This window comes from Sulfitobacter sp. 1A13368 (assembly GCF_043557275.1).
GTDB lineage: Bacteria > Pseudomonadota > Alphaproteobacteria > Rhodobacterales > Rhodobacteraceae > Sulfitobacter > Sulfitobacter faviae.
The window spans coordinates 1-114,825 of record NZ_JBIFFR010000008.1 but is presented as its reverse complement, the minus strand read 5'-3'; the positions used below and the strand labels follow the sequence as shown (position 1 = coordinate 114,825).

The 114,825-nt window shown below is 63.4% G+C and carries 101 protein-coding genes (1 of these 101 only partly in view); 56 read left to right on the top strand and 45 right to left on the bottom strand.

Going from position 1 to position 114,825, the window contains the following annotated elements; all coding sequences use genetic code 11:
* The 3 genes from repB to ACGYK4_RS15600 all read left to right on the top strand — a co-directional run.
* A protein-coding gene (repB, locus tag ACGYK4_RS15610) for a plasmid partitioning protein RepB (RefSeq protein WP_394434355.1) crosses the window boundary here: on the top strand, positions 1-406 show its end. The gene continues 590 nt to the left of window position 1, outside the view; the window shows 406 of its 996 coding nt (coding positions 591-996); its start codon lies off the left edge, out of view; its stop codon occupies positions 404-406.
* Between the two features lie 178 nt (positions 407-584).
* The gene (gene repC, locus ACGYK4_RS15605; protein ID WP_394434357.1) at positions 585-1,745 is read left to right on the top strand and encodes a plasmid replication protein RepC; all 1,161 of its coding nucleotides are present in this window, start codon (positions 585-587) and stop codon (positions 1,743-1,745) included.
* A 133-nt stretch (positions 1,746-1,878) separates the two neighbouring features.
* Positions 1,879-3,855, top strand: a complete 1,977-nt coding sequence (locus ACGYK4_RS15600; RefSeq protein WP_394457293.1) for a cache domain-containing protein — start codon at positions 1,879-1,881, stop codon at positions 3,853-3,855.
* Between the two features lie 21 nt (positions 3,856-3,876).
* On the opposite strand, the gene ACGYK4_RS15595 is transcribed toward ACGYK4_RS15600, so the two are convergent.
* The 5 genes from ACGYK4_RS15595 to ACGYK4_RS15575 all read right to left on the bottom strand — a co-directional run bounded on the left by ACGYK4_RS15595 (position 3,877) and on the right by ACGYK4_RS15575 (position 8,548).
* Positions 3,877-4,929, bottom strand: coding sequence for a M42 family metallopeptidase (locus ACGYK4_RS15595; RefSeq protein ID WP_394431185.1), 1,053 nt, complete (start codon positions 4,927-4,929; stop codon positions 3,877-3,879).
* Between the two features lie 94 nt (positions 4,930-5,023).
* Complete coding sequence (locus tag ACGYK4_RS15590; RefSeq protein WP_067266538.1) at positions 5,024-6,337, bottom strand: TRAP transporter large permease; 1,314 nt, start codon at positions 6,335-6,337, stop codon at positions 5,024-5,026.
* The gene (locus ACGYK4_RS15585) at positions 6,334-6,837 is read right to left on the bottom strand and encodes a TRAP transporter small permease (RefSeq protein ID WP_067266537.1); all 504 of its coding nucleotides are present in this window, start codon (positions 6,835-6,837) and stop codon (positions 6,334-6,336) included. Before ACGYK4_RS15585 ends, ACGYK4_RS15590 begins: the two co-directional genes overlap by 4 nt.
* A gap of 58 nt (positions 6,838-6,895) precedes the next feature.
* Entirely contained in the window at positions 6,896-7,915 is a 1,020-nt protein-coding gene (locus tag ACGYK4_RS15580) for a TRAP transporter substrate-binding protein (RefSeq protein ID WP_394457292.1), read from the bottom strand.
* Positions 7,916-8,053: 138 nt separating this feature from the next.
* A complete protein-coding gene (locus tag ACGYK4_RS15575; protein ID WP_067266533.1) occupies positions 8,054-8,548 on the bottom strand; it encodes a MarR family winged helix-turn-helix transcriptional regulator in 495 nt (164 codons plus the stop codon).
* Positions 8,549-8,685: 137 nt separating this feature from the next.
* Between ACGYK4_RS15575 and ACGYK4_RS15570 the strand changes: the two genes are divergently transcribed.
* The 8 genes from ACGYK4_RS15570 to ACGYK4_RS15535 are packed head-to-tail and all read left to right on the top strand — an operon-like array spanning position 8,686 to position 16,991.
* Positions 8,686-9,636, top strand: a complete 951-nt coding sequence (locus ACGYK4_RS15570; RefSeq protein ID WP_394457291.1) for a PDR/VanB family oxidoreductase — start codon at positions 8,686-8,688, stop codon at positions 9,634-9,636.
* A gap of 11 nt (positions 9,637-9,647) precedes the next feature.
* Entirely contained in the window at positions 9,648-10,982 is a 1,335-nt protein-coding gene (locus tag ACGYK4_RS15565) for a Rieske 2Fe-2S domain-containing protein (RefSeq protein ID WP_394457290.1), read from the top strand.
* A complete protein-coding gene (locus ACGYK4_RS15560) occupies positions 10,979-11,458 on the top strand; it encodes an aromatic-ring-hydroxylating dioxygenase subunit beta (protein WP_394457289.1) in 480 nt (159 codons plus the stop codon). The genes ACGYK4_RS15565 and ACGYK4_RS15560 overlap by 4 nt, the downstream gene beginning before the upstream one ends.
* Entirely contained in the window at positions 11,455-13,080 is a 1,626-nt protein-coding gene (locus ACGYK4_RS15555) for an AMP-binding protein (RefSeq protein WP_394457288.1), read from the top strand. Before ACGYK4_RS15560 ends, ACGYK4_RS15555 begins: the two co-directional genes overlap by 4 nt.
* Positions 13,077-14,246: a thiolase family protein gene (locus tag ACGYK4_RS15550; protein ID WP_394431201.1), complete on the top strand. Its 1,170-nt coding sequence runs from the start codon at positions 13,077-13,079 to the stop codon at positions 14,244-14,246. Before ACGYK4_RS15555 ends, ACGYK4_RS15550 begins: the two co-directional genes overlap by 4 nt.
* A complete protein-coding gene (locus ACGYK4_RS15545) occupies positions 14,243-15,490 on the top strand; it encodes an SDR family NAD(P)-dependent oxidoreductase (RefSeq protein ID WP_394431203.1) in 1,248 nt (415 codons plus the stop codon). Before ACGYK4_RS15550 ends, ACGYK4_RS15545 begins: the two co-directional genes overlap by 4 nt.
* On the top strand, positions 15,487-16,269 hold the full coding sequence (locus tag ACGYK4_RS15540; protein ID WP_394431205.1) for a cyclase family protein: 783 nt from the start codon (positions 15,487-15,489) through the stop codon (positions 16,267-16,269). Before ACGYK4_RS15545 ends, ACGYK4_RS15540 begins: the two co-directional genes overlap by 4 nt.
* Complete coding sequence (locus ACGYK4_RS15535) at positions 16,266-16,991, top strand: SDR family NAD(P)-dependent oxidoreductase (RefSeq protein WP_394431207.1); 726 nt, start codon at positions 16,266-16,268, stop codon at positions 16,989-16,991. The genes ACGYK4_RS15540 and ACGYK4_RS15535 overlap by 4 nt, the downstream gene beginning before the upstream one ends.
* Before the next feature lie 10 nt (positions 16,992-17,001).
* Here the strand turns inward: ACGYK4_RS15535 and ACGYK4_RS15530 are convergent, their stop codons facing one another.
* Positions 17,002-17,874, bottom strand: coding sequence for an NAD(P)-dependent oxidoreductase (locus ACGYK4_RS15530; RefSeq protein ID WP_394431209.1), 873 nt, complete (start codon positions 17,872-17,874; stop codon positions 17,002-17,004).
* Positions 17,875-18,054: 180 nt separating this feature from the next.
* Between ACGYK4_RS15530 and ACGYK4_RS15525 the strand changes: the two genes are divergently transcribed.
* Positions 18,055-19,551, top strand: coding sequence for an aldehyde dehydrogenase family protein (locus ACGYK4_RS15525; RefSeq protein ID WP_394431211.1), 1,497 nt, complete (start codon positions 18,055-18,057; stop codon positions 19,549-19,551).
* Positions 19,552-19,600: 49 nt separating this feature from the next.
* Here ACGYK4_RS15525 and ACGYK4_RS15520 read toward each other — a convergent pair whose 3' ends face one another.
* The 17 genes from ACGYK4_RS15520 to ACGYK4_RS15440 all read right to left on the bottom strand — a co-directional run bounded on the left by ACGYK4_RS15520 (position 19,601) and on the right by ACGYK4_RS15440 (position 36,764).
* The gene (locus ACGYK4_RS15520) at positions 19,601-20,884 is read right to left on the bottom strand and encodes a TRAP transporter large permease (RefSeq protein ID WP_394457287.1); all 1,284 of its coding nucleotides are present in this window, start codon (positions 20,882-20,884) and stop codon (positions 19,601-19,603) included.
* Positions 20,877-21,395, bottom strand: a complete 519-nt coding sequence (locus tag ACGYK4_RS15515; RefSeq protein ID WP_271693916.1) for a TRAP transporter small permease — start codon at positions 21,393-21,395, stop codon at positions 20,877-20,879. The genes ACGYK4_RS15520 and ACGYK4_RS15515 overlap by 8 nt, the downstream gene beginning before the upstream one ends.
* Positions 21,396-21,461: 66 nt before the next feature.
* The gene (locus ACGYK4_RS15510) at positions 21,462-22,445 is read right to left on the bottom strand and encodes a TRAP transporter substrate-binding protein (protein WP_394457286.1); all 984 of its coding nucleotides are present in this window, start codon (positions 22,443-22,445) and stop codon (positions 21,462-21,464) included.
* A gap of 115 nt (positions 22,446-22,560) precedes the next feature.
* Positions 22,561-23,466 carry an HAD-IIA family hydrolase gene (locus ACGYK4_RS15505; RefSeq protein WP_394457285.1) on the bottom strand — a complete coding sequence of 302 codons (906 nt, stop codon included), beginning with the start codon at positions 23,464-23,466 and terminating at the stop codon, positions 22,561-22,563.
* Positions 23,463-24,272, bottom strand: coding sequence for a phosphonate ABC transporter, permease protein PhnE (gene phnE / locus ACGYK4_RS15500; RefSeq protein ID WP_271690258.1), 810 nt, complete (start codon positions 24,270-24,272; stop codon positions 23,463-23,465). The genes ACGYK4_RS15505 and phnE (ACGYK4_RS15500) overlap by 4 nt, the downstream gene beginning before the upstream one ends.
* Complete coding sequence (phnE, locus tag ACGYK4_RS15495) at positions 24,269-25,063, bottom strand: phosphonate ABC transporter, permease protein PhnE (RefSeq protein WP_271690257.1); 795 nt, start codon at positions 25,061-25,063, stop codon at positions 24,269-24,271. The genes phnE (ACGYK4_RS15500) and phnE (ACGYK4_RS15495) overlap by 4 nt, the downstream gene beginning before the upstream one ends.
* The gene (gene phnC / locus ACGYK4_RS15490; protein ID WP_394457284.1) at positions 25,060-25,833 is read right to left on the bottom strand and encodes a phosphonate ABC transporter ATP-binding protein; all 774 of its coding nucleotides are present in this window, start codon (positions 25,831-25,833) and stop codon (positions 25,060-25,062) included. The genes phnE (ACGYK4_RS15495) and phnC overlap by 4 nt, the downstream gene beginning before the upstream one ends.
* 55 nt (positions 25,834-25,888) lie before the next feature.
* Positions 25,889-26,869 carry a phosphate/phosphite/phosphonate ABC transporter substrate-binding protein gene (gene phnD / locus ACGYK4_RS15485; RefSeq protein ID WP_394457283.1) on the bottom strand — a complete coding sequence of 327 codons (981 nt, stop codon included), beginning with the start codon at positions 26,867-26,869 and terminating at the stop codon, positions 25,889-25,891.
* A 188-nt stretch (positions 26,870-27,057) separates the two neighbouring features.
* Positions 27,058-27,771, bottom strand: coding sequence for a FadR/GntR family transcriptional regulator (locus ACGYK4_RS15480; RefSeq protein WP_271693907.1), 714 nt, complete (start codon positions 27,769-27,771; stop codon positions 27,058-27,060).
* Positions 27,768-28,610 (bottom strand): sulfite exporter TauE/SafE family protein, encoded by an 843-nt coding sequence (locus ACGYK4_RS15475; RefSeq protein ID WP_067266472.1) that lies wholly within the window; start codon positions 28,608-28,610, stop codon positions 27,768-27,770. Before ACGYK4_RS15475 ends, ACGYK4_RS15480 begins: the two co-directional genes overlap by 4 nt.
* Positions 28,611-28,614: 4 nt before the next feature.
* Positions 28,615-29,376 (bottom strand): DUF1028 domain-containing protein, encoded by a 762-nt coding sequence (locus ACGYK4_RS15470; RefSeq protein WP_394457282.1) that lies wholly within the window; start codon positions 29,374-29,376, stop codon positions 28,615-28,617.
* 3 nt (positions 29,377-29,379) lie between these two features.
* The gene (locus ACGYK4_RS15465) at positions 29,380-31,173 is read right to left on the bottom strand and encodes a gamma-glutamyltransferase family protein (RefSeq protein ID WP_394457281.1); all 1,794 of its coding nucleotides are present in this window, start codon (positions 31,171-31,173) and stop codon (positions 29,380-29,382) included.
* Positions 31,174-31,184: 11 nt separating this feature from the next.
* The gene (locus tag ACGYK4_RS15460) at positions 31,185-32,084 is read right to left on the bottom strand and encodes an ABC transporter permease (protein ID WP_209219184.1); all 900 of its coding nucleotides are present in this window, start codon (positions 32,082-32,084) and stop codon (positions 31,185-31,187) included.
* Positions 32,084-33,028, bottom strand: coding sequence for an ABC transporter permease (locus tag ACGYK4_RS15455; protein ID WP_067264018.1), 945 nt, complete (start codon positions 33,026-33,028; stop codon positions 32,084-32,086). The genes ACGYK4_RS15460 and ACGYK4_RS15455 overlap by 1 nt, the downstream gene beginning before the upstream one ends.
* Before the next feature lie 66 nt (positions 33,029-33,094).
* A complete protein-coding gene (locus ACGYK4_RS15450) occupies positions 33,095-34,609 on the bottom strand; it encodes an ABC transporter substrate-binding protein (protein ID WP_271693902.1) in 1,515 nt (504 codons plus the stop codon).
* 41 nt (positions 34,610-34,650) lie between these two features.
* Positions 34,651-35,760 carry an ABC transporter ATP-binding protein gene (locus ACGYK4_RS15445; RefSeq protein ID WP_394457280.1) on the bottom strand — a complete coding sequence of 370 codons (1,110 nt, stop codon included), beginning with the start codon at positions 35,758-35,760 and terminating at the stop codon, positions 34,651-34,653.
* Entirely contained in the window at positions 35,757-36,764 is a 1,008-nt protein-coding gene (locus tag ACGYK4_RS15440; protein ID WP_394411650.1) for an ABC transporter ATP-binding protein, read from the bottom strand. The genes ACGYK4_RS15445 and ACGYK4_RS15440 overlap by 4 nt, the downstream gene beginning before the upstream one ends.
* Positions 36,765-37,108: 344 nt before the next feature.
* On the opposite strand from ACGYK4_RS15440, the gene ACGYK4_RS15435 reads away from it, so the two are divergent.
* The 7 genes from ACGYK4_RS15435 to ACGYK4_RS15405 all read left to right on the top strand — a co-directional run bounded on the left by ACGYK4_RS15435 (position 37,109) and on the right by ACGYK4_RS15405 (position 44,774).
* Positions 37,109-37,807, top strand: coding sequence for a GntR family transcriptional regulator (locus tag ACGYK4_RS15435; protein WP_394411645.1), 699 nt, complete (start codon positions 37,109-37,111; stop codon positions 37,805-37,807).
* Positions 37,808-37,938: 131 nt separating this feature from the next.
* Positions 37,939-38,901 (top strand): dihydrodipicolinate synthase family protein, encoded by a 963-nt coding sequence (locus tag ACGYK4_RS15430; RefSeq protein WP_209219179.1) that lies wholly within the window; start codon positions 37,939-37,941, stop codon positions 38,899-38,901.
* A gap of 192 nt (positions 38,902-39,093) precedes the next feature.
* Positions 39,094-39,867, top strand: coding sequence for a cyclase family protein (locus ACGYK4_RS15425; protein ID WP_394431230.1), 774 nt, complete (start codon positions 39,094-39,096; stop codon positions 39,865-39,867).
* A gap of 3 nt (positions 39,868-39,870) precedes the next feature.
* Positions 39,871-40,350, top strand: a complete 480-nt coding sequence (locus ACGYK4_RS15420; protein ID WP_394457279.1) for a MarR family winged helix-turn-helix transcriptional regulator — start codon at positions 39,871-39,873, stop codon at positions 40,348-40,350.
* 9 nt (positions 40,351-40,359) lie between these two features.
* Positions 40,360-42,510, top strand: coding sequence for a thiamine pyrophosphate-dependent enzyme (locus ACGYK4_RS15415; RefSeq protein WP_394457278.1), 2,151 nt, complete (start codon positions 40,360-40,362; stop codon positions 42,508-42,510).
* Positions 42,507-44,048, top strand: coding sequence for an indolepyruvate oxidoreductase subunit beta family protein (locus tag ACGYK4_RS15410; RefSeq protein WP_394457277.1), 1,542 nt, complete (start codon positions 42,507-42,509; stop codon positions 44,046-44,048). Before ACGYK4_RS15415 ends, ACGYK4_RS15410 begins: the two co-directional genes overlap by 4 nt.
* A 123-nt stretch (positions 44,049-44,171) precedes the next feature.
* Positions 44,172-44,774, top strand: a complete 603-nt coding sequence (locus ACGYK4_RS15405; RefSeq protein ID WP_394457276.1) for a LysE family translocator — start codon at positions 44,172-44,174, stop codon at positions 44,772-44,774.
* Here the strand turns inward: ACGYK4_RS15405 and ACGYK4_RS15400 are convergent.
* Positions 44,771-46,546 carry a glycoside hydrolase family 15 protein gene (locus ACGYK4_RS15400; RefSeq protein WP_394457275.1) on the bottom strand — a complete coding sequence of 592 codons (1,776 nt, stop codon included), beginning with the start codon at positions 46,544-46,546 and terminating at the stop codon, positions 44,771-44,773. The two genes, ACGYK4_RS15405 and ACGYK4_RS15400, sit on opposite strands and share 4 nt — an antisense overlap.
* A gap of 45 nt (positions 46,547-46,591) precedes the next feature.
* Positions 46,592-47,341, bottom strand: coding sequence for a trehalose-phosphatase (gene otsB / locus ACGYK4_RS15395; protein WP_394457274.1), 750 nt, complete (start codon positions 47,339-47,341; stop codon positions 46,592-46,594).
* A gap of 198 nt (positions 47,342-47,539) precedes the next feature.
* Between otsB and ACGYK4_RS15390 the strand changes: the two genes are divergently transcribed.
* The 3 genes from ACGYK4_RS15390 to ACGYK4_RS15380 all read left to right on the top strand — a co-directional run bounded on the left by ACGYK4_RS15390 (position 47,540) and on the right by ACGYK4_RS15380 (position 50,771).
* Positions 47,540-48,514 (top strand): DNA topoisomerase IB, encoded by a 975-nt coding sequence (locus ACGYK4_RS15390; protein WP_394457273.1) that lies wholly within the window; start codon positions 47,540-47,542, stop codon positions 48,512-48,514.
* A gap of 93 nt (positions 48,515-48,607) precedes the next feature.
* Complete coding sequence (locus ACGYK4_RS15385) at positions 48,608-49,204, top strand: exopolysaccharide biosynthesis protein (protein WP_394457272.1); 597 nt, start codon at positions 48,608-48,610, stop codon at positions 49,202-49,204.
* A 163-nt stretch (positions 49,205-49,367) separates the two neighbouring features.
* Positions 49,368-50,771 (top strand): trehalose-6-phosphate synthase, encoded by a 1,404-nt coding sequence (locus ACGYK4_RS15380; RefSeq protein ID WP_394457271.1) that lies wholly within the window; start codon positions 49,368-49,370, stop codon positions 50,769-50,771.
* A 9-nt stretch (positions 50,772-50,780) separates the two neighbouring features.
* On the opposite strand, the gene ACGYK4_RS15375 is transcribed toward ACGYK4_RS15380, so the two are convergent.
* Positions 50,781-51,548, bottom strand: a complete 768-nt coding sequence (locus tag ACGYK4_RS15375) for a DeoR/GlpR family DNA-binding transcription regulator (RefSeq protein WP_067268490.1) — start codon at positions 51,546-51,548, stop codon at positions 50,781-50,783.
* A gap of 196 nt (positions 51,549-51,744) precedes the next feature.
* Between ACGYK4_RS15375 and glpD the strand changes: the two genes are divergently transcribed.
* The 9 genes from glpD (at position 51,745) to ACGYK4_RS15330 (ending at position 62,078) form a co-directional block, all read left to right on the top strand.
* Positions 51,745-53,358, top strand: coding sequence for a glycerol-3-phosphate dehydrogenase (gene glpD, locus ACGYK4_RS15370; protein ID WP_394457270.1), 1,614 nt, complete (start codon positions 51,745-51,747; stop codon positions 53,356-53,358).
* Positions 53,359-53,371: 13 nt separating this feature from the next.
* Complete coding sequence (locus ACGYK4_RS15365) at positions 53,372-54,457, top strand: ABC transporter ATP-binding protein (RefSeq protein ID WP_394431248.1); 1,086 nt, start codon at positions 53,372-53,374, stop codon at positions 54,455-54,457.
* Complete coding sequence (locus ACGYK4_RS15360; RefSeq protein ID WP_394431250.1) at positions 54,457-55,542, top strand: ABC transporter ATP-binding protein; 1,086 nt, start codon at positions 54,457-54,459, stop codon at positions 55,540-55,542. Before ACGYK4_RS15365 ends, ACGYK4_RS15360 begins: the two co-directional genes overlap by 1 nt.
* Positions 55,539-56,411 carry a carbohydrate ABC transporter permease gene (locus ACGYK4_RS15355; protein WP_067268460.1) on the top strand — a complete coding sequence of 291 codons (873 nt, stop codon included), beginning with the start codon at positions 55,539-55,541 and terminating at the stop codon, positions 56,409-56,411. Before ACGYK4_RS15360 ends, ACGYK4_RS15355 begins: the two co-directional genes overlap by 4 nt.
* Complete coding sequence (locus ACGYK4_RS15350) at positions 56,411-57,298, top strand: carbohydrate ABC transporter permease (protein ID WP_067268458.1); 888 nt, start codon at positions 56,411-56,413, stop codon at positions 57,296-57,298. The genes ACGYK4_RS15355 and ACGYK4_RS15350 overlap by 1 nt, the downstream gene beginning before the upstream one ends.
* Before the next feature lie 15 nt (positions 57,299-57,313).
* The gene (locus tag ACGYK4_RS15345) at positions 57,314-57,586 is read left to right on the top strand and encodes a DUF2160 domain-containing protein (RefSeq protein ID WP_067268456.1); all 273 of its coding nucleotides are present in this window, start codon (positions 57,314-57,316) and stop codon (positions 57,584-57,586) included.
* Positions 57,587-57,656: 70 nt separating this feature from the next.
* The gene (locus ACGYK4_RS15340; RefSeq protein WP_394431252.1) at positions 57,657-59,369 is read left to right on the top strand and encodes an ABC transporter substrate-binding protein; all 1,713 of its coding nucleotides are present in this window, start codon (positions 57,657-57,659) and stop codon (positions 59,367-59,369) included.
* A 76-nt stretch (positions 59,370-59,445) separates the two neighbouring features.
* Positions 59,446-60,942 (top strand): glycerol kinase GlpK, encoded by a 1,497-nt coding sequence (glpK, locus tag ACGYK4_RS15335; RefSeq protein WP_394457269.1) that lies wholly within the window; start codon positions 59,446-59,448, stop codon positions 60,940-60,942.
* An 8-nt stretch (positions 60,943-60,950) separates the two neighbouring features.
* On the top strand, positions 60,951-62,078 hold the full coding sequence (locus tag ACGYK4_RS15330) for an iron-containing alcohol dehydrogenase (protein WP_394457354.1): 1,128 nt from the start codon (positions 60,951-60,953) through the stop codon (positions 62,076-62,078).
* Between the two features lie 32 nt (positions 62,079-62,110).
* Here the strand turns inward: ACGYK4_RS15330 and ACGYK4_RS15325 are convergent, their stop codons facing one another.
* The 7 genes from ACGYK4_RS15325 to ACGYK4_RS15295 form a co-directional block, all read right to left on the bottom strand.
* The gene (locus ACGYK4_RS15325) at positions 62,111-63,505 is read right to left on the bottom strand and encodes a M20 family metallopeptidase (protein WP_394457268.1); all 1,395 of its coding nucleotides are present in this window, start codon (positions 63,503-63,505) and stop codon (positions 62,111-62,113) included.
* Positions 63,502-65,091, bottom strand: a complete 1,590-nt coding sequence (locus ACGYK4_RS15320; protein WP_394457267.1) for a gamma-glutamyltransferase — start codon at positions 65,089-65,091, stop codon at positions 63,502-63,504. Before ACGYK4_RS15320 ends, ACGYK4_RS15325 begins: the two co-directional genes overlap by 4 nt.
* Positions 65,092-65,095: 4 nt before the next feature.
* Positions 65,096-66,091 carry an ABC transporter ATP-binding protein gene (locus ACGYK4_RS15315; RefSeq protein ID WP_394457266.1) on the bottom strand — a complete coding sequence of 332 codons (996 nt, stop codon included), beginning with the start codon at positions 66,089-66,091 and terminating at the stop codon, positions 65,096-65,098.
* Positions 66,088-67,086: an ABC transporter ATP-binding protein gene (locus tag ACGYK4_RS15310; protein ID WP_067268446.1), complete on the bottom strand. Its 999-nt coding sequence runs from the start codon at positions 67,084-67,086 to the stop codon at positions 66,088-66,090. Before ACGYK4_RS15310 ends, ACGYK4_RS15315 begins: the two co-directional genes overlap by 4 nt.
* A gap of 3 nt (positions 67,087-67,089) precedes the next feature.
* Positions 67,090-67,992 (bottom strand): ABC transporter permease, encoded by a 903-nt coding sequence (locus ACGYK4_RS15305; RefSeq protein WP_271690227.1) that lies wholly within the window; start codon positions 67,990-67,992, stop codon positions 67,090-67,092.
* A gap of 1 nt (position 67,993) precedes the next feature.
* On the bottom strand, positions 67,994-68,911 hold the full coding sequence (locus ACGYK4_RS15300) for an ABC transporter permease (RefSeq protein WP_136720362.1): 918 nt from the start codon (positions 68,909-68,911) through the stop codon (positions 67,994-67,996).
* A gap of 114 nt (positions 68,912-69,025) precedes the next feature.
* Entirely contained in the window at positions 69,026-70,543 is a 1,518-nt protein-coding gene (locus ACGYK4_RS15295; protein ID WP_067265130.1) for an ABC transporter substrate-binding protein, read from the bottom strand.
* Positions 70,544-70,707: 164 nt separating this feature from the next.
* Here ACGYK4_RS15295 and ACGYK4_RS15290 point away from each other — a divergent pair, with 164 nt between their 5' ends.
* Positions 70,708-71,490, top strand: a complete 783-nt coding sequence (locus ACGYK4_RS15290) for an IclR family transcriptional regulator (protein ID WP_067265122.1) — start codon at positions 70,708-70,710, stop codon at positions 71,488-71,490.
* Between the two features lie 39 nt (positions 71,491-71,529).
* On the opposite strand, the gene ACGYK4_RS15285 is transcribed toward ACGYK4_RS15290, so the two are convergent.
* The 6 genes from ACGYK4_RS15285 to ACGYK4_RS15260 all read right to left on the bottom strand — a co-directional run bounded on the left by ACGYK4_RS15285 (position 71,530) and on the right by ACGYK4_RS15260 (position 77,886).
* On the bottom strand, positions 71,530-73,593 hold the full coding sequence (locus tag ACGYK4_RS15285) for a catalase (RefSeq protein ID WP_394457265.1): 2,064 nt from the start codon (positions 73,591-73,593) through the stop codon (positions 71,530-71,532).
* A 102-nt stretch (positions 73,594-73,695) separates the two neighbouring features.
* Positions 73,696-74,742 (bottom strand): glycosyltransferase, encoded by a 1,047-nt coding sequence (locus tag ACGYK4_RS15280; RefSeq protein WP_394457264.1) that lies wholly within the window; start codon positions 74,740-74,742, stop codon positions 73,696-73,698.
* Positions 74,739-75,302, bottom strand: a complete 564-nt coding sequence (locus ACGYK4_RS15275; RefSeq protein ID WP_394457263.1) for a class I SAM-dependent methyltransferase — start codon at positions 75,300-75,302, stop codon at positions 74,739-74,741. Before ACGYK4_RS15275 ends, ACGYK4_RS15280 begins: the two co-directional genes overlap by 4 nt.
* Positions 75,302-76,000 carry a PIG-L deacetylase family protein gene (locus ACGYK4_RS15270; protein WP_394457262.1) on the bottom strand — a complete coding sequence of 233 codons (699 nt, stop codon included), beginning with the start codon at positions 75,998-76,000 and terminating at the stop codon, positions 75,302-75,304. Before ACGYK4_RS15270 ends, ACGYK4_RS15275 begins: the two co-directional genes overlap by 1 nt.
* Positions 75,997-77,085 carry an acyl-CoA dehydrogenase gene (locus ACGYK4_RS15265; RefSeq protein ID WP_394457261.1) on the bottom strand — a complete coding sequence of 363 codons (1,089 nt, stop codon included), beginning with the start codon at positions 77,083-77,085 and terminating at the stop codon, positions 75,997-75,999. The genes ACGYK4_RS15270 and ACGYK4_RS15265 overlap by 4 nt, the downstream gene beginning before the upstream one ends.
* 171 nt (positions 77,086-77,256) lie before the next feature.
* Positions 77,257-77,886, bottom strand: coding sequence for a glutathione S-transferase family protein (locus tag ACGYK4_RS15260; RefSeq protein ID WP_394431276.1), 630 nt, complete (start codon positions 77,884-77,886; stop codon positions 77,257-77,259).
* 135 nt (positions 77,887-78,021) lie between these two features.
* Here ACGYK4_RS15260 and ACGYK4_RS15255 point away from each other — a divergent pair, with 135 nt between their 5' ends.
* Complete coding sequence (locus ACGYK4_RS15255) at positions 78,022-78,525, top strand: CinA family protein (RefSeq protein ID WP_394457260.1); 504 nt, start codon at positions 78,022-78,024, stop codon at positions 78,523-78,525.
* Positions 78,522-80,585: an NAD(+) synthase gene (locus ACGYK4_RS15250; protein ID WP_394457259.1), complete on the top strand. Its 2,064-nt coding sequence runs from the start codon at positions 78,522-78,524 to the stop codon at positions 80,583-80,585. The genes ACGYK4_RS15255 and ACGYK4_RS15250 overlap by 4 nt, the downstream gene beginning before the upstream one ends.
* Before the next feature lie 6 nt (positions 80,586-80,591).
* Here the strand turns inward: ACGYK4_RS15250 and ACGYK4_RS15245 are convergent, their stop codons facing one another.
* Positions 80,592-81,812, bottom strand: a complete 1,221-nt coding sequence (locus ACGYK4_RS15245) for an MFS transporter (RefSeq protein ID WP_271694035.1) — start codon at positions 81,810-81,812, stop codon at positions 80,592-80,594.
* 291 nt (positions 81,813-82,103) lie between these two features.
* On the opposite strand from ACGYK4_RS15245, the gene ACGYK4_RS15240 reads away from it, so the two are divergent.
* The 3 genes from ACGYK4_RS15240 (at position 82,104) to ACGYK4_RS15230 (ending at position 87,973) form a co-directional block, all read left to right on the top strand.
* Entirely contained in the window at positions 82,104-83,213 is a 1,110-nt protein-coding gene (locus ACGYK4_RS15240; protein WP_394457258.1) for an efflux RND transporter periplasmic adaptor subunit, read from the top strand.
* Positions 83,210-86,329, top strand: coding sequence for an efflux RND transporter permease subunit (locus tag ACGYK4_RS15235; RefSeq protein WP_394457257.1), 3,120 nt, complete (start codon positions 83,210-83,212; stop codon positions 86,327-86,329). Before ACGYK4_RS15240 ends, ACGYK4_RS15235 begins: the two co-directional genes overlap by 4 nt.
* A gap of 84 nt (positions 86,330-86,413) precedes the next feature.
* On the top strand, positions 86,414-87,973 hold the full coding sequence (locus tag ACGYK4_RS15230) for a phospholipase D-like domain-containing protein (RefSeq protein ID WP_394457256.1): 1,560 nt from the start codon (positions 86,414-86,416) through the stop codon (positions 87,971-87,973).
* Between the two features lie 15 nt (positions 87,974-87,988).
* Here ACGYK4_RS15230 and ACGYK4_RS15225 read toward each other — a convergent pair whose 3' ends face one another.
* From ACGYK4_RS15225 to ACGYK4_RS15205, 5 genes are all read right to left on the bottom strand, one after another.
* Complete coding sequence (locus ACGYK4_RS15225; RefSeq protein WP_394431289.1) at positions 87,989-89,212, bottom strand: OpgC family protein; 1,224 nt, start codon at positions 89,210-89,212, stop codon at positions 87,989-87,991.
* A complete protein-coding gene (mdoH, locus tag ACGYK4_RS15220; protein ID WP_394457255.1) occupies positions 89,199-91,004 on the bottom strand; it encodes a glucans biosynthesis glucosyltransferase MdoH in 1,806 nt (601 codons plus the stop codon). The genes ACGYK4_RS15225 and mdoH overlap by 14 nt, the downstream gene beginning before the upstream one ends.
* A 5-nt stretch (positions 91,005-91,009) precedes the next feature.
* Positions 91,010-91,180, bottom strand: a complete 171-nt coding sequence (locus tag ACGYK4_RS15215; protein ID WP_394400963.1) for a hypothetical protein — start codon at positions 91,178-91,180, stop codon at positions 91,010-91,012.
* Positions 91,177-92,676, bottom strand: coding sequence for a glucan biosynthesis protein (locus ACGYK4_RS15210; protein WP_394457353.1), 1,500 nt, complete (start codon positions 92,674-92,676; stop codon positions 91,177-91,179). Before ACGYK4_RS15210 ends, ACGYK4_RS15215 begins: the two co-directional genes overlap by 4 nt.
* 398 nt (positions 92,677-93,074) lie before the next feature.
* Positions 93,075-94,103: an Ldh family oxidoreductase gene (locus ACGYK4_RS15205; RefSeq protein WP_394457254.1), complete on the bottom strand. Its 1,029-nt coding sequence runs from the start codon at positions 94,101-94,103 to the stop codon at positions 93,075-93,077.
* Between the two features lie 105 nt (positions 94,104-94,208).
* Between ACGYK4_RS15205 and ACGYK4_RS15200 the strand changes: the two genes are divergently transcribed.
* The 19 genes from ACGYK4_RS15200 to ACGYK4_RS15110 form a co-directional block, all read left to right on the top strand.
* The gene (locus ACGYK4_RS15200; RefSeq protein ID WP_394457252.1) at positions 94,209-95,726 is read left to right on the top strand and encodes an aldehyde dehydrogenase (NADP(+)); all 1,518 of its coding nucleotides are present in this window, start codon (positions 94,209-94,211) and stop codon (positions 95,724-95,726) included.
* A gap of 245 nt (positions 95,727-95,971) precedes the next feature.
* Entirely contained in the window at positions 95,972-96,778 is an 807-nt protein-coding gene (locus ACGYK4_RS15195; RefSeq protein WP_394457250.1) for a transporter substrate-binding domain-containing protein, read from the top strand.
* A gap of 59 nt (positions 96,779-96,837) precedes the next feature.
* Entirely contained in the window at positions 96,838-97,503 is a 666-nt protein-coding gene (locus tag ACGYK4_RS15190) for an amino acid ABC transporter permease (RefSeq protein WP_067260891.1), read from the top strand.
* Positions 97,504-97,516: 13 nt separating this feature from the next.
* On the top strand, positions 97,517-98,170 hold the full coding sequence (locus ACGYK4_RS15185) for an amino acid ABC transporter permease (protein ID WP_394457248.1): 654 nt from the start codon (positions 97,517-97,519) through the stop codon (positions 98,168-98,170).
* Positions 98,163-98,885, top strand: a complete 723-nt coding sequence (locus tag ACGYK4_RS15180; protein WP_394457246.1) for an amino acid ABC transporter ATP-binding protein — start codon at positions 98,163-98,165, stop codon at positions 98,883-98,885. The genes ACGYK4_RS15185 and ACGYK4_RS15180 overlap by 8 nt, the downstream gene beginning before the upstream one ends.
* Positions 98,885-100,108, top strand: coding sequence for an NAD(P)/FAD-dependent oxidoreductase (locus ACGYK4_RS15175; protein ID WP_394457243.1), 1,224 nt, complete (start codon positions 98,885-98,887; stop codon positions 100,106-100,108). Before ACGYK4_RS15180 ends, ACGYK4_RS15175 begins: the two co-directional genes overlap by 1 nt.
* An 8-nt stretch (positions 100,109-100,116) precedes the next feature.
* Positions 100,117-101,118 carry a 4-hydroxyproline epimerase gene (locus ACGYK4_RS15170; protein WP_394457241.1) on the top strand — a complete coding sequence of 334 codons (1,002 nt, stop codon included), beginning with the start codon at positions 100,117-100,119 and terminating at the stop codon, positions 101,116-101,118.
* A gap of 16 nt (positions 101,119-101,134) precedes the next feature.
* Positions 101,135-102,832 (top strand): aconitase X, encoded by a 1,698-nt coding sequence (locus ACGYK4_RS15165; RefSeq protein ID WP_394457239.1) that lies wholly within the window; start codon positions 101,135-101,137, stop codon positions 102,830-102,832.
* On the top strand, positions 102,825-103,856 hold the full coding sequence (locus tag ACGYK4_RS15160) for a proline racemase family protein (protein ID WP_394457237.1): 1,032 nt from the start codon (positions 102,825-102,827) through the stop codon (positions 103,854-103,856). Before ACGYK4_RS15165 ends, ACGYK4_RS15160 begins: the two co-directional genes overlap by 8 nt.
* Before the next feature lie 188 nt (positions 103,857-104,044).
* Positions 104,045-105,661 (top strand): peptide ABC transporter substrate-binding protein, encoded by a 1,617-nt coding sequence (locus ACGYK4_RS15155; RefSeq protein ID WP_394457235.1) that lies wholly within the window; start codon positions 104,045-104,047, stop codon positions 105,659-105,661.
* Between the two features lie 93 nt (positions 105,662-105,754).
* Positions 105,755-106,672, top strand: coding sequence for an oligopeptide ABC transporter permease OppB (gene oppB, locus ACGYK4_RS15150; protein ID WP_394431311.1), 918 nt, complete (start codon positions 105,755-105,757; stop codon positions 106,670-106,672).
* 1 nt (position 106,673) lies between these two features.
* A complete protein-coding gene (locus tag ACGYK4_RS15145) occupies positions 106,674-107,588 on the top strand; it encodes an ABC transporter permease subunit (protein WP_394431313.1) in 915 nt (304 codons plus the stop codon).
* Positions 107,588-108,556: an oligopeptide/dipeptide ABC transporter ATP-binding protein gene (locus tag ACGYK4_RS15140; RefSeq protein WP_394457233.1), complete on the top strand. Its 969-nt coding sequence runs from the start codon at positions 107,588-107,590 to the stop codon at positions 108,554-108,556. Before ACGYK4_RS15145 ends, ACGYK4_RS15140 begins: the two co-directional genes overlap by 1 nt.
* On the top strand, positions 108,553-109,557 hold the full coding sequence (locus tag ACGYK4_RS15135; RefSeq protein WP_394457231.1) for an ABC transporter ATP-binding protein: 1,005 nt from the start codon (positions 108,553-108,555) through the stop codon (positions 109,555-109,557). The genes ACGYK4_RS15140 and ACGYK4_RS15135 overlap by 4 nt, the downstream gene beginning before the upstream one ends.
* Positions 109,558-109,750: 193 nt before the next feature.
* The gene (locus ACGYK4_RS15130; protein WP_394457229.1) at positions 109,751-110,812 is read left to right on the top strand and encodes a LacI family DNA-binding transcriptional regulator; all 1,062 of its coding nucleotides are present in this window, start codon (positions 109,751-109,753) and stop codon (positions 110,810-110,812) included.
* Positions 110,805-112,100, top strand: a complete 1,296-nt coding sequence (gene xylA / locus ACGYK4_RS15125; RefSeq protein ID WP_394457227.1) for a xylose isomerase — start codon at positions 110,805-110,807, stop codon at positions 112,098-112,100. Before ACGYK4_RS15130 ends, xylA begins: the two co-directional genes overlap by 8 nt.
* Positions 112,101-112,122: 22 nt before the next feature.
* Positions 112,123-113,178 carry a sugar phosphate isomerase/epimerase family protein gene (locus ACGYK4_RS15120; protein ID WP_394457226.1) on the top strand — a complete coding sequence of 352 codons (1,056 nt, stop codon included), beginning with the start codon at positions 112,123-112,125 and terminating at the stop codon, positions 113,176-113,178.
* A complete protein-coding gene (locus ACGYK4_RS15115; RefSeq protein ID WP_394457225.1) occupies positions 113,178-114,314 on the top strand; it encodes a Gfo/Idh/MocA family protein in 1,137 nt (378 codons plus the stop codon). Before ACGYK4_RS15120 ends, ACGYK4_RS15115 begins: the two co-directional genes overlap by 1 nt.
* A partial coding sequence (locus ACGYK4_RS15110; protein WP_394457223.1) for an ATP-binding cassette domain-containing protein occupies positions 114,311-114,825 on the top strand: 515 nt, incomplete at its 3' end. The genes ACGYK4_RS15115 and ACGYK4_RS15110, both read left to right, overlap by 4 nt.

Here is a 114,825-nt window from a genome sequence, read left to right as displayed (position 1 = left end):
CGCTTTGCCCTTTCTGCGGCAGATCGGGTCGGCGCCATCCATCGGGCGTGATCGCTGGATGGCGCTGGTCAAGTTGTTTGAACAACCGAGCGCGAAAGAACGGGCAGTAAAACGAATGGCGCGGCCCGATTGGGAAAGGTTCACCTCGGATGAACGGTTTGAGGCGATTTTCGCCGAGGCCTCAGCGATCCCAGAAAAGTCAGCCGCCTCCCCTGCCCCATCGGCAAAGCCCCGAACGCTGCGGAGCCGAGATGGCAAAGCACTGGCGGACATTCGCAGCGGCAAACGCGGTGTCACGGTCACCGTGCCCGCCCGCGCAGCGGAGGGTTTTGATAAATGGCTCGATGCCCATGCAGAAGAGCTTTTGCAGGAGATTCACGACCGCTGGCAGAAGACCCGCGCGTGAGACATTGAGGAAGTAGCAACAGGAGGCACATCCAAGACCACAAAAGAAAAGCCCCCCAGGATAAATCCCGGAAGGCCCTTCTCAAACTTTGCACCTTCGAGATAGCCCCAAAGATTTATCGATGTCAACTCTACCCGCTGGGATAGGGCCGGTATTTTGTTGTCTTTCGTGATTTTAAATGAAAAACACGTTCCGAACTGCGTTCGGGCGGCCTAAATCGGCTACCCAAGTGGAATGCAAGGGGCCGGACAAATGGGCTTTGCTCGACCGGCTGACAACCGCGGCAGAGGCCTTTGAGCTGTCGCACCGCACTCTTACCGTATTGAAGGCTTTGCTGAGTTTCCTACCAAGCCGGCATATTCCAGATGGTGCGGCGGGCATTGTATTTGCCTCAAACGCCCGGCTCTCTGAACGGCTTCACGGTATGCCGGAGAGCACTCTGAGGCGGCATCTGGCGCAGTTGGTCCGTGTGGGCCTTATTGCGCGGCACGATAGCCCTAACCGAAAGCGTTTTGCGCGAAACCAAGGTGGCGCGATTGCGCTGGCCTTTGGCTTTGACCTCGCCCCTCTTGTGGTTCAGGCAACGATGATTGAGACGGCAGCTCAAGCAGCCGAGGCAGAGCAGGAGCGCTTGCAGGCGCTGAGGGACCGCGTGCTGGTCCTCCGCCATGCGCTGATCCGTGAGGGTTGCGGCGAGGGATTGGCTGATGAGGCGGGCCGGGTTCTGCGGCGCAAACCGGATGAAATGGCGTTGTCTCAGCTTGAGAAGGCGCTGCGCGGGAGCCTTGAAAATGCCCGTGGAAAAGAACCTGTAGGCGAAACAGCACCCGTCCCCCCTGCCCCGCTTACGGATCAAATGAGCGCCAACGACGGCGAAAATGAGCGGCACATACAGGATTCAGATAAATCCTATTTTGACTCTGAAGAGCTCGGCAACGGTGATATGGCCTCTCGTACGGCTGACAAAGCCGAACCTGATTATTCTGAGAAAGAAGAAGGCGTATCATTCGCGGATGTCGTGGACGCCTGCACAGAGGCTCGCAGTTTTTTCCCGGATGCGATGGGAAACTGGGGAGACCTTGTGCGGGTCGGAGACCGGATTGCACCGATGCTGGGGATTGACCCGCCTGTGTTAAATGAGGCAAAACGAGACATGGGCGCGGAGAGCGCTGCGGTAACGGTGCTCTGCTTGCTTGAGAAAGCCGCGACAATCCGTAGCCCCGGAGCTTATCTGAGGCGTTTGACGCAGATGGCCCGAAATGGTGCCTTTTCCCTTGGTCCGATGGTCTCAGCCTTGGCAAACCGACGAAATTGTCAGCTGACAATTCGAAAAGCATAGGTTTTACAGTAGCTTAGGTTAAATGGCGCCTGGCAATTTGAGAAATTGAGCCTTATAGCGGGCAAAATCCCTCCATATGCTTCACCCTCTTAGGCGCAACGGCTAACTTAGGTGAAGCTCTCCGGGAAAACCCATGACCTCTGTTCGCCTCCGCCTGCTTATCCTCGCGCTCACACCGCTCATTGTGCTGATGCCGCTTCTGTTGGTTCTGGGCATGTCCCGCTGGACGGCAGATTATGACGAAGTCCTCATCGCGAATGTTGAAAGCGAGCTGAGGATCGCCAACCAGTATCTCGCGCGGTTGTTGGCGCAGACGGGGAATGAGTTGGACGCCGTCGCGGGGTCCGTTGAATTCGCCCGGCAGCTTGATAGCCCGACGGCAGAACAAGCGGCTTTCTTTGCTGTAACACAGGACCGGCTGGGATTGGATTTTCTGCAATTCCTCCCCATCGACGTCGCCGTCGAAGACGGAGAGGATTGGCCGGTGATCGCCCGCGCCGCGCGTGGTCAAAGCGGAGCGGAGATCGATGTATTCAGCAACGCACGGCTGACAAGGTTGAACGACGCCCTCGTGCTTCGCGCGCAGGTCCCGGTGATTGATACGCCCGCCGCCGTGCCCACGGACCGAAAGATCGAAGATCGCGGCATGGTGGTTCACGCCGCGAGCCCGGTTAACTTGGACGGCAGGCAGGGGGTCTTGGTCGGCGGGATGCTGTTGAACCGCAACCTCGACTTTATCGATACGATCAATGACCTCGTGTATCTCAATGCGGTGACCGGTGGGGACAGGCAGGGCACGGCGACGCTTTTCCTAGATGACCTGCGCGTCTCGACCAATGTGCGCCTTTTCGAAGATGTGCGCGCCCTCGGCACCCGGGTCTCGGCAGAGGTGCGGGAGGCCGTGTTGATTGAGGGGCGCACTTGGCTCGACCGGGCCTTCGTGGTGAACGATTGGTACATCTCTGGCTACCAGCCGATCACGGATAGTTTCGGCGAGCGGGTAGGGATGCTTTACGTCGGCTTTCTCGAAGCACCCTTTGCACAGACGAAGCGGGAGGCGTTCTGGTGGATGCTAGCTGCTTTCTTTGCCGTGCTGGCGCTGTCGGCGCCGGTGTTCCTTTGGCTGGCACGCGGTATCTTTTCACCGCTCGAACGGATGACAAAGGTCATGCACTGCGTCGGCAAGGGGGAACTTTCGGCGCGGATCGGCGCAGTGCCTGCACGGGATGAGATCGGGGCGGTGGCGCATCACCTCGATTGGTTGCTGGAGCAGGTTCAAGAACGTGATCGGCAGTTGCGCAGCTGGAACGATGAGCTGAACCAGCGGGTGGATCAGCGCACCGCCGAGTTGCGCGAGGCGAATGAGAAGTTGGAACAGACCTTCCGCCAATTGGTGATGAGCGAGAAGCTCGCCTCCATCGGAGAGATTACAGCAGGGGTCGCGCATGAGATCAACAACCCCGTCGCGGTGATCATGGGTAATGTCGATGTCATCCGGGAGACCCTCGGGGCGGATGCCGCGCCGGTGGTCACGGAACTGGGGCTGATCGACAGGCAACTGTCCCGGATTGAGGTCATTGTCGGCAAATTGCTCAAGTTCGCCGCCCCGTCTGAATTTTCCGATTGTGAACATAATATCTCCCTGCGCCCCTTGGTGCAGGACTGCCTTGTACTCGTCGATCATCTGATCAGCCGGGGCGGGGTCGAGGTGCACTGCGACCTTGAAGAGGTCCCACCGGTTCGCGCGGACTCGGGCGAGATACAGCAGGTCGTGGTGAACCTTGTGGTCAATGCCGTGCAAGCGATGCAGGGGGCAGGGCGGCTGGCATTGTACCTTGGGGTTGAGGATCGCGACGGCGTAGCCGGTGTGGCGCTGTCGGTCCATGATAGTGGGCCGGGGGTGCCTGAGGCGCTGCTCGGATCGCTTTTCGATCCCTTCTTTACCACCAAACCGGGGGAGGGGACGGGCTTGGGCCTGTCGATCTCTCAGACGCTGATCCAGCGGGCCGGGGGGATCATCACGGTCTGCAATCGGGCGGAAGGGGGTGCGGCCTTCTCCGTCTGGCTTCCGCAAACCCCCGATGATGCAGGCCCCCCTAAACGCCCGTGATGCTCAAGGGGGCAGGGGGCTCTAGGCTGTCTTGCCGTCAAAGCCTTCGAGGTAGGCGACGAGGATATCCAGCGCCGCCTGTAGGTCTCCCTTCGACACCATCTCGGTCACCGTGTGGATATAGCGGGTGCCGACCACGATCCCCACAGCCCGCGCGCCAGCGGCGGCTTGCTGCGCCGCAGCACCGTCTTGTCCGCCTGCGGCGAGCATGGTGCGTTGGAAGGGGATGTCGCGGGCTTCGGCCAGTTTTTCGATGTCGCGCACGAGGTCCACATCCGCGATGAAGCTGCTGTCGCGGACGTGCAGGCCAAAGCCTTTGCCGAGCCGCGTGGTAGAGAGGTGCTCCGGCACTCCGGGCGTGTCACAGGCCAGCGTCGTGTCGATGCCAAGGCCGATGTCGGGTTGTACCTTATAGGCCGCCGTGCGCGCCCCGCGCAGGCCGACTTCTTCCTGACAGGTGAAGGCCACATGAATCTCCGCGCCGCGCCCCTTGCCGGCCAGCTTGCGGATCGCCTCGATCCCGAGCCAGCAGGCCACGCGGTTGTCGAGCGCTTTGGAGACGAACTGCTCACCCATCTCAAGGAAAGGCTCGTCCATGACGACGAAGTCACCGACCTTGACGATGTCCTTTGCTTTTTCGCCGAGCCCCAGATCGACGAAGAATTCCGAGACTTCGGGGATCTTCTTGCGGTCTTCGGGGGAGGAAATGTGAATGGGCTTGCCGCCGGGGTTCATCACGCCCTTCAGATCGCCCTGATCGGTGCAGACCAGCACCCGGCGCGAGAAAAGGTTGCGCGGATCGAAACCGCCCACGGGCTGCAGGTAGAGGAACCCGTCTTTCGACACATGGCTGACCAGAAAGCCGATCTCGTCCATATGGCAGAGCAGCATGATCTTGGGCGCTTTGCCATCGCCCGCCGTCGCATCCCGGCGGCAGAGGAGGGAGCCCATGGCGTCGGTCTCCACATGGTCGAACAGCCCTTCGATCTCACGGGTGATCAGATCGCGCACGCGGTGTTCGCGCCCCGGAACGCCGGGGGTTTCGCAAAGGTCTTTGAGTAGGTCGATGTTCATGCTGGCCTCATCCTTGGTGATTTGGCCGCACTATCGCGCCGCGCCTGCCGAAGTGCAAACAGGCGCGGCGCGATGAGGCTGAGAGGGCAGGGGGCTACATCTGACCCGGCAGGAACAGCACCAGCGCGGGGAAGACGAGCAGCAGGATCAGCCGCAGGATATCGACGAGCCAGAACGGGGTGACGCCGCGAAAGATCGTGCCGGTGGAAACATCGCCGACCACGCCTTTGAGGACAAAGACGTTGAGGCCGACGGGCGGGGTGATCAGGCTGATCTCGGTCACGACGACGACGATGATGCCGAACCACACCGGATCGAAGCCAAGGCTCGTGACCAGCGGGAAGAAGATCGGCACCGTCAGCAGCAGCATCGACATGCTCTCGAAAATGCAGCCGAGCGCGATGTAGATCAGAAGGATCAGACCCATCACCACCCAAGGGCCAAGGTCGAGCGCGGTGACGGTGGCCAGCAGCCCTTCGGGCAGCCCCGCGAGGTTCACGAAGTTGGAGAAGATCCACGCCCCGATCAGCACCGAGAAGAGCGAGGCGGAGGTGAGCGTGGTCTCCTCCAGCACCTCACGCAGGCCGCGCCAGCTCAGCCCGCCGCGCGCCCAAGCGATGAGGAAGGCCCCCGCCGCCCCCATGCCCGCGGCCTCGGTCGGGGAGAAGGCGAGGTGGATCGGCCAGAAGTCCAAGACCCCATAGAGCCCGCCGATGACCAGCGCAAAAAGCGCCAGCACCGACCAGACGTGATTGAGCGCGCGCAGCCGCTCGCCCCAAGTCGCACGGGGGCCGGCGGGGCCGGCCTCGGGGTTCATGGCAACGGAAAAGCGCACCGCGCAGAGATAGAGCAGGATGCCAAGCGCCCCCGGCACGATGCCCGCGATGAACAGCGCGCCGATGGAGGTCTCGGTCAGCAAGCCATAGATCACGAGGATTACCGACGGCGGGATCAGGATGCCGAGCGTGCCCCCGGCGGCGATGGAGGCGGTCGAGAGGCTGTCGGAATAGCCGTATTTGCGCATCTCCGGCATGGCGACCTTGGACATCGTGGCGGCGGTGGCAAGCGATGAGCCGCAGATCGCCGCGAAGCCCCCGCAAGCGACGATGGTGGCCATCGCCAGACCGCCCCGGAAGTGGCCCAAAAAGGCGTTAGAGACTTGGTAAAGCTCGCGGCTGATCCCGCCTTTGTTGACGAAAAGCCCCATCAGGATGAAGAGCGGGATCACCGACAGCCCGTAGTCTTGGCTGGTGTCGATGATCAGCCGCGACACCATGGAGATCGACGCGCGGTAGCTGGTCTCATAGACCAGCCCGATCATCCCGACGAGGCCCATGGCAAAGGCAATCGGCAAGCGCAGCAAGACGAGGACGAAAACGGCGGCAAAGCCGATGGCAGAGGCGATCATGTGGCAGGGTCCAGAAGTTGCGGCGCAAAGAGTCGCAGAAGCCCGCGCAGGATCAGCACAACGGCGGTGAGATAGGTCATCACCGCGATGAACATGCCGATGTAGAAAGTCGGGATTTCAAGATATTCGGTCACGTCGCCATAGCTCAGCGCGCGGTAGGCGAGGTCGACGACCCGCCCTGCCGGAAACCACAGCATCACCCCGCACCCCAGCGTCACCAGCCCGTCGCGCCAGCGTTGCAGCCCCCAGTTTTCAAAGGGGCGGTCCAAAAGATCGGCGGCGATATGCCCCTCGCGGCCCGACAGGACCGGCAAGGCAGAGAAAACGATCAGCGCGATGCCGATGCGGATCAGCTCGGTCGCAGCTTCGATGGGCGCGTTGAAGACCGACCGCATGATGACATCGGCAAAGGTCAGCACCATCAGCGCGAATAGCGCGAGTGAGGCCATCGTCATCGGCAGGGCCGAGAGGGCGGTGGTTAGGCGGATTAAACTGCGCATGGCGGTTCCCTAGCTGGGGGCCGACCGCCTGTGCGCCCGGCCCCTTTGGCGGTGGGGGTTATTGGTTGGCGTTCGCCATTTCCTCACGCATCATCTCATAGGCGGCCTGCCCATCGACACCGGCCTCGTCGAGCTCTGCGATTACCTTGTCGCGCACCTTGGCGGCCATCTCGGCAAAGCGGGCCTGATCCTCTTCGGAGGCGGTGACGATCTTGTTGTCGCCCGCGGCCTCGGTCGCCTCACGCGCGTCGACGTCGCTCTGGTCCCAAACGGCACCCATCATGCGGCTCGCCGTCTCGCCAAAGACTTCGCTGTCGAGCTTTTGCTGCACGTCTTCGGGCAGGCTGTCGAAGGTCTCTTGGCTCATGATGACCGAGAAGGAACCGCGGTAGAACCCGCCGGGCATCTCATAGACGTTCTTGGCCACTTCGTTCAGCTTGAAGCTGATCCGCTCGCCCATGTTCATCGCCACCGCATCGGCGGCGCCGGAATCGAGCGTCTCGTAGACCTTGGGCGCGGGCACCTGAATGCCGACAAGACCAAGCTCCGCCCCCACATCCGCCGAGACACCACCGCCGAGGCGGGTTTTCAGCCCTTGCAGATCGTCGAGGTTGTTCACCTCTTTGTTGGAGTGGATTTGCCCGGGGCCGTGGGTTGTGAGCGCGATCACCTTCACGCCGCGGTGCTCGTCCAATTCAGACAGCATCGCCTCATGCACGCGCCAATGGGCGACCGATGCGGCCTCGGCGTTGCCTTCGTAGCCGGGGATTTCGACCAGTTTCGTCCCGACGAAACGACCGGGCGTGTAGCCGTGGAACAGAATGGCGATATCGGCGGCCCCGTCCAGCAGCAGGTCCATCTGCGCGGGCGGCGGGGCAAGGCCGTTTTTCAGTTCGGTTTCGATCAACCCGTCGCTCGCCTCGGCCATCATGTCGGTCAACTGGGTGAACATGCCGGTGTTGACCGGGTGGCTTGGCGGCAGCCATGTGGAAATGGTCAGCGTCTCGGCGGCGAAAGCGCCGGTCGCGGTGCAGAGCGCAAGCGCACTCGTCGTGAGAAACTTGGTGAATTTGGTCATTTTGGGCTCCTCCCCATACCGTTCGATATGCCTTGGCGGGGTTCTCCCAAACCCGTATCGCCAAGTATATGCTTTTTCATGTATTCACATTTACAGCACGATTGGAACCATTTTTTGCGCCCGGGGCAAGGGCGCTGATCAGCCGCGAAGATCGCCCGTGTCATCCAAAGCGGCGAGGAGCGATTTCAGCGCGGGCTTCAACTGTGCCCCCTCATTGCCCTTCAGCATTTCCATCAAGGCCGCCTCATGGCGGCGCGCTTGCGGCACCAGTTCGGCGGCAAGCGCGCGGCCCGCGTCGGTCAGATACACCCGCACGCGGCGGCCATCGGCAGGGTCGCTGCGGCGAAGCAGCAGGCCGCGTTCTTCCATCTGGGCGATGATCCGCGTGAGGCGGGATTGTTCGGCCAGCGCCCGGCGCGCGAGTTGCGTGATCATCGCGCCATCGGTGTCCGACAGGCAGGCCAACACGCGCCATTCCGGCACCCGCAGCCCCGCTTTGCGCACCTGCGCGTGGAACTGCGCGCTTGCCACATCGCTGGCCGCCGCCAAGAGATACAGCAGGTAATCCGAGACGAATCCCCCCTCCTGTCCCGTCTCCTTTTGGGCGGTTGCATCGGTCTTTTGCTGCGTCACACCAGTTAACCCTTTGATGGAAAGAGGGCTCCTTGCGCCTCGGCCTCTCTAAATGGCGGGCAAATTCGCGCTTGGCAAGAAAACCCTTGACCGAAACTATATGAAAAATCATATTGTTTGGCAGGGGAGGACATCACATGTCGAAGATCAACGCCATTGTGCGCAGGGTCACAGCGCTGACCGACCGCATCAGCGAATTCGAGATTGAAGCCGCCGACAGCAGCCCGTTGCCGAACTGGGATGCCGGGGCGCATGTGCTTTTCGATCTGCCCGATGGCGACAGCCGCGCCTATTCCCTGATAACCTTCGATCCGATCCCCAAGGCCCCCGAAAGCTACCGCATCGCCGTTCAGCGTGAGCCCGAGGGCAAGGGCGGCTCGACCCATATGCACGGGCTGAAACCGGGGGCCGAAATCACCTGCGCCGCGCCGAAGAACGATTTCCCCCTGTCCCCGGACGCGCCCGCCGTGCTGCTGGCGGGGGGGATTGGCATCACGCCGATGATCTCGATGGCGGCGACGCTCAAGGCCGCGGGGCAGGACTTCACCTTTCACTATACGGGCCGCAGCGCGCCCGTCATGGCCTATCGCGATGCCCTGCGCGACAATTTCGGCGATGCGCTGCATCTGCATTGCGATGATGACGCCACGGCGCTGGACCTCGGCGCGGTGATCGACAGCCTCGGGGTCCAAGCGCATCTCTATGTCTGTGGGCCTAAAGGGTTGATCGACGCGACCAAGGCAAAGGCCGAGGCCGCGGGCATCGCCGCCGAGCGCATCCATTTCGAACTCTTCGACGCGCCACAGGAGCAAGAGGGCGACAGTGCCTTCGAGGTAGAAGTCGCCTCAAGCGGGGAGGTTTTCACCATCCCCCCCGGCCAGTCGATCATCGACGTGCTGGAGGCGGGCGGTGTCGATGTCATGTACGACTGCCAGCGCGGCGACTGCGGCATCTGCCAATGCGATGTGCTCAGCGGCACGCCAGATCACCGCGACGTTGTCCTGTCCGAGGCCGAGCGCGCGGCAGGCAATGTCATGCAAATCTGCGTCAGCCGCGCGAAATCTCCGCGCCTTGTGCTCGACATCTGAGGGAGGAACTCATGGGACGTTACGACAGCCCGGCGGCCTTGGCCGCCCTCGTGCAGCCACATCAGGTACACCGCGATATCTACACCGACCCAGAGGTGTTCCAGCAGGAGATGAAGCATCTCTTCGCCAATGCTTGGGTCTTTGTCGGCCATGAAAGCCAGACCCCGAATAAGGGCGATTATTTCAGCACCCACATCGGCACCCAACCCGTCATTCAGGTGCGCCATTCGACGGGCGAGATCTATGTGCTGCTGAACCGCTGCCCCCATAAGGGCACTAAGATCGTGATCGACCGGCAGGGCAATACCGGCAAGTTCTTCCGCTGTCCCTATCACGCATGGAGCTTCAAGACCGATGGCTGCCTCTTGGCGATCCCGCTCAAGAAGGGCTACCAGAACACCGGGCTGGAAGAGACCGACAGCGGCAAGGGGATGCGCAGCGTCGGGGATGTGAAGAACTACCGTGGTTTCATCTTTGCGCGGCTGGCCGACGAGGGGATGAGCTTCGAAGAGTTCTTTGGCGAAAGCCTGTCCTCGCTCGACAATATGGTTGACCGCTCCCCCGCCGGACGGCTCGAAGTGGTCGGCCCGCCGCTGCGCTACATGCATCATTGCAACTGGAAGATGCTGGTCGAAAACCAGACCGACACCTGTCACCCGATGGTGGCGCATGAAAGCTCTGCCGGGACAGCGGTGAAGCTCTACGAAGAGCTGGGCCTGCCCGAGGACGCGCCCAAACCCCCCGCGATGGAGATCATCGCCCCCTTCATGTCGCCTTACGATTTCTTCGAAGGCATGGGCATCCGCACATGGCCCAACGGGCACGGGCACACAGGCGTAAACCACTCTATCCACTCGGATTATTCCGCCATCCCCGGTTATTTCGAAGCGCTCTGCGACAGCTACGGAGAGGAGAAGGCCAAGGCGATCCTCGATGAGAACCGCCACAACACGGTCTATTTCCCCAACATCATGATCAAGGGGCCGATCCAGCAATTGCGGGTCTTCATCCCCATCGCCGCCGACCGGACCGTGGTGGAAAGCTACATCTACCGCCTTGTCGACGCGCCCGATGAGCTGACCGCCCGCACCGCGATGTACAACCGCATGATCAACGCGCCCACCTCCATCGTCGGCCATGACGATCTGGAAATGTACGAACGCGCGCAGGAAGGGCTGATGGTTGACCGGCTGGAATGGGTGAACATCCAGCGCCTGATCGAAGAGGATGAAGACTTCGAGGTCGAAGCGGTCGAGAACGGCACCACCGAACGCCAGATGCGCAACCAATTCCACGCATGGGTCAAGTTCATGACCATGGGCCAAAAGACGGAGGCGGCGGAATGAGTGTGACGCGCGAAAGCCTGATCGACTTCATCTATGACGAAGTGCGCATGTTGGATGAGGGGCGCTATACCGAATGGCTCGACCTCTGGCTGCCGGATGGGCACTATTGGATGCCGTTGGACTATCAACAGCAAGACCCGATCAACGAGACCTCGTTGATGTATGAAGATATGTTCATGCTCAAGCTGCGCGTCGAACGTCTGAACGGCGCGCGCACCTTCAGCCAAAAGCCCAAGAGCCGCTGCCACCATGTGATCCAACGGCCTTTCGTGGATGAGATGGACGCGGAGGCCGGGCGTTTCGTCACGACCACCTTCATGCACTACGTCGAGACGCGGCTGGACGAGCAACAGTTGCTCGCCGTCACCGCGCGGCATGAGCTGGCGCTGGTCGAGGGGCGTCTGCGCATTGCTAACAAACGGGTCGATATCGTGAATTGCGACGCGGCTTTCCGCAACATCCAGTTGCTGCCATGATCGGGGCAGAGACTGAGACGGTCTACGCGGCCTTTGAAGACACCGCCGCGCGGCACCCCGAACGGGGTTTCCTGAATGTCCTGCCGGAAACGGCGGACATCTACGGCATCGCGGCGGGGGAGGTGAGTTATGCCGAAGCCGCGCGCGAGGTTGCCGCCCTGCGCAAGCGCATTTCGGCGGCGGGCTATCTGCCCGGGCAGCGCGTGATGCTGCTGATGGAGAACCGCCCGGCCTTCTTCCTCTGGTGGCTGGCGCTGAATGGACTGGGCCTGTCGGTCGTGCCGGTGAACCCCGATCTGCGTGCGGCAGAGCTGAGCTATATGATCGACCATGCCGAACCGGTCTTGGCCGTGGCGATCCCTGCGCGCGGCGAGGACTTGCGCGCGGCGGGACGGCAAGTCGGGCGCGACATGTCGGTAATCGCACCGGAGGATCCCTTGCCCGCCCCCGCGACGCGTGAGACCATCGCGGCACGGCAAGGGGGGGCGGAGGAGGCTGAGGCGGCACTGCTCTACACCTCGGGCACCACCGGTCAGCCCAAAGGCTGCATTCTGACCAACACCTATTTCCTAGATGCCGGACGCTGGTACGCCGACACCGGCGGGCTTTGCGCCCTCTCGCAAGACGGCGAGCGCATGATCACGCCCCTGCCGATCTTCCACATGAACGCGATGGCCTATTCCTTCATGGCGATGATCGCAGTGGGCGGCTGCCTGACCGCGCTTGACCGCTTCCACCCCCGCAGTTGGTGGTCCTCGGTCCGGGCCTCGGAGGCGACCTGTCTGCACTACCTCGGCGTGATGCCGTCGATGCTCATGGGGGCCGAGGCAAGCGAAGCTGACCGCGACCATGCCGTGCGCTTTGGCTTCGGCGCGGGGGTGGACCCGAAATTGCACGCCGCCTTCGAGGCGCGTTTCGGTTTTCCATTGGTTGAGGCTTGGGCCATGACCGAAACCGGCGCGGGCGCGGTGATCTGCGCCAACCGCGAACCGCGCCGCGTGGGCGAAAGCTGCCTCGGCGCGCCCGAAGGGGGGCTGGAGGTCCGGCTGCTCAACGATGCCGGGGAAGAGGCCGATCAGGGCGAATTGCTGGTGCGCCGCGCCGGTGCCGACCCGCGGCGTGGGTTCTTTGCGGGCTACTTCAAAAATACCGAAGCCACGGATGAGGCTTGGGCGGGCGGTTGGTTCCACACCGGCGACATCGTGCGCCGCGCGCCGGATGGGGCGATGTATTTCGTCGACCGCAAGAAAAACGTGATCCGCCGCTCGGGCGAGAACATCGCGGCGGTCGAGGTGGAATCGACCCTGATGCGCCACCCCGCCGTGGCCAGCGCCGCCGTGGCCGCCGTGCCTGACGCGGTGCGCGGGGATGAGGTTTTCGCCTGTATCGTGCCGAAGGACGCCGGTGCCGACCCTGCCGTCTTGGCCCGTGAAATCACCGAATGGTGCCTGACCCAACTTGCCTATTACAAAGCCCCCGGCTTCATCGCCTTTGTCGAGGCGCTGCCGCTGACGGCGACGCAGAAACTCCAACGCGGGGTGCTGAAAATGCTGGCCGCCGACCTGCTGGACGATCCCGCCACGCAAGACCTGCGCGGGCTAAAGAAACGGACGGCAGCATGAGACGCAGGGGCTATGACGGCGTCGTCATCGCGGTGCCCACCTCGGTGCCCTATGCGCGCTACAGCAATGAGACCGCCCATTGGTGGATCGCCCGCGCGCTGCGCGCGATGCTGGGCAAGGCTGGGATCGCGCCGGGCGAACTGGACGGGTTCTCGGTCTCCAGCTTCTCGCTCGCGCCGGACACGCCGGTCGGGTTGACCCAGCATTTGGGGCTCAGCCCGCGGTGGCTCGATACCGTGCCGACGGGCGGGGCCAGCGGGGTCATCGCGCTGCGCCGCGCTGCGCGGGCGGTGCAGGCGGGCGATGTGGATGTGGTGGCCTGCGTGGCGGGGGACGCGAACCGGATCGACAGCTTTCGCAGCCTGCTCAGCGGCTTTTCGCGCTTTTCGATGGATGCGACCTTTCCCTATGGTTTCGGCGGCCCGAACGCGAGTTTCGCCCTGCTGATGGACCGCTACATGCAGGAATTCGGCGCCACGCGAGAGGACTTTGGCAAAATCGCCGTGGCGCAACGCGCCAATGCGCTCTGCTATCCCGATGCGCTGATGAAAACCCCGCTGACGCTTGACCAATACCTGAATGCGCGCATGATCTCGGACCCCATCGCGCTATTCGACTGCGTGATGCCCTGCGCCGGGGCCGAGGCGTTTTTGGTCATGCGCGAGGATGAAGCCCTGCGGCGCGACCTGCCCTTCGCGCGGATCAGCGGCACCATCGAGCGACACAACGCCTACCCCGAAGATCCGATGCAACTGCGCGGCGGCTGGGGCGTGGATATCGGTGAGCTCTACGAGATGGCGGGCCATGGGCCTGAGGGGATCGATCTGCTGCAAACCTATGACGACTACCCGGTGATCTCGATGATGCAGTTCGAAGACCTCGGGTTCTGCGCCAAGGGGGAGGGGGCCGCCTTTACCCGGCGGCGGGATCTGACGATCCACGGCGATTTCCCCCACAACACCTCGGGCGGGCAGTTGTCGGTCGGCCAAGCCGGGGCCGCGGGCGGCTATCTGGGGCTGGTCGAGGCGATCCGGCAGGTGACGGGGAAGGCCGAGGCCACACAGGTTGCCAACGCCCGGCGGGCCTTGGTCTCGGGCTTTGGTATGATCAACTATGACCGGGGCGTCTGTTCTGCCGCGGCGATCATCGAAGGGGGCGCGCCATGACCGACCCATTGACCCCGCCCCGAAAGAAGAACCCGCAAAAGCGCAGCAGGGTGCCGACGCTGCCGCCCGCGCAGCGGTCGCGAGCGGCCCTCGGCCTTGCCATCGCCGCCGGGCGTGGCACCTTCGCCTTGCAACACTGCGCCGATTGTGGGGCGGTGCAATACCCCCCGCGCGATGCCTGCTGCAAATGCCTGTCCGTCGCGCTGGACTGGCGCGAGACGGACCGCGCGGGCGAAGCCTTGGCCGAAACCACGATCCGCGTCTCGCCCGACCCGTATTTTCGTGAGCGGTTGCCGTGGCGCATCGGCACGGTGCAACTGGCCGCAGGGCCGGTGGCCGTGTGCCATCTGCATGGCGAGGTCGAGCGCGGTGATGCCGTGCGGCTGGCGTTGAAACTGGACCGGGCCGGGCAGGGGGTCATGGTGGCCCTGCCGCGAGAGGGAAGCGAATTGATGCAAGACGATCCGATGCTCCGCGAAATGTCGAGCGATCCGAAACATCGGCGGGTGTTGATCACCGATGCCCGCTCGCCCTTGGCCCTGCCGCTGGCCCAAGCGCTCCTGAGCGCAGGTGCGGCGAAGATATTCCTGGGGGAGCCGGAACATTGGCGCCGATGGGAAGGCCGCGCGGCCTTCGAGGGGATGGAGAGCGTCAGCCTCATGCCGCTCGATGTCACCGATGGGGCCTCCGTCTCGCGCCTCGCGGCTGAGATCGGTGGCAAGGTCGACATCCTGATCAACACCGCCCAATTCATCCGCCCCGGCGGGGTGCTCGGCAGTGACACTGTCTTTGCCCGCGAGGGGATGGAGACCAATGTGCTGGGCCTGATGCGATTGGCGCAGGGCTTTGGCCCCGCGATGGCCGCGCGCACGGCGGATGGGGCTAATGCCGCGGTGGCTTGGATCAATCTCCTCTCGGTCGGGGCCTTGGCCCCAGAGGCGGGGTTCGGTGGTTTCGATGCCTCACAAGCGGCGGCGCGGTCGCTCAGCCAGACGATGCGGGCGGAGTTTGCCCGGGCAGGGCTGCGGGTGATGAATGTCTACACCGGCCCCGTCGATGACGAATGGCGCCAACCCCTGCCGCCGCCCAAAGTCTCCCCCCGCGCACTGGCGCGGACCGTGGTGAGCGGGCTGGTCGACGGGTTGGAAGAGGTCGCATGCGGTGACGTGGCCAAGGACGCGCTGGCCCGCTGGCTGGACGATCCGGCCTTGATGGAACGCGAAACGCGAGGGGGCGGCGCATGAGCGATGCAATCATGACACTGGCCGAAGCACTGGCAAGCGGTGCCGCAAAGGTCGTCGATCTGACCCATCGGCTCGACCCGGACTTCCCGGTCATCGTCCTGCCGCCAGAGTTCGGCCAATGTGCGCGGTTTCGGATGGAGGAAGTCTCAGCCTATGATCAACGCGGCCCGGCGTGGAAGTGGCATAACCTCACGCTGAACGAACACACCGGCACCCATTTCGACGCGCCCATTCACTGGGTCTCGGGCAAGGACGTGGCCCATGGCGCGGTGGATGAAATCCCGCCCGAAGCCTTCATCGGCCCGGTCGTGGTGATCGACTGCTCGGCGGGGGCGGCGCAGAACGACGACTTCGAACTGACGCCCGAGATCATCCGCGATTGGGAGGCCCAGCACGGGCCGATCCCCGCCGACGTTTGGGTGTTGATGCGCACCGATTGGTCGAAACGCAGCGGCGCGGATTACCTCAACATGCGCGAGGATGGCGCCCATTCGCCCGGCCCCACTCCCGCCGCCATCGAACTGCTGCTAGAGCGTGGCATTCGCGGCTTTGGCACGGAAACGGTCGGCACTGACGCGGGGCAGGGGATGCATTACGACCCGCCCTTCCCCGCGCATTACCTGCTGCATGGGGCGGGGAAATACGGGCTGCAATGCCTGTGCAACCTCGACCAACTGCCGCCCACCGGGGCCATGCTGATCGCACCGCCGCTTAAGATCAAAGGCGGCACCGGCAGCCCCTTGCGGGTGCTGGCACTGATACCGGGAGAGAGGCCATGACCGAGTACACCGCCGTCATCACCGGGGGCAGCAAGGGTATTGGCGCCGATCTCGCGCAGCGGTTGCTGGGGCGAGGCTATCGCGTGATCTCGATCGCGCGGGGCAAGCCGGAGTGGGAGGCGGAGGGCTGCGAGCATATCGAAACCGACCTGCTCGACCCCGCCTCCGTCGCCGCCGTTGCCGCTGACATCGCCGCGCGCCATGAGGTGACCCATCTGGTGCATAACGCGGGGCTGATCTGGCCCAATCTGGTTGAAGAGGCCAAGCCCGAAGACATCACCGGCCTTGCGCAACTGCACCTCGGCTCGGCCCTGACGCTGCTGCAAGCCTTCTTGCCCGCGATGAAAAAACGCGGCTTTGGCCGAGTGATGTTCAACGCCTCCCGCGCGGCCCTAGGCGCGCCAACGCGCACCGCCTATTCGGCCTCGAAAGCCGGGATGATCGGCATGGCGCGCACATGGGCGCTGGAGCTTGCGCCGTATGGGATCACCGTCAACGTCGTGGCCCCCGGCCCGGTGCAAACGGATAATTTCTGGGGCATCATCCCGAAAGAAAGCGAACGCGAAGCAGAGTTGGCCAAGCGCATCCCCGTGGGGCGGTTAGGACAGGTGGAGGACGTGACCAACGCCTTCCTCTTCTTCTGCGACCCGGCCAGTAGTTTCGTCACTGGCCAGACGCTTTTCGTCTGCGGCGGGTCGAGCATCGGGACGCTGACGCTCTGACCCCTCGGGCTTAACCCTTGCGGAAATGTTGCACCAATTCAGGGACATAGGCATCGCCCGCGCCCTTTTCGACGACGTTGGAAAGGGCGCGATAGACCCCATCGGCAATCTCGACTTGCGCGCCCGCTTGGGCGGACATCTGGCGGTAATAGTCGAAGTCCTTCAGCGCGTTGCTGATCGCGAAGGGCAGCGCCTCGCGGTCGCCGCTGGTGATGAAGGGCGACAGCCGATCAAGCGCGACACTGGCACCGCCGCCGCCCGCCAAGACATCCACGAAGCTCTGCGGATCGATCCCCGCATCTGCCGATTGCGCAGCCGCCTCGGCCAGCAGAGACATGAAGCCGACCGAGACATAGTTGTGCAGCAGCTTCAGCCGATGGCCCGCGCTGACCGCGCCCACATGTTTGACCTCTTCGGTAAAGGCCGCGAGCACCGGAGAGACCTTTTCGACCGTGGCCGCGTCACCGCCGACGAGCAGGTTCAACTTCCCCTCATGGGCAAACTGCGCCGTGCGGGTCATCGGCGCATCGACGAAATCGCCCCCCGCCGCCTTCACCGCCTCGGCCATCTTCAACGTTGAGGCGGGCAGGGAGGTTGAGCAATCGACGACCACAGCACCCGGTTTCAGCCCCGCGATGACGCCGCCCTCTCCGGTCAGGATCCCTTCGACCTGCGGCGAGCCGGTAACGCAGAGGATGATCACATCGGAGGCGGCGGCCAGATCGCTCAGACTGTCGAAAGCCGTAGCCCCCAGCCCGTCCAACTCATCGGTCGGCTGGTTGCCGGGGTGGTCGAAATAGCCAAGCGCAAATCCCCCGCGCCGCATTACATTGCGGGCAATTCCGTGGCCCATCAGGCCGACACCGATCATACCGATTTTCATGGATTTTCCTTCGCTTGCCACCGCCACCCCTGCGCGCGGTTCCCTTGGGGAAAGTTCTAGCGATCCACCCAGCACGGTGCAACGCGGCAGGGCCGGATTTTCTTGCCCAAACAGGGCTTTGTATATTTGAAACCGACAATTCGATTGATAGGAATGGCGCATAAATGGAATGAGGCTGAAATGACTTTGACCCGCGACCCCCACCAGATTGCCGAAACGCTTTACCACGGGCAGTTCTGCCCGATGTTCATCGATGGTCAGGACGTGCCCGCCTACTCCGGCGCGGTGATTGAGGTGAAGGATCCCGCCTCTGGCCGCAAGCTGGCGGAAGTGCCGCGCGGCGGGGCGCGGGATGTCGATCAGGCCGTGGATGCCGCGCGCCGCGCCTTCGAAGGCGTCTGGTCCACCTTCACGCCCTACGACCGGCAGGAGGTGCTGTTGCGCATCGCCGATGTGATGGAGCGGGATTGGGAGAAGCTCTGTGTCTCCGACACCGCCGACATGGGGCTGCCGCTGGCGCGGACGCTCGGGAACAAGCGGCGGGTGATCGGGATGCTGCGCTTCTACGCAGGTCAGGCGGTGGCGCTGCATGGCGACGTGATCGAGAACTCGATCTCGCAGTCGATGCTGTCCTTCACCACCCGCGAACCGGTCGGCGTGGTGGGCGCGATCATCCCGTGGAACGCCCCGACCGCCGCCTCGATCTGGAAAATTGCGCCTGCGCTGGCCACCGGCTGCACCGTGGTGCTGAAACCCTCTGAGGACGCGCCGCTGACGCCCTTGATGATCGCGCGGCTGATGCAGGAGGCGGGCGTGCCCGACGGCGTGGTCAACGTGGTCACCGGCACGGGCCGTGAGGCTGGCGCGCGGCTGGCCGAACATCCGGATGTTAACAAGGTGGTCTTCACCGGCTCGACCGCGACGGGCAAGACCATCGCACGGGCCGGGGTGGAGAACCTCAAGCGGATCACGCTGGAGCTTGGGGGGAAAAGCCCGCTGATCATCTGCAAGGATGCCGACCTCGACAAGGCGGTGCCGGTGGCGGCGATGGCGGTCTATGCCCACTCGGGGCAGATCTGCATCGCCGGCTCGCGGCTTTTCGTGGCGCGGGAGATTCAGGATGAGTTTATCGAGAAACTGGCGGCCTTCGCGCGGGGGCTGAGGATCGGGCATGGCCTCGACGAAGGTACCGATCTCGGCCCGCTCATCAACGCCGTGCAGACCGAAAAGGTCGAAGACTATATCGCCAAGGGCAAGGCCGAGGGCGCGCGGCTGGTCACGGGCGGCGGTCGGCCCGAGGGGGAGGGCTATGCGGGTGGCAACTTCCTCGAGCCGGTGATCTTTGCCGATGTGAAAGACGAGATGACCATCGCGCGGGAGGAGATTTTCGGCCCCGTGATCTCGGCCCTGCCCTTCGACACGATGGAGGAGGTCGTGACCCGCGCCAATGCCACGCCCTACGGGCTGGCGGCGGGGATATTCACCCGCGATCTCGGGGTGGCGCATCGGACGGTGAAAAAGCTGAAGGCGGGCTCGGTTTGGGTGAACATGTACCACGCGATCGACCCGGCGGTGCCCTTTGGCGGGCTGAAGATGTCGGGCTACGGCAAGGAGGGTGGCGTGGAGCACCTGCAGGCGTATCTGGATACCAAGGCGGTTTGGATCCAGACCGAGTAAGGACAAGCTCAGCGCGGCGCCGCCCGGTCTGATGCCGGGCGGTAAATTGCTAAAAACCGCTGACCTTTGGCAGCCATGTCGAAATTGCTGGCACAAACGTCAGCAACATCAACACGACGAAATTCGCAAAAAAGAACGGCGGCATCTCGCGGATCAGCGCGGCGGGCTTCAGGTTCACCGCCGAGGAGACCACGAAGATCAGGCTCCCCACGGGTGGCGTCGTCAGCCCCAGTGTCAGGTTCACGATCACCACGATGGCGAAATGATCCGGCGCGATGCCGAGGGCGTGGCTGATGGGTGCCAGGATCGGGACGAGGATCATAACCCCCGGCAGCGGATCCATGAACAGACCAAAAAGCAGCAACAGCACGTTCACCGCCAAGAGGAACAGGATCGGCGAAAGCTCCCACGCGATGATCGTCTCGGCCAGAAACTGGGGCACGCCTTCGATCACCAAGACCCATGCGAAAGCCCGCGCGGCCCCAAGGATCAGCAACACCGCGGATGAGATCAGTGCCGCGCGCAGGATCAGCCCCGGCAGATCGCGCAGGCGCAGGGCGCGGTAAACGAAGAACCCGCAAAACAGCGCATAGAACACGGCGATGACCGACGCTTCGGTCGGGGTGAAAATGCCGCCCCGGATGCCGCCGACGATCAGCACGATCAGCCCAAGCGCGGGCAGCGCCATCAGGCTGTTGCGCCACATCTGCGCCCGCTCGGGCCGGGCCTCATCACTGCGGTAATCGCGTTTCCAACTGACCCAACCATTGGCCGCAAGGCTCCCTCCGGCGAGCAGCAGCCCCGGAATGACGCCCGCCATGAACAGCGATCCGACCGAGACTTCCTGATCCTGCAAGGCATAGATAATCATCACGATCGAGGGCGGGATGATCGGCCCCACCACTGCCGAAGAAATCGTCAAAGCTCCGGCGTAGGAGCGGTCATAGCCGCCTTTCTCCATCATGCGGATCATCATCGCGCCCGGTCCCGCCGCATCGGCCAGCGCCGAGCCGGAGATCCCTGCGAACATGGTCGAGGAAATCACATTGGCATAGCCCAGCCCCCCGCGCAGATGGCCCACGAATTGCGCCGCGAAACGCAAAAGCGTGTGGGTGATTGCCCCGCCGGTCATGATCTCGGCGGCGAGGATGAAGAAGGGCACGGCCAGCAGCGGGAAACTGTCGAGGCCCGAGAACATCTCTTTCACCACGACGATCTGCGGGTAGGAACTGCCCAGACCGATGGCGGCAAAGACGGAAATGGCCATGGCAAAGGCGACGGGCAGCCCCAGCACCATAAGCACGAAAAGCGAGATGAAGAGGATCTCAGCCATTGGCGGCTCCCGGCATGTTTTCGGTCTGACCTTCGGGCTGGTGATAACGGCCCGCCATGATGAAGGGCCGCGCGATCAGCAATAGATGTACGATCAGCAGCGTGAAACCGACCGGCATGGCGGCATAGACATAGCGGAACGACAGGCGCATCGCCGGGGTCATCTGATACTGCGCGCGCTGCATATAGTCCCAGCCGACTTTGACCATGAAGGCAAAGAAGAACAGCAAAATCAAAACGATGACCCCGCGCAGGATGCGCTGCATCCGGGTGTTCATCACATCATGCAGATTGGTGATGGCCACATGGCCGCCCTGCCGCAGGGCAAGGCCAGCCCCCAGAAAGGCCATCCAAATCATCAGGTAACGGGCGGATTCATCGGACCACGAGAGCGAATGGTTGGTGCTGAACCGCAGGGCGACATTGGCCCCCACGACCAAGACCATTCCCGTCAAACAGGCGATCACCACGGCGGCGTTCACCTTGACGAATAGCTGTTCCAATCTGCGCATGGTTTCCCTCCCGTGCAAAACGGCCGGAAGCACTGCTCCCGGCCGTCCGTCTTTCCGTCGCGGCGCTTACTCGGTCGCGGCGATCTGGTCGATCAGATCTTTGCCGTAGGTCTCGTAGTAGCCCTCGTAGGCGCTTTCGATGGAGGCGCGGAAGGCGGCCTTCTGCTCTTCGCTGAGCTCGTTCACTTCCATGCCGCGCTCTTTCAGCGTCTCGACGCCGCTTTGCTCCACGTCATCGACGAAGGCGCGCATGGCGGCGACGGCTTCGGTCGCGCCTTTCTCGAAGGCGGCCTTGTCTTCATCCGACAGACCTTCCCAGAAGGGTTTGGAGACCAGCAGCATGGCGGGGGAATAGACGTGGCCCGACAGCGTCAGGTATTTCTGCACCTCGTCGAGCTTCACGGAGACGATCACCGACAGCGGGTTTTCCTGCCCGTCGATGGTGCCCTGCTGCAGCGAGCTGATCACCTCGGGCCAGGCCATCGGGGTGGGGGCGGCACCAGCGGCGTTGAAGGCTTCGAGGTGCACCGGGTTTTCCATGGTGCGCAGCTTCATGCCCGCGATGTCTTCGGGTGTCTCAATGGCGTTGCGGTTGTTGGTGATGTGGCGGAAGCCCTGCTCACCCCAAGCCAAGGCAACCATGCCCGCGCCGTCGAACTCGGCCAAGATGTCCTGACCAATCGGCCCGTCGAGCACGCGGCGCGCGTGGTCAAGGCTACGGAACAGGAAGGGAATGTCGGTGACGCCGGTGGCGGGGACGAAGTTGCTCAGCGTGCCGGTGGAGACGATGGTCGCCTCGACGGTGCCCAGTTGCAGGCCCTCGACGACCTCGCGCTCACCGCCCAGACCGGAGGAGGGGAAATGGCGGAAGCTGAACTTGCCGTCGGTCTCGGCCTCGACGACCTCTTGCCACTTCTGCGCCGCGACGCCGTAGTGGCTGTCGGGGGCGAGGGCGTAGCCGATCTTGACTTCGGTCTCAGCGCTCAGGGCTCCTCCGGTGAGCGCGGCCAAAGTGGCGAAAATTGCCGTGGGCTTGGTGATTTTGAACATTTTGTATCCTCCAGCGATCTTATTAACAAGGTCACGAAAACTGCTAGCGGCGGATGTTCAGAATGGCAATGGGGGAGGGGCGCTTTGTGGACAATGAATCCACAGCAAAGCGCTGCTAAATTTCCGTGACGATATGATCGGGCGCGATGCCCGAGCCTTGGATCGCCGCAGCAACCTCTAACCCCAAGAGGGAGCCGTGGCCGGTGACCAGTGCCGTGGCGAAACCCGCCTGCGCCCCGCCGAGGATGTCGGTGTGCAGCGTGTCGCCGACCATCAGCACGCGCGCCGGATCGAGGGGCTTTGCCCGGGCGAGGGCCAAATCAAAGATATCGGGGAAGGGCTTGCCGCAGAAATGTACCGCCACGCCGGTCGCGTCGATCAGACGATGCGCGAACCAGCCGGGTTCGAGCGAGAGGCCATCCTCACGCGGGGCGACGAGATCGGGGTTGCCGACAAAGACAGGCCGGGGCTGGCGTTTCAGACTGGCCTCCAACAGGGCCTGCCGCGCCTCTGTCCACCCATCCGCCCCGACGAGGAGGAAACCTTCGGCCCGGTCATAGACTGCCGGATCATCCGCCAGAACGGTCGCGCCGAGGTCGGCGATCTCTCCCATGTCCTTATCGGGGTTCAGCATCACGCCCCAGCGGCGCGCGGGTTCTGCCGCGACGCGGTGCAGCAGCGCCTCGCGGCTGGTAACCACCTCGTCGGCTGCAAAATCAAAGCCAAGCCGCGCGTAGCGGTCCATCATATGCGCCTTGGGATATGCGGCGGAGTTGCTGACGACCATGACCGACTTGCCCATCTCGCGCAGAGCGGCAATGGTCTGCGCGGCCCCTGTGATCGCGGTTTCGCCGACGTTCAGCACGCCGTAGGCGTCGAACAGGATCAACTCATAGGGCGCGACGATATCGAGGAAACGGGCGGCTTCCGCCCCATGGCCGAGCTTGTCGCAGGCGGGCAGGCGGGGGCGCAGGCGCTGGTATTCGGCCAGCGCCTGCGCGGGGTCTATGGCGAGACTCACAGGATGCGGCGGCGCAGGAAGGCCGAGATCACCTCACCGATGATCACCAACACGATGATCGCGATGAGGATCGTGGCGACCTCGGGCCAGTTGAAGGTGTCGATGGCACCTTGCAGGATGATCCCGATGCCGCCCGCGCCGACGAGGCCCAGAACGGTGGATTCACGCAGGTTGATGTCCCACCGCAGGATCGACACGGCCCAGAAGGTCGGCATGACCTGCGGCACGATGGCATAGGCAATGACCTTGAAGCGCGAGGCGCCGGTGGCCTCCAGGGCCTCCACAGGGCGGCGGTCGATCTCCTCAATCGCCTCGCCCAGAAGCTTTCCGATAAAGCCGATGGAGCGGAACATGATCGCCAAAATGCCCGCCACCACGCCGGGGCCGAAGATCGCCACGAAGAGAAGCGCCCAGATGATCGTGTTCACCGACCGCGAGGTCACGAGGATCAGCCGCCCGAGCCAGAGCGTGGCCCGGTTGGGCGTGGTGTTCTGCGCCGCGATATAGGCCACCGGCAGCGACAGCAGCACCGCGAAGGTGGTGGCGAAAGTGGCGATGTTCACCGTGTCCCACAGCACCTTGAGGATCGTGTCGAGGTTGCTGGGGTCGGGCGGATACATGCGGCCGAAAAGGTCACCGATCTGCTCGGGCGCGCCCCAGACCCAGGCCCAGATGACTTCGATCGAAGTCAGCGCCCATGCGATGGCGAGGGCGCAGCCGAGAAGCACGCCGTAGCGGGTGAGGCGTTGGCGCAGGGTGAAACGGGTCCAGTCGTCGCGGCCGAATTTCTCTGCAAGGGTCGTCATTGGATGCGCTTTCTGATCACGCCGCTGACGGCTTCGGAGACAAGGATGACACCGACGATGACCATGGTGATCGCCAGCGCGAAGTCATAGTCGTAGCGGCCAAAGGCATTGGCGAGCGTCGCCCCGATGCCGCCCGCGCCGACGATGCCCACCACCGCTGAGGCGCGCAGGTTGCTGTCGAGCTGATAGATCGTGAGGCCGATCTGACGCGGCATGATCTGCGGAAAGATCGCGTAGATCAGGGTCGAGAAATAGGGCGCACCGGCGGCGCGCATGGCCTCGACCTGACCGAAGTCGATCTCCTCGATCCGTTCGGCCAGCATCTTGGCAACGAAGCCGATGGAATAGACGATCAGTGTCAGCACGCCCGCGAAGGGGCCGAAGCCCACGGCCTTGACGAAGAGGATCGCCACGATGACGGGGTGAAAGCTGCGCGCCACGATGATGATGGCGCGGCCGAGGTAGAAGATCGGTTTGGGCGCCACATTGCGAGCGGACATGAAGGCGATGGGGATCGACAAAAGCACGCCGCCCGCGGTGGCGAGGATGGCGATCTTGAGGCTCTCAAGAAAGCCGTCGATCAAGAGGCCCGAGCGTTCGAAACTTGGCGGGAACGCCCCGCCAAAAATGCGCCCGGCGCGCCCCAGCCCTTCGGCGACGCGGTTCCAGTCAATCGGCATGGTCAGACCGACCCAACCGAAATAGGCCACCGCGCCCAAGATCACCGCCCACCGCAGCACCGGGTTGGCGATGAAGGGTGGTTTTTTCCAGGTATCTCGCGGCGCGCTCATGCCGCGGCCCCATCTTTGGCGCGGTCCGCATGGGGGCTGCCGGCGTAGATCTGATCCATTGCCGCTTGGTCGAGCTTGCTCGGCTCGTCGTCAAAGATGATCCGGCCATAGCGCATGCCGACGATACGGTCGGTGTATTCCTTGGCCTCGGTCACGTTGTGAATGTTGATCAGCACCGGCAGTTTCAGCTCACCGGCCAGATCGCGCAGCAGGCCCATGATCTGCTCCGAGGTCTTGGGGTCGAGCGAGGCGGTCGGCTCATCCGCCAGCAGAATGTCGGGGTCCTGCATCAGCGCGCGGACCACGCCGACGCGCTGGCGCTCGCCGCCCGAGAGCTGGTCGGCGCGGGTGTTGGCATATTGCGCGATGCCGACGCGCTCCATTAGCTCATAGGCGCGGCGGATGTCTTCTTTGGGATAGCGGCGGGTCACGGCGGACCATGTCGAGATGTAGCCCAAGCGGCCCGACTGAACGTTCTCCATCACGGTCAGACGGTCGACGAGGTTGAAGCCTTGGAACACCATGCCGATCTTGCGCCGTGCGGCGCGCAGGTTCTTGCCCCTCAGGTTGGTCAGTTCGGTGCCATTGAGCATGATCGACCCCGAGGTCGGCTCCACCAGTCGGTTGATGCAGCGCAGCAGCGTCGATTTGCCCGCGCCGGAGGAACCGATGATAGACACGACGCTTTCGCCCTCGATCGTCAAATCAAGGTTCTTCAGCACCGGATCACCGCTGCCATAGCGTTTCACGAGGTCGGAAATTTTCAGCATTTAATGTACCTTAAACGAGGGGCCGACCGCAAAGCCGGCCCCCGGTGTTGAACGATTATTCAGCCGCGAGGCCCTGCGGCGTGTACTCGACGCCGTTCGCCTTCTGGATCTGACGGATCACCGCCCACTGGTCCTTGTAGGTGATCGGGACGAACTTGCTCACCCCCGCGAATTCCTCACCCAGTGCGGTGCCTTCGAAATCGAAGGAGAAGAAGGCTTCCTTGATCTTTTCCTTCAGCTCGGGCGCGAGGTCATGCGCGACACCGTAGGAGGTTGTCGGGAATGGGTCGCTTTCCCAGACAATGCGCACATCCTCGGGGTCGTAAAGACCGCGCTCGGCCATGCGGTCGACCACTTCGGAGGCGACGGGGGCCGCGTCATAGTCGCCCGCGACGACGCCCAGCATCGACTGGTCGTGGCTGCCCGAATAGGTCACTTCGTAATCCTCACCCGGCACCACGCCCAGATCGGGGAAAAGCGCGCGCGGCGCCTGGTTGCCGGAGTTGGAGGTCGGCGAGGTATGCGCGATGCGCTTGCCGGCGAGATCCTTCATCTCCTTGATGTCGCTGTCGGCCTGTGTGTAGACCTGCAGCTTGTAGCCGAACTGGCCGTCCTCGGCGCCCATGATGGCGAAGGGCTCGACGCCTGCGAGGTTCACGGCGAAGGGCGTGGGACCGGTGGAGAAACCGGCGATATGCAGACGGCCCGAGCGCATCGCCTCGACCTCGGCGGAGTTCGACTGCACTGCGAAGAACTGCACGTCCTTGCCGGTCGCGTCTTCAAGATGCTCGATAAAGGGGGTCCAGATGTCCTCGTAGATCGCGGGGTCTTCGACGGGCGTATAGGCGAAAACCAGCGTCGAGGGATCTTTCAGCATATCGGGATCGGTCGGCGCATCGGCGACCAGATCGCCATCGGCGTCGCAGAACATCTTGTCCAAGGCGCCGCGCTCGCAATCCTCTTGCGCGAAGGCAAGGCTGCCCGTCAGTGTGAAGGCCGCGGTGAGACCTGCGGCGAATAGGTATTTATGAGACATTGCGTTCTCCTCCCTGAGAATCCGCGCATCTGGCGCGAAATACAATAATGCGCAGATACGAACATCGAACAGTTTCGTTTGCAAGCTGTTCCGGCGCGTCGGCGGACAAAATTGTCACAAAGCTGTAACATCTCCCGCCGCAAAGCGGGGAAGGCCGGGGCGCGGTTTAACCAGTCGAAACGGGGGCTTCAGAGATCGAGTTCGATCTTGCGCACCCGGTCGCGCAGCAGGGTTTTGGAAACGGTCAGCAAATGCTGCTCCATCGCGGCGGCGGCGCCGAGCGTATCGCGCCGGGCGATGGCGTCGTTCAGGGTCATGTGCTGCTCGCCCAGAACCTGTAGGGTTTCCGGGGCGTGATAGGTCCGGCGGCGCGAGGTCCATGCCACTTCGCGGCGCACCGCGCGGATGGATTCGTAGACCGTAAGGAACAGCGGATTCCGCGCCATCTCGGCGATCTTGTAGTGGAACATGTCATCCGCCGCCTCATAGGCGTCAGGGTCACTGAGGTTGAGCGTGGCGCGCATCAGCTGATCCAACCGCTCGATCTCTTGCGGGCGGGCGCGGTCGGCGGCGAGGGCGGCAAGGGCGGGCTCAACCTCTAGCCGCACTTCCATGACGTCGCTTGGCGTGACTTGTCGTGCAAGGTGGCGCAGACTGTCGGCATTGGTCGCGGGGGGCGGTGTGGCGAATGTGCCTTGGCCGTGGCGGCGGTAGATCGTGCCGTCCTCTTGCAACAGGCCAAGCGCCAGCCGCAGCCGCGCCCGGCTCACGCCGAAATGCTCGGCCAGCGCCCGTTCGGGCGGCATCCGCCCGTCGTTCAGGATGTCCCCTTGGCGGATCGCTCCGCGCAGCCGCTCGGCCAATTCATCTTCACTTGGGGCGGACTGGGGGGTCTGTGTCATGAGTTGGAAAACGCTTCAAATAAATCAATGAACATACGCAGAGAGGTTACCATTAGGAAAATTCCAAAGGCAAACCGAAGCGCCCGGCGCGGAATGCTATGGGCCAGTTTCACACCCACATGGGCAAAGCTGGAAGTGAGCGGAATGATGATGGCCGCAGCGGCAAGGTTCACATAGCCGAGCGAGAAGGGCGGCAGCCCCTCGGCCCCGAGGCCGGTGAGCGCATAGACCACCGCACCCGGCAGCCCGATGATGAAACCAATCGCGGCAGAGGTGCCCACGGCGCGGCGGATGTCATAGCCCAGAAAGTTCAATAGCGGCACGCCGATGGTGCCGCCCCCGATGCCCATCATCGCAGACAGCCCGCCGGTGACGACGCCGAGGATCGCCCAGATCGGTTTGGCAAAGCCGCGCGGCGTGGGGTCGTCCTTGGTCTTGCGAAAGATCATGTCGAGCGCGACGAGTGCGGCCACGGTGGCAAAGACGCCGACAAGGATCAGCCCCGAGACATAGCCCCCCAGAAGCGCGCCGATCACGACGCCGATCAGCAGTGACGGCGCCCAGAGTTTCAAAAGGTCCATATCAATCGCGCCGCGTTTGAAGTGACCATAGCCCGAGGACAGCGAGGTAAAGACGATTGTCGCAAGCGAGGTGCCCACCGCCACTTGCATGGTGATCGCCGGGTCCATCCCCGCCGTCGACAGCGCAAGATAAAGCGCGGGCACGATCACGATACCGCCGCCCACACCAAGCAGCCCCGCAAGGATGCCGCCAAAGACCCCGGCGGAAACCGCAATGGCGAGAAGGGGCAGAAGCTGGCTGAAATCGAGCGCGTTCATATGGTTAATCTTTCTTTGTCTCTAAATCTGTCGCTAGCGACCGGCTGGGTTTGCCTGCTGCCTTGCGCGCCTCTTCGGCGCGCGTGATGGCCGCATCAATCGGCGCGCGGTCCGAGGTGCCCGAGAAATTGTCGAGGCTCGGCATCGCTTCGGCCACATGCAGATAGCGCTCTCCGGCGACGTCGAGCAGCCGGTCAAGTTCGCTCAGCGGGTCGCCATGGTCATCGACGCGCAGGTCGAGATAGGCGTGGTCCTGTCCGCGGTGGATCACCAGCCCCGCGGCTTGGCGCCCGCGCATGTCGCCGCCCGCCTCTTCGCCCGCGCGCATGGCGGCGAGCAGACGTTCGGCCATCGGCAGATCATGGCGCGCGGCGTAGGTCTCGAACGTGGCCTCCACCACCTCCGGCCCGGTCAGCATATTGCCCGCGACGGAGTGAATGGTCCCCACACGGTGCCCGGCCCAATCGACACAGCCCGCGCCGGTATGCGCGGCGAAGTTTCCTTGGGCATCGAGCATGTGACACTGGCGGATGTCGCGCCCCGCATCGCGGGCGGCGAATTCCTTCAGCAGTGCTTCGGCGGGGTCGCCGCTTTCCAGCATGCGCCGGCCTTCGGTCCCCCAAAGCGGGTTGACGAAAGCCTGCGTGGCCACGGCGACGCGCCGCCCGATGTAGGGCACGGCGGCACCGCAGGCGAAAAAGCGGCTGGCCACGGCGATGCCAATCTCTTGGCTGTCGGGGTCACGGGCGATGATGGAATAGGTCATGGGTCAGCGTCCTACGGCATAGGCCTGCATCAGGCGGGGGGTCGCGGCGGCGTGAAGGCTGCCATCGGGATTGCGCAGCGCGGCGGTCATTCGGCCCACCGACCACGGCTCGGCCACGGTAACGATATGCCCCCGGGCGCGCAGCGCGTCGATCACTGCGGGGCCGACATTGGGTTCGATCATCATCTCGCCGGGCAGGGCTTGGCGGGGGAAGAAACTGCTTTGGAAGTGCAGCGTGTGGAACAGCGGCGCATCCATCCCCTCTTGCAGGTCGAGGCCGTGGTGCACGAAACGCAGGAACCAGATCAGCTGCCATTGGTCCTGCTGGTCGCCGCCCGGCGTGCCAAAGACCAACTGCCGCCCATCGGCATGTTCGGCAAAAGAGGGGGTCAGCGTGGTGCGCGGACGCCGCCCGGGGGCGAGGGAGGTGGGCAAACCCCGCTCAAGCCAGAACATCTGCGCGCGGGAGTTCAACGGAAAGCCCAGCCCCGGCACCACCGGATTGCTCTGCAACCACCCGCCCGAGGGCGTGGCCGAGACCATATTGCCCCACCGGTCGATCACATCGAGATGCACGGTATCGCCGCGTTTCTCGGTAAGATGCGCCATCGTCGGCTCTTGCGGGGCGGCGTTCTGAACGCCGAAATCACGGGCAGCGCGTTCGATATAGCGCTCGGCCAGATGCTCCAGCCCTGCAATCACGCCGGGGCGCTGCTCAAGCGATGCCTTGCCGTTCACCAGCTTCGCGCGTTCCGCGTTATAGGCGTCAGAGAGTAGCTCTTCCATCGGGATGATGCTCTGCTCGGGGTCGCCGTAATAGGCCTCACGGTCGGCATAGGCGAGTTTCATCGCCTCGATCACCGTATGGGTAAAGGAGGCGCCCATCGGATCCATCGCGGCCAGATCGAAATGTTTGAGGATGGCGAGGGTCTGCAAGAACACCGGCCCTTGCGACCATGCGTGGGTCTTATGCACCGTCCAGCCGTGGTATTCGTAGGTCAGCGTGTCCTCATAGCTGGCCTGCCATTTGGCCATGTCCTCTCGCGCCAGAAGGGCGCTGTTCTTTTGCTCGGACACGTCATGCACGCAGGCGTCTTCGAGGTAGTCGAAAATCGCATCTGCCACGAAACCTTCGGACCAGATTTTGCGCGCCGCTTCGATCTGCGCCACGCGGTCCTCGCCTGCGGCTACGGCCTCGCTTACCAAGCGTTCATAGGTTGCCGCCAGATCGGGGTTTTTGAAGTTGGCGTTCGGCTCGGGCGCCGCGCCGCCGGGCGTCCAGACGGCAGCGGAGGTGGGCCATTCGGCGGCGAAATATTCGGCCAGCCCCTTGATGGTGTTCGACACGCGCGGCAGCACCGGATGCCCGTCGCGGGCATAGTCGATCGCCGGTTGCATCACCTCGCGCAGACCCATGGTGCCATGATCGCGCAGCATCAGCATCCAGCCGTCAAACGCACCGGGCACCACCGTCGACAAAAGACCCGAACCGGGGATCAGTTTCAGCCCGAGCCCCTCGAAATGCTCCAGCTTGGCGGCGGCGGGGCTGACCCCTTGGGCGCAGACGACCTTGGTCGCCTGTTTCTCCGCGTCGTGAAAGATGATCGGCAGGTCGCCCGCCGGGCCGTTCAAATGCGGCTCGACCACTTGCAGGACAAAGCCCGCGGCGACAGCGGCGTCAAAGGCGTTGCCACCTTTTTCAAGGATGCCGAACCCCACGGTCGAGGCGATCCAATGGGTCGAGGTGGTGACACCGAAGGAGCCGCGGATCTCGGGGCGGGTGGTGAAGGGGGTCATGTCGTCTCCGGTCAGTGTTCGCGTGGGTCGAGCGCGTCGCGCAGCCCGTCGCCCAGAAGGTTGAAGCCAAGTACGACCATGAAGATCGCGATGCCGGGCCAAAGCGCCATCCAGGGCGCCTGATTGAGGAAGTTCTTCGCCGTGTTCAGCATCGACCCCCAAGAGGGCGCGGGCGGTTGCTGGCCAAGGCCGAGGAACGACAGCGACGCCTCGGCGATGATGGCGGTGGCGACGGTCAGCGTGGCCTGCACCAACACGGGCGGCAGCACGTTGGGGAAGATATAGCGGCGCAGGATGCGTGGCGTGCTGAGACCAATGGCGCGGGCGCTTTCAACGTAGTCCTCGGCGGCGACGCTCAGCACCTGACCGCGGGTCAGGCGGATGAAGATTGGCGTGGCCGAGATGCCGATGGCGATCATTGCGTTTGTCAGGCTCGGCCCGAGGAAGGCCGCAAGCGCGATGGCGAGGATCAGGAAGGGCGCGGCCAGAAGCGCCTCGGTGCAACGCGAGATCACCGCGTCGGTCCAGCCCCCGAAATAGCCCGCCACGATGCCCAAAGGCACGCCAAGACCAAGGGCGATGGCGACCGAGACGACCCCGGCCAGCAGAGACGCCTGCGCGCCCCAGACCAGACGGCTCAGCACATCGCGGCCCAACTCATCGGTGCCCATCCAATGGGCTGCCGAAGGGCCCTTGCGCACCGCGCCCCAATCGGTGGCGGCGGGGTCGGGGATCGGCAGCAGCGGGGCCAAAAGCGCGATGGCGCAGAAGAAGACCACCAGCACGCCGCCCAGCATGGCGCTGCGATGGGTACGGAACTTCTTCCAAACCCGGTTTTCGGGACGGGCGGAGAGGACCGGATCGGCGGCGCTTTCGGCGTCGATGGTGATGGGGGTGGCAGGTTGAGCCATTATTGCTTCCTCAGGCGGGGGTTCAGCAGCACATAGGCGACATCGGCAAGCAGGTTCATGAAGATGAAGCCGACGGCGGTGACGAGCACGATACCTTGGACCACGGCGTAATCGCGGTTGAACACGGCATCGACTACGAGCTTGCCAAAGCCGGGGATGGTGAAAATCTGTTCGGTCAGCACCGCGCCCGCGATCAGCTCACCAAACAGCAGGGCGGTCAGGGTAACGATCGGCGTCAGCGCGTTGCGAAAGGCGTGTTTCAGGATCACCCGCCGCTCGACCAGACCCTTGGCGCGGGCGGTACGGACGTAGTCACTGCTCAGCACGCTCAGCATGGCCGAGCGGGTGTGGCGCATCAGCGTCGCGGCCAGCGCCGTGCCCAGCACGAAAGCGGGCATGATCATCACGGTGATGGAGCGGATGGGGTCTTCGCTCAGCGGCACATAGCCTGAGGCGGGCAGCAGCTTCCATTTCACCGAGACCAGCAGGATCAGCATGATACCCAGCCAGAAGTTCGGGATCGACAGGCCCGACAGCGCCACGACATTGGCCACATAATCGGTCACGGTGCCCTTCTTGACGGCAGAGAAGATGCCTGCAGGCACGCCGATCAACAGGGCAAAAATCATTGCCATCGTGGCCAGTTGGATGGTCACGGGCAGTTTCTCTCCGATGAGTTCCAGCACCGGCTGGTTGGTGCGCAGCGAAATGCCCAAGTCACCGGTCAGCGCGTTGCCGATCCAAGTGAAATATTGCACCGGAATAGGATCGTTCAGGCGGTATTTCTCGCGCAGGAACTCCAGCACCTGCGGGTCGCGTTCTTCGCCGGCCATGGCCAGCACCGGGTCGCCCGGCAGCAGCTTTTGCAAGGTGAAGACAAAGACCGAGATCAGGATGATCGTCGGGATCGCGATCACCAGACGGCGCAGGATGAAGGACAGCATTTTGAAACGTCTCGCTCAGGGGAGGGGCACCGCCGGAACCGGCCCGGCGGTGCGGATGCAGAAGGGTTAGCCTTCTTCTTTTTTCATGCCCGCAAGGCGGATCATGCCGTCAGGATAGGGGGTGAAACCGGTGATGTCGGAATCCAGCGCCCAGATCCATGTCTGGTGGTAGAGGTACACGATCGGCATCTCTTCGTTCAGGATCGCGCGGGCAGCGGTATAGCTCTCGCGGCGCACGTCTTGGTCGTTGGACTTGCGCGCCTTGTCGAGCAGTTCATCCACTTCCGGGTTCGAATATTTGGAATCGTTGATCCCGCCTTCGGTGGTCATGAACTGGTGGATGTTGCCATCGGGGTCCACACGGCCCGACCAGCCGATCTGGCTCGCCTGATAGTCACCCGCCGACTGGTCGGCCAGCAGCGTCGCGAATTCCTTGGAAGTGATCGAGATGTTGATCCCCGCCTCGGCAGCCATGGACTGCACGACCTGCATCAGTTGCAGCGGGATCGTGGTGTTGGGCACCTGCACCTCAAGGTCGATGCCATCGGCAAAACCGGCTTCGGCCAGCAGTTCCTTGGCTTTTTCCACGTCACGCTCAGGCACGGGATAGTCGGTGCTGTACCAAGGGGAGTTCGGCGGGAAGGGCTGGTTGCCCGCGGCGAAGGCACCATTAAAGACGACCTGATTGATCGCCTCGCGGTCGATCGCATAGCTCAGCGCCTGACGCAGACGTTTGTCGTTGCCCCAAGGGTTGTCGCCCTTTTCGCCATTGGCCACGTTGATCGTGATGCCCTGATAGCCGAGCGACACGGCGCTTTCGACATTGATGCTGTCGTCACCTTCGGCCTGCGCAAGGTCGGTCGCGGCCAGACGCTCAAGCATGTCGATGTCACCCGATTGCAGGTTCGCCAGACGCACGGTGGTATCGGGGATCGGCAGATAGGTGACGGTGTCGAAGTGGTATTCCTCGGCGTCGTAATAGTCGGCGAATTTCTCAAGCACGATGCGGTCTTGGGCCACACGCTCTTTGAACTGGTAGGGGCCGGAGCAGACCGGGTTCAGGCCAAAGTCATCGCCCGCGGCCTCAGCAGCGGTGGGGGAGACCATCATGCCTGCGCGGTCGGCGAATTGCGCCATCAGCGTGGCATCGGCATCGGCCAGATCAAAGCGGATCTCATGGCTGCCCAGCACTTCGACGCCGGTGATGGAGGAAAGCTCGGACTTGCGGCGCGAAGTCTCCATGTTCTGGCTGCGGTCGATGTTGGCGGCCACGGCCTCGGCATCAAAGGGCGTTCCATCGTGGAAGACCGCATCGTCGCGCAGTTTCATGGTCAGCTGTTTGCCATCTTCTGAAAAGGACCATTCGGTCGCCAGCTGCGGGATGATTTCGAGGTCTGGGGTGATGTCCACCAGCTTGTCGCAGAGCGACGCGTAGACGATGCGGCCCACGAAGGTGCGCGACTGGTCGGGGTCCAGCACATCGGCATCGGATTGCAGCGCGATGCGCAGATCAGCCGCCTGCGCGCCGAGGGTCGTGGCCCCCAGCAATGCAGCGGCAAGTGTCATTTTGGTAAGTGTCATGTCGAACTCTCCTGTCGTTTCAATGAGTCTGGTTCAGCCTGTTATTCTTGGTTTTGGCGGGGGCGGAGCGTGGTCCGGTCCCGCATGGCGTCTTGGTAAAGCGCAAAGCGCGCGGTGGCCCCGGGGGCGCGTACGGGCGCATCGGCAAGGCCGAGGTCCGGCGTGGCGGCGGCGATCTCTTCGAAGTAATGGCAGGCGGCGACATGGCCCACGCCCGCGCGGGTCTCGCGCAATGAGGGCGGCTCGCTCGCGCAGCGTTCTTTGGCAAAGGGGCAGCGGGTGTGGAAGCGGCAGCCTGCAGGCGGGTTCGCCGGGCTGGGCATCTCACCCTCAAGCGCGGTCTGCGGCGTGCGCGCGCCATGGGCCGCCACCGGAATGGCCGACAAGAGCGCGCGGGTATAGGGGTGGCGCGGATGGTTATATACCGTGTCGACATCGCCCTGTTCGACAATTTGCCCCAGATACATCACCGCCACGCGGTCGCTCATATGGCGGATCACGGCGAGGTCGTGGGCAATGATGACCAATGTGAGCCCCAATTCATCCCGCAGATCGCCAAGCAGGTTGATCACCTGCGCCTGCACCGAAACGTCGAGGGCCGAGACCGGCTCATCCCCGATCACCAGTTTCGGGGCCGAGGCCAGCGCCCGCGCTATCCCGATCCGCTGACGTTGACCGCCCGAGAATTCATGCGGGTAGCGTTCGGCATGTTCGGGGCGCAGCCCGACCTTGGCCAGCAGTCCAGCCACTTTGCCGCGCCGCTCGGCGGCTGACATCTTGGGGAAATGGGTCTCCAGCGGCTCACCGACCAGCTTGCCGACGCTCATACGCGGGTTGAGCGATGAAAAGGGGTCTTGAAAGATGAACTGCATGTCCCGGCGCAGGGCGGTCAGATCACGCCCCGAAAGGCTGCGCACATCCGCGCCGTCGAACTGCACATCGCCCTCGGTCGGCGTCAGCAAGCGCATCAACAGCCGCGCGAGGGTGGATTTGCCGCAACCGGATTCGCCGACGATGGCAAAGGTCTCGCCCCGGCGCACGTCAAAGGAAACGTCATCGACCGCCTTGACCGTAGCCCCTTTGGCCAATCCGCCGCCCGAGGTTTTGAAATGTTTCTTCAGCCCGCGCGCTGTCAGGATCGTGTCACTCATGCGCTCTGCTCCAGATGTGTCTCCAGCGGGGCGAAATGGCAGGCCACGGCATGGCCCCCCTCCAGCGGCGCAAGCGGCGGCTCCTGCGCGCAGATGGGCTGGGCGAAGGGGCAGCGCGTGGCAAAACGGCAGCCTTGGGGCATGTTCTGCGTTGTCGGCACCATGCCCGGCACGGTCGCCAAGCGTCCGCGCGGACCGCTGAGCTGCGGGATCGAGGACATGAGGCCGATCGTGTAGGGATGCTGTGGGTCGTTAAAGATGCGTTCCGCAGGGCCGGTTTCGACGATCGTGCCCGCGTACATGACGGCGACGGTATCCGCGATTTCGGCCACCACGCCAAGGTCATGGGTGATCATGATCGTGCCCATATCGGTCTCGGCCTGAAGGTCGCGGATCAATTCGAGGATCTGCGCCTGAATGGTCACGTCGAGGGCGGTCGTCGGCTCATCCGCGATCAAGAGCGCGGGGTCGTTGACCAAGGCCATGGCGATCATCACCCGCTGGCGCATGCCGCCGGAGAGTTGATGCGGGTAGTCGCGCATCCGCTTCTCCGCCGCCGGAATGCCGACCCGCTTGAGGATCGCCAGCGCCTTGTCCTCGGCCTCGGATTTGCTGGCGTCGCTATGGGCGAGCACGGCTTCGGTGATCTGGTCGCCGATGCGGAAGGCGGGGTTGAGCGAGGTCATCGGCTCTTGGAAAATCATCGTCATCCGACTGCCGCGCAGTTTGCGCATGGCGGTGTGGTCGGCAAGGTCGAGCTTCTGGCCTTCGAAAACCATCTCGCCCGAGCGGATTGTCGCCGCACCGGCCGGCAGCAGCCCCATCATCGCCAGCGAGGTCACGCTTTTCCCGCAGCCGCTTTCCCCGACGACACAGAGTGTCTTGCCCGGGTGGACCGTGAAATTCACATGGTTGATTTGGTCGCTCGGCGCGCCGCGAAAGCGCAGGCTGAAGTCACGCACTTCGAGCAAAACCTTGTCGGGACCGGTGTCGGGGCTGGGCAATGGACCGCTTTCTTGAACCAATATCAGATTGGTCGAGTATGCGGTTGCAGCTTTCGCGCTGTCAATCCGGGGATTACAGTTTTTGAAAAAGCCTTTCTAGGTCAGTCTTTTGGCGCGAATTTGCCTGATATATCGGCGGTGATGCCCGTTTTTTAGGCGATCTGTTGCGGCGGTTGGGTGGGCGGTTGGCGCGGGGTGGCGTTTGGGGAGAGTGCGGAAGGTATTTGAGAAAGGATGAAATGAAGGGGGTGGCGCGCTTTGGGGGCGATAGCGCTATTGTAGGGCGGGGGATTTGTTGCTTTATCGAGGGGGAGCCATGAACATCAAAAGGGCGGCATCCCCGCATGACCAGCAAACCTAAAACGGCGGAACGCAAGCGCGGGTCCGGGGCGCAATTTGTCTATTCCATCCTGCGTGATGAGATACTCGACCTGACCCTGTTGCCGGGCAGTCCGATTGACGAGATTCGCCTTTCCGAGCGGCTGTCGATGTCGCGCACGCCGATCCGCGAGGCTTTGGTGCGGTTGGCAAGCGAGGGGTTGGTGACCACGCTGCCCAACCGTTCGACAGTCGTGTCGAATATCGACTTCATGAACCTGCACACCTTCTTTGACGCGATGACCTTGATGTACCGTGTCACCACGCGTCTTGCGGCGCAGTTTCATACGCCGGCGGATATGGCCAATATTCGCGCGCGGCAGGTGGAGTTCGCCAAGGCCGTGTCGGCGCAGGACGCGCTGTCGATGATCGCGACGAACCGGGAGTTCCATGCCGAGATCGCCCGGGCGGGGCGCAACCCCTATTACGAATCGCTTTGTCTGCGGCTGTTGGATGAGGGGCGCCGGTTGCTGCGGATGTATTACCAGTCCTTCGACGATCAGCTTCCCAGTGAGTATGTGCAGGAACATGAGGACTTGATCGCGGCGATTGAGGCGCGGGATATTGGTCGTGCGGATTCTTTGGCCGCAACCCATGCAGATCAGATCGTGGGGCAGATTCAGGCGCTGATTTCGCGGGATCGGCGGCAGCATATCGACCTTTAATTATAGGAAAACGCACCTTTATCGGCCCGTCATAGGGGCTGTGCAGATTTTATGTCGACAAATAAAATACAATAGCTAAGATGCAGCCAAGCCCGGCAGTATCGCGGCCGGTTTCTATGATGGAGAGATATATGACCCCTTCGATTTTTTCCGGCTGCATCCCGGCCCTGATGACCCCCTGCACCGAAGACCGGAAACCTGACTTCGACGCTTTGGTGCGTATGGGCAAAAAGCTGATCGCCGATGGGATGAGCGCGGTGGTTTACTGTGGGTCCATGGGTGATTGGCCGCTGCTGACCGATGCAGAGCGGATGGAAGGTGTCGAACGTCTGGTCGAAGCGGGCGTGCCGGTAGTTGTGGGCACGGGGGCCGTGAATACGAAGCTGGCCGCCGAACATGCGGCGCATGCGCAAAAGGTCGGCGCCAAGGGACTGATGTTGATCCCCCGCATCCTGTCGCGCGGCACGTCGGTTGCCGCGCAGAAAGATCACTTCAAAAAGGTTCTCTCGGCGGCGCCTGAGCTTCCTGCCGTGATCTACAACAGCCCTTATTACGGTTTCGCCACTCGGGCCGATCTGTTCTTTGCGCTGCGGGCCGAGCATTCCAACCTTGTCGGCTTCAAGGAGTTCGGCGGCGCGGATGATCTGCGCTATGCGGCGGAGAATATCACCAGCCGGGATGATGAGGTCACGCTGATGATCGGTGTGGATACCACCGTCTTCCACGGTTTTGTCAATTGCGGCGCCACCGGCGCGATCACCGGGATCGGCAATGTGCTGCCGCGCGAAGTGTTGCATCTGGTCGCCCTCAGCCAAGCCGCGGCGGCGGGCGATGCCGAGGCGCGTCAGCGCGCGCAGGAGCTTGATGCGGCCCTTGGTGTTTTGTCCTCCTTCGATGAAGGGCCGGACCTCGTGCTTTATTATAAGCATCTGATGGTGCTCGAAGGCCATGCGGAATATGCGTTGCATTTTAATGAGACCGACGCGCTGACCGACAGCCAGCGCGGCTATGCCGAGGCGCAGTATAAGCTCTTCCGCACATGGTATGCCGATTGGAGCCAGCAGGGCGGGGCGGTCGCGAAATACGCCGCTTAATCTCCTTAGCCACCTCTCCCCGGCTGGGCAGGCCCGTCGCATTTGCGGCGGGCCTTTCGCGTTCGTGGCAAGCCTTTCGAAGAAGATAATTGCAAACGCATATAAATGTGACTAGCATCTTGGCAGGGACAACGCATCGGGAGTGGGTGCGCCATTTGAGGGAGATTAATTGAAATGAGTGCTACGGATTTAATGCGTGATTTCGGCGCGATGCTGGCTTCGGGCGGGGTTGAGGTCGTCGATTGCTCGGGCGTTTTGGGGCCGGATACGCCGATCCTGCAACTGCCTGCCGATTTCGCCAAGCCGACGCCGAAGGTCGAGATTCACAAGATCAGCGAATATGACGAAGACGGCCCCTTCTTTGCTTGGAACTGGATGGTGCTGGGTGAGCATTCGGGCACGCATTTCGACGCGCCGCACCATTGGATCACCGGTAAGGATTACGACGACGGGTTCACCGATACGCTCGACGTGCAGCGTCTGGTCGCCCCGGTCAACGTGATCGATTGTTCGCAGCAGGCGCAGGAAGACCCGGATTTCCTGCTCGATGCCAAGGGCATCAAGGAATGGGAAGCCGAGTATGGCGAGATCGGCGAAGGCGAATGGGTCGTCATGCGCACCGATTGGGACGCGCGCGTCGATGACGAGGCGCGGTTTCTTAACGCCGATGAGACCGGGCCGCACAGCCCCGGGCCGACCCCGGATGCGATCCAGTACCTGATGGACAAGAAGATCGTCGGCTGGGGCACCCAATGCATCGGCACCGATGCGGGGCAAGCGGGCGGGATGGAGCCGCCCTATCCGGCGCATAACCTGCTGCATAAGAACAACTGTTTTGGTTTGGCGTCACTGGCCAACCTCGACAAACTGCCACCCAAGGGGGCGATCCTGATCGCCGCGCCGTTGAAGATCAAGAACGGCACCGGCAGCCCCATTCGGGCGCTGGCACTGGTGCCGAAGGGCTGATCGGTGACAGATACACCACCTTCCAAGGCCGAGAACGCGCCGCTGGATCGGATGGGGCTCGATAATTTCGCGCCCTATCTGATGAACCGGATCATGGGGCGGTACAATGCCGCCCTGTCGGCGGAGATGGCGGCACTCGGCCTGACCACGCCGCAGATGCGCTCGCTCGCGGTGCTGTCGGTGACCGACGGCATCCTGATCCGCGAGTTGGCGGTTTACGCGGTGGTGCAGCAATCGACGCTGAGCCGCGCGCTCGACGCATTGGTGCGCGACGGGCTGGTCCGGCGCGAGACCGATGCCAACGACAGCCGCGCCACGCGGGTCTACTTGACCGATCAGGGGCGCGAGGCCTATGCGCGGCTCTGGCCGCATATGGCGCAGGCCTATGAGGCGATGTTCAAGGGCATCGGCCCCGAGGAGAAGGCGGCCTTCTTGGCAACCTTGCAGACCATGCTGCGCAACATTCGAAAACACGATTTCTGAGAGGGTCCGATGGCCGAACGTTCGTTCAAGGCAGAGGTGGAACATCTGCGCAAGGGAGACGGCGACGTCTTCACCGGCGAGGGCATCCTTGCGATCACCAAGGCGCTCTTGGAGAACGGCGTGGGCTATGTCGGCGGTTATCAGGGCGCGCCGATCAGCCACCTGATGGACGTGCTGGCCGACGCCGAGGAACTGATGGGCGAGCTGGGCGTGCGCTTTGAGGCCAATGCCTCCGAGGCCGCGGCGGCGGCGATGCTGGCCGCGTCCGTGCACTATCCGATCCGGGGGGCGGTGACCTTCAAGGGGCCGGTGGGGGTGAACGTGGCGTCGGACGCATTGGCCAACCTCAGCTCGTCGGGCGTGACCGGCGGCGCGCTGGTGATCGTGGGCGAGGACTACGGCGAAGGCTCCTCGATCATGCAGGAGCGCAGCCACGGTTTTGCCATGAAATCTCAGTTCTGGATGCTGGACCCGCGCCCGAACCTGCCCTCGATCACCAAGGCGGTGAAGGACGGGTTCGAGCTGTCCGAGGCCAGCAACACGCCGGTGATGTTGATGGTGCGCATTCGGTCGTGCCATGTGACGGGCAGTTTCGAGACCCGCGACAACCAGCGCCCGCCGCTCACCGTGGCCGAGGCGGCGGCGAACCCGCAGTCGGATTTCAACCGCGTGGTGCTGCCGCCGATGTCCTACCTACATGAGAAGGACAAGATCGAGAACCGCTGGCCGGCCGCGGAGACATTCATCCGCGACAACAAGCTCAACGAATTCTTCGGCCCCGAGAAGGCACCCTTGGGCATCGTGGTTCAGGGTGGCATGTACAGCTCGGTCATCCGCGCCCTGCAACGGTTGGGGCTGGCGGATATCCACGGCCAGACCGAGGTGCCGCTCTACGTGCTGAACGTCACCTACCCGCTCTTGCGCGATGAGTTCGACAACTTCTGCGCGGGCAAAGAGCATGTGCTGGTGGTCGAAGAAGGCCAGCCCGATCACATCGAACAGCAGCTTGGCTCCTACCTCTACAAGCTCGACCGCCGGGTGAAGCTGCACGGCAAGGACGTGCTGCCGATGGCCGGGGAATACACCGGGCAGGTGCTGCTGGATGGTCTCACGGCCTTCCTCAAGATCGCCGCGCCGGAGATGCTGCCCGGTGCGGTGCGCGCGCCTAACGCCGAGGCGCCCGCGATCCCGGACTTGTCGCAGACCGTGCCGATCCGCCCGCCGGGCTTCTGCACCGGCTGCCCCGAACGCCCGATCTTCGCGGCGATGAAACTGACCGAGCAGGAGTTGGGCAAGCACCAGATCACCGGCGACATTGGCTGCCATCTCTTCGGCTGCCTGCCGCCCTTCGAGATTGGCGGCTCGACCATGGGCTACGGCCTCGGCCCCGCCTCCAACGCGGCCTTCGATGGGGGCGGCGACAAGCGGGTGATTTCGATCCTCGGCGACGGCGGGTTCTGGCACAACGGTCTGTCGACCTCGATCGGCAACATGGTCTTCAACAAGTCCGACAGCGTCGCGGTGATCGTCGACAACTACTATTCCGCCGCCACCGGCGGACAGGATGTGATGTCCTCGCGCGCGCATAACGACACCAAAAGCACCAACAACCCGATTTCCAAGGCGCTCAAGGGCGTCGGCGTCGAATGGGTTCGCCAGATCGACCGGACCTATGACGTGGGCAAGCTGCGCGAGGTTCTGCGCGAGGCGCTGACCACTGACTACAAAGGGCCGAAGGTGATCGTGGCGTCGTCGGAATGTATGCTCAACAAGCAGCGCCGCGAGAAGCCGAAACGCAACCAGGCGATCAAGGAAGGCCGCCGCATGGAGGTGCCGCGTTTTGGCGTCGATGCCGATGTTTGCACCGGTGACCACGCCTGCATCCGGCTTTCGGGCTGCCCGTCGCTCTCGCTCAAACGTCTCGACGATCCGCTGCGCGACGACCCGGTGGCGCATATCGACCAGACCTGCGTGGGCTGCGGCAACTGCGGCGAGGTCGCGGATACAGCGGTGCTTTGCCCGTCCTTCTATCAAGCCGACGTGGTGCACAACCCGACCCGTTTCGAGCGCTGGCGCGCTGAGGTGACGGGCAAGATCATCGCTTGGCTGCAACGGCGGCGCGACGCGAAACGGCTGCGCAACGAAGGAGTGGCGACATGAACATGGTGCTGCCGCAAAAGACCCCGGACGCGCGGGCCGGGGAGATCATCAAGCTCGCGGTCATGGCCGTGGGCGGGCAGGGGGGTGGCGTGCTCACCGGCTGGATCGAGGCGATGGCCCGGGCCGAAGGCTATGTCTGTCAGGCGACCTCGGTCGCGGGCGTGGCGCAGCGCACGGGGGCCACGATCTACTACGTCGAAATGGCGCCCAAGGGCGCGCTCGACCCCGTCTTCGCGCTGGCCCCGGCGGCGGGCGACGTGGACGTGCTGATCGCCGCCGAGATGATGGAAGTGGGCCGCGCCGTAATGCGCGGTTTCGTGACGCCGGACCGGACGACGCTGATCGGCTCGACCCACCGCGCGCTGGCGGTGAGCGAGAAGATGGCGCCGGGCGACGGCATTGCCGATGCCGATGAGGTCCGCGCGGCGGCCGAGATCGCGGCGCATAAGCTGGTGCTTGAAGATATGGAAGGGCTGGCCGTCGGCGCGGGTTCGGTCATCTCGGCCTCGCTCTTCGGCGCGCTTGCAGGCTCCGGCGCGCTGCCGTTTCCACGTGAGGCCTATGAGAATGCGATCCGCGCCGGCGGCAAGGGGGTCGAGCCCTCGCTGCGCGCCTTCGCCGTGGGCTTTGATGCGGCACAGGGCAAGCTGCCCGAAACACCGCAGGCGCCCGAGGAAGAGATCAAACCGTTCAGCCTTGTCGGGCCGGAGAAGTTGCAGGCCGAATGGGCAGCACTGGTGGAGCGGGCCGACGGTCTGCCTGAGCCGGTGCGGGACCTCGCGCTTGCCGGGCTCGCCAAGGTGGTGAACTTTCAGGACTGCGCCTATGGCGCGCTTTACCTCGACCGGCTCGATACCGTGTTGGCCCGCGACGATGCAGAGCAGGACTGGGCGCTTTCGGCGGCGGCGGCGAAATATATCGCAAACGCGATGGCCTATGACGACATCATTCGCGTGGCGGACCTCAAGACCCGCGCGCCGCGTCTGTCGCACATCCGCCAAGAAATGCGCGCGGGTGACGAGAACCTGCTGCAGCTGACCGAGTATTTCCACCCCCGCGCGGAAGAGATCGCAGGGCTCATGCCCGCGCGGCTCGGCGCCAAGGTGGAGGCGAGCGAGACGTGGATGGCTCGGCTGAACCGCTGGTTCGACAAGGGCCGCCGGTTGCGCACCGACCGGCTGCCCGCCTTCCTGATGCTGCATTTCCTCGGCGGCCTGAAGGGCTACCGGCTGCGCACCCTTCGCCATGCCCTCGAGGTGGCGCATCTGGAGGACTGGCTGCGCCGCTGCCTTGCGGAGGTGGAGAGTGACTACGCCCTCGCCGTGGAACTGGTGAAATGCCGCCGCCTGATCAAGGGCTACTCCGACACCCACGCGCGGGGTCTGGGCAAGTTCGACCGCGTGATGGACGCCGCCGATCTGCTACGCGGGCGCGACGATGCGGCGGAGTGGATCGCGCGGCTGCGCGAGGCGGCGTTGCAGGATGCGGAAGGCAAGGCGCTCGACGGGGCCATCGCCACGGTGCGCTCCTTCGTCTGAGGTGCCCGCTTTTTAAGCGGTCGCAGGGCCGATCACGCACCGAGCGGCCCCGGTCGCCTGCATCCCAGTTGACCATGGGCCAGCACCGCGCCTAGCTGGGCGCAGTCACAGAGGGCCGCCGCCATGGAACTATCGCATCTCTTCGCCTTCAACATCGCGCTCATCGCGTCGATCCTCAGCCCCGGCCCGGCCTTTCTGATCGCGTTGAAAACGACGCTGAGTTCGGGGCGGCAGGCGGGCGTTGCCGTGGGGGCTGGCCTCGGCCTTGTGGCGTCGTTCTGGACCCTCGCCGCGCTCTTGGGGTTGGAGGCCGTCTTCCTCGCCTTCCCATGGGCCTATGCCATCGTGAAAACCGTGGGCGCGGCCTACCTGCTCTATGTGGCCTATGGCATGTGGCGCGGGGCGCGGGCACCGGTGACCAGCACGGTGACACCCGCCCGCCATGCGTTCCGGCAGGGGCTGATGATCAATATCCTGAACCCCAAATCGGTGCTTTTCGCCGCCGCGGTGCTGGTCGTCATCTTCCCCGAGGGGATGCGGCTGAGCGAGAACCTCTTGATCGTCGCCAATCACCTGATCATCGAACTGGCCTTCTACACCGCGTTGGCCTTCGGCATGAGCCGCCCTGCCGTCAGCCAAGGCTACCTGCGCGCGAAAGTCTATTTCGACCGCATTGCCTCGGCTGTGCTGGGGCTTTTGGGGCTGCGGCTGCTGCTTGCGCGTTAAAGCTCGGCCTCCCACCGGCGCGACAGGCGCATGGCGCCGTTGATGATGCCGACCATGGAGTAGGTTTGGGGGAAGTTGCCCCAGCCCTCACCAGTGGCAAAGGCGGTGTCTTCGGACATCAGGCCGAGGTGGTTGCGGGCCTCCAGCAGCTCTTCGAACAGTTTGCGCGCTTCCTCTTCGCGGCCAATCCGTGCCAGCGCGTCGATGCGCCAGAAGGCGCAGACGTTGAAGCCCACCTCCGGCACCCCGAAATCGTCAGCCTCTTCGTATCGCAACATGAAGGGGCCGCGGCCCAGCACTTCGGATAGACGTTCGACCGTGGCGATGAACCGAGGGTCTTTCGGCGGCAGAAAGCCGACCTCGCCCATGAGCAAAACGCTCGCGTCGAGGGTGCTGCCGCCGAAGCTTTCGACAAAGGCGCCGCGTTCCTCGGACCATGCGTTGTCGAGGATCTTGTCGCGGATCACCTCGGCCCGCTCCGCCCAAAGCGTGGCGCGGTCACCCAATTCCAGATGCCGTGCGATCTTGGCCAGACGGTCGCAGGCGGCCCAGCACATCAGCGACGAGGAGGTGTGAATCCGCGCGCGGCTGCGCAATTCCCAAATGCCCGCATCGGGCTGGTCGTGTAACTCCCACGCCTGTTCGCCGAGCGGCTCCAACTGCTCATAGGCGGTGCGCCCTGTGTTCATCGGCAGCCGGTGATCGAAAAATGCCGGGGCCGCGCCGAGGATGATGTTGCCATAGGTGTCATGCTGGAAATGCTCATGCGCCTGATTGCCGATCCGCACCGGCCCCATCCCACGGAACCCCTGTAGACTGGGCGAGATACGTTCGGTCAGCGCCGTCTCAAGCCCCAGCCCCAGCACCGGCTGGATATGCCCGCCCTCGGCATCGGCCACAGCGTTCATCAGCCATTGGAAATAATGCTCCAACGTGCGGGTCGCGGCGAGGCTGTTAAGGGCGCGCACGGTGAAGAAGGCATCGCGCACCCAGCAATAGCGGTAGTCCCAGTTGCGCCCTGAATCCGGCGCCTCGGGCAGGGAGGTGGTGATCGCGGCGATCACCCCGCCCGTGGCCTCATAGCTGCACAGTTTCAACGTGATCGCGGCGCGGATGACGGCCTCCTGCCACTCGAAAGGGATCGCCAAACGCTGCGTCCAGCGCTGCCAATAGCGGGTCGTCTTGGTGCGGAAGGTGGTGCCGATCTGCTCAGGGCTGTCCGACAGGGTCTCATCGGGGCCGAGGATGAAGGTCATCTCACCTTCGAGATTGATCATCCGCCCGTCGAGCACATGGTCAATCGGCGCGTCGGTGGTCAGGCGCATGTTCTGCTCTGGCCCGACGAAACGCACATGGTTCGAGCCGCGGGTGAGGGTCGGGGCGACCTCCCCCCATTGAAAGCGTGGTTTGAGATGCATCCGTATACGGGGTGACCCTTCAATGCGCCGCACCTGCCGTACCAGCATCTGAGGGCGGAAACTGCGGCCATAGGCGGTGAAACGGGGGCAGAAGTCGACAACCTCGACCGCGCCTTTCGGGCTGCGCAACACGGTGCGCAGGATCGCGGTATTGGGCAGGTAACTCTGCTCGCTCTCGGTCATATCTTCGAGTTCGACGGCAAATTCCCCGTCGCCCTCTTCGCCCGCGCCATGGCCCATCAGGCTGTGAAAGACCGGATCGCCGTCGAAACGCGGCAGGCAGAACCAGTTGATCGCCCCTTCGCGGCTGACCAGCGCCGCAACCGCGCAATTCCCGATGACACCCAGATCCATAAGTCCCTCTTTTCTATTCTTGATGCGACTGCCGGGCGGGCCGGATCAGCGCAAAATCTCTTCCAACCAATCGGCAAAACCGGCCACGTCTTCGATGCGATGTTGGGCTTCGGTCGGCCCTTGGCCGATCTTGATGCCAAAGCCACCCATGGCCTGCGCCGCGCGAAAGCCGTCTTCGTCCGTCACGTCATCGCCGACCATCACGGGCAGGCGGTCCGCAAAGGCGGGGGAGGCCATGAACCGCGCCACCGCGCCGCCCTTGTCGACACCTTTCAAGGCGACCTCGCTAACCATCTTGCCATGCAAACCGCGCAGGCTGGAGTCTTCGCCGACCAGCGTATCGACGTAGCCGCGACAGGCGTCTTCTTGCTCCGGGGCCTTGCGGTAATGCAGCGCGATCGCGCCGGGCTTGCGCTCGGATGTTACCCCATGCAGCACGGCGAATTCCTCGACCCGGTCGATGACCGGGGTGGGGATGCCCGCGCTCTGCTCCGGGGGGTGATCCTCCGCGGTGCTGAGCCGCAGCTCCAGCCCATGCGACCCCGAGACCGGCAGGCGCAGCGCGCCCAAGATACGGTCCACATCCGCCATGGCCCGGCCAGATATCACTGCCACCGCCCCATCGGTCTTTGCGACGAGACGGGTCAGAAGATGGCGCGTCGCTTCCGGCAGACAGGCGTCTTCGGGGTTGTCGACAATGGGGGCGAGCGTGCCGTCGAGATCAAGGAAGAACGCATGGCGCTCGACCAGGATCACGGGCGGCAGATTGCGGGGCGACAGGGTGGTGCTATCCATAGGGTCCGGTCTATCCGTTTCGTTGCACGGGCGTTCCCCCAGAAACCTATGCGCCAGCGCAGCGAAATCAACGGATTTATGCTGCAACTGCGCAGAGATGCGCGATGTGCGCCGCGGGAACCCAGCCGATGTGCCCGCGTTGATCAAAACGGGGGCAGGCCCCAGACGCCACCCCGCCTATCGCAATCGGAAGCCCAGATGACCGCACCATCGACGCTCAGGTACTACCCCGACAGCAAACCCGGCATCGCTCGGCGGCGCTGCGGGCGGGGGTTTTCCTATCACGCGCCCGATGGCCGCTGCATCAAGGACAAGGCCGAGCGGGCGCGGCTGGTGAAACTGGCGGTGCCCCCGGCCTATGAGCGGGTCTGGATCAGCCCCTATGACAATGGGCACCTTCAGGCGACCGGCTTCGATGCGCGAGGCCGCAAGCAATACCGTTACCATCCGCTCTGGTCCGAGGCGCAGGCGCAGGAGAAATACGCCAGTCTGCCCGAGTTTGCCGAGACCCTGCCGCGCATCCGCCGCCGCGTGCGCCGTGATCTCAAGGAGGAGTTGGGCGAACGTGATTTCGCGCTGGCCGCCGCCGTTGCGATGATCGACCGGCTGTCGCTGCGCGTCGGCAATCAGGTCTATGCCGAAACCAACCGGACCTATGGCACGCTGACCCTGAAACGGCGGCATCTGGTCCTGCGCGATGGGAAGTTGCAGGCGTCGTTCATGGCGAAGGGCGGCAAACGGGTCCGCCGCCAGATCGCCAACCGCACCCTAATGCGCGCGTTGGAGAGGATCCGCGATCTGCCCGGCGCGGACCTGCTGACGTGGATCGACGAAGAGGGGCAGCCGCGCAGTCTGACCTCCACCGCGCTGAACGATTACATCGCCGAGGCCGCTGGCACCGAAGGCTTCTCGGCCAAGACCTTTCGCACTTGGGCCGGGTCCGTCGCCGCCTTCGACGTTGCGCTGAAAGAGGACAAGCCCAGCATCAAAGCCATGGCCGAAGCCGCCGCCGAACGGTTGCACAACACGCCCACCATCGCGCGTAACAGCTATATCCATCCGCAGGTGATCGAACTTTGCCAGACCCCGCAAGACTTGCCGGACCCGCCCGATATCGACGATATGACCCAAGCCGAACGGGGGCTGCTGGCCTTTCTGCGCGCGAAGACGTGAACTTGAACTGACAATTCGGGCGAACTTTCACCGCGCTCACGCATTGTTAACATGAGTAGCGCTATCGCCCGACGTTAGAAGGACTAGAATTTCATGAGCGATACAGGTCGGCCAACCCTCAGCGGCGTCCTAGATGAGATGGAGCATCTTTCCGGCGGCGCGGATCGGCAAATCACCGTGGAAGAGATCATCGATTGTCTGGGCAAACATTCCTTTGCCTCAACCATCCTCGCTTTCAGCCTGATCTCAACCTCGCCCGCCAGCGGCATTCCGGGGATCACGGCTTTCATCGGACTGGTGGTGCTGTTTCTGGTGGTGCAGATGATCATTGGCCGCGACAGCCTTTGGCTGCCCGGTTTCGTCATGCGCCGTGACATCGCCGCGAAGAAACTCCGCGAGGGGGTGCGATGGCTGCGCCGTCCGGTGGATTTCGTGGACCGCTATCTGCATGAGCGCTCGACCTTCATCCTGCACCGCCCGTGGATTTACCTGCCCCTGTTCATGGTGATGGCCCTGTCGATGTTCATGCCCTTCATGGAGGTCGTACCCACTTCCGGCTCCATCGCGTCGGCGATGATCGCCATCTTCGCGGCGGGCTATCTGATGCGCGACGGGCGGGTGGTCATCCTGTCGATGATCCTCATGTCGCTGCTGCCTGTGGGGGTCGCGTGGTTCTTTCTTGGGCGCTGAGAAAATAATTCCGGCCCTCGGCTATGCTGCACCTGCAAAAGATTTGACCAAAGCTGCTCAAGCTGGGAACCTTTACCGACCTAAACCATTAAACCGTTAGTGGTGGTCGGCGTTCCGCCTAATCAGGCTCGGCGACCGAAAATGATTGTTCCCGAGGCATAAAATGGCTGGCAGATTAATTGTAATCTCAAATCGCATCCCGTCGGAGGCCGCCCCTTCCGGTGGGCTGGTCTATGCGCTGCATGAAACCCTACGCAAGATCGGCGGTATCTGGATCGGGTCGCACCCCGAAACCATGGAAACCCCCGCCAACAGTCTCAGCGAATATGGCGATCAGGGTAATTACACCCGGCTGAGTTTTAGCCTAACCCCAGAAGATTACAAGAATTTCTACCTCGGATTCTCGAACTCGGTGCTTTGGCCTGTCTGTCACCGCCGCGGCGATCTGGTCAAGCTCGACCGCGGGTTCGAGCGGGGCTATTGCGCCGTCAACGCGCGCCTTGCCCGACAGGTGATGGAGGTGGCCGAGCCGGACGATATGATCTGGGTTCACGACTATCATTTCTTCCCCCTCGCCACAGAGCTGCGCAAGCTGGGTTTCACCGGCAAGATCGGGTTTTTCCTGCATATTCCCTTTCCCGCCTTGGGCGATATGGGCGCCCTCCCGCGGGAGGCCAATCTGGCGCATTGGCTGGCGGACTATGACCTCGTCGGCCTGCAAACCCGCGCCGATGTGGCCCGCTGTCTTGAGATGTTCCGGGCCGAAACCGATTCCGAATTCCTAATGGACGGCACGATCAAATGCGGCTCCCGCGCGGTGGCGCTGCGGTCTTTCCCCATCGGCATCGACGTGGAGACCTTTGTGAAGGCCGCGCAGGGCGGCAGCGCGCAGGACCGTCTGGCCGACGATATGGCGGGTGACATCGTGATCGGCGTCGACCGGCTGGATTACTCCAAAGGTCTGCCCAACCGCTTCCGCGCCTTTGGCCGCTATCTCGAAACCCGGGATGAGCGGGAACGCCGGGTAAGCATGGTCCAAATCGCCCCGCCCAGCCGAGAGGAAGTCGCCGCCTATCGCGAGTTGCGCTACGAGTTGGAAGAGCTTGTCGGTCGCGTGAACGGGGAGCATGGAGAGATCGACTGGACCCCGCTGCGCTATATCCACCGCAACCTTGATCGCAACCTTTTGGCCCGCCTTTATCGCCGGGCGCGGGTCGGGATCGTGACGCCCTTCGCCGATGGGATGAACCTTGTGGCCAAGGAATATGTCGCCGCGCAAGACCCCGAAGACCCCGGCGTGCTGATCTTGTCGCATATGGCCGGCGCCGCCGAAGACCTGACGGATGCGATTCAGGTCAACCCCTATGATATCGAAGACATGAGCGAAGCGCTCAAGACCGCGCTCGCCCTGCCGCTGGAAGAGCGGAAGCGCCGCCATGCAAGCTGCATGGCGCAGGTGCGGGCCACGGATGTGAACCTCTGGAGCCAGCATTTCGTCGACGCTTTGAAAGCCTGCAAGCCGACGCTCGTGGTCAAGCCCCGCGCGCGGGAATGGACAGACGCCTAGCGGCGGGGGTCATTCTTCCGGCGCATAGACCACCGCGGTCTCCCAACCGCTGCATTTCTCGGCAAGGCCCGCAGGCAGCGCCAGATCGGTAAAGAACATATCCACCTCCCGCGCCGAGGCGATGCGCGCGGGGGCGGAGCGTTTGAATTTGGAGTGATCGGTCACCAAAAAAGTCTTGCGCGACTGCGCGATGATACATTGGCTGACGCCGACTTCTTCGATGTCGAAGTCGAGCAGATCACCATCCGCGTCCATTGCCGAACAGCCGATCACCGCGATGTCGAATTTGAATTGGCGGATCGTTTCGATCGTCAGATTGCCGACCAGTCCGCCGTCCATCCGGCGCAGTGCGCCGCCGGTCAGCACGATGCGGCATTCGGGGTTATCGACCAGAATATTCGCCACGTTCATGTTGTTCGTCACCACCATCAGATCGCGGTGGTGAAGCAGGGCGCGGGCCACCGCCTCGGTACTGGTCCCGATATTTAGAAAGACCGAACAGCCGTCGGGGATATGTTCGGCGCAGGCGCGGGCGATGCGGTTCTTGGCCTCTTCATGCAGATTGCGCCGCTCGGCATAGCCGATGTTGCTGGCCCCCGAGGGCAGCACCGCACCGCCATGGACCCGCTCAAGCTTACCGCTGTCGGCCAGTTCCGTAAGGTCACGGCGGATGGTCTGATGGGTCACGCCGAAATGTTCGGCCAGCCCATCGACAGTGACTTTGCCTTCGCGCCGGGCGATTTCCAGAATGTCGGGGTGGCGGAATGTCTGTGAAATAGGTGTCGCTCCTGCCTGCTGTTGGCGCATTATCTCCAGTGTTTTGGCTAACGCAAGCAATCGCGCTGCGGATTGCGTTTAACATGTTCGCTATACTGGCGAAACGAACATAAACGAAAATAATTCTTGTGCAGATGAGAGTCGTTTCGTAACACTGCCCCAAATTGGACAGTCTGAGCTGGGGGAGGGCCGGATCGTGAACCAACAGCCCGATAGCCATGTGGCCGCTGCCCCGGTCGATCTATTCGTCATCGGTGGTGGCATTAACGGCGCCGGGATCGCGCGCGACGCGGCAGGCCGGGGTCTGAGCGTGAGCTTAGCCGAGATGAACGATCTGGCCTCGGCGACCTCTTCGGCCTCGACCAAGCTTTTCCACGGCGGGCTGCGTTACCTTGAGTATTTTGAGATCGGCCTTGTGCGCCATGCGCTGACCGAGCGCGAGGTGCTGCTGAAGGCGATGCCGCATATCTCTTGGCCGATGCGTTTCGTGCTGCCCTATCACCGCGACATGCGGTTCGAAGGCGACACGCCGACCTCTAAACTGCTGCGGTTGTTCATGCCGTGGATGCGGGGCCGCCGCCCGGCATGGCTGATCCGGCTGGGCCTGTTCCTCTATGACAACCTCGGCGGGCGAAAAATCCTGCCTGCCACACGCAGCCTGTCCTTGCGCGGCACGCCCGAAGGGGCACCGCTGGAGGATCGGTTCGAGAAGGCTTTTGAATACTCCGATTGCTGGATCGAAGACTCCCGCCTCGTGGTGCTGAACGCCCGCGACGCCGAACTGCGCGGCGCGCGTATCATGACCCGGACCAAAGTCGTCTCTGCCGACCGCAGCGCCGATGGCTGGGCGGTCACCGTGGAGCATGGTGCGGATGGCCAGCGCGAGGTGATCCACGCCAAGATGCTGGTCAACGCGGGCGGCCCGTGGGTCGGCGACATCATCCATAACACCGCGCGGCTGAACTCCTCCGAAGGGGTGCGGCTGGTGCGCGGCAGCCATATCGTGACCAAGCGGCTCTACGATCACGACAAATGCTATTTCTTCCAAGGCACCGATGGGCGGATCATCTTCACGATCCCCTATGAGCAGGATTTCACCCTGATCGGCACCACCGACGCCGATCATCCTGATCCGTCCGTCACCCCGGAGTGCACGCCCGAAGAACAGGACTACCTGATCGACTTCGTGAACGGCTATCTCAAGCAGGACATCACCCGCAAAGATATCGTCTGGACCTATTCCGGCGTGCGTCCGCTTTATGACGACGGGGCCAGCAGCGCCACGGCGGCGACGCGGGACTATACGCTCAAGGTCGACAAGACCGGCGGCGCGCCGATCCTCAATGTCTTTGGCGGTAAGATCACAACCTACCGCAAACTGGCCGAAGACGCGCTGGAGTTGATCGCGCCGCATTTCGACGGGCTGTCGGGCCATTGGACCGCAGGCGTCGCCCTGCCCGGCGGTGATTTCCCGGTGGACGGCGTGGCGCAGTTGATCGCGCGGCTGAAAGCGGATTATGACTTTCTGGATGAAAGCTGGGCAGCACGGCTGATCCGCGCCTATGGTACGGATGCTTGGGCGATGGCGGGCGAGGCCAAGACGCTAGCGGATATGGGCGAGCATTTCGGGGCCACCCTCACCGCGCGCGAGGTCGCTTGGCTGATGAACAGGGAATATGCCCTCAGCGCAGAGGACGTCGTCTGGCGCCGCAGCAAGCTGGGCCTGCGAATGGACGAGACGCAGATCGCGCGTCTTGATGAATGGATGCAGATGCGCGCGGCGAAACAAGCCGCCTCTGCGGCGGAATGAGGGGAGGTCGAACGTGAGTTTGATCCTGAAGAACGTGTCGAAGACGGTAGGCGGCCAAACGCATATCTACCCGACCGACCTGACCTTGGAAAAGGGCACGATGAACGTGCTTTTGGGGCCTACATCCTCGGGCAAGACGTCGCTGATGCGGCTGATGGCGGGGCTCGATGTGCCGGGCACGGGGCAGGTGATCTGGAACGGCGAAGACGTGACCGGCATGCGGGTGCAGGACCGCAAGGTCGCCATGGTCTATCAGCAGTTCATCAACTACCCTTCGATGACGGTTTACGACAACATCGCCTCTCCGATGAAGCTGGTGGGCAAGTCGAAGGATGAGATCGATCGCGCCGTGCGCGAAACCGCTGAGTTGATGCAGCTCACCCCGATGCTCGACCGCAAACCGCTGGAGCTTTCGGGCGGCCAGCAGCAGCGCTGCGCCTTGGCGCGGGCGCTGGTCAAGAATGCCGGGCTGGTGCTCTTGGATGAGCCGCTGGCCAACCTCGACTACAAGCTGCGCGAAGAACTTCGCGCCGAAATCCCGCGTATCTTTGAACGGGCCGGGTCGATCTTTGTCTATGCCACGACCGAGCCGGAAGAGGCGCTGCTTCTGGGCGGCAATACCGCGACGCTCTGGGAAGGCCGCGTTACGCAATTCGGCCCGACGCCGAGCGTCTACCGCCGGCCCGAGAATGCGACCACGGCGCGGGTGTTCTCCGACCCGCCGATGAACTTCCTCAGCATGACCAAATCGGGCGATACGCTGCGGTTCGATGGCGGTGAGATGGCGGCGCCGGCCAGTATGGCCAGTTTGCGCGACGGCGAATATACCGCCGGTTTCCGCCCCAATCACCTCACGCTAAGCGCACAGGCGCCCGAGGCCATCGGCTTTGACGCCGTGCTGAACGTGACCGAGATCACGGGATCGGAGACCTTTATCCACCTCGATTACCACGGTGCGAAATGGGTCGGTCTGGTGCATGGCATCCAGCATTTGCAGCCCGGCCAGCCGCTGCCGGTCTATCTAGACCCGGCGCATATCTACCTGTTTGACGCGAACGGGGCGCTCGTCTCGGCCGCGCCCTATGCGGAGGCGGCATAATGGCCAAGATCACGCTTGATAACCTCGCCCATTCCTATCTGCCCAATCCCAGCGGTGAGGATGATTTCGCCCTCAAGGAATTGAACCACGACTGGATCGACGGCGAAGCCTATGCGCTTCTGGGCGCCTCGGGCTGTGGCAAATCTACGTTGCTCAACATCATCTCGGGGCTTTTGCAGCCTTCGCAGGGGCGCATCATGTTCAACGACGTGGACGTCACCCATGCGCCGACCGCTGAGCGCAACATCGCGCAGGTCTTCCAGTTCCCGGTCGTTTACGACACGATGACCGTGCATGACAATCTGGCCTTCCCGCTGCGCAACCGCGGCGCGGATGCGTCCTATGTCGCGTCCCGGGTCCAGCAGATCGCCAAGATGATCGGCATGGAGGATGAGCTGAACCGCAAGGCGCGCGGCCTCACGGCGGATGCCAAGCAGAAGATTTCGCTGGGCCGCGGCATGGTGCGCGAGGACGTGAACGCGCTCTTGTTCGACGAGCCGCTCACGGTGATCGACCCCCATATGAAATGGGAGTTGCGCACGCAGCTGAAATCGCTGCACCACGAATTCGGCCATACGATGATCTACGTCACCCATGACCAGACCGAGGCGCTTACCTTCGCCGATAAGGTGGTGGTGATGTATGATGGCCGCGTCGTGCAGATCGGCACGCCGCAGGAGCTTTTCGAGCGGCCTGCCCATACTTTCGTGGGCTATTTCATTGGCTCGCCGGGGATGAACCTCTTTGACGCGCAGATCGCGGGAAATGCCGCGCAGGTCGCGGGCACGAGCGTCAATTTGAACAAGACCTACGCCCCCAAGGGCCAGAAAACGCAACTGGGCGTCCGGCCCGAATTCGTTCGGATCAATGGCGAAGGTCTGGGCCTTCCGGCCAAGGTGACCCGTGTCGAAGACGTGGGCCGGCACAAGATCATCCGCCTTGACGTGGCAGGCCAGTCGGTCAGCGCCATTGCCGAAGAAGGCGCGTCGGTGCCGAGCGAAAACACCGCGATCAGTTTCGATCCGGCGGGCATCAACGTCTATGACGACGACTGGCGCATCAGCGCAGAGGGAGAGGCCGCATGAACAAGACCGTCAACCAAAAGGCATGGTTCCTTGTCCTGCCGGTGCTGATCCTCGTGGCCTTCTCGGCCGTGATCCCGCTGATGACCGTGGTGAACTACTCGGTACAGGACACCTTCGGGCGCAACGAGTTCTTCTGGGCCGGGCTGGAGTGGTTCTCTGACATGCTCGACAGCGACCGGATGTGGGACGCGCTTGGCCGTCAGTTGATCTTCTCGGGCGTCATTCTGGCAATCGAAATCCCGCTCGGCATCTTTGTCGCGCTCAACATGCCGAAAAACGGGTTCTGGGCCAGCTTCTGCCTTGTCCTCATGTCCCTGCCGCTGCTGATTCCGTGGAACGTGGTCGGCACCATCTGGCAGATCTTTGGCCGCGTCGACATTGGCCTTTTGGGCTATACGCTCGACAAGCTGGGCATCACCTATAACTACACCCAAGACATCACTTCGGCGTGGATCACGGTTGTGGTGATGGATGTCTGGCACTGGACCTCTTTGGTCGCACTTCTGGCCTATGCCGGTCTGCAATCCATTCCAGACGCTTACTATCAGGCGGCCAAGATCGACCAAGCCAGCCGTTGGGCCGTGTTCCGCTACATCGAACTGCCCAAGATGGCGGGCGTGCTGATGATCGCCATTCTGCTGCGCTTCATGGACAGCTTCATGATCTATACAGAGCCGTTCGTCGTGACCGGCGGCGGGCCGGGCAATGCCACGACCTTCCTGTCGATCGACTTGGTGAAAATGGCCATCGGCCAGTTTGACCTTGGCCCCGCAGCGGCGTTCAGCCTGATGTATTTCCTCGTTATCCTGTTGATCTCATGGGTGTTCTACACCGTGATGGTCAACCTCGACAAAAGGGATGGTGTGTGATGACCGACACAACCGTGCAAGCCCCCGGCGCCGCGCCCATTCCGGGTGACGTGACCGCTGCCAAACGCACCCGGCGCAGCCGCTTCCGGCCCAAAGGCTCGGTGGTGGTGATGACGCTCTACCTGTTGTTCCTGATGCTGCCGATCTATTGGCTCATCAACATGAGCCTCAAGACCAATGCCGAAATCCTCGGGTCCTTCTCGCTCTATCCGCGGGACCTGACGCTGGCGAACTATGCCAAGATCCTCACCGATCCGAGCTGGTACATGGGCTATGTGAACAGTCTGATTTATGTGGTGATGAACACGGTGATCTCGCTCGCCGTGGCGCTGCCGGCGGCCTATGCTTTCTCGCGCTACACGTTTCTGGGCGACAAACACCTGTTCTTCTGGCTGCTGACGAACCGCATGTCACCACCCGCCGTTTTCGCGCTGCCGTTCTTTCAGCTTTACTCTTCGGTCAACCTCTTTGACACGCATATCGCCGTGGCGCTGGCACACTGCCTGTTCAACGTACCGCTCGCGGTTTGGATTCTCGAAGGTTTCATGCGCGGCGTGCCGAAAGAAATCGACGAGACGGCCTACCTCGACGGCTATTCCTTCCCGCGTTTCTTTATCCGCATCTTCACCCCGCTGATCGCCAGCGGCATCGGGGTCGCGGCCTTCTTCTGCTTCATGTTCTCATGGGTGGAACTGCTGCTGTCGCGCACGTTGACCTCGGTCGATGCCAAACCCATCGCCGCCACCATGACGCGCACCGTCTCCGCTTCTGGCCTCGACTGGGGGGTCTTGGCCGCGGCGGGTGTGCTGACCATCGTGCCGGGTGCGCTGGTGATCTATTTCGTCCGCAACTACATCGCCAAGGGCTTTGCCCTCGGGCGGGTATAACAGAGGAGACCGCCCATGTCTTGGATGGCTTGGACCATGCCCACCGCGATCTTCTTCGGTGTCATCGCGCTGTTACTCGTGACCTTCACGATCCTCGCGATCAAATTCCCTGAGACGCCCCGGGTGGGCATCCTCAGAATTGAGACAACCCGTGGTGACCGTCTGTTCATCACGCTTCTCGGCTCGGCCTTTATCAATTTGATCTGGCTGGGTTTCGAGGCGGGTCCGCAGCCCTATGCGCTGCTGGTCTGCCTTGCCTATGCCGCAGCCGTATTTCGCTGGGTCTAGGCGCTATCACGGCGGACCCCGGGCAACCGGGGCCGCCATACGACACGACCAAATGTCTAGGGAGGACATAATGAAACGATCTGTCATGAAATCGAGTACCGCTTTGGCGGTCACGCTCGGTCTGCTCGCCGGGCCAGCATTCGCGGATATGGAAGCCGCGAAGAAGTTCCTCGACGAGGAAATCGAACGCTCCGCGCTGAGCCGCGAAGAGCAGGAAGCGGAGATGCAATTCTTCATCGACGCGGCCGAGCCCTTCAAAGGCATGGACATCAAGGTGGTCTCTGAAACCATCACCACGCACGAATATGAAGCCAACGTGCTGGCCCCGGCCTTCAGCGCGATCACCGGCATCAACATCACCCACGATCTGATCGGCGAAGGTGACGTGGTTGAAAAGCTGCAAACGCAGATGCAGTCGGGCGAGAACATCTATGACGCCTATGTCAACGACTCGGACCTCATCGGCACCCACTGGCGCTACAAACAGGCGCGCAGCCTGACCGACTGGATGGAGAATGAAGGCAAGGACGTGACCAACCCCGGTCTCGATCTGGACGACTTCATCGGCCTTGATTTCACCACCACCCCGGATGGTGATCTGTACCAACTGCCCGACCAGCAATTTGCAAACCTTTACTGGTTCCGCCACGATTGGTTCACCGATCCTGAGCTGATGGCTGAATTCAAAGAAAAATACGGCTATGAGTTGGGCGTGCCGGTCAACTGGTCTGCCTATGAGGACATTGCTGAATTCTTCACTGGCCGCACGATTGATGGCGTCGAAGTCTATGGCAACATGGACTATGGCAAGAAAGACCCAAGCCTTGGCTGGCGCTACACCGACGCGTGGCTGTCCATGGCGGGTGGCGGCGATGTGGGTGAGCCCAATGGCCTGCCGGTCGATGAATGGGGCATCCGGGTGAACGAGAACTCCCAGCCTGTCGGGTCCTGCATGGCACGCGGCGGCGCCACCAACGATGCAGCGGCGGTCTATGCGATCACCAAAGCGATCGAATGGCTGGAGAAGTACACGCCCCCCGCAGCCGCGGGCATGACCTTTAGCGAAGCAGGCCCGGTGCCCGCGCAGGGGGCCATCGCGCAGCAGATGTTCTGGTACACCACATTCACCGCCGACATGGTCAACGACAGCGCCAAGGCCGTGCTGAACGAAGACGGCACGCCCAAGTGGCGTATGGCCCCCAGCCCGCATGGCGCCTACTGGAAAGAAGGCCAGAAGGTTGGTTATCAAGACGTGGGCAGCTGGACGCTGATGGAAAGCACGCCCGTCGACCGTGCCAAAGCCGCATGGCTCTATGCGCAGTTCGTGACCTCGAAAACCGTGGACGTGGAAAAGGCCCATGCCGGTCTGACCTTCATCCGCGAGTCCACCATCCAGCACGAAAGCTTCACCGAGCGCGCGCCGAAACTCGGCGGTCTGGTGGAATTCTACCGTTCGCCCGCGCGCACCGCATGGTCGCCCACCGGGACGAACGTGCCGGATTACCCCAAGCTGGCGCAGCTGTGGTGGCAGAACATCGGCGATGCAATGTCGGGTGCGAAGACACCGCAAGAAGCGCTCGACAGCCTCTGCGCCGAGCAGGAAAAGGTCATGGAACGTCTTGAGCGCGCAGGCGTCCAAGGTGATCTGGGTCCGAAAATGAACGAGGAGCGTGAAGCCTCCTACTGGCTTGAGCAGGAAGGTTCGCCCGTTGCCAAGCTCGACAACGAAGACCCCGAGCCCGAGACCATCAGCTACGAAGAGTTGATCAAGTCCTGGCAGTAAGCCAAACTTTCGGGGGCCGGGACGCAGCAGCGTTCCGGCCCCTTTTTCGTTTCATCCAACATCCGGGGGCCGCGCCATGACCCATATCCTCGCCATTGATCAGGGAACCACCTCCTCGCGGGCGATCATCTTTGACGGCAACATGTCGGTGACGGCCACGGCCCAAGAAGAGTTCCCGCAGCATTTCCCCCGCTCCGGCTGGGTCGAACATGATCCGGGCGACCTGTGGTCGACGACCGCTGGCACCTGCCGCGCGGTGATCGAAAAGGCCGGTCTACGCCCCGATGACATCACCGCCATCGGCATCACCAACCAGCGCGAGACAACGCTGGTCTGGGACGCAAAGACCGGCAAGCCGGTCCATAGCGCCATCGTCTGGCAAGACCGCCGCACCGCCGATTTCTGCCGCGCGCTGCGCGAAAGCGGCGACGACAAGATCATCACCGAACGCACCGGCCTGTTGGCCGACCCCTATTTCTCCGGCACCAAGCTGAAGTGGATCCTCGACAATGTTGAAGGCGCGCGCGAACGGGCGCGGGCGGGCGAGCTGCTTTTCGGCACCGTCGACAGCTATCTAATCTGGAAGCTCACCGGCGGCGCGCGTCATGTGACGGATGCGACCAATGCCGCCCGCACCATGCTCTATGACATCCACAAAGGCCGTTGGAGCACGACGATCTGCAAGATGTTCGACGTGCCGCTCGAAATGCTGCCCGAGGTGCAGGACTGCGCCGCCGATTTCGGCACCACGCGGCCCGACCTTTTTGGACGCGAGATCCCGATCCTCGGTGTCGCGGGCGACCAGCAGGCGGCGACCATCGGGCAGGCCTGTTTCCAGCCCGGCATGATGAAATCGACCTATGGCACCGGCTGTTTTGCCCTGCTAAACACGGGCGAAACGGCGGTCACCTCGACCAACCGCTTGCTCACCACCATCGCCTACCAGCTTGACGGCAAGCCGACCTATGCGCTCGAAGGCTCGATCTTCGTCGCCGGGGCCGTGGTGCAATGGCTGCGCGACGGGCTGAAAATGATCCGCGAGGCGGGCGAGACCCAAGCGCTGGCCGAGCAGGCCGATCCGCATCAGAACGTGGTGCTGGTGCCTGCTTTCGTGGGCCTCGGTGCGCCTTACTGGAACGCCGAATGCCGTGGTGCGATCTACGGGCTGACGCGCAACTCCGGCCCTGCGGAACTCGCGCGGGCGGCGCTGGAAAGCGTGGGCTACCAGACCCGCGACCTCTTGGAAGCCATGCAGGCCGATTGGGCCGCCCAAGGCCAGCCGGGCGAGATTGCGACCCTGCGCGTCGACGGCGGGATGAGCGCCAGTGACTGGGCGATGCAGTTCCTCTCAGACGTGATCGGCGCCTCGGTGGACCGCCCCGACGTGCTGGAAACCACAGCACTTGGCGCTGCGTGGCTCGCCGGGCAGCGGGCGGGTATCTACCCCGATATGGAAGGCTTCGCCCGCGAATGGGCGCTTGATCGGCGGTTTGAAACTGAGATGGACGAGGCCGCGCGCGAAGAGAAATACGGCGCTTGGCAGCGGGCTGTTCAGGCGACGTTGCAGTTCTGATGCAGACGATCTCTCCTTTCGGTTTCGCCACCGCCGGACGTATCCGTTTTGGCCGTGGCGTCGCGGGTGAAGCGGTCACCGCTGCGCGCGGCTATGGGCGGCAAGTGCTATTGCTGCGCGGCAGTTCGGTCGCTTGGGTCGATGAACTGGCGCGCGATTTGGCGGCGGCGGGCTGCGAGGTGAGCCAGTTGCGCAGCAGCGGCGAGCCGTCGGTCGAAGACGTGCGCGCCGCCGTGGCAGCGGGGCGCGGCGCGGATGTGGTGCTGGGCGTCGGCGGCGGCGCGGTGATCGACCTTGCCAAGGCGGCAGCGGCGCTGATCCCGTCGGAGTGCGACGTGATGGAGCATCTCGAAGTCGTGGGCGCGGGCAAGCCCTTGCAGGCCGATCCCCTGCCGATGATCGCGATCCCCACTACCGCAGGCACAGGGGCCGAGGTGACCAAAAACGCCGTCATCGCCGTGCCGGAGGCCGCGCGAAAAGTCAGCCTGCGCGACGACCGCATGCTGCCGCGTCTGGCCTTGGTCGACCCGGCGCTGACCGATGGCGCGCCGCGCGGGGTGACTTTGGGCTCCGGCCTCGACGCGCTGGTGCAGGTGATCGAGCCCTATCTGTCCAGCAAAGCCAACCCGCTGACCGATGCGCTCTGCCGCGCCGCGATCCCGCAGGGCATCGCTGCGCTCAAGCGTCTCGCCGAGGGCGAGGATCCAGCCGCGCGGGTTGCGCTGGCCTATGTCAGCCTCTCGGGGGGGTTGGCACTGGCCAATGCGGGCCTCGGGGCCGTGCATGGGCTGGCAGGTGTGATCGGCGGGCGTTTCGGCGCGCCGCATGGGCTGATCTGCGGGCGTTTGCTCGGGCCCGTTTTGGCCGCGAACAGGGATGCGATTGGGGTCTCGGCCCGCTTCACGGGAGTGCAGATGTGGCTCTCCGACGGGTTCGACCTGCCTGAGGAAGGCACGTTCGACGCGCTGACCACCATGCTGGATGATTGGGGGCTGGAGCGGTTGAACCAATGGATCCCCGAAGATGCGGATCTGGGCGAGACGGCCCGCGAGGCAGCGGCCTCTTCCTCCATGCGTGCCAACCCTTGCGTGCTTGAGGCGGAAACCCTCGAAGCCTGCATCCGCGCGGCAATGTAGCGGGCAGGGGCCACGGCCCCCGCCCGGCAGTTTTAGGCGGCGCGCGGCGGCGTGTTGCCTTCGCCCAAATCCCAGAACACGCCCGCCATCACCCGCAGCGCATCGCGGCAGACGGGTTTCAGCACATGTTCGTCCGGCGCGTGCTGCGAACAGCTGCGGTAGGAATGCGGCACCCAGACGGTCGGCAGACCCAAGATATCGCTGAAGCTGTCATTGGGCAGCGAGCCTGCGAGGTTGGGCAGGATATGCGGCGCTTTCCCGGCGCTTTTCGTCAGAGAGTCAGCCACGAATTTGACCCAAGGGTGATCCGCATCCAGCCGCGTCGCGCGGAAAAAGCCACGGTCATGCGGCTCGATCCGCACATCCTCGAACCCGTGTTTATCAAGGTGGCGGCGCAGCGCTGGCAGGATGTCTTCGGGATCGGTGCCGACGACATAGCGCAATTGGCAGGTGGCCGTCGCATGGGCCGAGATCGCGTTGACCGGCGCCTCGGGGACGCCGCTTTTCATCGCGAGGATGGCAAAGCTGTTCCAGCCGTAGGCGCGCTCGACCGGGGTCAGGTCTTCTTCGCCCCAGTCGCTGTCGATGGCGGGGCCATCATCGCTTTCGATCGGCAGGTCTTTCAACGCGGCGCGGACCGAGGGGGTCAGGCTGTCGGGCCGCCATTCGGGGATCTGGATTTGCCCGCGTTTGTCGGTGATGGTCGATAGGGCCTGCGCCAGGATTATTGCAGGATCAGCCAGCAAGCCACCCCAGTTGCCCGAGTGATGCGCCCCTTCGCGTTTGTCGACGATCAGATCGAACGACACGCCCCCGCGCGAGCCCATGAACATGGTCGGCACTTCGGGTTGCAGCCGCGGCCCGTCCGAGGCGATGAGCACGTCGGCGGTCAGTTCCTCGCGGTGTTCGGCAAAGAACTCGGGCAGGCCCGCGCTGCCGGTCTCCTCGCTCATTTCGATCACGATGCGGCAGTTGAAACCCAGCTTGCCGCGGGTCTTCAGCACCGCTTCGGTGGCGGCGATGTTGATCAGGTGCTGGCCCTTGTTGTCGGCGGTGCCGCGGCCATAAAGCTTGTCACCTTCTTCGACCAGTTTGAAAGGATGCAGCCCCTCGCGCCATTGATCGGTCTGGGCGCGAATCACGTCGCCGTGGCCATAGGTCAGCACGGTCGGCAGGTCATCCCCCTCACGGCGCTCGCCCACCAGAAAGGGGCCGCCGCGCGGGTCAGGATTGTCGTGAAAGCTGCAGACAAAGCCCATCGCCGTCAGCCGCGGCTCCATCGTCTCGACCAGATAGCGTTTCAGTTCGGGGGCTTGGTCAGGGTTCTGGCTTTCGGTCTCGTAGGAGACGAGGTTAGCCAGTTCGGCTTGGAATGTCCCCTCATCGAAATAGGTCGAGATCGCTTCGATCGCTTGATCGCGGGTCATGCTTCAATGTCCTTTGTCATATCTTCGGAAATGGCGTCGCCCCAAGGCGACATGATCTCGGTGCAGCCGGAATTCTGCCCGCCCGCGCGCATCACGCCTGCGGGACAGGCGAAAGCGTAGGGAAAGATCGTGCGTTTGGTCTCGGCGACCTCATTGTTCTCGCGCAGCCGGTCGAGCACATCGCGCGGCAGGCTTTCATCGGCGATGAGCTGGTTGGCGTCCGAGGCGTCAATGCGCGGCGCGTGGAAACTGTCTTCGAGCGACATGTCAAAATCGGTGACAAAGGAGGACAGTTGCGCCACCGCGCCCAAAATCTTGCGCCCGCCGGAGGCGCCGAAGGCGAAGCGTTTGTCGCCCTGTTCGCCGATTACCGGGCAGACATTCATCAGGCAGCGCTTGTTCGGGCCGAGCGAGTTCGGGCGGCCCTGAACCGGATCGAACCACATGATGCCGTTGTTCATCAAAAAGCCAGTGGAGGGCGAGACGACGCGGGAGCCGAAGATCGACAAGAGCGTCTGCGTCTGCGCCACCATATTCCCGCGGCGGTCGACGACCGAGAAATGGGTGGTGCAGCCCGGCGCCTCGGGGCTTTCGCCGGTATCGCCCATGGAGCCCAAACGGCGGGCATAGGCGCCTTTGAGCGCCTCGGCCATGGCGGCATAGCTGTCGGGGCCGGGGGCGTTCCCGAGGTCTTCGGTCGCGAGAGAGGCGAAAGTGTCGCGGAAGGTTGGCCCGGCGGTGAGCCCCGGCACGACATGGAAGCGCGCATCGCGATAGGCGAAGTCGAGCGGCGCGCTGAATTCGGCGCGGTAGGCTTGCAGGTCGTCGTGGCTGAGGCAGCCGCCTTTCTCCTGCACATCCCGCGCCATCGCAGCCCCAAGGTCTCCATCATAGAGCGCGCGCGACCCGTGCCGGGCGATCTGGTCAAGGCTGTCGGCCATCCGCGACTGGTCCAGCCGTTTCTCGGCCAGCGCGGTCCAGCCGCTGATCGTGGGCCACTGCCCGTTTTCCAGAAAGAGGTCCGCCGCATCCGCATCCTGCGCAAGGGCGCGCGTGCAAGAGGCGATGACCAACGCGGCATACCAATCCACCAACAGACCCTTGCGGGCATGTTCAATCGCCGGGCCAAGCAGCTCGGCCCAAGGCATCTTGCCGAAACGTTCATGGGCTTGGCCCAGCCCGTCGACCACGCCGGGCACGGCGATGGCGGTGGCGCCTTGGACGTTGCGGTCCCCCTCCACATGCTCCCAGGGGAAGAGATCGCCCGCCTTGCCCCGCCCGCTCAGCGGATAGTTCGCGGGGTCAAGCGCGCCGGGGCTGCGCATGCCGTGGTTCAGCGCATGGGCTCGGCCTTCTTCGGCGCGCCAGAGCATCATCGCCCCGCCGCCCGCAGGGCCGCTCATCCAAGGTTCCAACACGCCGATGACGAAGGAGGTGGCCACAGCCGCATCCACCGCATCGCCCCCTGCCGCAAGCACCTCGGCCCCCGCGATTGCTGCCAACCGATGCTGCGCGGCGACAACGCCATGTTCGGTTTCGATGACGGTTTTGCGGGTTTGACTGCTGTGAGACAGGTTCGATGACATGGGATTACTCTTGTTCGTACATGGGGGTTTCCGGATCGTGCAGATGGCAGGCGACATGCCCCTGCGGGATCGGGGTGTGACGCGGTGCCTTTTGCTTGCACAGATCCGTCGCGCGCGGGCAGCGCGGGTGGAAATGGCAACCGGGCGGCGGCGCGATCGGGTTCGGGTAGGCCATGCCAAGCTGCGTGTCCGGCACACCCAAACCGGGCTCGGGCGTCAGCACGGATTTCAACAGCGCCTTGGTGTAAGGGTGACGCGGCGCGTCAAAGAGCCCGGCGACCGAGTTCTGCTCGACGATCTCGCCCAGATACATCACCGCCACGCGGGTGGCGAGGTGTTCGACCACCGCCAAATCATGGCTGATGAAGAGATACGTAAGGCCAAACTCTTCGCGCAGCTCGCCCAGCAGGTTGAGGATCTGGCTCTGCACCGACACATCCAGCGCCGAGGTCGGCTCGTCGCAGATCACCACCTCGGGCTTCATGATGAGCGCGCGGGCGATGGCGACGCGCTGGCGCTGGCCGCCCGACATCTGGCTGGGGTAGGTGTTGATCACCCGTTGCGGCAGGCCCACAACGTCGAGGATCTCTTGGACCTTTTTCTTGCGGCTCTCCTCATCACCGATGTTGTGCACCCGCAGCGGCAGAGAGATCACGTCATAGATGCTCTTGCGCGGGTTGAGCGAGGAATAGGGGTCTTGAAAGATCGGCTGGATCCGCCGCGCCAGCGCCAGACGGCCCTGCTGCGTGATCTCCTCACCGTCGATCTTAACGTGACCGGCGGTTGGCTCCTCCAGCCCCAAGAGGATCTTGGCAAGGGTGGATTTGCCGCAACCGGATTCACCGACGAGGCCCAGCACCTCCCCCTTGCCCAATTGCAGCGACACGTCATTCACCGCCGTGAGCGGTTTGACCTTGCCGAACATGCCCTGTTTCACCCGGTAGGTCTTGCTGACGCCGGAAAGCTCCAGCACCGGGGGTGTGTTTACGCTGTCCTTCATACGGTCAGCTCCTTCTCGGACTGGCGTTTGCCATCGGGGAAAATGCAGCGGAAGGCATGGTTGCCGTCCTCGCGTTTGGGGATGTCGCCACGGCATTCGGCGACGGCATGCGGGCAGCGGGTACGGAAGACGCAGCCTTCGACCTCGCCCACCAGCGAGGGCACGATGCCCGGGATCGTGCCCAGTTTCGCGCCGCGGTCGGTCTTGCCCGGGAGCGGGATGCAGCGCAGCAGTCCGCGGGTGTAGGGATGCGAGGGCGCGTTAAAGATATCGCCCACCGGGCCAGTTTCGACCAATTCACCCGCATACATCACCGCAACCTTGTCGGCCACGCGGGCCACCACGCCGAGGTCATGGGTGATGAGGATCACGGCCATATTCATCTCGCGCCCCAGATCGTGCAACAGCCGCAGGATCTGCGCCTGAATGGTCACGTCGAGCGCGGTCGTCGGCTCATCCGCGATGATCAGTTCCGGCTCGCACATCAGCGCCATGGCGATCATCACGCGCTGGCGCAACCCGCCTGAAAGCTGGTGCGGGTATTGCGACAAGCGGCTCTCGGCGGCGGTGATGCCGACCTTCTCCAAGAGTTCAATCGCCCGGTCCCGCGCCTGTTGGCGGCTGACCTTGCGGTGCAAGAGCAGCGCCTCGGCCAGCTGATCGCCGATCGTGTAGGCCGGGTTGAGCGAGGTCATCGGCTCTTGGAAGATCATCGACATCCGCGCCCCGCGCAGCTTGCGCATCTGGCCTTGGCTCGCGGTGGTCAGCTCGGTCCCGTCAAAGGTCATCCGATCCGCGCGGCGTTTGATGGATTTGCCCAAGAGCCCCATCAGCGCCAGCGAGGTGAGCGATTTGCCCGAGCCGCTTTCGCCGACGATGCACAGGGTCTCGCCACGGTTGAGGTCGAAGTCGATCCCGCGCACCGCATGCAGGGTGCCGCCGCCCGTGGGAATATCGAGCCGCAGGTTGCGGACGCTCAGAAGTGGTTCTGTCATGGGTCAGCTCCGGTTTTCGGGGGCGGTGACGTCGCGCAGACCGTCACCCATCAGGTTGATCGCCAGCACCAGCACGAAAAGCACGGCGCCCGGGATCAGCACGAGCCACGGCTCGAACAGCATCATGTTCTTACCTTCGGAGACCATCAGCCCCCAGCTTGGCGTCGGCGGCTGCACCCCGAGGCCGAGGAAGGACAGCGCCGCTTCGAGCAGGATCGCGTGGGCCATCTCAAGCGTCACGACTACGATCAGGTTGTTTGCGATGTTGGGCATGATCTCGGACAAAAGGATGCGCGGGGTGGAGGCCCCGATGACCTGCGCCGCCGCGACATATTCACGTCGCCGGACCTGCATGGTCGAGGCGCGCATGACCACCGCGAAACGGTCCCACAGCAGCAGGCCCAGCACCATGATCACCACTTGCAGCGATCCGCCAAGGATCGCCACCACGGCCAGCGCCACCAGTACCACCGGCATCGCCAGACGCACGTTGATGAGGAAGGTGACGACCGCATCGACCTTGCCGCCGAAATAGCCCGCAGCCACGCCCATGGCGGTGCCGATGAGGCCCGAAATCAGCGCCGCCACGGCCCCGATCAGCAGCGAAATCCGCGCGCCGTAGATGAGGCGCGACAGGTAATCGCGGCCCAGATGGTCGGTGCCCAAGGGATGCTCCCATGTGCCGCCCATGAACACGGGGGGCTCCATCCGGGTCATCAGGCTTTGGGCATAGGGATCATGCGGGGCAATCCAGGGCGCAAGGATCGCGATGATCGTGAGGATGATCAGAACGACCGCCCCGATCAGCAGACCTTGGTGCCCGAAGATGCGCTTGCGCAGCATCTGGCCGGGGGTCGGGCCGGTGATTTCGTCCAAAAGGCTGTCATGTGTGCTTGCCGTGGCCATGTCAGCTGCTCCTCATGCGGGGGTCGAGCCATGCGTTCAGCACGTCTGCGAGGAAGGTGAAAACGATGTAGAACATCGAGAAGATCAGGATCAGCGCCTGCACCGTGGGCAGGTCGTTGCGCGCGATGCTCTCCCACGCCAGATAGCCCGCGCCATGCAGCGCGAAGATCGATTCAACCACGATGGAGCCGCCCAGCATGAAGCCCATCTGCACGGCGGCGAGGCTGACCACGGGGATGATCGCGTTGCGCAGGGCGTGGCGGAACAGCACCCGGCGCTCGTTCGCACCCTTGGCCCGCGCGGTGCGGATGTAGTCGGAGTTCAACACGTCCAGCATGCCCGCGCGCGTCAGGCGCATGATGGCGGGCATGGCGTAATAGCCCAGCACCACGGTCGGCAGGATGAAATGGCGCCACGTGTCGGTGCCCGAAGGTGGCAGCCAGCCCAGTTGGATGGCAAAGACCACGATCAGGATGAGGCCGAACCAGAAGCTCGGCATCGCCTGACCGGCAACCGAGATGAAGAGCGCCACACGGTCGATGATCGAATTGGGGCGGATCGCGGCGACCACGCCCAAGGGCACGGCGGTCAGCAGCGCGAAAGTAATCCCGCAGACGCCGAGCGTCATGGTCACGCTCAATCGGTCGGCGATGAGCGAGGCGACGGGCAGGCGGAAATAGTAGCTTTCGCCGAAATCGCCCTGAAGGGCCGAGAACAGCCATTCGCCATATTGCACCAGCATGGGCCGGTCAAAACCATAGAGACGGCGCAGGGCCTCGATATCTTCGCCACTGGCGGTTTCACCGGCCAGCGCGGCGGCGGGGTCGCCCGACAGGAACAGCAGGCTAAAGCTGATAAACGACACGGTGAAGGCCACGAGAAGGGCCAGTCCCAATCGTTTGAGAATGAATTGAAGCACGGGTGCAACTACCTTGAGGCTGCGCCGCAGGCGAGGGCCTGCTGCGTGGGTCTGGGTTGGGTGCGGAAGGGGAGAAGGGCAGGGGCACCGGTCACGGCGCCCCCGCCGATTGGTTTACTTCCAGCTGGCCGTGGTGAAGCGCAGGACTTCGTCGGCTGTGGGTGTGTATTCCACCTCATTGGTGGTCACGTAGTTGGTGTTGTAGGAGAACATCGGCGCCCAATAGGCTTCCTCGGTGATGCGTTCGATCGCCTTGGAGTAGTTCTCTTTACGGACCTCGGGGTCGGTCGAGCTGTCGGCGATGTTGAGGTATTCAAGCGTTTCGTCGTCCATCGCGTAGTCGAGCGAGCCATGTTTGAAGAACTGGCTGACCATGGCGGAGGCGTCGTTGATCGAATAGCTGCCCCATGTCTGGAACGACACGGCGGTTTCGCCTTTCATGTTCTGCTCGCGCAGGGCGGAATACTGCAGCATCTTGAAGTTGGTATCGATGCCCACGGCGTTCAGATAGCTGGTGATCGCCTCGGCATATTCGCGGTCGCGGTAGGCGTAGAAGTCGATGGTCAGACCGTCTTCGTAGCCAGCTTCGGCCAGCAATTCCTTGGCCTTCTCGGGGTTATATTCATACTTCACCGCCGCGTCTTCGTCGCAGCCGAACTGGCTGGGGAAGCAAGGGGTGTAGACGACTTTGGATTTGCCTTTAAGCAGCGCGTCGACCAGTTCCTGACGGTTGATCGCATAGTTCACGGCCTTGCGCACGCGCACGTCGGTGAAGGGGCTGTCCTCGGACCGGCCCGCCGCATCGAGCGTCAGATAGCCCACGCGCATGGTGGATTCGTTGGAGACTTGGAACTCATCCCGCTCGGCCAGTTTCTCGGCTTGGTCCGAAGGCACCTGCCAGATCAGATCAAGCGAGCCGCTGAACAGTTCCGCCATCTGCGTGTTCACATCCGGGATGGTGCGGATGTCGATATTCTTGATGCTAGGCTTGCCCTTGGGGCTGTCGTGGTAGCCCTCATAGGCTTCGAGTTTGAAGTGCTGGCCGGGGACGACTTCGGTCACCTTGTAAGGGCCGGTGCCGACGGGTTTCAGGCCCATGCCTTCGGGGCCGGCTTCTTCGTAGTAGTCGCTGGGATACATCGAAACGGGGCCGGAAAGGAATTCGATCGCCGCCGGGAACTTCTCTTTCAGCATGATGCGCACGGTGTAGTCGTCGACCTTCTCAGCCGATTTCATCCAGTTCACGTTGCGCTGCGTTTTCACGCCATTGGCCTCATCGGCGACGTAGTTCACGGTAAAGACCACGTCATCGGCGGTGAAGTCCGACCCGTCGTGGAATTTCACGCCTTCGCGCAGTTTGAATTCGATGGTCGTGTCATCGATCCATTCCCATTCGGTGGCGAGGTTGCCCATGTATTCGTTGGTGACCGGATCGCGGTAGATCAGACCATCCCAGACGGCGCGTTGCAGCACCACGCCTTCGCGGGAAGAGTTGAAGTAGCTGTCGACGTTCTCAAGCTCTTTGGTGAAGGCGACATTCAGCGTGTCATTGGCTTTGTCCGCCCAAGCCGCGCCGGTGGCGGCGGCCAGGACAAGCCCGGTGATGGTTGATTTCAGGACCGTGGATTTCATGGTCAACTCCCCTGCTGGTTAACGAATTCGGTTCCGTATCTTTTTGACTTGCGTCTCGTATCATATAATAATACTTGATATCGCAATACGATTAATTAACGCAATCAGATCGACATACGTCAAGCCCCGGTTTGAACAATTGGGCCAGATTTCGGGGTAGGTGATTGGAAAAGAAGCAAAATACCCTCTACGTCGGGTCGCTTGCCAAGGGGCTGCGGCTGCTTCGCGCCTTCGATGAATCGCATACGGAATTGTCGTTGGTCGAGCTGGCCGCGCGCAGCGGATTGGACAAAAGCGCGGTTCAGCGGCTGGCGAATACGCTGCATATCGAGGGCATGTTGGAAAAGGATCCGGCCACGCGGCGCTACCGCCCCTCCCATGCGTGGCTCGAACTGGCCTATGCCTATTACTGGTCGGATCAATTGGTCGGGCAGGCGATTCCCAAGCTGATCGACCTTAGCCAAGAGATCGGGGAGACGGTGAACCTGGCCGAGCTTTCGACCGATCATATCATCTACGTCAGTCGCTTGCCCTGCCAGCGAACCTATTTCGCGGCGACGGTGATCGGACGGCGGCTGCCAGCGCTTTCGACGTCAGCGGGGCGGGCGATCATCTCGACCTTCTCGCCCGAAGACCGGGAAGACGCGATCGAGACTTGGCCGCTCAAACCCTTTACCGCGCGCACCACAATGGACCGCGCCACGATCCGCAACAGCATCGGTGAGGCCGTGCAGCAGGGCTATGCGATTTCCAGCGATCAGATGATTTTGTCCGAGATCGGGGTGGCCTGTCCGATTACCGGCCCCGATGGGCGGGCCTTTGCGGCGGTGCAATGTTCGGTCTCGGCGCATACCTGGACGCGGGAGCGGATCAGGGCCGAGATTCTGCCGCGCCTTCAGGACACGGCGAACGCGATTTCGCCCTCATCACAGGTGCATCGGCGCTAGAAAAGGGCCGGGGCATCGCCGCCCCGGCCCGGTGTTCTCTTATTCCCAGTTCAGCTTTTCTTCGCGCTGCCAGAACCGAAGTTTCCGGCAGGTCTGAAGGAACGCGGCTACGTTATCGGCAGAGACCTCCATCGTGCCCTCGTCCTTCTCGACCCCGGCGGCGTTGAGCAGTGGATCGGCGGCGGGGGTCCATGCGATGAACTTGTTATGCGCAAAGGCGTCCGAGACGAAATCCTGCGAAGGTTTGTTCTTGGCGATCTTGTCGGCTTTCTCATTCCCGAAGACCAAGGCCACCGCGTCAAAGACCACCGAGGGGCCGCCGTCGATCTTCTCATCCGCTTCGCGGGTGCTGCCGTCCGAAAGGGTCACCCCTTGGATATGCGGCGTCACGATGGCGACCATCGCGCCCTCATCGGCAAAGGCTTTTTCCAAGGCTTCCACCACCGAGGCATCCGCGCCTTCGGTCAGGAACAGACCCAACTTGCGGCCCGCGAAGCTGTTCGGCGCGTTCTTTAGAATGCTGAGCGCATCCGACGGCGGCAGATCGGTGATCGGCTCCCGCGCGGGTTTGGCGGGTTCCGGCATCTCGGTCACGCCCAAGCCTTCGGCCACCTGTTTCGCCAGATCGTCATGCACGTTCATCAGATGCGAGAGCATCCGCAGGCGGATGCGCTCTTCCTGACATTTCGACAGCTCGAAGGTATAGGCCGCCGCGATGTGCTGCTGCTCGATCTCGGTCTGGCTGATGTAGAACTGCCGCGCTTGGCTGTAGTGGTCGGCAAATGTCTCGGACCGCACGCGCTGTTTCGTGCCTTCGACTTCGGCCGGGTAGCTCTGAAAACCAATCTCTGGGTTCTCGCGCGGACCACCATCCTCGCCCCAGCTGTTGGGCTCGTAGTTCACGCGGCCCTTGGGATTGTGCATCGCCATATGGCCGTCCTGCTGGAAGTGGTGGAACGGGCATTTCGGCGCGTTGATCGGGATATGGGTGAAGTTCGGCCCGCCGAGACGCTTAAGCTGCGTGTCGAGGTAGGAGAAGTTCCGGCCCTGTAGCAGCGGGTCATTCGTGTGGTCGATCCCGCGCACGATGTTCTGGGTGCAAAAGGCCACCTGCTCGGTCTCGGCGAAGAAGTTGTCGACATTGGCGTCCAGCGTCAGCGTGCCGATAATGCGCACCGGTACCTGCTCTTCGGGGATGATCTTGGTGGCGTCGAGGATGTCGAACTCGAAATTATCGGCGAATTCGTCGTCGAAGACCTGAATGCCCAGATCCCACTGCGGGAAGTCGCCCGCGTCGATGGCATCCCACATGTCGCGGCGGTGGAAATCCGGGTCCGCGCCGTTGATCTTGAGCGCTTCGTTCCAGACCACCGATTGCAGACCCTGTTTGGGCTTCCAGTGGAACTTGACGTAATGCGATTTTCCCTCGGCATTCACCAACCGGAAGGTATGCACGCCGAAGCCTTCCATAAAGCGGAAGGAGCGCGGGATTGCACGGTCGGACATCTGCCACAGCGTCATATGGATCGCCTCGGGCGAGAGCGAGACGAAATCCCAGAAGTTGTCATGCGCCGACTGTGCCTGCGGGAAGCCACGGTCAGGGGCGGGTTTGACGGAGTGGATGAGATCGGGGAACTTGATCGCGTCTTGGATAAAGAACACGGGGATGTTGTTGCCGACGAGGTCCCAGTTGCCCTCTTGCGTGTAGAACTTCGTCGCAAAACCGCGCACGTCGCGGGCCAGATCGAAAGAGCCCTTGTTGCCTGCCACGGTGGAGAAACGGGTGAAGGTCGGGGTCTTTTCGCCGACGCGCTGGAAGATATCGGCGCAGGACAGTTCGGGGATCGCTTCCTTTAGCTCGAAATGCCCATGCACGCCGTAGCCGCGGGCGTGAACGACACGCTCTGGAATGCGCTCGTGGTCGAAGTGGAACATCTTTTCGCGGAAAACGTGGTCTTCCATCAAGACCGGGCCGCGCGGACCTGCTTTGAGTGAGTTCTGATCATCCGCGATCGGGCCGCCCTGCGCGGTCGTCATCGTCTTTTCGCGGTCCGTGGTTTGCTGGCGGGGTTCGCCGCCTTTGCCAAGTTCTTTGTCTGTCATGATCTTTCTCCACAGCGCCCCCGGAATATAATCGGGAGGATTTGTTGCTAATATGTGGCGGGCCGAAAGTGCCGCTCCAGAGCCGGCGGTGATTGCCCGACCCTATGAGAGTTCAACCACCCCCGCGGCGAGGGGTTCCGATGCTTTTGCCCGGCGGGCGGGAAAGTTCTCGCGCGGGCGGAGACCTCCGGCCTCCGGTGCGAGGGGGGCGGCTGTCTCACGGGCCGCGGACTTGTCCAAAAAGCCCCGCAGCAGCGCGATATGCGCGGGCAGTTCATCGACCGGAATGCGTTCAGCCTCCGGCACCTGCACCGGCCAGCAGCCCAAACCCCCCCGGCGCAGTTTCTCCAGCAAGCAGCCCGCATCCGGCAAACAGTCATCGGCGAGATAGCCCGCCCCGCTCAGCCGAGTGCGCAGCGTATCGGCCATGCCGCCTGCCGCCCGCCCGACAAGCCTGCAAGAGGCCTCGACCCAGACATCATCCGCGTGAAGCACCCGGCGGCCCGCGGCCCGCAGGGCGCGGATGATCGCCCGGTCCTCACCGCAGGGGATCGGGGCGAAACCGCCGACGGCCTCATAGGCATCGCGGGTGAAGCCAAGGCTGGCCCCCGGCGCTTCGCCGTGGCTGTTCTGCAAATCAGCGCAGTTCGGGGCGTGCCGCGCGTAGAGCGTGAGCACCAAGCGGCGGTAGGCCATTTCATGGGCCTCAAACATGGGGTCTTGCTGCGCCAAAAAGGCGGCCTCTTCGGGGTTCAGCGTGACCCTGCCGCAGAGGGCATCAAAGCGTTGGAGGTGGTGAATGCTGCGCGCGACCCAATCGGGGCTGACGCGGCAATCGGCATCGGTGGTCAGGATCTGGCGCAAATGAGGCATCTGTTCCAAGGCCACAGCGCAGCCCCTCCGCCTTGCCGCGCCGACCCCCATGCCGGGGGGGAAGGTAAGATCGAGCACGGTGAGGTCGAGGCCAAGCCGTCCCGCCGCCGCCGTGGCGATCTTAGCGGTGTCGTCATCGGTGTTGTTCACCACGAGGATCACGTGGACACGGTCGTTGCACTGGGGGGCGAGGGCGGTGAGGCAATCGCCGATCCGCTCCGCTTCGTTCCGGGCGGGGATGATGATCGCGGTGTCTTTCCAGCGCTCGAAACTCATCTGTCACCCTCCGGAAAGGCGCGGTCGATGCGGTAGTTCTCGGTCTTGCTGACGCAGGTGAAGGCATGGGTGTCGAGCGCCTTGGCAAAGCCGTTCAGCGCCTCCTCCCCTTGCAACGGATTGCCGGTGTCACCGCGCCACGTCACGCAGAGGATCTCGGCCTGCGGCCAGCGGGTCGCGATGTCGGTCGCCAGTTGGTCCAGCCCCGGATGATCCAGAAAATAGAGTACTTCGGAAAGGATCAGCAGATCGAAGTCCCCCTCGGGCAGGGGGCCGGGATAGAACCCTTGGACGAAGCGCCCCTCTGGCACCGTTTTGCGCGCGGCGGTCAGGGCGCTGGCCACGGCGTCCATCCCGGTATAGCGCGCGCAGATGTCGATCAGGTGGCGTGCCAATTGCCCATTGCCGCAGCCCAACTCAAAAGCCGAGCGGTAGCCATCCTGTGAAAGCGCCGCCCGCGTCGCCGCGAATTTGGCCTGCTCATAGGCGCTATGTTCGAACCCCCAAGGATCGCTCGTCTCGGCATAGAGACCTTGGAGATGATCCAACCCCACACCCATCACGGCATCCTCCAAAAGATTTCGTCTTGCTGCGCGAAGAGGTCGATCATCGCCTCGGGCAGAACGAACCCCTCGGGATCGTCTTGCACGACTTGGCCAAGCTGGCTGCGATGCGCGCGGATCGCAGCACTCTTGGCTTCGCGATAGGCGGCGGTGTCGAGGGTAAGGGGGGCGTAGCTTGCCGTGTTCTCGGCAAAGTTCGGATCGTCGAAACGGCTCCACACCGGATAGCTATGAAAATGCAGATCGGGGCGCTGCGCGCGCAGGCCGTCGGCCAGTGACGCGGTGGTTTGGTGGTCGCAATGTTTGTCTTCGCGGGCCGGGACGAAGACGTGGCGTGCCGTTTGCGCGTCGATTACCTGCATCAGCTCAGTCAGGATGGCGTCGGCAGGCACTTCGTGCAATCGGCTGTCGGGATGGCCGAGCCATGTCAAATCCGCTGCGCCGCCACCAAGGAGATCAAGCGCCTCTGCCAATTCCGCGCGTCGCCTTTCGGCCAATCGGGCCGGAGGCCATGCGCGGGAGCCGGGGTGGCTGGCGCCGCCATCGGTCACGCAAATGACATGCGCCCCGGGCCCTGCGAAAGCGCGGGCCACCAGCCCGCCGCAGCCGAGTGTTTCGTCGTCCGGATGCGGTGCCAGAACCACGATCTTTTCGCGGCCCGACAGAGCCTCGGTGAGGGGGGCGTTGTGGCTCATCCAAAGACACCCCAAACCGTCTGGTCACTCGAAAGCGCATGGCGGGCCGCGCGTTGCAGGAAGGCGTCGCGCGCGGCTTGGCGCAGATAAACCGAAAGATCCCGCGCCATGCGGCCCGTCTCGGAGGTTCCGGTGAAATGCCGCAACCCAAGGCTCTGTTCCACTGCTTTGATCGCGTCGAGGGCGACTTCCTCGGTATATATCCGCGCGGCGATTGAGGTGCTGACGAGCGTCTCCTCCGCGTGGTCATTCGCGTTGGCGAGAGCGGCGCGTTCGACCAATGCCATACCGGCCCAGATCCGCATTAGCACCTGCATCAGGCGGCTTAATTGGGCCTCGGCCTCAAGCCGGTCCATGTCCCGTAGAGCGGTGGCCGCCGCATCGATCAACCCCGCCGCGGCGCCCGCCTGAAGCGCTGCAATCCGCCAGACGCCGCCGACGAAATGCGGCTCTTTCAGATAATCGCCGGGGGCGCCGATAAGCGCGTCATCCTCAAGTGGCAGACCAGAAAAATCATACGTCCCCGAGGCCGTCGCCCGCATCCCCAGCATGTCCCATTGCGAGGCATCGCCGCGCGCGGGATCGGTCACATCGATCAGCGCAAGCTGCACCTCAGGGCCGGAATTAAGCGAAACGAGCGCATGGGTGACAGTGCCGAGACCAGAGGCAAAAATCTTCTCACCCTTCAAAACACCCTTCTCGAAACGCGCCGGATTGCCGGCATCGGCCCCCCAGACGCCCAGAAGCCCGCCTTGCCGGATCACCTGTTTCGCCCGCTCTGCCTGCGTCGCGCTGCCGTATAGGCGGATCAGGCGCAGCGCGTTGACGTGGCCCTCCCATAAGCGGCCGACGCTGAGGTTGGCGGCACCGATCTGCATCAACGCGTTGGCGGTGCGCAAAGGGGCGGTGGCGCCATCTTCCAACATCAGGCCCGCGTCGCGCAGGATATCGATAGAGCCGCTGATCGGGGCGGTGCCCGCTTCCTCAGCTCGTGCCGCGTTGCGCAGTGCCTCACGGGCCGTTTGCGAAAGAACATCCGTTTGCGACTGGGGCGGGAAAGGATCGAAACGCGGCGCACTGTTCATGGCAGTGTCCGACAGTCGCGCAGAGTGATACCGAGCAGATCAAGCGTCACGATTTAGCCCCCATTCATAAAACGGGCAGCCTGCGCGGACGGCAGCACTGCCTTTGGAAGTGCAACCGTTCAACTTGTCTTTTGGTTCCCGCCTACGTTGCAGCCGCGGCGGGGGCGGATGTCAGCCCTCGGGAATCTCGCCCATCACCTTGGGCACATGGTAGCCCTTTTGCACCGCGTCCCGCGCGCGGAGGCGCTGATACCACGCACGCACATTGGGATAGTCGGCAAGGTCGATCTGCTGCCATTCATAGCGCGAGACCCAAGGCCAGCAGGCCATATCCGCGATGGAATATTCGCCGCAGATGTGGTCCCGCCCCTCAAGCTGTTTGTCGAGCACGCCGTAAAGCCGTTTGACCTCGGCCCCGAAACGCTCTTCGGCATAGGCGGCCTTGCCGGGGTTGAAATGCAAGAAGTGATGCGCCTGCCCGGCCATGGGGCCAAAGCCGCCCATCTGCCACATCAACCATTGCATCACCTCGGCCCGCGCGGCCTGCCCCTCGGGCAGGAAGCGGCCATGTTTCTCGGCGAGGTAGACCATGATCGCGCCGGATTCCATCAGGCTCACCCCAGTGTCATGGTCCACGATGGCGGGGATTTTATTGTTGGGGCTGATCTTTAGAAACTCGGGCGCGTGCTGTTCATCCTTGCCGATGTTGATGGCGTGCACATTGTAGTCGATCCCCAATTCTTCGAGCAGGATCGAGACTTTGCGGCCGTTGGGGGTGGTCCATGTGTAGAAATCAATCATCGCTTCGGTCCCTTATGCAGAGGTGCGTTTCGGTTTCTTGCAATGTTAAGCAGGCGGTTTGCGGCGGGTCAACGTAAGGAACCACAGCCGCCTGCGGGGGTTTTGCTTAACAAGGCACCAATTTGCGGAGCGAAGATGCAGAACAGTGACCCCCTAGCGCAGCCCGACATCGCAGATCGCGCGAAATCCGTTCTGGAAGTGCTTTGCGACCGCGACATTCACATCGCCACGGCGGAAAGCTGCACCGGCGGGCTGGTCGCCGCGCTGCTCACGGATATCGAAGGGTGCTCACACGCGTTCGAGCGGGGTTTCGTCACCTATACGGATCAATCCAAGCATGAGCTGTTGGGCGTTGACCGGGCGCTTTTGGACCGCTGCGGCGCGGTTTCGCGCCCCGTGGCGATTGCCATGGCCGAAGGCGCGCAGGACCGTTCCGGTGCGCAGATTGCCGTCTCGACCACCGGGTTTGCCGGGCCGGGCAGCGCCAAGGATGAAGAGGGGCTTGTACATTTTGCGCTTGCACGCGAGGGGTGTAACACGGTTCATCGGGCCGAGTCCTTTGGTGCCATTGGCCGGGATGCGATCCGGCAGCGTTGCCTTGAAACGATTTTGGATATGTTGGAGGAGAGCCTGACGTGAGCAAGAGCCAAGCCGCCGCCTTTACCGCCTACCACCGTCATGGTTTTGTCCGGGTGGCGACCTGCACGCCGCATGTGCGGCCCGCTGATGTGGCCTTCAACCGCGACAGCCTGTTGGACGAAATGCGTCGGGCCGATGCGGCGCGGGTGGATTTGCTGGTTTGCCCCGAACTGTCGCTCTCGTCCTATGCCATTGACGATCTGCACATGCAGGATGCGCTGCTGACGGCGGTGGAAGAGGCGCTTGGCGACCTCATTGAGGCCAGCGCCGAGATGACCCCCGTGATCCTGCTCGGCGCGCCACTGCGCCGTGAGGGGCGGCTTTACAATTGCGCCATCGCCATTTCACGCGGGCAAGTGCTCGGCGTGGTGCCGAAATCCTACCTGCCCAATTACCGCGAGTTCTATGAGAAACGCTGGTTTGCCCATGGCCGTGACACCGACGGAGAGATCACTGTCGCGGGCCGGCGAGTGCCCTTTGGCGATGACCTGATTTTCGAGGCGACGGATCTGCCCGGTCTGATTTTCCATGCCGAGATTTGCGAAGACCTCTGGACGCCGGCGCCGCCCTCGGCGGATGCCGCGCTCGGGGGCGCCTTGATCCTCGCCAATCTCTCGGCGTCCAACATCGTGATCGGCAAATCCTCTGACCGTCACCTGCTGTGCCGGTCGCAATCCATGCGCGCCTTCGCGGCCTATGTGTACTCCGCCGCCGGGCCGGGGGAGAGCACGACCGATCTGGCGTGGGACGGGCAGGGGATGATCCATGAGTTGGGCGATCTCCTGGCCGAATCCACCCGTTTCCCGCTGGAGCCGGAGCTGACCATCGCCGATGTGGATTGCGGGCGTATCCAGTCCGAGCGGATGCGGACGGGCAGTTTCCATGATGCCGCGCGGCACCGGGCGCCGGAATTCCGCCGGGTGACCTTTGCCCATCAGCCGCATCACGAGAACGCCGGGCTGATCCGCCCCGTGCGTCGTTTCCCCTATGTGCCGAACCGCGAAAGCCATCTTGACCAAGACTGCTACGAGGCGTTCAACATTCAGGTCGAAGGGCTGCGTCGCCGCTTTGAGGCGACCAAGGGCAAGACCATGGTCATCGGCATTTCCGGCGGGTTGGATTCGACCCATGCGCTGATCGTGGCGGCAAAAGCCTGTGACCGTATGGGCATTCCGCGCGACCGGATCCTCGGCTTTACCATGCCCGGCTTCGCCACCTCCGAGGGCACCAAATCCAACGCGTGGAAATTGATGCAGGCCATGGGGATCACCGCGGATGAGATCGACATTCGCCCCGCCGCGCGCCAGATGCTTGAGGATATGGATCACCACTTCTCGGACGGGGAGCCGGTCTATGACATCACCTTTGAAAACGTCCAAGCCGGGCTGCGCACCGATTACCTCTTCCGGCTCGCCAACCAGCGGCAGGGCTTTGTCATCGGCACCGGCGATCTGAGCGAATTGGCGCTTGGCTGGTGCACCTATGGCGTTGGCGACCAGATGAGCCACTATGCGGTGAACACCGGCGTCCCGAAAACGCTGATCCAATATCTCATCCGTTGGGCCACCAGTTCGGGCCAGTTCGACGCTGAGACGGACAAGGTGTTGCAAGCCATTCTGGACACTGAAATCTCGCCCGAACTGGTGCCTGCGGGCGAAGATGAAGAGATTCAAAGCACCGAGTCGATGATCGGCCCCTATGAGCTGAACGACTTCTTCCTCTTCCACACCATGCGCTACGGGCTCGCCCCGTCAAAAGTGGCCTTTCTGGCCTGGCACGCTTGGCATGATGTCGAGGCGGGGCGCTGGCCCGAGGGCTTTCCGCAGGGCAAACGCAACGCCTATGATCTGGAGACCATCCGCCACTGGCTCGAAAAATTCCTGCATCGCTTCTTTGCCACCAGCCAGTTCAAACGCTCGGCTCTGCCGAATGGGCCTAAGGTCAGCGCCGGGGGGGCATTGTCGCCGCGCGGGGACTGGCGCGCGCCGTCGGATTCTGTCGCCACCCCGTGGCTGGAAGAGCTGCGCAGCAACGTGCCGGAGAGCTGGCCCCAGAGCTAAGCCGCGCTATTCCTCGCGGCTCAGCTCGCCTTCGACAAAGTTGGGGGTCAGCGGCGGCGCCGCGTGGCGCTCTTGGGTTTCGGGATCGCTGCGCAGGGTCATGCGCAGCAGCCCCCATGCCACGATGGTCAACTGAAAACCGCCAAGCGCCAGCGGCAGGCCACGCGGCCCCAGCGTATCCAGCAGCACGCCCGCCAGCAAAGGCCCGATCGCGGCACCAATCCCCTGCATCAGCACCAGCCCACCCGAGACGGCCACCACCGCCGAGCCGGGGGCGCGGTCGTTGACATGGGCGATGACGATGGATTGCGCAGGCAAGACTAGCCCGCCAATGGCAAAGCCCAGCACCAGCAGCATCGACCCCGAAGGCGCGGGGATCGGCAGGGTCAGCATCATCAAAGCACCGCCCGCCACAGCCAGTCCGACGCCCAAGCCCCGGCGGCTCATCCGGTCGGAAACCCAGCCCAACGGGAATTGCAGCATCAGCCCGCCGATGGTGAAGGCCGCGATCAGCAGGGCGATGCGTGATTGGGTATAGCCCATCTCCTGCGCGAAGAGCGGTGCCAGCCCGTAGAACGTCCCGATAGAGGCACCGACCAGCCCCGCGCTGACCGCGCCGTAGGGCGACAGCCCCCACAGCCGGCGCAGCGATGGCGGCTCCTGCGCGCCTTCTGAGCGCGGCCCCTCTACACGGCTAAGCGAAATTGGCACCAGCGACAGCGACATCACGATGGAGACAAGCACGAAGAGGATGAACTCAGCCGGATCCCCGAGGTTCAGCAGGAACTGCCCCGCCGCGCCTGAGGCCATGCCGACCATGCCGTAGACCGCGAGCAATTTGCCCCGTTGCGCGGAACTGACAGAGGCGTTGAGCCAGCTTTCCGTCACGATGATCAACCCGGCAAAGGCAAAACCGGTGAGGCAGCGCACCGCGATCCAGACCCACGGGTCGATGAAAGCCAAATGCATCAGCGCCGCGGCGGAGGCGACAGAGGCGAGTGCGGCAAAGGTTCGGATATGGCCTACCCCGCTGATCAGCCGGGGTGCCACGAAGGAGCCCACGCTCAGCCCCGCGAAAAATCCCGACATGATGAGGCCGGTGGTCGCCCCGCCAAACCCTTCGAGCCCCGCGCGCACGGCCAAAAGCGTGCCCTGCAACCCGTTGCTCATCTGCAAAAGCGAAAAGCCCAGTAGCAGTGTCGCCAGTGGTAGAACCGTCGCGCGCATGATGTCCCCTTGGTCTTTGATCCGGCTAGGGCCAGAATATGTGCGGCGGAAACGGAATTTCTAGTAATCAACCCCATTGCCCTTCCACCCGGCAGGCTTCCGCGCCATAGTGCTAGCAGCCAGCGGCCCCTTCGGGGAATGCCCAGCCAGTGATCAAGCAGAATTGACGTGCCTTTTTGGGGCCGATGCTCAATTATGCGCCTCGTAACATATTTTGAAAGCGCATCCCCCGTGAAAGCCCTGCGCCAATTTTTCGTATTTCTGCTGGTTCTCGTTGCGGGTCTTTACGCGATGTTAACCTATGTCCCCGCCTCCCGCCCCTATGTGGCGGAGACCGGTTTGCTCGATCTTCTGGGGATCGAGGAGGTCGCGGAGGCGCCACAGGGCTCTGGCCGGGGTTGGGGCGGCGGCGGGCCGTCGCTGGTCGTCACCGCCGCGGTCAGCGAAGAGACTTTGGCCGATCGGATCACCGCCATCGGCGACGGGCGCGCGCGCCGCTCCGTCACATTGCGCTCTAACGCCGTAGGGGTCATCACTGATCTCAACCTGCCCGCCGGGCAGTTGATCGAGGCGGGCACAGTTGTGGCCCTGTTGGAGAATGAGGCCGAGCAGATCGCCCTGAAGCAAGCCGAATTGCAGCTTGAAAACGCCCAGACCGAGCAAGACCGCGTGGAGCGGCTGCAAAACACCGGCGCGGTCAGCGAAGTGCGCTTGCGCGAGACGGAATTGGCCCTGCAAAGCGCCGAGCTTGCGCTCAGCCAAGCGCAGTTCGATCTGTCGCAACGCCGCATCCTCGCGCCGATCTCAGGCTGGGTGGGGATCACCGATATCGAAGAAGGCGACCGCGTCAATGCGCAGGATCAACTCGCCACCATCACCGACCGCAGCGAGATCCTGATTGATTTCCGCGTGCCTGAGCGGGTGGTGAGCAAGCTCTCCTTGGGCAAGGAAATCACCGTCACCCCGCTCGGCATGCGCGATTTGACCCTGACGGGCGAAGTCAGCGCCATCGACAGCGTGATCGACCGTGCCAGCCGCACGCTTCTGGTGCAGGGCCGCGTGCCGAACGAAGGCGACCAGCTGCGCGCGGGCATGGCCTTTTCGGTCAGCCTGACCTTTGTGGGCGATCCGTTTCTGGCGATCCCGCCGCTGGCAGTGCAATGGTCTTCGGACGGGCCGTTTGTCTGGACGGTACGGGAGGGCAAGGCGCATCAAGTCGCGGTCGAGATCGCACAGCGCAACAGCAATTCGGTGCTCGTCCTGTCGGATGATCTGACCGCCGATGATGTGGTGGTGACCGAAGGCGTGCAAACCCTGCGCGAAGGCGGCGAGGTGCGTGAGGTCAATCGCGCGGGCAGCGTGCAATCAGATGCCGCTCCGGCTGAGAAGACAACCCTATGAGCGCCGCCCCGACCGAGGACGCCACGCCGCCCGCGAGCACCGCTTCGGGCACCGCGCTTTTTGTGCGCCGCCCGATCCTCGCCTTCGTGCTCAACGCGCTGATCGTGCTGGCGGGCATCGCCGCGCTTTTTGGCGCGGAGGTCCGCGAACTGCCCAATGTCGACCGGCCCGTGGTCACGGTCACCACGACCTTCTCGGGCGCTTCCCCGGAATCCGTCGATCAGGAGCTTACGGGGCGGATCGAAGGGGCCGTGGGCCGGGTCTCGGGCGTGCGGGCGATCTCATCGAACTCGCGCTTCGGGCGCAGCCGGGTCACCTTGGAGTTCAACGACAGCACCGATATCGACGTGGCCGCGACCGATGTGCGCGATGCAGTGGCGCGGATCGTGAACCAATTGCCCGAAGGGGCCGACCAGCCGCAGATCGTCAAGGCCGATGCCAATGCCCAACCGGTCATGCGCATCGCCGTGACCTCCATGGGCCGCTCGCCGGAGGAGCTGACCAAACTGGTGCAAGACCGGGTCGAAGACCGGCTGATCTCGGTCAACGGTGTGGCGGATTTGCAGGTCTACGGCGACCGCGAGCCGTTTTTCCGCGTCGATATCGACCAGTTGGAACTGGCCAGCCGGGGCCTGACCTTGGGCGACATCCAGCGCGCCTTGGCCGATGTGGCCTATGACGCGCCCGCGGGTGATCTAGCGGGCGACCGTCAGTCGATCAACGTGCGCACCACGGCCAGCGTCGTCACCACACAGGCGTTCGAGGCGATGGAGATCAAGCAGAACGTCCGGCTCGGCGATGTCGCCAGCGTCACGCTCGGCCCCGCCGAAGGTGAGACGATCCTGCGCGCCAATGGGCAATTGGGTCTGGGCATCGGTATCATCCGGCAGGCCACGTCGAACACGCTGGAGATCTCGCGCGATGTGCGCGCCGCGGTGGGGGAATTGAACGAGACCCTGCCCGAGGACGTGCGCATTTTCGTGACCTCGGACGATGCGACCTTTATCTCAGGCTCGATCCGCGAGGTGCTTTCGACGCTGGCCTTTGCTGTGGGCATCGTGGTGGCGGTAATCTTTGTCTTCCTACGCGATTTCCGCGCCACGCTAATCCCGGCGCTGACCCTGCCCGTGGCGCTGATCGGCACTTTGGCGGCGATCTATCTGGTGGGCTTTTCGATCAATATCTTGACCCTTCTGGCGCTGGTTCTGGCCACCGGGATGGTCGTGGATGACGCGATTGTGGTGCTCGAGAATATCGTGCGCCAACGGGCGGCGGGCATGGGGCCGCGCGCGGCGGCGGTGCTGGGCACCTCGCAGGTCTTCTTTGCGGTCGTCACCACCACGGCCACGCTGGCGGCGGTCTTTATCCCGCTGTCGTTCCTGCCCGGACAGGCGGGCGGGCTGTTTCGGGAGTTTGGTTTCACCCTCGCCATCGCGGTGATGCTGTCCTCGGTCGTGGCGCTCAGCCTTTGCCCGGTCTTGGCGAGCCGCTTGTTGACCAAACCCGCGGCAGAGAACCCGCGCGGCCCTGTCGTGTGGCTTGGCAACCTGCTGTACCGCGCCTATGCGGCGACGCTTAGATGGGCGCTGGCGATGCCCTATGTCGTGGTGCTGATCGCGGCCTTCGTCGCGCTGACGGCGGTGCTGGTCTCGGGCGAGATCCGGCAAGAGCTGACCCCGCGCGAAGATCGCGCCGTGGCGCTGCTCAGCGTCTCGGCCCCGCAGGGCGTCTCGCTTGATTATACCCAAAGCAAGATGCGTGAGATCGAAGACCTGATTACCCCGCTGCAAGACGCCGGAGAGGCGACGAATATCTTCTCCATTACCGGGTTTGGCGCGGACAATCGGGGTTTCATGGTGTTCACGCTCGCCGGATGGGAAGACCGCGCGCGCAGCCAAGATGAGATTGTGGGCGAGATCAACGGCAAGCTGCGCGGCATCGTGGGCGTGCGGGCCTTTGCGATCCAGCCGAACTCCCTCGGCATTCGCGGCGCAGGGCGCGGCCTGTCATTCGCCATCACAGGCAACAATTACGAGCAATTGTCGCAAGTCGCGCAGGCGATGGTGGACCGGCTGAGCACGAACCCCGCGATGGGGCAGGTGCGGCTGGAGTATGAACGCACGCAGCCGCAGCTTTTCGTGCAGATCGACCGGACGCTGGCCGCTGATCTCGGCGTCGATATCACCGGACTGGGGCAGGCTTTGCAAGCCATGCTCGACGGGCGCGAGGTGGCGTCGGTCTTTATCGACGACACCAGCTATGGCGTGCAGATGCTGTCGACCTCGGACCCGGTGAACGATCCGCGCGACCTTGAGAACGTCTTTGTCCAATCGGGCAACGGGCAGATGATTTCGCTGGCCAGTTTTGTGACCCTCGAAGAACGCGCCGTTGCGCCCGAGTTGGACCGGGAGGGCCAGAACCGCTCGGTCGAGATTTCCGCCGGGCTGACGCCGGGCCTGTCGCTGGGCGATGCATTGGAACAGGTGCGCGCGGTCGGGCAAGAGGTGTTGGACGATGAAAACCTGATCGTGCCGCTGGCCGAGGCCGCCGCGTTGGATCAAACCAGTTCAGGGCTTTTCGTGACTTTCGGCTTTGCGATCCTCGTGGTTTTCCTTGTCCTCGCCGCGCAGTTCGAAAGCTTTATCTCTGCCATCGTGGTGATGGCCACGGTGCCCTTGGGGCTGGCCTGCGCGATCTTCGCGCTGCTGATGACGGGGCAGAGCCTCAATGTCTACAGTCAGATCGGTCTGGTCATGTTGATCGGGATCATGGCCAAGAACGGGATTTTGATCGTCGAATTTGCCAACCAATTGCGCGATCAGGGGGCGGATATCCACGCGGCGATCTTTGGCGCTTCCACCATCCGCCTGCGTCCGGTGATGATGACGATGACCTCTACCGTCTTGGGCGGCGTGCCGTTGATCCTCTCGGCGGGTGCGGGGGCCGAGGCGCGCGAGGCGCTTGGCTGGGTGATCGTCGGGGGGCTGGGCATGGCCACGCTCTCGACCCTCTATCTCACCCCTGTCGCCTATTTCCTGCTGGCGCGGTTCACCACGCCCAAAGCCGCCGAAGAAGCCCGGCTTCAGGCCGAGCTGTCTCAGGCGCAACCGGTCTGAGCCTGCCCGATATTTACGCATCGATGCAACTTCGCGCGGGAATGGGCGTTTAGCCCTGTAGGATCGAAGAGAGAGGGACAAAACGTGCAGGGCGATTTGGAACTGGCTAAGACGAACCACGCGCAAGCGGCCAACGGCCAAAGCCTGTTCAATGACAAGACGACATGGCGCGTCGCCCGGGCCGAGCGGTTTGGCCTTATTGTCGATGCGGCGGATTATTTCCGGGTCCTGCGCGAGATCTTCCTCGGAGCGCGGCAGCAGTTGATGCTGATCGGCTGGGATTTCGATTTCGAGCTTGAGATGCTGCCCGGCGAAAGTGACGAAGACGGCAATGCGCCGGACGGCTATCCCAACCAACTTGGCGCTTTTGTCGAGGCGGTGGTGGAGCGGAGGCCGGAACTGAATGTCTATCTGCTCAAATGGAACGGCGCCGTGCTGGCCGCGCCGGGGCGATTGGTGCCCTCGTTAGCGCTCGGCCTATTCGGTGGCGACCGGATTCACTTTGCCTTGGACGGCCACCACCCCTTCGGCGCCTGCCACCACCAAAAGATCGTCGTGGCCGACGATGCTCTGGCCTTTTGCGGCGGGATCGACGCGACCGAAGACCGGTGGGACACGCCCGACCATCTGCCGCACGACCCGCGCCGCCTGCGCAAGGATGGCACACCCTCCGACCCTTGGCATGACGCGACTTCGGCCATGTCAGGCCCCGCCGCCGCCGCCTTGGGTGAGCTTTCGCGCCGGCGTTGGTTCCGCGCCACGGGGGATGAGATTGCGCGCCCTGAGGATGCGCCCATGTCCGAATGGCCCGAAGACCTGCCGATTGATGCCGAAAACGTCGATGTGGGCATCGCCCGGACGGAGCCGCCGTTTGACGAAGAGCCACTGATCAATGAGATCGAACGGCTCTATATCGCAGGGATCCAATCGGCGCGTGACTATATTTATATTGAATCGCAGTACCTCGCTGCCGCCTCGGTCTGTGATGCGCTCAAGGCGCGTTTGGCCGAAGAGGATGGGCCGGAGGTCGTCATCATCAACCCGCGCGATGCGGAATCCCAGTTGGAAGATGACGCCATGCATGTGCTGCGTGAGCGGCTTGTGGAAGAGCTGAAACGCGCCGATCACCAAAACCGCTTTCGCATCTATTTCCCCGTCACCGAGGAGGGGGAGCCGATCTATGTTCATGCGAAGATCATGATTATCGACGATCATCTTTTGCGCCTCGGTTCCAGCAACCTTAACAACCGTTCCATGGGGTTTGATACCGAATGCGATGTCGCGATCGAACACCCCGCAGAGGTGATTGAAGGGTTCAGAACCCGCTTGATTGCCGAACACCTCGGCCTGCCGCTCGAACGTGTGGCCGAGGTGATGGCAGAGAAGAAGTCGATGATCGGGACCATTGAAACCCTCAACCGCAAGAAGGGCCGTGGCCTGCGGGCGGTGTTCCGGGGCAGCGAGACTGTTGTCGGTGGTTTTCTTGCAGATACCCGCCTGCTCGACCCGCGCTACCATCCGGGGGAGGCCACGACCACCGGGCGCGGCATCCGCCCACGTCACATGGCGCTGATCGCGGGCGGGCTGGGGCTTGCATGGCTGGCTTGGCGCAAATGGGGGCGTGGCGACGACCGGCGTTCGTAAAGGCTAGGGGGCGGCTTAGACGGTTGGGGCTTTAAGCGAGACGGGTGCGGGTTCAGCCGGTGCGGCAAGCACCTGCCGCGAGGTCTCTGCAACCCAGGCTACCCCATAGAGCGCCGCCGTTCCGACAACAGGCAGAACCCACGGCATCCACTGCGCCTCTGGCCGCGCCATCATCGCAACCTGACAGATCAGCGCCAGAACGGTGCCGCTGGCAAAGACCAGCAGACCATGCCGACCGATCAGCCGGACGGGGCTGGCCACGGCATGGGCCGAGAGGCGGGTGACGGTCTGCAACTGTGACAGGAAATACCCCAAGGACAGAATGTGAATGAAACGCGGGGCAGAGAGATAGGTCTTGTCGTGCGAAGTGATGTTGAAGGGCACCCCGGCCTCTCTCAAATGATGCATTTGCAGGTTCAGGAAACGGCCCAAACCCGGCACATAGCGCCATGCGAAGACGCCCAGCAGGATGGCGACGGACAGCCAGAACAGCGCTGGCGAGTTCGGGAAAAAACGGTAGCCCTGCCGCTGGCTCAGACCCACCAGCAGCCCGCAGACAAAGATCGCTTGCCATGCGAAGGGGTTGAAGAACCAGCCGCCTGGGTTGGGGTAGTTCGGCAGGTTCAGCCGGAAGACCCCGGTCAGCAGCCAAAGCACCAGCGACAGCACGAGAAGCAGGCGCGGCCAGCGCAGCCCTAGCATGATCGCCGCCGGGGCGCAGACCAGCAGGACGGAATAGGCGGGCAGAATGTTCACATAGCCGAACTGATGCGTCAAAAGCGGAATGCCGATCACGCTTTGGGTGGGGTTTTGGAAGACCTGCCGCATGTTGATCTTGGTCAGGAAGGCGGCCTCTGTGGTGATCTGGAAGGCAGCGGCGAAGATGCCCAAGGCCACTGCTGAGAGCAGGAGTTGCACCACGTAAAGCGACCACGCCCGTTTCCACAGGGGCGCGATGGCACGCCAGAGGCCGTGGCGCACCCTGCCTCGCGCGATAAAACGCGGCGTATAGGCCAAGCCTGCAGCGATGCCGGACATGAGGAAGAACGCCTCCGCCGCGTCGGCGAAACCGAGGTTGCGGATGGTCAGGGCCTCATAGGGGTTGCCCGGGACGTGGTTGATAAAGATCATCACCAGCGCCAGCCCGCGAAACAGGTCGATGCGCGGATCGCGGGCGGATTTGGGAGCCGCGCCGGCAGCCCGTGCGGCGGGCGATAGCCCGGTGTTAGGCGGTGGCATGGGGCAGATCCGCCGCTTTAGGTTCTGGCATCAGATGTTCGTCATTCCACGTCAGCCGCCAAACATCGCAGATGCTGTCGTATTCCGCGACGACATCGCGCGGCGCGGCATCCTCGGGCACGGCGAAAAGCCTGCGGGGCAGGGGGCGGGAGGTCCAGGAGATGAGCAGCGGCGCCAGCAGCATCGGGACCGCCACGGGCAGCAGCCAGACGGTCAGATCGGGCGCGACCCATTGTACCGCCGCGAGGATCACCGCCCCGATGAACACGATCCACCGGCCCGCCGTCCAGCCATCGGCCAAGCTCAATTGGCCCTCGTTTCGTTGGTTGGCGGGCCAGCCGCCGTCTTGGCCCGAGAGGACCTGCAACACTGCGCGACTGTGGTAGAGCAGCATCAGGGGGGCCAGAAGCGTGGTCAGCACGATCTCGGTCAGCACCGAGAGCGCCATCCGCAAAGCGCGGCCAAAGTCGCGCGCGCGGTCGGTCAGAAGCGCATGGATCAGGATCAGCAGTTTTGGCACCACCAACAGCCCCAGCACGCCCAAAGCCAGCAGCGTGATCTCGCGCGCGCTGGTATCGGGGAAGACGGGGAAAAGCTGATAGGGGCCGGGGAAATATTCCGGCGGCGGCGCGTAGAGCGTGCTGATCGCTGAGGTGATCAGAAAGGCCGCCCAGAGAAGCGAGACCACATAGGCGGTCACATTCTGCAAAAAGACGAAGCGGCTCCACCCCGCCAAGCCGGGCGCAAAGATCAGCCGCGCATGTTGCAGGTTGCCTTGGCACCAGCGCCGCTCGCGCCGCGCGAAGGAGAGGACGTTTTCCGGCCCCTCCTCAAAGGAGCCGCCCAAGGTCTCATCCACCTCGACCTTCCAACCGGCGCGGGCGAGCAAGGCCGCCTCGACATAATCGTGGCTCAGGATATGCCCACCCAAGGGGGGCGGGCCGGAGAGTTCGGGCAGGCCACAGCTTTCGGCAAAGGCGCGCACACGAATGATCGCGTTATGGCCCCAGAACGGCCCCGTCGCCCCTTGCATGCGGGCAAGGCCACGGGTGAAGATCGGCCCGTGGAACCACGAGGCGAACTGCAAGGCGCGGCCAAAGAAAGACCGCGCGCCGATGATCTTGGGCAGGGTTTGCAAGAGCCCCAGCTGCGGATCGGCCTGCATCCGCGCGATCATTGCGCGGATCGTCTCGCCCTCCATCAGACTGTCGGCGTCAAGGATCACGGCAAAGTCGTAGGCCCCGCCGTAGCTGCGAATGAATTCTTCGATATTGCCCGCCTTGCGGCCCGCATTGTCCTGCCGCCTGCGGTAGAAGATGCGCCCCTGCCCCTCGGTTTCGCGCAGCAGGCGGGCGAAGGTGAATTGCTCTTTCCCGGCCAGCGCGTCATCGCGGGTGTCCGACAGAACGACGAAATCCGCCGTAACCCCGGCCCGGGCGACAGAGCGGTCAATCGCGGCGATGCGGGCGAAGGTGGTAAGCGGGTCTTCGTTGCAGATGGGCACCGCGATCACCGTGCGCGGCTGCGGTGCCTCAAGCGCGGGGCGGGGCGGCGTCGATCTGCCGCCGAAAAGCCCGATCAACGCCAGCGACGCGCCCCAAGCCAACCAAGCGGTGGTGGCGAAAACGAGCAGGGCACGGAGGCCGTCCCAGCCGCTGAACCCATCCCGCGCCGCAGCCTCGGCCAAAAGGGTCGCGGCAAGGGCTGCGGAGCCGAGCGACAACAGCAGGGCGACCGCCCGTGCAAAACGGGTCGGGCCATCCGCCGCGATCTGCCTGTGCTGGGGTGTCATGGTGCTCAGGCCTTACGCCGCAGCAGAAATTCCCGCGCAAGGTCGGCCAGCCCGGCCAGATGGCCGCGCCGTTCCAAGCTCTGCCGTGGCATCGCAAGCGGGGCGGCGGGCGGCATCCAGTTCTCGGCCTCGCCAGCCATTGCGGAAGTGGGGGTCGTCGCGTCTTGAAGGGTCATGCGTTGATCCATTGGTACACCCATGTCTCTGTCAGATTGCGGTCATATCCCGATAGAACTGCCTTGATTTCGACGATGGCGTCAGGCTCGGCGCGCAGTTCCAGCACCAGCCGCCATTCGTCCCTGCCATCCACCCGGCTTAAAATCGCCTCAACGATTTCGCCGTTTTGTGCGCTGGTGACGGGTTCAAGCTCGGCGTCGCTCGGCATATCGCTGAGCTGTCCGCCTGCGAAGTCGATGACGAATTTGCGGGTCTCGGTGTCTGCCTCAACACCCGCCACCCCGCCATGGCCCGAGCGCAGCCGTACCACGCGGCCAAGGGTCTGCGGCGTCGCGCCCGGCGGGGTCATCCCCCAGTGCATGCGGTAGCCGTAGGCCAGTTCATCGCCCGCGCGGGTCTCCCCTTCGGGGATCCAATAGGCCACGATGTTGTCATTGCCTTCCAGATCCGAAGGTATCTCAACCAGCCGCAGTGTGCCTTTGCCCCAGTCGCCCATGGGTTCGATCATCAGCGAGGGGCGGCGTTCGTAATGGGCCTGCGCGTCGAGGTAATGCTCAAAGTCCCGGTTGCGCTGCGCCAGCCCGAAAGACCGCGGGCTCTGCGCCCCGAAATAGGAACTCGCCAAACGCGGCGGATTGTTCAGCGGGCGGCAGAGGGTGGTATCCTTGCCTGTGTTCAGCACCAAGACTTCGCTGTCATGCACCGCGGGGCGGAAGTCGTCGAAATTGCCCTTGTCCGCGCCATTGTGCAAAAACATCGAGGTCAGCGGCGCGATGCCAAGCTGTTTGATGTCTTCGCGCAGGAAGAGCCGCATGGTGACTTCGACGGTGGTGTCTTCGCCCGGTGTGATCACGAATTGATAGGCCCCGGTCACCGAAGGGCTGTCGAGCGCGGCATAGATCGTGGCGCTATCGTCACCCGGTTCGGGGCGGCGCAGCCAAACCTCGCTGAAGCGGGGGAATTCCTCACCTTCCGGCAGGCCGGTGTTCACGGCCAAGCCCCGCGCGCTCAGCCCATAGAGCGTGTCCTTGCCCAAGGCGCGGAAATAGCTCGCCCCTTGGAAGACGATCAATTCATCGAAAATATCGGCCCGGTTAAGCGGGGTGTGCAGGCGGAAACCGGCGACGCCCGGCATCTCGGCATTGGGCGGGATCGACTTGGCGAGTTCTTCGTCGTCATACTCAAAATCGGCGGTGGTAAAGCCCATCGGTTCCACCGCGTTGCCCCGGACCTCGTTGATTTTTACCGCTTCCTTGAACAGCCAGCCGGGGTGGAAAGCGTGCAGCCTGAAGGCCACGCCCTTTTCCTGCCAGCGGGCCTGCTCGGGCCGGAACCGGATGCGTTGGTAGGCGTCGTAATCCAGATCGGCAAGGAAACCTTCGACAGGCTTCGGGGCCATATAGGAGGTCTGGGCCAATCGCCGCATATCTTCGACCAGCCCGTCGAAGGTGAAGGAGGCGGCGGGCACCTCCTGGGCCGCGCTGTGCCGCGGCATGAGCGCGGCGGCAAAGGACGCGGCGGAGAGGGTGAGGAACTGGCGGCGTTCTAGGGTTTCGGGCCGCTGTTCAATCGGTCGTGCAGTCGGGAAATTCGGCAAAACAATACCTCGGAAGACACGTTAAGAGTGTGCAATTTTTTCCCTATCTAATCTTTTTGCGGAGGCTGGAAACTTGATATTGCAACTATCAGCGGATTGCCGCAGGGCAGCGCGGAAAACCGCCGATCCGCCTGCTGCGCGGCGGGGGCTGCACAAAATTTCGCCTTGATTTCCGTAGGATCGCCGCTTTTTTGTGACAATCGCCTTGCGGTGGCGGCAAGATTTTGCGGCGATTTAAAGCGGGTTTGGGTGGGATCGCACGCCCCCCCCCGCGGGAGGGTGGCGCGCGGAGGGGGTCAGACGGCGTCGAGCCCTTCGGCCAGCAAACGCTCAAGGCTGCGCATCTCGGCATCCGTCAGGGGAATCCCCTTGGCCCGCGTCTCGGCACGCGCCTTGAAGCGGCGCTGCGAGGGCAACCGCGCCCCTTGGCCGGTGATCGCGTCAAAGAGGGTTTCCGCCCGCGCGAAGGGGTCGCCGGGGCGGCCTGCGGCAAACGTTTTGGGGTCGAAGGCGATGATCAATTCGCCATGCGCGGGCGCAAGGGTGAGCGAGCCCAAGGCATCGCGCGCTTCAGGGCTGGTCAGGTCACCGATCATCACCCCGGCAAGCAATTCGATCATGGTCGAGATGGCCGATCCCTTGTGACCGCCGAAGGGCAGCATAGCCCCGGCGAGGGCGGCTTCGGGGTCGGTCGTCGGGCTGCCATCGGGGGCGATGGCCCAGCCTTCGGGCAGGGGCGTGCCCGCGCGGCGGTGCAATTCGATCTCCCCCCGCGCGGCGACGCTGGTGGCGAAATCGAAAACGTAAGGGTCGCCCCCTTCCCGGGGCCAGCCAAAGGCGAAAGGGTTGGTCCCCATCAAGGGGTCGGTTCCGCCAGAAGGGGCGACGCTGGCATAGCTGGGGCACATGGCCATGGCTGCAAGGCCCATCTCGGTCAGCGCCTCGATCTCGGGCCAGAGCGCGGCGAAATGGGTGCAATCGTTGATCACCATGGCGGCGATCCCGGTGGTGCGGCAACGCTCGGCCAGCACCGGTGCGCCTGCTTCGAAGGCGGCGTTGGAGAACCCGCCGCCCGCGTTCACGCGCACCACGGCGCTGTCGTCATGATGCACCCGTGGCACCGCGTCGGGCACCACCTTGCCCGCCTTGATCGTGCGCAGGCAGCCTTCGATCCGGTAGATGCCGTGGGATTTACAGGCATCGCCTTCGCCCGCGACAATCACCCGCGCGAGGGCGGCGGCATTCAGGGGCGACAGGCCCGCGCCTTGGAAAATCCGAACGACCATCGCGGTCAGGTCATCGTGGGAGAGGGTTGTGTCGGCCATCTGGATCCTCGCAGGGCTTGGGTTGCAATCATGCATACATCATGTATGCAGATGTGGAGAGACGCAAGCTGACACCGGGCCGCGGCCCGCATGAAAGGATAGACGATGGCCTTTACCCCCCATGGCAAACACCTGATCGCTGGCGAATGGATCGCCACGGATGACCGCTTTAGCTCTAGCCCTGCCCATGGGCCGGCGCATGACTTCTCGGTCGGCACGGTGGAACTGGTCGACCAAGCCTGCGAAGCCGCCGAAGCAGCGTTTTGGGACTATGGCTATTCCAGCCGCGCGACCCGCGCCAAATTCCTAAACGCCATCGCCGATGAGATCGACGCCCGCGGGGCCGAGATCACCGAGATCGGCAGCCAAGAAAGCGGTCTGCCCGAAGCGCGGCTGGAAGGGGAGCGGGGCCGAACCGTGGGCCAACTCCGCCTGTTCGCGGCGCATATCGAACAGGGCGACTACCTCGACCGCCGCTTCGATGCCGCCATGCCCGAACGCCAGCCCGCCCCACGGCCCGCGATCACCATGGTGCAGCGCCCCATCGGCCCCGTGGCCGTCTTTGGCGCGTCGAACTTCCCGCTAGCCTTCTCCGTGGCGGGCGGTGACACCGCAGCGGCGCTGGCGGCGGGCTGCCCGGTCGTGGTCAAAGGCCACTCCGCCCATCCCGGCACCGGAGAGATCGTGGCCGAAGCGATCCATGCGGCGGTTGAAAGCTGCGGCATGCCGCGCGGGGTCTTCTCGCTGATCCAAGGCGGCAACCGCGCCGTGGGGCAGGCCGTGGTGCAGCATCCGCGGATCAAGGCCGTGGGCTTCACCGGCTCGCTCGCCGGGGGGCGGGCGCTGTTCGATCTCTGCGCCGCGCGGCCAGAGCCGATCCCCTTCTTCGGCGAGTTGGGCTCGGTCAATCCGATGTTCATGCTGCCCGCCGCGATGGCGGCACGGGCCGAGGAGCTTGGCAAGGGCTGGGCGGCATCGCTGACCATGGGCGCGGGCCAGTTCTGCACCAATCCCGGCATCGCCGTGGTGATCGACGGTGCGGGCGCCGATGCCTTCGTGCAAACCGCGGCCACGGCGCTGCAAGACGTGGCGCCGCAGGTCATGCTGACGGACGGTATCGCCGAGGCCTATTGCGCAGGGCGGGACAAGTTCAAATCCGCGCCAAGCCTGCGCCAGGTGCATCTAGCCGACAGCGAAGGCCGCACCGCCGCGCCGGCCTTGTTCGAAACCACGGGCGAAGAGTTCAAGGCCAATCCGGCGCTGCACGAAGAGGTCTTTGGCCCTCTCGGATTGGTGGTGCGGGTCTCTTCGCTGGAAGAGATGCGCGCGCTGGCTCTTGAGTTGGACGGGCAATTGACCATCACCCTGCATATGGATGACGCGGATGTCGACGCGGCGCGCGACCTCATGCCGGTGCTAGAGCGCAAGGCGGGTCGCCTGCTGGCCAACGGTTTCCCGACAGGGGTCGAGGTGGTGGATTCCATGGTGCATGGCGGGCCATATCCGGCCAGCACCAACTTCGGCGCGACCAGCGTGGGCACCCTGTCGATCCGCCGTTTCTTGCGGCCGGTGTCCTATCAGAACCTGCCCGAGGCGCTGCTGCCGGAAGACGCGGCGGAATAATCTGAGATCGCAAAAGCCGGGCCGCGCGCCCGGCTTTTCGCATTTGTTACGCCGTGGGGGAGCCGCCCAACCGGCTGCTCTTTCGCGACCATGCTGGCCAGACCGGAATGTATCAAAAATATGTCGACATGCCGGTAAAAGTCAAAAATACATATTGTATTTTTAATGAAGACATTGTTCCTTCATACCACCCCGCACCCCGTCCAGAGAGAGTCGGGGGCGACCAACCCAAGAGGGAGATACCTATGAAATTCACGCAACTCGCCGGGAGCCTCGTGGCTGCGACCGTGATCGGCACCGCCGCTCAGGCCGACAAACTGGACGACATCATTTCTTCGGGCACGCTGCGCTGCGCCGTGGTGCTGGACTTCCCGCCCATGGGCTCGCGCGATGACAGCAACACGCCCGTCGGCTTCGACGTGGACTATTGCAACGATCTGGCCGCCGCCCTTGGCGTCGAAGCCGAGATTGTGGAGACGCCCTTCCCCGACCGTATTCCCGCCCTCGTCTCGGGCCGCGCGGATGTGGGTGTCGCCTCCACCTCCGACACGCTGGAGCGCGCCAAGACCGTCGGCTTCTCGGTGCCCTATTTCGCCTTCACCAACGTCGTGCTGACCCGCGAAGACGCGGGCGTCGACAGTTTTGAGAGCCTCAAGGGCAAGACCGTGGGCTCCGTCGCGGGCACTTTCGAAGCCATCGCGCTGGAAGAGCAGGTCGACGCATGGGACGAAGGCAGCTTCCGTTCCTACCAGAGCCAAGCGGACGTCTTCCTGTCGCTGGCCCAAGGCCAGATCGATGCGACGGTCGTGACCTCCACCGTGGCCGCCTCCATCGTGGCGAGCGGCAAGTTCGACGGTTTGACCATCGCGGGCGATGCGCCGTTTGACGTGGACTATGTCGGTCTGATCGGCCTGCGTCAGGAATACGGTCTGCTGAACTATCTCGACCTCTTCGTGAACCAGCAGGTGCGCTCGGGCCGTTATCAGGAACTGTTCGACAAATGGGTCGGCGGCGAGGCGCCGGACCTGACCATCGCCAAAGCCTATCGCTGATGAATGCGGGGGCCGCGACCTGCGGCCCCCCTGCCGATAACCGCTGATCGGAGCAAGAGATGGGCAACTATACCTTTCAATGGCGACAGGCTTTTCGCGCCTTACCAGAGATGCTGGAAGGCGCGCTGGTCACGCTGCAAATATCGATCCTGTCGATGCTCATCGGCATTGCCATCGCCGTGCTGCTGGCCGTGGGCCGAGATGCCAAATCGGCTTGGCTGCGGGCGCCTGCGACCGCATGGGTCGAAGTGGCGCGCAACACGCCGGCGCTGTTTCAGATTTACATGGCGCATTTCGGGCTTGGGTCTTTCGGGATCTATCTCAGCCCCTACGCCGCGCTGCTGGCCGGGATCGCGTTTAACAACGCGGGCTACCTTTGCGAGACGTTCCGCGGCGCAATGCGCGCCATTCCGGGCACGCAGCTGCGCGCCGGGCGGTCACTGGGCATGGGACAGGCCAAGGCGTTTCGCTTGATCATCCTGCCGCAGATGTTCCGCATCTCGTTCCTGCCGACGACGAACCAGATGATCTGGGCGATCTTGATGACCTCTCTGGGGGTCACGGTGGGGCTGAATTCGGATCTCGCCGGGGTGACGCAAGACCTCAACGCGCGCAGCTTCCGAACCTTTGAATTCTTCGCATTGGCGGCGGTGATCTACTACGTGATCGCCAAGACCGTGATGCTTGGCGCACGGCTGCTTGCGGCCCGCCTGTTTCGCTACTGAAGGAAGAGAATAGATGTTTGATACGGCTCTGACCTTCAACGACCTGTTGTTCATGCTCAAAGGCGCAGGGGTGACGCTTTCGGTCACCGCCTTCGCGGTGGTGGGCGGCACGCTGCTGGGGGTGTTCTTCGGGGTGCTGCGCAGCCAGATCAACCCATGGGCGGCGCTGCCGCTGACCTTCGTGCTGGATATCTTCCGCTCGGTTCCGCTGCTGATCCAATTGATCCTCGCCAACGCCTTTCAGGCCATCGCGGGCTGGGGGATTTCGCCCTTCGTGACCTCCTGCATCGTGCTGGCGCTTTATACCTCGGCCTATTGCACCGAGATCGTGCGCGGCGCGATCGAGGCGGTGCCTTCGGTCACCCGCCGTGCGGCGCGCTCGCTCGGCATGACATGGGGGCAGGATCTTACGCAGATCGTCTTTCCCATGGCGCTGCGGGTTGGCCTGCCCAGTTGGATCGGCCTGACGCTCGGCGTGATGAAAGACAGCGCGCTGGTGATGTGGCTTGGCATCATCGAATTGCTGCGCGCCTCGCAAATTCTGGTGACACGCCTGCAAGAGCCGATGTTCATCCTGCTCGTGACCGGCGCGATCTACTTCGCGCTCAGTTTCCCCATTGCCCGGCTTGGCAGCCGCTTGGAAAAAAGGTGGCAAGAAAATGATTGAGATTGAAAACGTCCACAAATCCTTTGGTGCGCTTCAGGTGCTCAAGGGCATCGACCTGACCGTAGAAAAGGGCGAAGTCGTCTCGGTAATCGGCGGCTCGGGTTCGGGCAAATCGACGCTGCTGACCTGCATCAACGGGTTGGAGCCGATCGACAGTGGCCGCATCGTCGTCGACGGAACCGAGGTTCACGCCCGCGACACCGACCTGAACAAGCTGCGCCGCAAGATCGGCATCGTGTTCCAGCAGTTCAACGCCTTTCCGCATTTGACGGTGCTGGAAAACGTCACGCTGGCCCCGCGCAAGGTCAAAGGCATCGCCCGCAAGGAGGCCGAAGAGATTGCGGTGCAGCAGCTTTCGCATGTCGGTCTGGCCGATAAGCTCGATGTTTACCCTAGCCGCCTGTCGGGCGGGCAGCAGCAACGGATGGCGATTGCGCGTGCATTGGCGATGTCGCCCGACTACATTCTCTTTGACGAGGTGACCTCGGCCCTCGACCCGCAACTGGTGGGCGAGGTGCTGGACACGCTCAAATTGCTGGCAGATGAAGGGATGACGATGATCTGTGTCACCCATGAGATGAGTTTCGCACGCGATGTGTCGGACCGTGTGGCCTTCTTTCACAAGGGCGTCATGGCCGAGATCGGCGCGCCGGATCAGATTTTTGGCGATCCGCAGCAAGAAGAAACCCGTCAATTCCTGTCGAGCGTGCGGTAATGAACCAAACCCCGGTGACGGTCGTCGGCGCGGGCGTGTTGGGCCTGTCCATCGCGCTGGCACTTCAGGCGCGCGGGCTGCCCGTGCGGGTGATCGACCGTGAAGGCCCGGCGGCGGGCGCCTCGGCGGGCAACGCGGGCGCTTTTGCTTTTACCGAGATCCTGCCGCTCGCCTCGCCCCGGATGATCCGGCAGGCGCCGAAATGGCTGCTTGATCCGCTGGGTCCGCTGTCGGTGCCGCCGCGCTATGCCGGGCGGATCGCCCCGTGGATGTGGCGTTTCTGGAAAGCAAGCTGGCCCGCGCAGGTGCGGGCCTCGACCGTGGCGCAGACGGCGCTGATGAAACTCTCGCAGGCCGCGCTCGACCCGCATCTGGAGCTGAGCGGTCTGGCCCATATGCTGCGCCATGACGGGCAGTTACAGGTCTATGAGAGCGAGGCCGAGTTCCGAGCCTCCCTCCCCGGATGGCAGGCCCGCGAAGAGGCGGGGATCGCTTTCACCCATCTCAAGGGCGATGAGATTGCGGCCTATCAGCCCGGTCTTGCGCCCTCTTTCACCCATGCAACCTTCACCCCGGAATGGCAATCGATCTCGGACCCGCGCGACTATGTGCTGGCGATGGCCGAACGCTTCCGGGCCGGGGGCGGGGAGATCACCATCACCCGCGCCGAACGTCTCGTCGCGGGCGGGGTTGAGACCGCCGCTGGCCTGATGCCGGGCCGCGTGGCGCTGGCCGCGGGCGCGCATTCGCATCACCTCGCGCGGACCGCTGGCGTGAAAGTCCCGTTGGAGACCGAGCGCGGCTATAACACGACCCTGCCCGCCGTGGCCTTCGACCTGAAGCGCCAAATCACTTTCGGCGGCCATGGCTTTGTCATCAGCAAGGTGGGCCATGGGCTGCGCGTCGGCGGGGCGGTGGAACTCGGCGGGCTCGACCTGCCGCCGAACTTTGCCCGGGCCGATGCGATGCTGAAAAAGGCCAAGCGCTTTCTGCCGGGGCTCGACACCTCCGGCGGCACGCAATGGATGGGTTTTCGGCCCTCACTGCCCGACAGCCTGCCCGCCATCGGCGCGCTGCCAAGCCGTCCGGATGTGTTCTGCGCCTTTGGCCACGGGCATCTTGGCCTCACCCAATCGGCAGGCACCGCCGCCATCATCGCGGATCTGATGACCGGCCAAGACCCCGGCATCGACCTGACCCCCTTCTCTCCCGCCCGTTTCTAGAGGCTGACATGACGCAACACACATTTCCCTGTATCGACGGCCATACCTGCGGGAATCCTGTACGGCTCGTCACCGGCGGCGCGCCGCTGTTGAAGGGCGCGAACATGCTGGAAAAGCGCGCGTATTTTCTGGCGGAATACGACTGGATTCGCACCAGTCTGATGTTCGAGCCGCGTGGGCACGACCAGATGTCAGGCGCCATCCTTTATCCGCCGACGCGGGATGATTGTGACATCGCGGTGCTGTTCATTGAGACCTCGGGCTGCCTGCCGATGTGCGGCCACGGCACCATCGGCACAGTCACCATCGCGCTTGAAAACGGGCTCGTTACCCCCGCCACCCCCGGCCAATTGCGCCTTGAAACCCCTGCCGGGCGGGTCGATGTGACCTACCGGCAAGAGGGGCGTTTCGTCGAAGAGGTGCGGCTGACCAATGTGCCCGCCTTCCTCCACGCCGAAGGGCTGACGGCGGAGGTCGAGGGTTTGGGCGAAGTGGTGGTCGATGTGGCCTATGGCGGGAACTTCTATGCCATCGTCGAGCCGCAGAAGAACTTCCGCGATATGGCGGATTTCTCGGTCTCCGAACTGGTTGGTCTGAGCCCCAAACTCCGTGCCGCGCTCAATGCGAAATATGAGTTCATCCACCCCGAACATCCCGCGATCAACGGGCTGAGCCATATCCTCTGGACCGGCGCCCCCCGCGCGGGAGAGGCGCACGCCCGCAACGCGGTTTTCTACGGTGACAAGGCGATCGACCGCTCGCCCTGCGGCACTGGCACCTCGGCGCGGATGGCGCAGCTGGCGGCCAAGGGCAAGCTGAATGTCGGCGATGATTTCGTGCATGAATCCATCATCGGTTCCATGTTCAAAGGCCGTGTCGAAGCGGCGGCAGAGGTGGCGGGCAGGCCCGCGATCATCCCCTCCATCGCCGGTTGGGCGCGGGTGACGGGCTTTAACACCATCTTCATCGACGAGCGTGACCCCTTCGCGCACGGCTTTGTCGTCACCTGAATTGGAGGGGCACCCCATGGCGCAAATCATCGTTCCCGCCGCGGCCCAAGGCGCGGTGCTGGCTTCCTCTGAGGGGCTGAGTTTCTGGGGCGGCGTCGATCCGGCCACGGGCAAGGTCATCGACGCGCATCACCCGCTCTGCGGTCAGTCGCTCGCGGGGAAGATCCTGCTCATGCCCACCAGCCGCGGCTCCTGCACCGGCAGCGGCGTGCTGCTGGAACTGGCGTTGAACGGTCATGCCCCTGCGGCCCTCGTGTTTCGCGAGGCCGAAGACATACTGACCTTGGGCGCGCTGATCGCGGGCAAGATGTTCGACAAGCCACTCGCGGTGCTGCGCCTCGGGGCCGAGGATTACGACCTGCTCGCCAAATCCCGCAGCGCGCGGATCACGCCTGAGATGCTCAGCACCGATGACTGGGATCTGCCCCTGTCGGACAGGCCCGCCCGAGCCCTGCATCTCACCGCCGAGGATCAGGCGATGCTGGACGGGGCCGAGGGCAAGGCCGTGCAACTGGCGATGGAGATCACCTGCACCATGGCGCGGGGGCAGGGGGCCGAGCGGCTGGTCGACGTGACGCGCGTGCATATCGACGGCTGCATCTACGCCAGCCCCGCCAACCTGCTCTTTGCCCAGACCATGGCCGATATGCGCTCGAAGGTGCGCGTGCCGACGACGATGAACGCGATCTCGGTCGATCACGGCAATTGGCGCGATCAAGGCGTGCCGCCGGATTTCGGCCTGCCCGCCAGCCGTTTGGCCGACGCCTATGTCACGATGGGCGCGCGGCCCAGTTTCACTTGTGCGCCCTACCAATTGCCGGCCCCGCCCGAACGCGGCGAGTTCATCGCGTGGTCGGAGTCCAACGCGGTGATCTATGCCAATAGCGTGCTTGGCGCGCGGACGGTGAAACATCCCGATTTTCTCGACCTGTGCATCGCGCTCACGGCGCGCGCGCCGCTCTCAGGGGTCTATCTAGAGGAACACCGCGCCCCGCGCCGGGTGATCGAAGTGGCGCTGCCCGCGCAGTATGACGAGGCGATCTGGCCGATGCTGGGCTGGCTGGCGGGGCAGGCCGCCCCGGACCGGATCCCGCTTTTGCGCGGGTTGGAGGGGGCCGCCCCGAATGATGACGATCTCAAAGCGCTCTGCGCGGCCTTTGGCACCACCTCCGCAGCCCCAATGCTGCATGTCGCCGGGATCACACCCGAGGCCGATCTGCCCCCTGTCGCGGAGGCCGATACGGTCCGCCTCACATCCGATGACCTGCGGCGTGTTTGGCGACAGTTCAACGCGGGGGCGGCGAAGGTCGACCTCGTGGCCTTTGGCAGCCCGCATTTCTCCCACGCAGAATGCCGCGCGCTCGACACCGCCCTTGCCGGGCGCAAGCGCCATGCCGACACGGCGGTGATCGTGACGCTTGGCCAAGACACGTTACAAGCGGCGCGCGATGACGGCACCGTGGCGCGGCTCGAAGCGGCGGGCGTGCAAGTCGTGCCCGATATCTGCTGGTGTTCGATCTCCGAGCCGGTCTTCCCGCCCTCGGCCAAGGTGTTGATGACGAACTCCGGTAAATACGCCCATTACGCCCCCGGACTGTCGGGCCGGGAGGTGCGCTTTGGCAGTATCGCGGACTGTGTCGAGGCAGCCGTGACCGGGCAGGCCGGGGAGGCTTTGCCGCCATGGCTGGCCGAAGAGGAAACAAGCAATGCGTAGCAGCAAGACGGTACATGTGATCTCGGCCCATGCCGAGGGCGAGGTCGGCGACGTGATTGTGGGCGGTGTCACCCCGCCGCCGGGCGAGACGCTGTGGGAGCAAAGCCGCTGGATCGCGCGGGATGAGACGTTGCGCAACTTCGTGTTGAACGAGCCGCGCGGCGGGGTGTTTCGCCATGTGAACCTGCTGGTGCCGCCGAAAGACCCCCGCGCCGATGCGGCCTTCATCATCATGGAGCCGGAGGACACGCCGCCGATGTCCGGTTCCAATTCGATCTGCGTCTCGACCGTGCTGCTCGACGGAGGCATCCTGCCGATGACGGAACCTGTGACGGAGCTAACCCTCGAAGCGCCGGGCGGGTTGGTGAAGGTTCGCGCCGAATGTCGCAATGGCAAGGCGGAGCGTATTTTCGTACAGAACCTGCCAAGTTTCGCGGCGCGTCTAGATGTGCCGCTTGAGGTCGAAGGGCTGGGCACGCTGACCGTCGATACCGCCTATGGCGGCGACAGTTTCGTGGTCGTCGATGCCGCCGCCATGGGGTTTTCGCTAGAGGCGCATGAGGCCCATGACATCGCGCGGCTCGGCGTGCGGATCACCGATGCGGCCAATGCGGCGATGCGGTTCGATCACCCTGTGAACCCCGATTGGCAGCATTTCTCTTTCTGTCTGTTCGCCGGTCCGGTCACCCGCGATCAGACCGGCCTGCGCGCCGGGGCGGCGGTGGCGATCCAGCCCGGCAAGGTGGACCGTTCGCCCACTGGCACCGCCCTTTGCGCGCGGATGGCCCTGCTGCACGCGCGGGGGGAAATGGGGCTGGAGGACAGTCTGACCACCGTGTCGCTGATCGGGTCGACCTTCACGGGGCGTATCTTGGGCGAGACGCGGGTGGGCGAACATATGGCCATCCTGCCGGAACTGTCGGGCCGGGGCTGGGTCACGGGCATCCACCAACATATGCTCGACCCCGATGACCCTTGGCCGGGCGGCTACCGCTTGTCCGATACCTGGGGCGCGCGCGGCTAGGCGCGCCCGTTGCCACGTTGAACCCCGCCGCCCGGGGCAGACCGGGCACCGATCTTTACAACCTCGCGCCGCCTCGGCGCGAAGCAGCCGTGTTTGGCTGACGCGAGGCAACGTCTTGCATGTGCTCTTCGTTTTCGATTGATTACTTTTCAATCAGAACACGAACTTTCAAACAACGGAGAGTCACCATGAAGCTATGCACCACACTCGCATCCTCCGCATTGGCGCTGAGCCTTGCGTTTCAGGCCCATGCCGCCGATGTGCCCGAGGGCGTGAATCTTGCCGACGATCAAACCTATACCTTCTGGCTGCTCGACGCGATCAAGTCGATGGACCCGCAGATCAACACCGACGTTGAAGGCTCAGACGTGCTGCGCAACCTTTTCGAGGGGCTCTACAACGAAGATGGCAACGGTGAGCTGGTCCCCGGTGTGGCGCTCGATCACGAAGTCTCGGAAGACGGCAAGACCTATACGTTCAACCTGCGCGACGACGCCAAGTGGTCCAACGGCGAGCCGGTCACCGCGAATGACTTCGTCTATTCATGGCGCCGTCTGGCCGACCCGGCGACCGCCTCGGAATACGCCTGGTACATGGAGTTGATGCAGGTCGAGAACGCGCCTGAGATCATCGCCGGGGACAAGTCCCCCGAGGAGCTGGGCATCCGCGCCATCGACGACCATACGCTTGAGGTCAAGATCACCACGCCGCTGCCCTATTTCCCGCAGATGCTGGTGCACGGCTCGACCTTCCCCGTGCTGCAAAGCGTGGTCGAGGAACATGGCGACGACTGGACCGATGCAGGCACGCTTGTCGGCAACGGCGCCTATACGCTGGTCGAACACCAGCTGGGCGAGCGTGTCGTGATGGAGAAGAACGACACCTATTGGGACGCCGAGAACGTGGTGATGGAAGAGATCATCGCGCTGACGATCAACGACGTGAACCAAGCCCTGACCCGCTATCTGGCCGGTGAGCTGGACCGCGTGGACATCCCCGCCGGGCAGTATCCGCGCCTGAAGAAAGAGTACCCCGAACAGGCGGTCTCGACCCCCTATAACTGCTCCTACATCTACATGCTGAACGTGGGCGACAAGGGGCCCGAGGCGCTGAAAAACGTCAATGTGCGCAAGGCGCTGGCCTATGCCATCGACCGCGACATCATCGTCGACCGCATCCTGCAAGGCGGCCAGAAACCTTCGTACAACTGGACCCACTGGGCGATCGCCGATTTCGAGCGTCCCGAACTGGACTGGGCCGACAACATGGATCAGGCGCAGCGCGTGGAGAAAGCCAAGGAGCTGCTGGCCGAGGCAGGCTACGGGCCCGACAACCCGCTGGATCTGACGCTGCAGTACAACACCTCGGAAGATCACAAGAAGATCGCCATCGCGGCCTCGCAGATGCTCAAGCAGATCGGCGTGAACCTCACGCTCGACAACTATGAGTGGAAGGTCCACACCGACCGGATGCAGAACCAAGACTACGACATGGCGCGTTATGCTTGGTGCGGTGACTACAACGAGGCGTCGACCTATCTCGACCTCATGACCTCCTATTCGGGCCACAACAACGGCGAGTTCTATAACGACGCCTATGACAAGCTCATGAAGGACAGCAAGACCGCCGAAGATCCGCAGCCGCTTTATCAAGAAGCGGAGAAGATTTTGGCCGAGGAAATGCCGATCATCCCGATCTACCACTACGCGAACGTCGACATGATCGCGGAAGACATCGAAGGTCTGCCTGAGAACAACGTGAACAACACGTGGTACGGCAAAGACCTCTACCGTACCGCGGAGTAACCTCTCGACATTCGGGCAGCCCGGCGGTTATGGCACGGGCTGCCCGATTCTATTCTACACCCCCACAAACCCCGTATTCGGAGCGCGCGCCTCTTGCTCAGTTACATCCTCAAGCGCCTTGCTATCGCTATTCCGACGCTTCTGGTCTTGATCGTCATCTCCTTCCTGCTGATGCATTCCGCCCCCGGCGGCCCCTTCACCTCGGAGCGCGAGTTGCCGCCGCAGGTGTTGGCCAACCTCAATGCGAAATACGGGCTCGACGATCCGCTGTGGAAGCAGATCACAACTTACGTCTGGGGCATCGTGACCGAATTCGATTTCGGGCCGAGCTTTGTTTACAAGGACCGTTCGGTGAACGAGATCATCGCCCAAGGTTTCCCGATCACGCTCACCTATGGCCTTTTGTCCTTCGCCGTGGCGGTCATCGTCGGCGTGAGCCTCGGCGTCGCCGCCGCCGTGCGGCACAACTCGGCGCTGGACTATGCCGCCGTCGGCGTCTCCATCGGGGCGCAGGTGCTGCCGAACTTCGTGATGGCGCCGATCCTCGTGCTGGTCTTCACGCTCTGGCTTGGCTGGCTGCCGGGTGGCGGCTGGCAGGGACCGGAATATTGGATCATGCCAGTGATCGCCCTGTCCACGTCCTTCATGGCGTCGATTGCGCGGATTACCCGCTCCTCGATGCTGGAAGTGCTGACCTCCAACCACATCCGCACCGCCCGCGCCAAAGGGCTGCCCGAGCGCCGAGTCATCCTCCGCCATGCGTTGAAACCTGCGATGTTGCCCGTAATCTCCTACCTTGGGCCGGCCTTTGTCGCGATGATCACCGGCTCCGTGGTGGTCGACATCTATTTCTCCACCGGCGGCATCGGGAAGGCCTTCGTCGACAGCGCGCTCAACCGCGATTACGCGGTGATGATGGGGGTGACGATCCTCGTCGGCGCGCTGACGATCTTCTTCAACCTCGTGGTCGACATCCTGTACGGATGGATCGACCCCAAGATCCGGTACTGACATGGTGATGACATCCGAACAACGGGTCGAAGCCAGCGAGCTTGCGGGCAAGGGGCGCTCCCCTTGGGCCGATGCGCGGCGGCGGTTCTTTCGCAACAAGGCGGCGCTGATGGGATTGGTGATCCTCGGCTTCGTGGTGGCTTTCGCGCTCTTCGGCAACAGCCTTGCGCAATGGTCGAACGAGGAACTCGACTACAACGTCATGGGCCAGATCGTGGAACTCGGCGGGCCGTCTATTGAAAGCGGCCATTACTTCGGCACCGACGATCTGGGCCGCGACCTCTTCGCCCGTACCGTACAGGGCACCCAGATTAGCCTCGCCGTCGGCCTCGTGGGCGCGCTGATCGCCTGCGTGGTCGGCACGCTATACGGCGCGGTGGCGGGCTACTTCGGCGGGCGCACCGACAGCATCATGATGCGCCTCGTCGATATCTTCATGGCCGTGCCTTATATGTTCGTGCTGATCCTGCTCTTGGTCATGTATGGCCGCTCGATCACCATCCTTTTTGCTGGCGTCGGCCTGATTTCCTGGATGGAGATGGCCCGCATCGTGCGCGGCCAGACCCTGACCATCAAGGGCCGCGAATTCGTCGAGGCCGCCCGCGCCACCGGCGTCTCGGCCCCGGTCATCATCCTGCGCCACATCGTGCCCAACCTTCTGGGTGTTATCGCCGTCTATGCCACGCTGCTGGTCCCGCTGATGATCCTGACCGAAAGCTTCATTTCCTTCCTCGGCCTCGGCGTGCAGGAGCCGCTGACCTCCCTCGGGGCGCTGATCTCCGAAGGGGCGGGCACCATCGCCTATGGCACCACCTGGCAGTTGGGCTTCCCGCTGCTGTTCTTCTGTCTCACGCTGTTCGGCCTGTTCTTCATCGGCGACGGGCTTCGTGACGCGCTCGACCCCAAGGATCGCTGATGTCTCTGTTGGAAATCGACAAGCTCTCCGTCACCTTCGACGGCGAAGACGGCCCCGTACATGCGGTCAACGACCTGTCGCTCTCGATCAACCGGGGCGAGACCCTCGGCATCGTCGGCGAAAGCGGCTCGGGCAAATCGCAGACCGCATTCTCGATCATGGGACTGCTAGCGCCCAACGGGCGCACCGGTGGGTCGATCCGTTTCGATGGGCAAGAAATCCTCGGCGCCAAGCCCAAGGTACTGAACAAGATCCGGGCCGAGCGCATCGCGATGATTTTTCAGGACCCGATGACCTCGCTCAACCCCTACATGCGGATCAGCGACCAGATGACCGAGGTGCTGACCCTGCACCAAGGCCTGTCCAAACGCGATGCGCTCGCGGAATCGGTGCGGATGCTGGACGCGGTGAAAATCCCGGCGGCCAAGGAACGCATTCGCCTCTTCCCGCATGAGTTTTCGGGGGGCATGCGCCAGCGGGTGATGATCGCCATGTCGCTGCTGTGCAAACCCGATCTGCTGATCGCCGACGAGCCGACCACCGCGCTCGACGTCACCGTACAGGCGCAGATCATGGACCTCTTGGGCGATCTGCAAAAGGATTTCGGGATGGCCACGATCCTCATTACCCATGACCTCGGCGTTGTCGCAGGCTTCTGCGAGCGGGTGCTGGTCATGTACGGCGGTCGGGTGATGGAGCAAGGCCCGACCGAGCCGCTCTTTGCCCAGCCGACGCATCCCTACACCCGCGGCCTTCTCGCCGCCGTGCCGCGCGTCGATGACGAGGATGCCACGATGAAGGCGATCCCCGGCAACCCACCGAACATGGCCGCCCCGCCCGAGGGCTGTCCCTTCCGCCCGCGGTGCAACTACGCCGGTGACGATTGCCGCGTCATGCCGCCGCTCGCCCCGTTCGACACGGACCGCGCCCGCGCCTGCCACCGTCCCATCGCGGAGGTCACCTCATGAGCCCGCTTCTTTCGGTCCGCGACCTGCACGTCAAATTTCCGATCACCCGCGCCGGCGACATGCCATGGACCAAGCCGCGCATCCTGCATGCGGTCAACGGGGTCAGCTTCGATCTCGAGCCCGGCAAGACCCTCGGCGTTGTGGGCGAATCCGGCTGCGGCAAATCCACCCTCGCGCGCGGGCTGATCCAGATGGTGCCCGCCGAAGGTCAGGTCATGTGGCAGGGCGAGACCGATCTTCTGTCGCTCAGCCCCCGCCGGATGAAGCCCTACCGGTCCGAGGTCCAGATGGTGTTTCAGGACCCGCTCGCCTCGCTCAATCCGCGCATGACGCTGGGCCAGATCATCGCCGAGCCGCTGAAGACCCACCGCCCCGACGTGCCCGCCCGCGAGCGTCGCGCCCGGGTGGCGCAGATGATGGAGCGCGTGGGTCTGCTGCCGCAGATGATCAACCGCTACCCGCATGAGTTCTCCGGCGGCCAGTGCCAGCGCATCGGCATCGCCCGCGCGTTGATCGTCGAGCCGAAGCTCCTGATCTGCGATGAGCCGGTTTCGGCGCTCGACGTCTCGATTCAGGCGCAGGTGATCGAGCTTCTCAAAGAGTTGCAGCGCGATCTGGGGCTCGCGATGATCTTCATCGCCCATGACCTCAGCGTAGTGAAGAACATCTCGGACGAGGTCATGGTGCTCTATTTGGGCCGCGTGATGGAGAAGGCGCCGAAGGCGCAGCTCTACGACGACCCGCAGCATCCCTACACGCAGGCGCTGCTTTCGGCCGTGCCGATCCCCGACCCGATCGCCGAGCGCGCCAAGAAGATCGTGCCGATGACCGGCGACATGCCCTCGCCGATGAACCCGCCCTCGGGCTGCGTTTTCCGGGGCCGTTGCCCGCGGGCGCAGGCCGATTGCGCGCAGGTGGTGCCGCAACCGGGCGAGTCGCTGCATCAAGTCGCTTGCATTCACCCCGGCCCGTTGCAAGCCAGCGAGACCGCGGCGCAGTAAGTCTTCGGTCGGTTTCGATACGAGAATTCTATAACATTCAGCCCCTTAGGGGCGGTTTGCGTTCGCCACCGCCCCGCCCCATCCGCGAAAAATGATATACGTCTATCAAAAATGATTGACGTCTATCAAAATTTCCCCCTAGATAGGCCCCGAGATGCGCAGGCTGGGAGGGCCAGCGCGCGGGGGAGGGGCCATGACAAGTCCGACGTTAAGCGATGTCGCACGCGCTGCCGGGGTGAGCTATGCCACCGCGGACCGGGTGATCAACAACCGCGGCAACGTGGCGGAAAAGTCCATCGCCAAGGTGCGCGAAGCGGTCGCAGCACTTGGCTATGTGCGCAATGTCGCGGCGGCGAACCTGTCACGCGGGCGGGTCTACCGGCTCGCTTTCCTGATCCCCCGCGGCTCCAACGCCTTTTTCAACCGCATCCGTCAACACATCGACCATACTGCCGCCCATCAGGCCACCGAACGCGTCTCCGCCGAGGTGATCGAGGTCGCGGCCTTTGCCGTCGAAGGGCTGCAAGACAGCATCTCGGACCTGCTGGAACGGGATTTCGACGGTGTCGCCATCGTCGGCTTGCAAAGCGCGGCGCTTGAGGCGCCTTTGGCCGCCCTGCGGGACAAGGGGGTGGCCGTGGTGGGCCTCGTCTCCGACCTGCCGCAGGCCGCCCGCGCCGCCTATATCGGGATCGACAACATCGCCGCCGGGCACACCGCGGGGCGCATGGTGGGGCTTGCCCATGGCGGGCAGGGCGGGCGGGTGCAGACCTTTGCAGGCTCGCTGGACGCGCGCGACCACGCGGAGCGTCTGACCGGCTTTCGCGAAGTGTTGCAGGCCGATTTCCCACAGGTTGAATTGCTGGATCCGATCATGACGAAGGACGACGCGCAGGTGCTGAACGCGCAGACGCGTCAGGCGCTCGACCACACGGAGCTGACAGCACTTTACAACGTGGGCGCGGGCAACAGTGGGTTGGTCGCCGCCCTGCAAGAGGGGCAGGCCACACGGCCCTTCTGCGTGGTGCATGAACTGGTGGCCCATTCACGTCAGGCGCTGCTTGATCGGCATATCGATCTGGTGATCGACCAGCGCCCGGATGTCGAGATCAACCGCGCCTTCACCGTCTTGCGCGCGCTGATCGACCAAAAGGAATTGCCGCCGATGCCGGACCTCGTGCCGACGATTTATGTGCGGGACAATCTGCCCGCCGACACATTGACCGATAAGATGAAGGCCAAGATAGATGACTGATTTCTTTAAAGATATAAAGCCCCTCACCTATGATCCCGAGGGGGCCGATCTGGCCTTTCGCCACTACAACCCTGACGAGATCGTCATGGGCAAACGGATGGAAGATCACCTGCGTTTCGCCGTGGCCTATTGGCATTCCTTCGCATGGCCGGGCGGTGATCCCTTTGGCGGGCAGACGTTCGACCGCCCGTGGTTCGGTGATACGATGGAGATGGCGCGCCACAAGGCCGATGTGGCCTTTGAGATGTTCGACCTGCTGAACGCGCCTTTCTTCTGCTGGCACGATGCCGACATCCGCCCCGAGGGTGATACATTCGCCGAAAGCCTGCGCAATTTCGAAGAGATCATTGATTATCTCGGCACCAAGATGGAAGGCTCCAAAACCAAGCTGCTTTGGGGCACGGCGAACCTCTTTGGTCACCGGCGTTTCATGTCGGGCGCGGCCACCAACCCCGACCCTGAGATTTTCGCTTGGTCCGCCGCCACGGTCAAAGCCTGCATGGACGCGACCCATAAGCTGGGCGGTCAGAACTACGTCCTCTGGGGCGGGCGCGAAGGTTATGAGACCCTGCTGAACACCGACCTGAAACGCGAACGCCAGCAGGCCGGGCGCTTCTTGCAGATGGCGGTGGAGTACAAACACAAGATCGGCTTCAAAGGCGCCATTCTGGTTGAGCCCAAGCCGCAGGAACCGACCAAACACCAGTATGATTTCGATGTCGCCACGGTCTATGGTTTCCTCAAGGAATTCGGGCTTGAGAACGAAGTTCAGATGAACATCGAACAGGGCCATGCGATCCTTGCAGGCCATTCGTTCGAGCATGAACTGGCGCTCGCCGCGTCACTGGGCATTTTTGGCTCCATCGACATGAACCGTAACGACTATCAATCGGGCTGGGACACGGATCAATTCCCCAACAACGTGCCCGAAGTGGCGCTGGCCTATTACGAGGTGCTGAAGGCGGGTGGTTTCACCACCGGCGGCACCAATTTCGACGCCAAGCTGCGGCGGCAATCGCTCGATCCGGTTGATCTGGTCGCGGCCCATGCGGGCGCGATGGATGTCTGCGCGCGGGGCTTCAAAGCCGCCGCCGCCATGCTGGAGGATGGCACGATTGAGGCCATGCGCGCCGAGCGCTACGCGGGGTGGGAGACGCCCAAGGCCAAGGCGATGCTGGAGGGGGATCTGGCCTCGATCGCCGCGCAGGTCGTCCAAGACGGCATTAACCCGCAGCCCCGCTCGGGCCGGCAGGAAATTCTGGAGAACATCGTGAACCGGTTCGTTTGAGCCGGGGAAAGGGAGGAACATTATGAAGACGATCAAGGGACCGGCGCTGTTTCTGGCGCAATTCGCGGGCGATGAGGCGCCCTTCAACTCTTGGGACAGCATCACCAAATGGGCCGCCGATTGTGGCTACAAAGGCGTGCAGGTGCCCAGTTGGGACGCGCGGCTGATCGACTTGGCTAAGGCCGCGTCGAGCAAGGATTACTGCGATGAGTTCAAGGGCAAGGCGGTTGAAAACGGCGTGGAGGTGACCGAGCTTTCGACCCACCTTCAGGGTCAGTTGGTCGCCGTGCATCCGGCCTATGACACGGCCTTTGACGGCTTCGCCGTCGAAGAAGTGCGCGGCAATCCCAAGGCGCGGCAGGAATGGGCGGTCGAGCAGGTGAAACTGGCGCTTTCGGCGTCCAAGAACATGGGGATCGGGGCGCATGCGACCTTCTCGGGCGCTTTGGCTTGGCCTTATGTCTACCCTTGGCCGCAGCGCCCGGCGGGGCTGATTGAGACGGCCTTTGACGAACTCGCCGCGCGTTGGCTACCGATCCTGAACCACGCCGAAGATTGCGGCGTCGACGTCTGCTATGAGGTCCACCCCGGCGAAGACCTGCATGACGGCATCACCTATGAGATGTTCTTGGAGCGTACGGGCAATCACGCGCGCGCTAACATGCTCTATGACCCTAGCCACTACGTCCTGCAATGTCTTGATTACATTGATAACATCGACATCTACAAAGACCGGATCAAGATGTTCCACGTCAAGGATGCCGAGTTCAATCCGACCGGGCGTCAGGGGGTCTATTCGGGCTATCAAAGCTGGACGGACCGCGCCGGGCGGTTCCGGTCGCTGGGTGACGGACAGGTTGATTTCGGCGCAGTCTTTTCCAAAATGGCGGCGAATGATTTCGATGGCTGGGCCGTGGTGGAATGGGAATGCTGCCTCAAACACCCCGAAGACGGGGCGCGTGAGGGGGCGCAATTCGTCTCAGATCACATCATTCGCGTGACCGACAAAGCCTTTGACGACTTCGCCGATGGCGGCACCGATGAGGCGGCAAACCGCAAAATGCTAGGGATCGACTGATGGCACGTATTCGACTTGGCATGGTGGGCGGCGGCAATGACGCCTTTATCGGCGGGGTGCACCGCATCGCCTCGCGCATCGACGACCGGTTCGATCTGGTCGCGGGCGCGCTGTCTTCAACCCCCGAAAAATCCGCCGCCAGTGCGGAGGCCTTGGGCATCCCGCGCTCCTACGGCAGTTTCGAGGAGATGGCCGAGGCCGAAGCCGCCCGCGAGGACGGGATTGAGGCGGTCTCAATAGTCACGCCCAACCACGTTCATGCCGCTGCCGCAAAGGCCTTCTTGGCCAAGGGCATCCATGTGATCTGCGACAAGCCCCTGACCTCCACGCTGGAGGATGCGGAGGCGTTGGCGGCCAGCGTCGCCGAGGCCGAGGCGCTTTTCATCCTCACCCATAATTACACCGGCTATCCGATGATCCGCCAAGCGCGGGCCATGGTGGCGGCAGGCGATCTGGGCGAGATCCGGATCGTTCAGGCGGAATACCCGCAGGACTGGCTGACCGCGCCGATGGAGAACGAAGGCGTCAAACAGGCCGAATGGCGCACCGATCCCGCACGCTCGGGCGCGGGCGGCTCGGTGGGCGATATCGGCACCCATGCCCATAACCTCGCCTGTTTTGTCAGCGGTCTGGAGGTCGAAAGCCTTGCCGCCGATCTGCAAAGCTGGGGCGCGGGGCGAAAGCTGGATGACAACGCCCATATGATGCTGCGCTTCGCCGGTGGCGCGCGCGGCATGCTGTGGTCAAGCCAAGTGGCTCCGGGCAATGAGAATGCGCTGAAACTGCGTATCTATGGCGACAAGGGCGGTTTGGAATGGTCGCAAGAGGACCCCAATTACCTGTGGTTCACGCCCTTGGGAGAGCCGAAGCGCCTGATCACCCGCAACGGGGCAGGGGCGTCTGAGGCGTCGCAATCCGTAAGCCGCATTCCCGGCGGCCACCCCGAAGGGTACCTCGAAGGGTTCGCCACGATCTATAACGAGGCCGCCGATGCGATCCGCGCGGTGCAGGGCGGGGCGAGCCGCGAAAGCGCCATGGGTTTGCTGCCGGACATCACGGCGGGCATGGCGGGGATGCGTTTCATCAACGCCTGCGTCACCTCCTCGGCCAATGATGCGGCGTGGACCAAGCTATGAGTGCCACCCCCGTTCTTGCCCTGCGCGACGTGAGCAAGAGCTTCGGCTCGATCGAAGTGCTGCACGGCGTGACCCTCGCGCTAGAGCCGGGGACCGTTCATGCGCTGATCGGTGAGAACGGGGCGGGCAAATCGACGACGATGAAGATCATGGCGGGCTATCAACTGCCCTCCAAAGGCGCTGTCGAACTTGACGGTGCAGCGGTCCGTTTCGACAGTCTGCACGAGGGCGAGATGGCCGGGATCGTGATGATCCACCAAGAGTTCAACTTGGCGGAACAACTCACCGTTGAGCAGAACATCTTTCTGGGCCGCGAGTTGAAACGCGGGCCGCTGCTCGACAAGGCCGAGATGCGGCGGCGGACGCGGGACTATCTTGATCGGGTGGCCTGCAACGTCTCTCCGGATGCGCTGGTCTCGCGCCTGTCGAACTCGGACAAACAGATGGTCGAGATCGCCAAGGCCCTGTCGCGCGATGCGCGGGTGCTGATCATGGACGAGCCGACGGCGGT

Bases quoted from the DNA above. Each gene is read 5' to 3' on its own strand.
- ACGYK4_RS15305 (WP_271690227.1), bottom strand. From the start codon at position 67,992: ATGGCCACGGCAAGCACACATGACAGCCTTTTGGACGAAATCACCGGC.
- ACGYK4_RS15390 (WP_394457273.1), top strand. From the start codon at position 47,540: ATGACCGCACCATCGACGCTCAGGTACTACCCCGACAGCAAACCCGGC.
- ACGYK4_RS15240 (WP_394457258.1), top strand. From the start codon at position 82,104: ATGTTAACCTATGTCCCCGCCTCCCGCCCCTATGTGGCGGAGACCGGT.
- ACGYK4_RS15445 (WP_394457280.1), bottom strand. From the start codon at position 35,760: ATGAGTGACACGATCCTGACAGCGCGCGGGCTGAAGAAACATTTCAAA.
- ACGYK4_RS15155 (WP_394457235.1), top strand. From the start codon at position 104,045: ATGAAGCTATGCACCACACTCGCATCCTCCGCATTGGCGCTGAGCCTT.
- ACGYK4_RS15170 (WP_394457241.1), top strand. From the start codon at position 100,117: ATGACGCAACACACATTTCCCTGTATCGACGGCCATACCTGCGGGAAT.
- ACGYK4_RS15315 (WP_394457266.1), bottom strand. From the start codon at position 66,091: ATGAAGGACAGCGTAAACACACCCCCGGTGCTGGAGCTTTCCGGCGTC.
- ACGYK4_RS15340 (WP_394431252.1), top strand. From the start codon at position 57,657: ATGAAACGATCTGTCATGAAATCGAGTACCGCTTTGGCGGTCACGCTC.
- ACGYK4_RS15535 (WP_394431207.1), top strand. From the start codon at position 16,266: ATGACCGAGTACACCGCCGTCATCACCGGGGGCAGCAAGGGTATTGGC.
- ACGYK4_RS15400 (WP_394457275.1), bottom strand. From the start codon at position 46,546: ATGGATCTGGGTGTCATCGGGAATTGCGCGGTTGCGGCGCTGGTCAGC.
- ACGYK4_RS15570 (WP_394457291.1), top strand. From the start codon at position 8,686: ATGTCGAAGATCAACGCCATTGTGCGCAGGGTCACAGCGCTGACCGAC.
- ACGYK4_RS15480 (WP_271693907.1), bottom strand. From the start codon at position 27,771: ATGACACAGACCCCCCAGTCCGCCCCAAGTGAAGATGAATTGGCCGAG.
- ACGYK4_RS15545 (WP_394431203.1), top strand. From the start codon at position 14,243: ATGACCGACCCATTGACCCCGCCCCGAAAGAAGAACCCGCAAAAGCGC.
- phnC (WP_394457284.1), bottom strand. From the start codon at position 25,833: ATGCTGAAAATTTCCGACCTCGTGAAACGCTATGGCAGCGGTGATCCG.
- ACGYK4_RS15245 (WP_271694035.1), bottom strand. From the start codon at position 81,812: ATGCGCGCGACGGTTCTACCACTGGCGACACTGCTACTGGGCTTTTCG.
- ACGYK4_RS15325 (WP_394457268.1), bottom strand. From the start codon at position 63,505: ATGACCCGCGATCAAGCGATCGAAGCGATCTCGACCTATTTCGATGAG.
- ACGYK4_RS15355 (WP_067268460.1), top strand. From the start codon at position 55,539: ATGAACAAGACCGTCAACCAAAAGGCATGGTTCCTTGTCCTGCCGGTG.
- ACGYK4_RS15350 (WP_067268458.1), top strand. From the start codon at position 56,411: ATGACCGACACAACCGTGCAAGCCCCCGGCGCCGCGCCCATTCCGGGT.
- ACGYK4_RS15200 (WP_394457252.1), top strand. From the start codon at position 94,209: ATGGCCTTTACCCCCCATGGCAAACACCTGATCGCTGGCGAATGGATC.
- ACGYK4_RS15560 (WP_394457289.1), top strand. From the start codon at position 10,979: ATGAGTGTGACGCGCGAAAGCCTGATCGACTTCATCTATGACGAAGTG.
- ACGYK4_RS15255 (WP_394457260.1), top strand. From the start codon at position 78,022: ATGCAGAACAGTGACCCCCTAGCGCAGCCCGACATCGCAGATCGCGCG.
- ACGYK4_RS15585 (WP_067266537.1), bottom strand. From the start codon at position 6,837: ATGCGCAGTTTAATCCGCCTAACCACCGCCCTCTCGGCCCTGCCGATG.
- ACGYK4_RS15135 (WP_394457231.1), top strand. From the start codon at position 108,553: ATGAGCCCGCTTCTTTCGGTCCGCGACCTGCACGTCAAATTTCCGATC.
- ACGYK4_RS15360 (WP_394431250.1), top strand. From the start codon at position 54,457: ATGGCCAAGATCACGCTTGATAACCTCGCCCATTCCTATCTGCCCAAT.
- ACGYK4_RS15270 (WP_394457262.1), bottom strand. From the start codon at position 76,000: ATGAGCCACAACGCCCCCCTCACCGAGGCTCTGTCGGGCCGCGAAAAG.
- ACGYK4_RS15260 (WP_394431276.1), bottom strand. From the start codon at position 77,886: ATGATTGATTTCTACACATGGACCACCCCCAACGGCCGCAAAGTCTCG.
- ACGYK4_RS15320 (WP_394457267.1), bottom strand. From the start codon at position 65,091: ATGTCATCGAACCTGTCTCACAGCAGTCAAACCCGCAAAACCGTCATC.
- ACGYK4_RS15165 (WP_394457239.1), top strand. From the start codon at position 101,135: ATGGCGCAAATCATCGTTCCCGCCGCGGCCCAAGGCGCGGTGCTGGCT.
- ACGYK4_RS15185 (WP_394457248.1), top strand. From the start codon at position 97,517: ATGTTTGATACGGCTCTGACCTTCAACGACCTGTTGTTCATGCTCAAA.
- ACGYK4_RS15285 (WP_394457265.1), bottom strand. From the start codon at position 73,593: ATGACAGACAAAGAACTTGGCAAAGGCGGCGAACCCCGCCAGCAAACC.
- ACGYK4_RS15590 (WP_067266538.1), bottom strand. From the start codon at position 6,337: ATGATCGCCTCTGCCATCGGCTTTGCCGCCGTTTTCGTCCTCGTCTTG.
- phnE (WP_271690258.1), bottom strand. From the start codon at position 24,272: ATGACGACCCTTGCAGAGAAATTCGGCCGCGACGACTGGACCCGTTTC.
- ACGYK4_RS15405 (WP_394457276.1), top strand. From the start codon at position 44,172: ATGGAACTATCGCATCTCTTCGCCTTCAACATCGCGCTCATCGCGTCG.
- ACGYK4_RS15235 (WP_394457257.1), top strand. From the start codon at position 83,210: ATGAGCGCCGCCCCGACCGAGGACGCCACGCCGCCCGCGAGCACCGCT.
- ACGYK4_RS15140 (WP_394457233.1), top strand. From the start codon at position 107,588: ATGTCTCTGTTGGAAATCGACAAGCTCTCCGTCACCTTCGACGGCGAA.
- ACGYK4_RS15195 (WP_394457250.1), top strand. From the start codon at position 95,972: ATGAAATTCACGCAACTCGCCGGGAGCCTCGTGGCTGCGACCGTGATC.
- ACGYK4_RS15515 (WP_271693916.1), bottom strand. From the start codon at position 21,395: ATGCGCAGATTGGAACAGCTATTCGTCAAGGTGAACGCCGCCGTGGTG.
- ACGYK4_RS15580 (WP_394457292.1), bottom strand. From the start codon at position 7,915: ATGACCAAATTCACCAAGTTTCTCACGACGAGTGCGCTTGCGCTCTGC.
- ACGYK4_RS15565 (WP_394457290.1), top strand. From the start codon at position 9,648: ATGGGACGTTACGACAGCCCGGCGGCCTTGGCCGCCCTCGTGCAGCCA.
- ACGYK4_RS15555 (WP_394457288.1), top strand. From the start codon at position 11,455: ATGATCGGGGCAGAGACTGAGACGGTCTACGCGGCCTTTGAAGACACC.
- ACGYK4_RS15130 (WP_394457229.1), top strand. From the start codon at position 109,751: ATGACAAGTCCGACGTTAAGCGATGTCGCACGCGCTGCCGGGGTGAGC.
- ACGYK4_RS15475 (WP_067266472.1), bottom strand. From the start codon at position 28,610: ATGAACGCGCTCGATTTCAGCCAGCTTCTGCCCCTTCTCGCCATTGCG.
- ACGYK4_RS15465 (WP_394457281.1), bottom strand. From the start codon at position 31,173: ATGACCCCCTTCACCACCCGCCCCGAGATCCGCGGCTCCTTCGGTGTC.
- ACGYK4_RS15295 (WP_067265130.1), bottom strand. From the start codon at position 70,543: ATGAAATCCACGGTCCTGAAATCAACCATCACCGGGCTTGTCCTGGCC.
- ACGYK4_RS15435 (WP_394411645.1), top strand. From the start codon at position 37,109: ATGACCAGCAAACCTAAAACGGCGGAACGCAAGCGCGGGTCCGGGGCG.
- ACGYK4_RS15530 (WP_394431209.1), bottom strand. From the start codon at position 17,874: ATGAAAATCGGTATGATCGGTGTCGGCCTGATGGGCCACGGAATTGCC.
- ACGYK4_RS15430 (WP_209219179.1), top strand. From the start codon at position 37,939: ATGACCCCTTCGATTTTTTCCGGCTGCATCCCGGCCCTGATGACCCCC.
- ACGYK4_RS15550 (WP_394431201.1), top strand. From the start codon at position 13,077: ATGAGACGCAGGGGCTATGACGGCGTCGTCATCGCGGTGCCCACCTCG.
- phnE (WP_271690257.1), bottom strand. From the start codon at position 25,063: ATGAGCGCGCCGCGAGATACCTGGAAAAAACCACCCTTCATCGCCAAC.
- ACGYK4_RS15595 (WP_394431185.1), bottom strand. From the start codon at position 4,929: ATGAACATCGACCTACTCAAAGACCTTTGCGAAACCCCCGGCGTTCCG.
- ACGYK4_RS15385 (WP_394457272.1), top strand. From the start codon at position 48,608: ATGAGCGATACAGGTCGGCCAACCCTCAGCGGCGTCCTAGATGAGATG.
- ACGYK4_RS15415 (WP_394457278.1), top strand. From the start codon at position 40,360: ATGGCCGAACGTTCGTTCAAGGCAGAGGTGGAACATCTGCGCAAGGGA.
- ACGYK4_RS15275 (WP_394457263.1), bottom strand. From the start codon at position 75,302: ATGGGTGTGGGGTTGGATCATCTCCAAGGTCTCTATGCCGAGACGAGC.
- ACGYK4_RS15175 (WP_394457243.1), top strand. From the start codon at position 98,885: ATGAACCAAACCCCGGTGACGGTCGTCGGCGCGGGCGTGTTGGGCCTG.
- ACGYK4_RS15425 (WP_394431230.1), top strand. From the start codon at position 39,094: ATGCGTGATTTCGGCGCGATGCTGGCTTCGGGCGGGGTTGAGGTCGTC.
- ACGYK4_RS15345 (WP_067268456.1), top strand. From the start codon at position 57,314: ATGTCTTGGATGGCTTGGACCATGCCCACCGCGATCTTCTTCGGTGTC.
- ACGYK4_RS15380 (WP_394457271.1), top strand. From the start codon at position 49,368: ATGGCTGGCAGATTAATTGTAATCTCAAATCGCATCCCGTCGGAGGCC.
- ACGYK4_RS15450 (WP_271693902.1), bottom strand. From the start codon at position 34,609: ATGACACTTACCAAAATGACACTTGCCGCTGCATTGCTGGGGGCCACG.
- ACGYK4_RS15410 (WP_394457277.1), top strand. From the start codon at position 42,507: ATGAACATGGTGCTGCCGCAAAAGACCCCGGACGCGCGGGCCGGGGAG.
- ACGYK4_RS15280 (WP_394457264.1), bottom strand. From the start codon at position 74,742: ATGAGTTTCGAGCGCTGGAAAGACACCGCGATCATCATCCCCGCCCGG.
- ACGYK4_RS15265 (WP_394457261.1), bottom strand. From the start codon at position 77,085: ATGAACAGTGCGCCGCGTTTCGATCCTTTCCCGCCCCAGTCGCAAACG.
- ACGYK4_RS15470 (WP_394457282.1), bottom strand. From the start codon at position 29,376: ATGACCTATTCCATCATCGCCCGTGACCCCGACAGCCAAGAGATTGGC.
- xylA (WP_394457227.1), top strand. From the start codon at position 110,805: ATGACTGATTTCTTTAAAGATATAAAGCCCCTCACCTATGATCCCGAG.
- glpK (WP_394457269.1), top strand. From the start codon at position 59,446: ATGACCCATATCCTCGCCATTGATCAGGGAACCACCTCCTCGCGGGCG.
- ACGYK4_RS15160 (WP_394457237.1), top strand. From the start codon at position 102,825: ATGCGTAGCAGCAAGACGGTACATGTGATCTCGGCCCATGCCGAGGGC.
- repC (WP_394434357.1), top strand. From the start codon at position 585: ATGAAAAACACGTTCCGAACTGCGTTCGGGCGGCCTAAATCGGCTACC.
- ACGYK4_RS15540 (WP_394431205.1), top strand. From the start codon at position 15,487: ATGAGCGATGCAATCATGACACTGGCCGAAGCACTGGCAAGCGGTGCC.
- ACGYK4_RS15115 (WP_394457225.1), top strand. From the start codon at position 113,178: ATGGCACGTATTCGACTTGGCATGGTGGGCGGCGGCAATGACGCCTTT.
- ACGYK4_RS15145 (WP_394431313.1), top strand. From the start codon at position 106,674: ATGGTGATGACATCCGAACAACGGGTCGAAGCCAGCGAGCTTGCGGGC.
- ACGYK4_RS15525 (WP_394431211.1), top strand. From the start codon at position 18,055: ATGACTTTGACCCGCGACCCCCACCAGATTGCCGAAACGCTTTACCAC.
- ACGYK4_RS15520 (WP_394457287.1), bottom strand. From the start codon at position 20,884: ATGGCTGAGATCCTCTTCATCTCGCTTTTCGTGCTTATGGTGCTGGGG.
- ACGYK4_RS15180 (WP_394457246.1), top strand. From the start codon at position 98,163: ATGATTGAGATTGAAAACGTCCACAAATCCTTTGGTGCGCTTCAGGTG.
- ACGYK4_RS15600 (WP_394457293.1), top strand. From the start codon at position 1,879: ATGACCTCTGTTCGCCTCCGCCTGCTTATCCTCGCGCTCACACCGCTC.
- ACGYK4_RS15460 (WP_209219184.1), bottom strand. From the start codon at position 32,084: ATGGCTCAACCTGCCACCCCCATCACCATCGACGCCGAAAGCGCCGCC.
- ACGYK4_RS15205 (WP_394457254.1), bottom strand. From the start codon at position 94,103: ATGGCCGACACAACCCTCTCCCACGATGACCTGACCGCGATGGTCGTT.
- ACGYK4_RS15455 (WP_067264018.1), bottom strand. From the start codon at position 33,028: ATGCTGTCCTTCATCCTGCGCCGTCTGGTGATCGCGATCCCGACGATC.
- ACGYK4_RS15215 (WP_394400963.1), bottom strand. From the start codon at position 91,180: ATGACCCTTCAAGACGCGACGACCCCCACTTCCGCAATGGCTGGCGAG.
- phnD (WP_394457283.1), bottom strand. From the start codon at position 26,869: ATGTCTCATAAATACCTATTCGCCGCAGGTCTCACCGCGGCCTTCACA.
- ACGYK4_RS15225 (WP_394431289.1), bottom strand. From the start codon at position 89,212: ATGCCACCGCCTAACACCGGGCTATCGCCCGCCGCACGGGCTGCCGGC.
- ACGYK4_RS15310 (WP_067268446.1), bottom strand. From the start codon at position 67,086: ATGACAGAACCACTTCTGAGCGTCCGCAACCTGCGGCTCGATATTCCC.
- ACGYK4_RS15510 (WP_394457286.1), bottom strand. From the start codon at position 22,445: ATGTTCAAAATCACCAAGCCCACGGCAATTTTCGCCACTTTGGCCGCG.
- otsB (WP_394457274.1), bottom strand. From the start codon at position 47,341: ATGGATAGCACCACCCTGTCGCCCCGCAATCTGCCGCCCGTGATCCTG.
- ACGYK4_RS15190 (WP_067260891.1), top strand. From the start codon at position 96,838: ATGGGCAACTATACCTTTCAATGGCGACAGGCTTTTCGCGCCTTACCA.
- ACGYK4_RS15210 (WP_394457353.1), bottom strand. From the start codon at position 92,676: ATGCCGCGGCACAGCGCGGCCCAGGAGGTGCCCGCCGCCTCCTTCACC.
- mdoH (WP_394457255.1), bottom strand. From the start codon at position 91,004: ATGACACCCCAGCACAGGCAGATCGCGGCGGATGGCCCGACCCGTTTT.
- ACGYK4_RS15120 (WP_394457226.1), top strand. From the start codon at position 112,123: ATGAAGACGATCAAGGGACCGGCGCTGTTTCTGGCGCAATTCGCGGGC.